The organism is [Clostridium] cellulosi (assembly GCF_036762875.1).
Lineage (GTDB): Bacteria > Bacillota > Clostridia > Oscillospirales > Ethanoligenentaceae > Ruminiclostridium_D > Ruminiclostridium_D cellulosi.
In genome coordinates this window covers 1-115343 of sequence record NZ_JBAIZF010000003.1, presented here as the reverse complement: position 1 = coordinate 115343, position 115343 = coordinate 1, and the positions used below count along the sequence as shown (strand labels likewise).

Below are 115343 nucleotides of genomic sequence, written 5' to 3'. Positions count from 1 at the left end.
GGTTCGCATTAAAACGTATTGCATAAGCAAATTTTATGCCGGAAAAAAGCTTCCCGGCCGGCCTTTGCGCAGATGCCGGTCAGGAGGCTTTATTCCGGCGTTTTGTAACAGCGGTGAAGTAAATAATACATAGAGTTGTATACGCGGGAGAGGGAAGCGTTCCAAAATCAGGTACATCAGGGTGCCAGTTGCTTAATAATATCCAACTGGGCTTGCAGGAGCGATTCTGATTTCGCCTTGAAACTGTAGATCTCGTTCTTTGCCGTTTCGTATGCCATCTTAATCTTGTTGGCTTCGAGGTTGGCGTCATTGATTATCTTCTGCGCCGATTTCTCAGCTTCGCTGATTATGCCCTGGGCTTTTTCGGCGGCGCTGTTTTTGATTTCGTCGCTTGTCTGCTGGGCAAGCATCAGGCACTGCTGCATTGCCTCTTCTATAGCCTTATAACGCTTTAGTTCTTCTTTCAATTTCAGGTTTTCCTCTTCTATAGATTTATACTGCTCCAGCTTATCACTCAGTTCTAACTGCTCGTCCCTTAATTTGTCTATCTCTTCAATATATGATCTTATGTCTTCTTTTAATTTGCAAAACTCTCTCTCAACCTGACTTCTTTCATAACCAAAAAATGCTTTGCGGAAGGTATGCGTATTTGACTTTCTGTCGTTTAGGCCCATATATCTATTCCTCCCTTCAGCGGCGAGCTTTAAAACCTACTCTAAATAATATTCCTTAAACTGGCATTTGATTATCCTTTTATTCATCAACGGGGTAATTTTAGCCGGGCTGCTGATGACGGGGAGAGTTGTGGCTTGGGTATATCGGGCAAGTTGAAATTTGAAAGGGCATATGATACTATAATTGTAATAATATGTCGCTCCCCACGCGGGAGCGTGGATTGAAATTCTTAGTTTCTTTAACCACTGGCGCAATATTTTTTCAAGTCGCTTCCCACGCGGGAGCGGAAAAAAGACCTCCAAGCCTTATACTTTTCTTTTTTAAAAGCCAGTATAAAGTTTTTCTGCCAAATCAGCTTTAATTTTGTTTATTGTTTTCCGGGTGATAAGGAATGTATAAATGCTATTTGTGACAAAAAAAGTCGTAAAATGGTTTACTTTTTATGCTATTGATACTAAAATGTAGGTGAATAATAGATAGGTGGTCATTAATATGGTGAGTCCTGAAAAATATTATGCCCATACAAAGACCGACCCGAAAACCAATGAGGTGCTGGATCAAACCGAGTGGCAATTGCTTACGGAACATCTGAAGAATGTTGCAGAGCGTGCGAGGGAATTCGCGGACCCTTTTAACAGCGGTGAAATAGCATGGCTGTGCGGCCTGCTCCACGACATAGGGAAATACACTGCCAAATTTCAAAGGCGGTTGAGAGAGGGCGGAAATCTGGTTGACCACTCAACAGCCGGTGCGGTTGAGGCAAACAAGCTGTACGGCGATCTTGGATTTCTGCTCGGCTATTGCATCGCGGGGCATCATTCCGGATTGCCTGACGGAGGAAAAAACGCCGATACGCAGGATGACGCGACACTGCGCGGCCGGCTGAAGAAGCAGATTGAAAACTATGAGCATTATAAAGAAGAGATTAATCCTATTATAAGCCCTGACTGCAGAATTCCTATACGGCCCTTATATAAAATCGGGTTCTCGCTGGCGTTTTATCTCCGTATGCTTTACTCATGTCTGGTGGATGCCGATTTTCTGGATACTGAAAGGTCCATGAACGGAGATGTCGACCGCAAAATCGGAGAGAGTATTCAGGCACTTTATGAAAAGTTAGAGCAGTTTCTGCCGAAATTCTCTAAATCAGATACGCCAATAAATAAAAAGAGGACACATATTTTGAATACATGCCTGCAAAAAGCGGAGATGGATAAGGGAGCTTATACGCTTACTGTGCCCACCGGCGGCGGCAAGACCATAGCGTCTCTGGCATTTGCACTAAGGCATGCGAAAATACATAAGCTGCAGCGGATTATTTATGTGATACCGTACAATTCAATCATTGAGCAGAATGCAGCTGTATTTAAAGGTATATTGGGTGAAGAAAACGTGCTGGAACACCATTCAAATTTCAACTACGATGATTCCAGCGAGATGTTAACTCGTCAGAGGCTTGCTACTGAAAATTGGGACATGCCGGTAATAGTAACCACGACGGTGCAGTTTTTTGAGTCGTTATTTGGCAACCGCCCGTCGAAATGCCGCAAACTCCATAATATAGTCAACAGCGTGATTGTTTTTGATGAAGCACAGATGATTCCGCTGCCGTATTTGCAGCCATGCGTGCGGGCTATAGCCGAGCTCGTTTATAACTACGGTTGTACGGCGGTTTTATGCAGTGCTACACAGCCCGCGCTGGACAGTTTCTTCCCAAAGGAACTTGAAGTAAAAGAAATATGCGAGGACAAAAAGGAACTGTACGAATTTTTCAGGCGCACTACATTACAATTTGTGGGGCCTCTTTCGGATGAAGAACTGGCTGCAAAGCTGAATACTTATAATCAAGTTTTGTGTATTGTCAGAACAAGAAAACAAGCGCAGGCCGTTTTCAATCTATTGAATAAAGAAGGTGCCTTCCATCTTTCTACGATGATGTATCCGAAACACCGTTCACAGACATTAGAAAGAATAAAGTGCCGGCTTGACCATAAGCTGCCTTGCCGGGTTGTGGCGACAAGCCTTGTTGAAGCAGGTGTCGATTTGGATTTTCCGGTCGTATATCGTGCAGCGGCGGGGCTTGATTCCGATATACAGGCGGCCGGCCGCTGCAATCGTGAGGGCAAAAACGGTATAAGCCCGGTTTATATCTTTGAACCAGAGGGGAAATACCAGCATAATTCGGATGAGCAGAGACGATGGGAGGCGTTTGCTGACTCTGTTGCAAAACAGTTTAAAGAAGACCCGATGTCGCCTGAGGCTATCACTGCATATTTTACGCAGCTATATTACGCCGAGGACAAGGGGCTTGACGCTAAAAGTGTCATAAAACGCTTTGAAGACGGCTACGAAAAGGATCTTAGCTTCCCATTCGCAGAGGTTGCACAGAAATTCAAGCTAATCGACGATAAGGAAACGAGGACAGTGTTAATACCGGATTGCGATGAGGCAAAAGAACTTGCGGACAAACTGCGCGAAGGGCAGCATAGCAGGCAGCTTTTGCGTAAAGTTCAGCAATACAGTGTCAATATCTATGAGAATCATTATCGTGCATTGTACGATGCCGGATGTATTTCCGCTGTCGACAGTGAGATTGCTGTGCTGACCGATGATCATAAATACAGTAGGGAAACTGGTCTTGACGCGAGCGTCGATACTGGTGTGGGATTTTTTGTGTGATAAAATGCAGAGCAGGACGAAAGTCCTGCTCTGCTGAATGCTTTTTATAGATATCAATACCTATATTTCAACCCACAAATCTCGGTTAGCGAGATTTGACCTGTACTAATTATTATGAGCGAATCAGAAAAACATTCATAAACCAGTCGCTTATTACATAAACGTATAACAAATGCTTAGATTTCAATACCTATGAAATGGGGTGAAAGAAATTAAAAATAGAATTCAGACGGAGGTGACACAAGCAAAAAGCATTTTATAAAAAATTACAAAAGAAAGGAGAAGTGTGAAGTGGGATATGGAATCAAGATTGAGGTATGGGGCGATTATGCTCTTTTTACAAGGCCCGAAATGAAGGTTGAACGCGTCAGCTATGATGTTATTACGCCTTCCGCGGCACGAGGGCTTATTGAAGCCATATATTATAAACCTGCCATCAGATGGTTTATAGACAAAATAGTAGTCTGCAATCCCATCAAGTTTACAAACATCCGACGCAATGAAGTAAAGTCCAAAATTTCAGCAAGGAATGCAAAATCCGCCATGAACGGCACAGGGCGGATAAGCCCAATTTACACCCCGATTGATATTCAGCAGCGGGCGTCGCTGGTACTCAAAAATGTACGGTACATAATCGAGGCACATTTTGAGATGACTTCAAAGGCGGGTGAGAAAGATACGCCCGAAAAGCACTACAGCATTGTAATGCGCAGGCTTCAAAACGGGCAGTGTTTTCATCAGCCGTGTTTCGGATGCCGCGAGTTTCCGGCGAATTTTAGAGTTTTCGAGGGCGATCCGGATAAAGAGGGCATACAAGAAAGCCGCGACCTGGGATTTATGCTTTTTGACATGGATTATTCCGATCCGCGTAACATAAAGCCTTTGTTTTTCCGCGCGTCGATGAAAAATGGAGTTATTGACCTCAGAGACTGTGAGGTGGTTCAATGATACTCCAATCGCTGTACGAATATTATGAAATATTGGTCAAGGCCGGTGAAGTGCCGCACCCGGGTTACGTCATAGCCAATGTTTCATATGCATTGAATCTTTCGCCGCAGGGAGAACTGCTCAATGTCATACCTTTAAAGCAGTCGGTCACGCGAGGCAAAAAGACTGTTGAAGTGCCGCGCCCGATGGAAGTCCCCGAACAGGAAAAAAAGGCGTCGGGCATTAAATCTAATTTTCTTTGTGAAAATTCCAGTTATGTTTTAGGCGTCGATGCGAAAGGCAAACCTGAACGAGTAAAAAAGTGTTTTTCCGCCTTTGCAGAATTACATCACCGAATACTTGATGGCGTGGACAGCATACCAGCAAAAGCCGTACTTGCGTTTATTGACAGCTGGCAGCCAGAAAAAGCACAGAAATGTGAGGCGCTCAAGAACTTTTATAACGATATAATTGCCGGCGCTAATATAGTTTTCATGATACAAGGCATCGGATACGCACACCAAGACAAGGCAATAAGAACCGCTTGGGAAAACTACCGTTCAAAGAATTCAAGCAAGGTTTATATGCAGTGCTTGGTCACAGGCAAAGTTGAGCCTATTGCACGGTTACACCCCAGAATAAAGGGAATAAAAAACGCCCAAATGGTAGTATCGCTGGTTTCGTTCAACGAAAGCGCATTTGAATCATATGGTCATGAGTTAAAAGATAAAACCGGGCAAGGGCTGAACGCGCCGGTGAGTGAATATGCGGCCTTTGCATACGGAACGGCTCTTAACTACCTTTTGGCCGACACAGAGCATAGACAGGTAATCGGCGATACAACGGTAGTCTACTGGGCCATGAGCCCCAAAAAAATATACAGAGACCTTTTCAGTTTTGCACTAAACCCTGTTAAAAAATCTGATTCAGACGGCGAAATGGCTGTAGATAAGGCGGCTGAGGGGGAGTTAGAGGGTATTTTTAAAAGGATTGTACAGGGCAAGCCGATTTCGGAGGATACAAAATATTCATTTGACAGTTCTACACGGTTCTATGTACTGGGACTTGCCCCAAATGCCGGAAGGCTTTCGGTACAGTTCTTTTTGGCAAATACTTTCGGCAACATACTTGAAAACGTAGCGCAGCACTATCGCGATCTGGAGATTGAAAAATCGCCGTCCGATTTTGAATATCTGCCGGTTTGGAAGCTGTTAGATGAAAGTGTTCCGAGTATATCCCGCGAAAAGAATGCTTACCGTTTGCTGACGAGTGAAATGATGCGTAGTATGTTGTCTGGGTTACCGTATCCAGAGTTGTTTTTGAGCAATGCGATTATGCGTATCCGATCAGAACAGAACATTACCCGCGGCAAGGCCGCCATTATAAAAGCATGCCTTATCCGCAAAAAGGATGATAGATTAAAGGAGGTTTTAACGGTGTCATTAAGAGAGGAAAGCAATAACCGCGCCTATGTACTCGGCAGGCTGTTTGCGGTTTTGGAGAAGGCTCAGCAGGACGCAAACCCGGGCATAAATTCAACTATCAAGGACAGATATTTTGCTTCTGCCTGTACTGCTCCGGCAACCGTTTTTCCGATACTTCTCAGGTTAAGCAAGCACCATATTGCAAAGTCTGAATATGGAACTGTCAATGAACGCAGAATAAGGGATCTTTTAGACAAACTTGATGTGGAACAAGAGCCTTTCCCAGCCCATCTTTCACTGAATGAACAGGGCGTATTTATTCTTGGCTATTATCATCAGCAGAAGGCGATATATACCAAATCGGATAAGGAGGATAAGTAAGATGGATGCTATTAAAAACAGGTATGAATTTGTAATTCTTTTTGATGTTGAAAACGGAAACCCCAACGGGGACCCCGACGCTGGCAACATGCCGCGGATTGACCCTGAAACCGGATATGGGATTGTTACCGATGTATGCCTCAAACGCAAAATCCGCAATTATGTCCAGACAGTCAAGGGCAATGAGAGCGGTTACGGCATTTACATACAGGATACGGTACCTCTCAACACGATTGATAAAACCGCATTTGAGTATCTGAAGGTCGATGAAAACAATATCAAAGACGCAAAAAAGAAAGACCCTGAACTGGATACCAAGATCAGAGATTTTATGTGCAAAAACTTTTATGATATCCGTACATTCGGGGCGGTTATGACTACATTTGTCAAGGCGGCTTTGAACTGCGGACAAGTTCGCGGACCAGTTCAAATTGGGTTTGCCCGCAGTATAGACCCTATAGTACAGCAGGAGGTTGCAATTACCCGTGTTGCGATAACAAAAGAGGAAGACGCTGAAAAGAAAGGCACTGAGATGGGGCGCAAATACATTATCCCCTATGCCCTTTATCGGGCCGAGGGCTTTATTTCGGCAAATCTTGCCCAAAAAGTCACCGGATTCTCTGAGGAAGACTTAAATTTGCTGTGGGAAGCTATAAAGAATATGTTTGAACATGATCATTCCGCTTCCCGCGGCAAAATGGCAGTACGGGAACTTATTGTCTTTAAGCATGACAGTATTTTCGGCAACGCCCCTGCCTATAAGTTGTTCGAGACTGTAACTGTAGAACGCAAGGACAAAACAAAGCCTGCCCGCAAATACAGCGATTATTCCGTAAAGGTAAATACTGACGCATTGCCTGCCGGTGTCACCTGCCAAAGGATGCTCTGAATATGTACTATGCCGAAGAGGATTTTCTGCCGCTTTCAGGGATACAGCATTTTGCATTCTGCCGCAGACAGTGGGCGCTTATACATATCGAGCAGCAATGGGACGAAAATCTGCGTACTATTGAAGGTGAAATATTGCACGATAAAGCGCATGATAACTTTTTTGATGAAAAGCGCGGCGGTGTAATTATTTCCAGAGGTATGCCTATATTCTCCCACACTTTAGGTGCTCGAGGCGTATGCGATGTTGTTGAATTCCGTGAGAATAAAAGTGGCATAAATATCCCGGGCAGAGAAGGGCTGTATCTGCCTGTGCCTGTAGAATATAAGCGCGGCAAGCCAAAGGAAACCGATGAGGATAATCTGCAGCTTGCCGCCCAGGCTCTCTGCCTTGAGGAAATGTTCGCCTGCAGCATACCTGCGGGATATCTTTACTATGGTGAAACAAGGCATCGTACCAAAGTGACGCTGGATCCAGAACTGCGTCAACGTGTTATTGATATGTTTACGGAAATGCATGAGATGTTTGCTCGCAGATACACACCAAAGGTCAAAACTGGCAAACAGTGCCGCGCATGTTCAATTGCGGGACTATGTTTGCCGCGGCTTTGCAAAAACAGATCGGCAATATCATATATTCAGGAGCATCTGGGGGAGGGTTTGTCATGAGAAAACTACTCAACACGCTGTATGTCACTTCCCCGAATGTATATCTTTCGCTCGACGGTGAGAATATCGTCGTTCTGAAAGAAAACAATGAGGTTGCACGTCTGCCGCTTCACAATCTTGAAAGTATTATAGTTTTCAGCTATATTGGGGTAAGTCCTGCGTTGATGGGAGCGTGTGCAAAACGCAATATTGCTTTGAGTTTCCTCACACCAAACGGCAAATTCCTCGCCCGGGTGGTCGGCGAGGTCAGGGGCAATGTCACGCTGCGAAAGGCCCAGTATCGAATTTCTGAAAGTGAGGAGCTAAGTCTTAATATTGCGAAAAGCTTTATTATCGGCAAGGTGTATAATGCGAAGTGGGTGATAGAGCGTGCAATACGCGATTATGCTTTACGTTTAGATGTAGTGCACCTTAAAGATGTTTCAACCGTGCTTTCAAAAAGTCTATCTTTGATTTCAAAAAGTGCATCTTTGGATGAACTGCGCGGCTTTGAAGGTGAGGCGGCAAGTAATTATTTCAGCGTTCTTGATGACCTTATTCTTCAACAAAAGAATGATTTTTACTTTACCGGACGCAATAAGAGACCTCCAACTGATAATGTGAACGCCATGCTCTCTTTCGTTTATACACTGCTTGCGCATGATGTTGCTGCAGCTCTCGAAACTGTAGGCTTGGATCCATATGTTGGATTTATGCACCGTGATAGGCCGGGCCGTATTTCACTGGCACTGGATTTAATGGAAGAGTTGCGAAGTGTGTTTGCAGACAGATTCGTGCTCTCGCTCATTAATAAGAGGTGCGTAAAGAAAGAAGATTTTTGCCAAAAGGAAAACGGCACCGTCCTTATTAATGATGATGCGCGCAAAACCATCTTATCGGCATGGCAGTCGCGAAAACAGGAACAAATAAGACATCCGTTCCTTGAGGAAAAAATTGAATGGGGCCTGGTTCCATATGTGCAGGCTATGCTGCTTGCAAGATTTATAAGGGGTGATCTTGACGCATACCCACCGTTTATGTGGAAGTAATTATTAACTGTGGGCAGGTGATAAAATTGCTTGTACTAATTACTTACGATGTCAATACTGAAACTGCTTCCGGCAAGAAACGGCTGAGACAGGTGGCAAAACAATGTGTAAATTATGGTCAGCGCGTTCAGAATTCAGTTTTTGAATGTGTTCTGGATGCAGCAAAATGCCGTGAACTTCAGTATAAATTGGAACAGATTATTGATAAGGATAAGGACAGTCTGCGATTTTATTACTTAGGAAATAATTATAAGGGAAAGGTTAAGCACATAGGTGCTAAGCCTTCCTTTGACATTGAGGGGGTATTGCTGGTTTAGTGCGAATGGTATGTGAACATAAAAATGTAGTGAATTCGCACCCCATAAGAAGGGTTTATAAGCAGTATTTTATCTTGACAAAAAGCTTTTTTTATTCTATTTTGTAAAAAAGATGATAAAATAGACTGGCCTATCAAAGATATTTGTTTATTTTTGCTGTCGCTCCCCACACGGGAGCGTGGATTGAAATTTTCTGCTTCAATCATTTGTTGAATGAGAACGGCACCGTCGCTCCCCACACGGGAGCGTGGATTGAAATTAAAAGTTCCTCATACGAAACAGCCCCCGCATGATAGTCGCTCCCCACACGGGAGCGTGGATTGAAATTTGTTTTGCGAAGGTAATTGCATAGCAATGTTCGAAGTCGCTCCCCACACGGGAGCGTGGATTGAAATGTTCTGTGTAGCGGGTAAATCAATATATGCGTTTGGTCGCTCCCCACACGGGAGCGTGGATTGAAATTATACGTTTTCAAAGAAGATTAACTCCACACTCAAACGTCGCTCCCCACACGGGAGCGTGGATTGAAATTGATAAAAGTTTTGAGGACGATAACAGACTAACCCGTCGCTCCCCACACGGGAGCGTGGATTGAAATCATAAAAAATTGGGAATGGTACAGGTTTTAAAGATTGGTCGCTCCCCACACGGGAGCGTGGATTGAAATTTCCCGAAATTTGCGCGGAATCTATAGCCTGTTGAGTCGCTCCCCACACGGGAGCGTGGATTGAAATATTAACTATCTGCTTAAATTCACATTGCAAAGTCGGGTCGCTCCCCACACGGGAGCGTGGATTGAAATCCAATTTTTTATGGAACGACAGACCCATGGAGGCGAAAGTCGCTCCCCACACGGGAGCGTGGATTGAAATTTATTACTCTTATATTGTATTATAATTGCGTATAGTCGCTCCCCACACGGGAGCGTGGATTGAAATAGTCATAATAGCATTGTTAATAATCGTTGCTAAAGGTCGCTCCCCACACGGGAGCGTGGATTGAAATAATGCAAGAGGTGGGTATTCAAACATTTATTGGCAGTCGCTCCCCACACGGGAGCGTGGATTGAAATATAATTTATCATTTGAATTTCAATTCTTGCGAGGAAGTCGCTCCCCACACGGGAGCGTGGATTGAAATTTTTTTTGACCAAAATCCTATGGCAGACTTCATAAGTCGCTCCCCACACGGGAGCGTGGATTGAAATAAAAACTCCCATATTATCACCTCAATAAACTAATAGGTCGCTCCCCACACGGGAGCGTGGATTGAAATTATATTCCCAATTGTCATTAGTTATAGAGTTGTGTCGCTCCCCACACGGGAGCGTGGATTGAAATTTTGAGTCCTTCAAGCCATAAAGAGCATTTACTTGTCGCTCCCCACACGGGAGCGTGGATTGAAATGTGTTCGAACGCTTGCCATGCTGGTGAGCCATCCGAGTCGCTCCCCACACGGGAGCGTGGATTGAAATGGTCATAAGGGAAGAAATTGTGGCGATACGGGAAGTCGCTCCCCACACGGGAGCGTGGATTGAAATTGCCGGATGTATCGTTGGATATGGGATGAATACATGTCGCTCCCCACACGGGAGCGTGGATTGAAATACCTGTCGGTAACATGTATGTCGGCTTGATATTAATGTCGCTCCCCACACGGGAGCGTGGATTGAAATTGGGGATGCCCCTATTTGTCGCGCGATAAATGTCGGTCGCTCCCCACACGGGAGCGTGGATTGAAATCTTATAGTCGTATCCGGCGGCGGTCAAACGATTTTTAGTCGCTCCCCACACGGGAGCGTGGATTGAAATGGTAATAGAAAATAAGCCATATTTTTCGATTACTGGTCGCTCCCCACACGGGAGCGTGGATTGAAATTCTTCCAGCCCGAGCTTTCTAATGAGCATGGTAAGTCGCTCCCCACACGGGAGCGTGGATTGAAATCTTCTTATCCGGTACATTTTGCGCACAAACACCATAGTCGCTCCCCACACGGGAGCGTGGATTGAAATATGATGTGCAACTAAGAACTGTGCCTGAATAAAATAGGTCGCTCCCCACACGGGAGCGTGGATTGAAATTTGCAAGTTTCAAAGACTTCCTGAATCCATTCATCGTCGCTCCCCACACGGGAGCGTGGATTGAAATTCTGCGAGAACGCCACGATTAAAGATTGCCGTACCAAGTCGCTCCCCACACGGGAGCGTGGATTGAAATTTGCGCTGCCGCGCCGCTCTCTTGCTAATGATTGAGTCGCTCCCCACACGGGAGCGTGGATTGAAATAATCGCGCACATACACGGATAGCAACGGCAACAAGTCGCTCCCCACACGGGAGCGTGGATTGAAATCTAAATGCTATACGCGGTGGCATGAATTCGCTGACGTCGCTCCCCACACGGGAGCGTGGATTGAAATTTGCGGGACATAATCGAACTGTCGCCGCGAAGATGGTCGCTCCCCACACGGGAGCGTGGATTGAAATAGCAGGAGGAAAAGTGATGGATAACGTTAATGCATTGTCGCTCCCCACACGGGAGCGTGGATTGAAATACATACTCGGAATGAAAAGTCAGTACAGTATAAGGGTCGCTCCCCACACGGGAGCGTGGATTGAAATTCTGTGTCGGCATGTTTCGGCGCTCACCATTTTTGAGTCGCTCCCCACACGGGAGCGTGGATTGAAATCATTGATTTTCGTCAAAGCTGGACTGGACAATTGCCTTGTCGCTCCCCACACGGGAGCGTGGATTGAAATCAACCGTGGAGTCGTTGCACATTACCTTGACTGTAGAGTCGCTCCCCACACGGGAGCGTGGATTGAAATCTCGCTCCTCGCACGCGCAGCCCATAACTGCGTATTGTCGCTCCCCACACGGGAGCGTGGATTGAAATTTATGGGGGTGGTTGATTGGATATCAACATCATAAGTCGCTCCCCACACGGGAGCGTGGATTGAAATTTTAATTTCGAACAAGCCTAAGTCCATGCTTTTCTGGTCGCTCCCCACACGGGAGCGTGGATTGAAATAATTGTGACTATTGGAAAATTGTATGAACCAAGAGGGTCGCTCCCCACACGGGAGCGTGGATTGAAATTGCAACGTACCAGGCAGGGAAACGGTCCTGGTCAGGTCGCTCCCCACACGGGAGCGTGGATTGAAATCTACAAGCTTCATACCAATGCTTATTTGGTGAATATGTCGCTCCCCACACGGGAGCGTGGATTGAAATTTTCTGCACAGTCAATGAAAATGGCGATATTATATGTCGCTCCCCACACGGGAGCGTGGATTGAAATATTTGTGCAAAATGACCGTCTATACGGTTATATCACGTCGCTCCCCACACGGGAGCGTGGATTGAAATTTGCCTTTCTTAAATGATAGCCAATGCCATCAATGTCGCTCCCCACACGGGAGCGTGGATTGAAATATGAAAATCATGCAGCCTTTATATTCACCAGTCAAAGTCGCTCCCCACACGGGAGCGTGGATTGAAATAAGACGCGTTATTTTACTTGCGGCCATATCAATAGCGTCGCTCCCCACACGGGAGCGTGGATTGAAATACTACAGACACGCACATATACTGATGACAACGGCAAGTCGCTCCCCACACGGGAGCGTGGATTGAAATTATCCGGAGAGAAAAAAGAAGAGTACCGGGATTTGGTCGCTCCCCACACGGGAGCGTGGATTGAAATATATCGTCCTATTGGATATGATGTGTAATATAAAGGTCGCTCCCCACACGGGAGCGTGGATTGAAATATAAGTGGTCGTGGAGATATATGATACGATATCCGGTCGCTCCCCACACGGGAGCGTGGATTGAAATCTGTACAATACGAATATCTACGCCTGCTTCAAGGTCGCTCCCCACACGGGAGCGTGGATTGAAATTACGGTCTCGCGACTGCGTAAAATAAAGCCGAACGGTCGCTCCCCACACGGGAGCGTGGATTGAAATACAAGAGACATTATGATTTCAGGTCCCTTTTGTGTCGCTCCCCACACGGGAGCGTGGATTGAAATCAGTATGAGAAAAAACACGGCAAAACCGTCGTCACGTCGCTCCCCACACGGGAGCGTGGATTGAAATACCGATTGGCCGAGATATTTATAAAAAATGCTTTTGGTCGCTCCCCACACGGGAGCGTGGATTGAAATCATAGGGTAACCATTATCATCGCGAATAATAACTGGTCGCTCCCCACACGGGAGCGTGGATTGAAATAACTTTCGCGGTTTTATGAGGGTATGTTAAATATGGTCGCTCCCCACACGGGAGCGTGGATTGAAATTGCGCTGGGATGTCAATGCGCGTTCGATTACAGCGTCGCTCCCCACACGGGAGCGTGGATTGAAATCCGCACCCATCGAAGAGGCAATCTGCGAGTTAGCTCGTGTCGCTCCCCACACGGGAGCGTGGATTGAAATCCCCCTGCACCCCCCGCCGCTCCAAAAAGCTGATGGTCGCTCCCCACACGGGAGCGTGGATTGAAATTGATATGGGACGAGCATAGCCAAAAATTATAACCGTCGCTCCCCACACGGGAGCGTGGATTGAAATTAAGCATGGTTGTACAGGGTTTAAACCCTGACAAGAAGGTCGCTCCCCACACGGGAGCGTGGATTGAAATTAAGCATGGTTGTACAGGGTTTAAACCCTGACAAGTCGCTCCCCACACGGGAGCGTGGATTGAAATTGGAGATGTAAGGCTGAATAAGAGTTCAGACCAGCTGGTCGCTCCCCACACGGGAGCGTGGATTGAAATAAGCTGAAATGGGGCAACTGGGGTACGATGTACAATGTCGCTCCCCACACGGGAGCGTGGATTGAAATTAGATATGTTTTGCGGCATGGGTACTATTCGTATGGGTCGCTCCCCACACGGGAGCGTGGATTGAAATGAGGTAGCGTCAAGCCCTCTGCATTGTCAATCCATGTCGCTCCCCACACGGGAGCGTGGATTGAAATTCGAACAAGGCCGCTTCGTTCGCCGTTAAGTCCTGGTCGCTCCCCACACGGGAGCGTGGATTGAAATTATTCTGCCAAACGCGCTAATCACATATTAGAGTGTCGCTCCCCACACGGGAGCGTGGATTGAAATTGACCCTGCCACTTGGCAGTATGCAACTGACCAAGAGTCGCTCCCCACACGGGAGCGTGGATTGAAATTGAACTTGATACTATCTTACAAACAGGTTGGGTACCGTCGCTCCCCACACGGGAGCGTGGATTGAAATATAGTTTCAAGCAAAGCATTAAATTGTTCGTTACGTCGCTCCCCACACGGGAGCGTGGATTGAAATTTAAGTACGCGCAGGAGGGAGTTGAGCGCGCAGGTCGCTCCCCACACGGGAGCGTGGATTGAAATTTAGATATACAGTGGTTGACATCACGAGCAAATAGCGTCGCTCCCCACACGGGAGCGTGGATTGAAATAAGCTTGATTTTGATAAAAAAGCCCTTATTTATGTCGCTCCCCACACGGGAGCGTGGATTGAAATTGCCCTATGTGCGGCAGAAAATTAAGTTAAGGAGGGGTCGCTCCCCACACGGGAGCGTGGATTGAAATCATTGGCCAGAAGAACGCTTCTGGAAGTCAACTCCGTCGCTCCCCACACGGGAGCGTGGATTGAAATTTCCAGTGCTATCTGAACCTGAAAGGGTAATCGCTCCGTCGCTCCCCACACGGGAGCGTGGATTGAAATGTAACTCAACTGTATCGTCGCTCCCCACACGGGAGCGTGGATTGAAATTTTCCAGTGCTATCTGAACCTGAAAGGGTAATCGGTCGCTCCCCACACGGGAGCGTGGATTGAAATATAAACTGTTAAACAGTAGTACAATATAGTCAAACAAGTCGCTCCCCACACGGGAGCGTGGATTGAAATAGGTCAATCAGGTATTCTTCGCAAAATCTTCTTTGGTCGCTCCCCACACGGGAGCGTGGATTGAAATCGATAATGTCAGATTGTTTACGCCGATATGGATATGGGTCGCTCCCCACACGGGAGCGTGGATTGAAATAATAGAGCATATGATTGCTTTTTTAATAATTTACGGTCGCTCCCCACACGGGAGCGTGGATTGAAATATTTAGTATCCTTTGAGACAATAACGATTTGCCAATCGTCGCTCCCCACACGGGAGCGTGGATTGAAATGTAACTCAACTGTATCGTCGCTCCCCACACGGGAGCGTGGATTGAAATTTTTGCGCAGTCAGAGCAAGACCCGCGGGATCGTCGGTCGCTCCCCACACGGGAGCGTGGATTGAAATTAATGCAAATTAAAAAATCAAAAAAATTAAGAAAAGTCGCTCCCCACACGGGAGCGTGGATTGAAATTTGATGTACCTCTTTTGCTTATCGCTAATGCTCGTGAGTGTCGCTCCCCACACGGGAGCGTGGATTGAAATCTGGCATAGGTCATCCGTACCATCAATGGCGGACAAGGTCGCTCCCCACACGGGAGCGTGGATTGAAATTTTATCAAGAACTATTCGGCGCAAGTTTTAAAAGCGTCGCTCCCCACACGGGAGCGTGGATTGAAATATGACAAGTTTGATGTCGAACCGCCGAGATATGAGGTCGCTCCCCACACGGGAGCGTGGATTGAAATGGTAGATTTCATCAAGTTTGCCCTTGCAGTTTTTTAGTCGCTCCCCACACGGGAGCGTGGATTGAAATCTGGATGAAATTGTCTCCCATCAATTCCTTAAGAGTCGCTCCCCACACGGGAGCGTGGATTGAAATAATAAAAGAATTTTGCGAAATCTGCGGTATTGAGTCGCTCCCCACACGGGAGCGTGGATTGAAATAATAATGGCGCTAAAATATGGATGCCTTAAGGGTGTCGCTCCCCACACGGGAGCGTGGATTGAAATCCCCGCTACCATTTAAGGCAGCGGGGTAAAATTAAAGGTCGCTCCCCACACGGGAGCGTGGATTGAAATTTTGTGTAAATTTGATATAATATAAGTAAGGAGTCGTCGCTCCCCACACGGGAGCGTGGATTGAAATTGTACACCTACGCAAAAAACCACATAGAAATTACCGTCGCTCCCCACACGGGAGCGTGGATTGAAATCACTTGGCAATATGAAACTGACCAAGACAGTTTCCCCGTCGCTCCCCACACGGGAGCGTGGATTGAAATATGGGCTGGGGCTGTTATGCACAACCCCGCAGAAGCAGTCGCTCCCCACACGGGAGCGTGGATTGAAATGGGGCGGCGCACGCCCCCTTTGGCGGGGAGCTGCAGGTCGCTCCCCACACGGGAGCGTGGATTGAAATAGTTTCAGGAGCGGTGTTCATATATTTTCGCCCCCTGTCGCTCCCCACACGGGAGCGTGGATTGAAATATTTGGGGGATACCCCCCAAACCCCCAAAAAAATCTTGTCGCTCCCCACACGGGAGCGTGGATTGAAATTTAGATCTTGTAGACAATGGTACTATACCATTTAACGTCGCTCCCCACACGGGAGCGTGGATTGAAATACAATAAGGTCAAGGTATGGCAAGCTACCCAAACAAGTCGCTCCCCACACGGGAGCGTGGATTGAAATATTATAAATATCTTCATACTTAGGGACGTCGAATGTCGCTCCCCACACGGGAGCGTGGATTGAAATACCCAGCTCTCGGAATAATGCAATTTTTGTGCGATTGTCGCTCCCCACACGGGAGCGTGGATTGAAATAGCCTATTAAAACCAGCAATCATAGGCTGCGCATAGGTCGCTCCCCACACGGGAGCGTGGATTGAAATGGGTCATAATAATAAAATGGGAAAATATCTTTTTGTCGCTCCCCACACGGGAGCGTGGATTGAAATAGGCGCAGGGGCTGCGCTCTGCGCGACCGTCAAAGTCGCTCCCCACACGGGAGCGTGGATTGAAATACAAAGTCAAAATCGCGGGCTATATCATATGACACGTCGCTCCCCACACGGGAGCGTGGATTGAAATTTCGTGGTGAATCTTTATCTGAAATTGTGGTAGTTGTCGCTCCCCACACGGGAGCGTGGATTGAAATATTTTCTGAAATTGTTAACATAAACTTTCCTGGAACGTCGCTCCCCACACGGGAGCGTGGATTGAAATATTGCTTCAGCTTCAGTTTTAGCAGTCCAGCCTCGTGTCGCTCCCCACACGGGAGCGTGGATTGAAATAATGCGACCGCTGCTCCAAGGTTACCTATACCCGCGTCGCTCCCCACACGGGAGCGTGGATTGAAATAAGAGCTAGCAACATCTACTAAGGCACTTACCAAAGTCGCTCCCCACACGGGAGCGTGGATTGAAATTATATATCAATATCTTGGTCGATCGGAAAATGCGTGTCGCTCCCCACACGGGAGCGTGGATTGAAATACTAACCAATAAACTCTTTCCGTCATTGGATAAAAGTCGCTCCCCACACGGGAGCGTGGATTGAAATCTTTCTAACTTTTTTTTAATAATATCATAGTTTATGTCGCTCCCCACACGGGAGCGTGGATTGAAATTCATATGACATTGCGCCGTTGCCGAAAGAGAACGCGTCGCTCCCCACACGGGAGCGTGGATTGAAATAATTCTCTGCTGACGGACGTACACACATTAATAATGGGTCGCTCCCCACACGGGAGCGTGGATTGAAATTGTCTTTCAAAATTACTGCACTTATTGGTTTGCACGTCGCTCCCCACACGGGAGCGTGGATTGAAATATTTAGAAATTTCAGCAAGGGCTTTGTTCCCCATCGTCGCTCCCCACACGGGAGCGTGGATTGAAATCCTTGACCGTGTCGCTCCCCACACGGGAGCGTGGAGTCGCTCCCCACACGGGAGCGTGGATTGAAATGATAAAGCATTTGAAATTGCTTGTGCCAGTGACCGGTCGCTCCCCACACGGGAGCGTGGATTGAAATTGTAGCTGAAATAATGGGTAAGCATGGAGTTAATTACGTCGCTCCCCACACGGGAGCGTGGATTGAAATATTCTGTCCTTGAAAAATGCCAGGAAGGCGATCAGGTCGCTCCCCACACGGGAGCGTGGATTGAAATTGTCCGTACAATGGCAAGACGCCAACGGGGGGCTGAGTCGCTCCCCACACGGGAGCGTGGATTGAAATCCGCTCCTTTGATGGCGAAGCCACATCAGCTTCTGTCGCTCCCCACACGGGAGCGTGGATTGAAATGGAAATGCAAAATGGATAATCATTGGCGCCGAGAGTCGCTCCCCACACGGGAGCGTGGATTGAAATTTGTAAAAACCATCAGAAATGTCACCGCAATGATAAGTCGCTCCCCACACGGGAGCGTGGATTGAAATGCCGCTTATCCCTATAAAAATCCTTGTTTCATAATTGTCGCTCCCCACACGGGAGCGTGGATTGAAATAACATCTCTATCACTCATAGCCCAGCTTTCGCCCGGTCGCTCCCCACACGGGAGCGTGGATTGAAATAAGGTACTCATGTTACATATCCAGAGGGCGTTTGCCATGTCGCTCCCCACACGGGAGCGTGGATTGAAATTGCATGCTGCCGTTTTGCATATATCAAAACAAAAGTGTCGCTCCCCACACGGGAGCGTGGATTGAAATCTGAATCCATTCATTCGGCACCCAATCTCCGAATGTCGCTCCCCACACGGGAGCGTGGATTGAAATATATATAAAATTCTTCAACAAATGATGCGCAGAGTCGCTCCCCACACGGGAGCGTGGATTGAAATATCAGCCCCCCGTTGGCGTCTTGCCATTGTACGGAGTCGCTCCCCACACGGGAGCGTGGATTGAAATTTATATCAATATCAAAGTGGGATTGACCCACTTTGAGTCGCTCCCCACACGGGAGCGTGGATTGAAATTTTTGTACTGCTATATCCAGAATATACGTACCGGTCGCTCCCCACACGGGAGCGTGGATTGAAATAACGCTTTTGCCAGTGTCTGAATTTGAAGTTTTGAGTCGCTCCCCACACGGGAGCGTGGATTGAAATTGATGAGCTTGAGAACATTGCTTTGCCGTCATAAGTCGCTCCCCACACGGGAGCGTGGATTGAAATACGATGAACAAGCCGCAAAGGTAAAGGCAACTGGTCGCTCCCCACACGGGAGCGTGGATTGAAATTTGCATGAGTAAACGCCATGCCGTCATTACCGACTGTCGCTCCCCACACGGGAGCGTGGATTGAAATCCTCCTGCCGCTTTACGCGATGATCTCAACGACGAGTCGCTCCCCACACGGGAGCGTGGATTGAAATATCATGAATATAAGATATTTGGGAGTTCCAATATTGTCGCTCCCCACACGGGAGCGTGGATTGAAATTTTGCCTATAATGAAAATATTAATATCAATTACATGTCGCTCCCCACACGGGAGCGTGGATTGAAATCGTCATTTTTTGACACGGCGAACATTTGAGATAATGTCGCTCCCCACACGGGAGCGTGGATTGAAATTTTGAGGTATGTGTCAATATCATCTTTTAACTGCGGTCGCTCCCCACACGGGAGCGTGGATTGAAATATCCTCCCTGCATATTAGGTCTCCGATTGCGCAAGTCGCTCCCCACACGGGAGCGTGGATTGAAATTTAACCCAATGCAGGCCATCCGATAATACAAGATGGTCGCTCCCCACACGGGAGCGTGGATTGAAATATAACTCCGTCAAGGTTACCTCAACTCTCGGATTCGTCGCTCCCCACACGGGAGCGTGGATTGAAATTAAAAATATGCGTCAGCCTCGCGCTGTAAAGCGCGCAGAGCCGTCGCTCCCCACACGGGAGCGTGGATTGAAATATCCTCCCTGCATATTAGGTCTCCGATTGCGCAAAGTCGCTCCCCACACGGGAGCGTGGATTGAAATTCTTAGTTTCTTTAACCACTGGCGCAATATTTTTTCAAGTCGCTTCCCACGCGGGAGCGTGGATTGAAATAGTTAAATTTTTGGACCCTATGACAGCGTCATATAAGTCGCTCCCCACGCGGGAGCAACAAAAAGGGCCGCCAAGCTTCAAGCTTGGCGGCCCTCTCTTATTAAAATGCAGTATAAAAATTATCCCGCCAAATTGCGCTTAATTTGGCGGGATACCAAAACAGTTAGTTAAAGCAGAAAATGCCTTTTGCGAAAAAATAAAGAGCAGCCAACCTTTTGAGCCGCTGCCCCATCTTTTTCCGGGCTGTTTTGCTACAGCCCTATTTATTATAAAATCAATGCTGCCGCTTTGGCATCTGAACCAATTCTCACGGATGCAGGGAAGTTTGAAGGAGGCAATAGATATATCCAGAGAATTTATTCATGGTGTTATTTATTGGCTTGTATTAATTGCGCTGTTCTGAGGAGACTGTTTTGCAAAAGAATAGAAACCAAAGCGGCAGTGTTCTCAAGGAAAGGGAATAAAGCGCAGGGGAACTTTTTAATGGCTTGAGCATTTTTCCTTTTCTAATGTTTCCCAGATTCCGTTAATATAGCAGGCTCCCAGTGCCCGGTCATACAGACCGTAACCCGGACGGCCGGTTTCACCCCAGATCATACGGCCGTGATCCGGTCGGCAGTACCCGTCAAAACCTGTATCATGCAGCGCTTTGAGGATGGCAACCATATCCAAGGAACCATCTGAAGAAAGATGGCTGGTTTCATAAAAGTTTCCATCGTTGTCAAATTTGACATTGCGCAGATGTACGAATGCAATGCGTTTTTGTGCGGAATATTTTCTTACCATGGAAACGATATCATTGTCAGGCGTACAGCCAAGCGATCCGGTGCAGAAGGTCAAGCTGTTGCTTTCGCTGTCCACAATCTTGAGAAAGCGGTCGATGTTTTTCTCGCAGGTTATAATGCGGCACAGACCAAAAATGTTCCACGGTGGATCGTCCGGGTGAATAGCCATTTTGATGCCGCTTTTTTCGGCTTCAGGCACAACCGCACGAAGAAAATAAGTCAGGTTGCTCCAAAGTGATTCTTCGTCAATATGGCTGTACTGTTCAAAAATGTGCCGCAAGTCCTCTTTCTTGTATGAGGTGTCCCAACCCGGCAGGGAAACATCATCGTCATAGACATTAATGTTTTCAAGGTCTTTTTTAAAATAGGCCAGTGTTTTGGAATGGTCTTTGAGAGGGTACTCGACTGTTGTGCGTGTCCAGTCAAATACCGGCATAAAGTTATAACAGACTACCTTAATGCCTGCCTTAGCAAGATTGTGCAGGCTTTTGATGTAGTTTTCTATATATTTGTCACGTGTCGGCAAGCCCAGTTTTATATCTTCGTGCACAGGAAGGCTTTCCACAACCTCAAAGCGGAGTCCGGCGTCTTCAATCTGTTTTTTAAGGGCAAGAATTCTTTCGTATTCCCATACCTGACCTACAGGAACATCGTAGATTGCCGTAACAATGACCTGCATTCCGGGAATTTGCCGGATTTTTTCTAAAGTAACCTGATCGTTGGCGCCATACCAACGAAACGACATTTTCAAGTGCTTCAGCTCCTTTTAGAACGATTTATCATTAGGGGATTTTTGATTGAAATTTGAAAATTCTCAGAACAATGCAGAAGGTGAAAGCCTTACTGCTGAATTCTTATCATTCAAAAATGTTTTAATACGGAGTGTCAAAGAATTTACTTCGTCCTGTTTGGTACTCATTTTGGCTCAAAGCAAAGCCATTATGCGGAGATAATTTGTATACAAAAACGCAAGAATAAAATTATGCAATTTGTTTAAAACAGCATTTTAATTTCATTAACTTGCATATCAGCTTAAACCATGTTAATATTATGCTGTCGGTTAAACATATGAAATAAGGTGAAATACATGGATAAGACTAATTCTGCAGCCCCAATTTATGAGACGCTCAAAGACGAGATTACTTTTTTAATTATCCCGCCCAATCAGCGTATCAGCGAAATCGAAGTTGCAAAACGCTTTAATGTTTCCCGCACACCCATCCGGGATGTATTCAAGCGGCTGGAAGTGGAGGGATTTTTAAAAATCATTCCTCAAAAGGGAACCTACGTTACGCGGATTGATATGAGCGATCTCGCCGATATGATGTACCTTAGGGAAAAAATTGAGCTTGCTGTTGTTGAAGATCTGTGCGGAAAGCTGTCACAGGATCAAATTATCCGGCTCCAGTTTCAGATTGCGCAGCAAAAGAAACTTTTGAGCGAATCAATGGATATGATGACAAAAGCACGGAACTTCATTAAGCATGACAATGTGTTCCATAGCACAATTTTTTCACAGGCAGGGAAACCGAGCCTTTGGAAATATATGCTTAACATCGGCCCTCATTATCACCGGTACCGTACATTAAATAATTTAAAGGATGAAACAGTCCTCACAAATCTTTGCGAAGAACATGAAAAAATTGTTGAAGCGTTAATACACAGTGATATGCAAACCATCAAGCAAATCTATCAGGAACATATTTTTGGGGGATTAAGCAACTTCTATGCAATAGTAAACAAGTATCCACAATATTTCACCAAAACAGATATGAGCTAAACCGGCGTTACAAGCGGAACGGGAAACCGTTCCGCTTTTTTTGTTTTATTTAATCACCATACAGAAAGGTTTCCGCCTTTGCAGTTTTTGTCAAATGTGAATTCCAAAACGCCCTTGAAGCGTTCCTTATAAGCAACCGGTTCGCCGTTCAATGAGGCTTGATAATGCTTCTTTTCATCATCCGAAAGGACAACGATAATGGAATAATGACCATTGCCATGATATTCAAAATCAATTGAGCACCCGCTGTAGTCTGGGGCAAAATCGCGCTTCGCGATCCAGGTATCCAGACCGGCAGTGACGGTGCCTTTTTTGTAATAGGCGTTTGCCCAGATGTTGATAGGGGCGGATAAACCGCCGAACTGATGGAACCAGCCGCCGCGCCCTGTTGCAATGTTGAGCATTTCAAAGCAGTTGTAAGAGGCATCAACCTCGCGCTTCCAGGATCTAAGGGCAGTATCGGCGATTTTAAAGGCGAAGTCGGTTTCACCGAGGTCAAGCATGGTTTTGAAGAAAAACCACTGATGCGAGAACCAGACACTGCCGTTCCAGTAACCGTTGTTTTGGAAATAGCTGCTTGACATATCAACGGCGCTCAGGCCGACCTTGCTGAACAGGTTTTTGGTGGATTTCAGATGTTCAAGCAGAATATTTTTCTGATGTTCGGTGCAGACGCCGGCAACAAGCGGATAAACGCCGTCGAAGCCTTTGTTCAAATTCTCGCCCTGCTCATTGCGCAAAATGCCTGTAGGCTCACCCTGTTCGTTATGCACTACATAGCTGAAATAGCCGCAGTCCTCATCCCATGAATAATCCTGCAGGCCCTTTGTAATGCGTGCGATATCGGCGTCATATACAGCCACATCCTGCTCTCTGCCGCAGTGAAGTGCAATCATGCGCAAGATTTTGGCAAAGCGAATCACCTGCGACGAAGAGATCGCAGGCGCGACGCTGCGTTCCAGAGCGTGCTGATGGGTATATACTTGGGCGGGGTAGTCGTCCATTCCGCTGGAGCTGTAGAAGAGGTCATAGGTGCTTGTCAGGCCGCTTTTAAAACGAGCTGTGGTGGAGTGGTGCGCACGCCCAGCAAGATATTCGTAATATAGGCGCGCCCTATCGTAATAGGTGTAGAGCGATGTTTTATCATTAGTCCTATTGAGCAGCTCCAGATAAAGATAGCTTTGTACCGGAACCGGCGAGCCATGATGCAAAAAGGCAAAGTCCGGGTTTTCCTCATCGCTGAGGTAGGTATCCAGTATATATTCAGCAAGTTTTGGCTCGGATTCCAGCAATCCTAAGCCGATAAAGCCGGAATCCCAAGTGTAGAGGGAATCCCACCGTTTGCCGGGGGTATGATGGATGATATAGCTGCCGTGCCGGTAAATCGGATAAACGGTATTGACAAGCAGCGTGCTGCGCAAAAGCCTGTTGCTGAATTCAAACTGCTTGCCATGAACGCTAAAATCGAGTGCCGGTGTTTCTTTCAGACGCTTCTGATAAAGCGCCTCACATTCCTCTGCACTGATATCCGGACAGCTTCCAGTAAATACAACCGCGTATTCCACATGGGTCTTGTGAGGTTCAATAAAAATGGAATGGATAATGGTGTTGCTGTAAAACCCGTCGTCACTGTGTTTGCGGCTGAATGAGCGTGTAAACGGCTCTGTGACATCGTCAAAGGTGATATCCGGATTGGAAAGCCGTGAAATCATCGCGTCTTCAAGGCAACCTGTTTCAATCCTGCGGCGCCGGATATGATCGCTGAATACCCGCAGCCCGTATATTTGATCAATTTCAGGGTAACGATAATATATAGTCTGACCTTTTTCTTGAATTTCTGGCAGATTGTTGTACGGCGTGGTGTCAAAGACAATTGAACCAGCGTCTTCTTTTTCGGTCAGAATCAAGCAGTCCAATTCAACGCCTGCTCCGCCTTCTGATATAAACTCCAATGTCTGAGAACCGGCGCTGACCGCTCCAATTTCAACATTGGCTGTATGAAGTGCTGTGTCCGCGCCAAATGTGATGGAGGCTTGAACAGCTCCGGCCAGGCGGAAGGCTGTATTTCCTTTGGGACGCGGGCAGCGATACCGGATTGTCAGTACTGCGTCAGCAAATGGCTTTGAAACGTCAAACCGGTATAAAACGCGGTCGCCTGCTTCGGCACCGAAAGGCAGAAAATGCAACTGAGGTACATGGCTTGCATCAATTCGGTCGCCGAGCCCCCTTCCGTTTAGAAAGGAGGGGTCAAGAAATTCGCCTTTTTTGAGACCGTCCGGATTTTGCTCGTCCCAGGGCCTGCTGTTTTTGTATTCAAATTCTGTATAGTCACACGCGTCAATGCAGACATGATGTTTCGGAAGACCAACGCGGCTTCGCTGCAATGACGGGTATTCTAAAGAACAAAAGTAGTTGAGCATGCAGTTCTGTGACAGTTCCGTATTGTTGTGATATTCTACGCGGATGACGGATGCATTTTCGGTCAATTTTAAAAAGGATACGTCTGCATAGACACGATCTTTCCACTCGAGATCGTATCGATATTCGTAAAATGACAAATCCGGTTTTGCGTTCCATGGATGATAGTTTGACGGAACAGTAACATTAGGCACGGGTACGTTGCTGTTTGCAATGGTTGGGTGCACTACACAGTCAAATCGAATCCCTTTTTTGTGATCCTTATCGACCACATGAGAAATGCCCATGTACTTTTTGGAATATGGCCCCCATTGCGGAAGCACGGATTTATATTTGTCATAATTGTATCTCGTAGTGGTACACCTTCCTTTCCTAAAAAACATCTGGTATACAAGATAGTATTATAGCACACTTGTATCCATCTGTCTATTAATTCTTATAAATATTATTTTTGCTATTATTATTTTATAATTATTGCGCATAATATTAGTAATTACCAGGACTTTTTTTAGTATAATTAGTGTAAAAAATATTTTTTAACAAGTATCCCAGTTGGTATTGATTTTTATTCAATATGTGTTAAAATAAAGGTGGTATACAAATTCCCGCATTCTAGAGGAGGCAACCGTATAACTTTATATACGGCTACTCTTCGTTCTGATTCCAAGAATGAATCGGAACAAAACATCTTTCTAAAAAATGAAAAAAAGGGTGGATGAGAAGAATGAAAAAAAGTATCGCACTTGTTCTTACGGCTGCAATGATGCTGACCGTAACAACTGCGGGATGTAGCAACAAAAACTCTTCTAGTTCTGCTGCATCATCGTCATCATCAGACAGCAGCCCCTCCGGCACTTTAACAGTGTGGGATTGGAGCGACGTTTATAAGAGCGAATACAGAAAAGCAATCGACCCCGTCCTGGAGAAATTCAAAAAGAACTATCCGAATGTAACGCTTACGACAGAAGCTATTGCAAATGACGACATTCGCACAAAGCTGTTGACTGCACTTGCCGCGAACAACGGACCCGATGTTGCTTATATTGACGGCCAGAACCTTGCAGAGTTTGTAACAACCGGTACTTTGACACCACTCGATTCTTATGTTGAAAAATGGGGACAGGCCAGCGACTATCCGGAAAACATTTGGAAAACGGTTCAGTTTGACGGAAAAGTATATGGTATTCCGGGTGACGGCGATGTCCGTACGTTGATTTATCGTAAGGACCTGTTTGAAAAGGCAGGCATTTCAAACCCGCCGAAAACATGGAGCGAGCTTGAAGATGCCGCCAAGAAGCTCACACAAAGGGATTCAAGCGGCAATACAACCGTTTGGGGCTTTGCGCTGAACGGCGGCGACAGTGAGCATACAACAATGCGCTCCCTCCCGTGGATTTGGGATCTCGGCGGCGACATTATGGATGAATCAGGAAAGCCGACTCTTACAAACGACGCAGTTGTAAAGACCCTTGAATTTATGAACAAGCTCGTTAATGTTGACAAGGTTGCTCCTCCGAACAGCTATATGAACACAAAGAAGGAAGTTGCAAAACTCATTAACGGCGGTCAGGCTGCTATGGCTATTGTTGGTTCTTGGGAATGGAACAGCGACGCTTCCTTCTTGAAGAACGAGAATTTAAAAGATAAGTTTGCTTCAGCTCCCATTCCTCTTCCTGACGGTGCCACAGTTACTAACTCTTATACCGCAGCAGGTTATGGCACATGGGTAATTTTCGAAAAATGCGCTTTAAAGGATGCAGCATGGAGCTGGATCGATTATTGCACAACACCAGAGCACATGGTTGATATTTTCCAGTATGGTACAGGAAACCTCGGCCTTCGCAAATCCGCTGTAAAAGATCCTGTATTTACCTCAAATGATGCATTTAAATCTTTCGTAGATGTTATGCCGTATGCAAGAGCACGTTCAAACTCCCAGTATTACGATCTGATTTCATCCCAGTATCGTGCAGCGATTCAGAAGGTTCTTATGAAGAAAGCAACACCGGCGCAGGCTCTTGCAGACGCGCAGAAAGCAGCAGAGTCTCAGGCAAAATAAAATAATAGTTAATAGAAAGGTGACATGGACTATGTCCATGTTCCCTTTCTATTATTTTAAATTTGGAGGATATCATGAAAACAAGAAAAGGCAGTGAGATTGCATTTTCTTATATTGCACTATTGCCTGCGTTTATTATTGTTTTGCTGTTTGCACTTTATCCGGCTTTTTACGCTGTATACTTAAGCGTATTTAAAAGCAATTTTCTTATTTTTAACCGTCACTTTGTCGGCTTGTCCAACTATATCACTGTACTTAGCGATTCTCAGTTTTGGATTGCCCTTTGGAAAACATTTATTTATACCTTCTGGTGCGTAATTCTGCAGTTCTTTTTTGGTTTTACGCTGGCTATAGCACTGAACAAAAATATATTCGGGCGCACTTTTTATAGAGCTGCAATTGTTTTGCCATGGACCCTCTCTCCTGTTATTGTCGCTATTATCGCTACAATTATTTATGAACCGTCCAGCGGCGGACTGCTGAACTTTATTCTGTTAAAGCTTCATTTGATCCGTGAACCTGTCAGCTGGCTTGGTTCTGGAAGTGCCATGTATGCGATCATCGGCGCTAACACATGGTTCGGCATGGCGTTTACGATGGTACTCGAACTTGCAGGTATGCAGAGTATTCCTACATCACTTTACGAGGCGGCTCGCGTTGACGGAGCTTCTTCGTTAAAAGTTATTACAAAAATCACACTACCCCTTCTTAAGCCGACTATGCTTGTTAATTTTGTTTGGATCACTATCAGCACATTTAATGAATTTGACCTGGTTTATGCCCTGACAGGCGGCGGACCGCTTCAAGAAACAAACCTGCTTGGCATTCACATGTATAATACGGCCTTCAAATACGGTAAGTTTGAAATTGGTTCAACCATCGCCGTGCTGATGTTTGTCATCAATGCACTACTTACCGTAGTCTACAGCAAATTGCTCAAGGGTACCAATGAGTTGGCATAAGGAGGAAACACAGCATGAATTTAAAGAAACATCTCGGCAATCTTGGGGCATATACTTATTCAATTATCTGGACCGTCGTCTCACTTATTCCTCTTTTATGGCTGCTTAGCCTGTCTTTTAAAACGCAGACAGAGTGGAATGATACAACCCCTTCTCTGATTCCTAAGCGCCCCACGCTGCAAAACTACATGAGAGCCTTTATGAATTCTCCGCTCCCGCGTTACTTTTTAAACAGTGTAATCGTTTCATTTTTTGCACTGTTCCTGTCGTTGCTCTTAGGCTCGCTTGCAGCATATGTTATCGCGAAAAAAGAATTTCCCCTCCGGCACGCCTTTTTCTATATGTTTATTGCTGTCCGCATGATCCCGGCCCTTTTGAGCATCATTCCGCTTTATGTAATCATGTATAAGCTCGGATTGCTCAATACGTATGTTGCACTTATTCTTGCCTATATGGCCACTGGTATCCCGGTTGTGGTCTGGATTATGAAAGGATTCTTTGAGTCAATCCCGACGGAGCTTGAAGAAGCGGCTATGCTAGATGGATGCACTCAGCTTAAAACCTTCTATAAAGTTATTCTGCCATTGGCTCTTCCCGGAATCGGCGCTTCTGCAATTTTTGTCTTTGTGCGTATATGGAACGAGTATATAATCGCTTTGTCTCTTACTTCTTCTGATATCATGCGTACGCTGCCCGTCGGCGTTAAAAATGCGCTTGGCTCCCGTATGGCAGATTTCGGCTCCATGTCTGCCTATGCGATTATTGCGACTATTCCAATTCTTATTCTGTTCATCTCCTTCCAGAGATACTTTGTCTCCGGCCTGACCACCGGCTCTGTGAAATAAGTTTAGGCTGTGCACACAAATCCGCTCATAAGAAAAAAGGGAGAATATCCAATGTCATTAATGAAAAATGAAATTTTGGAACAGGCAGTGGTTACAAGACGGTGTCTCAAGGAAAACAGCGCGCAGATTGACAGTATTGTTTCCGAGCTTAACAGCCGCGGAATCCGTTTTGTTGTTATGGCTGCACGCGGCACCTCGGATCATGCTGCCGTTTACGGCAAATATATCCTGGAAAGTCGCAAGGGCTGTCAAGTCGCCCTTGCTGCCCCTTCTGTTTTGACTTTATATAATAAACGCCCTGATTATAAAGACATGCTGGTAATCGGAATATCCCAGTCCGGTCAGGCGCAGGATGTCCGTGAGGTTTTGCAGCTTGCCAGTGAGCAAGGCGCTGTTACGGTCGCTATTACTAACTATTCCGACTCGCCGCTGGCAAAGACTGCAAAGTATCACCTGAACTGCTTTGCAGGTGAAGAGAAGAGTGTTGCGGCTACCAAAACATTTACTGCGCAGATGATCTTGCTGGCGAGTCTGGTGGCAAAATGGTCCGGTGACAGGGCGTTTTTTGAAAAGCTTGAGGTTATACCCGAAAAGATTCAGGAAACATTTGCGCAATTTGATGAGGTCAAATCAATTGCGAAACGCTATCGCTTTATGGAAGAGTGCTTCGTACTTGCGCGCGGTATCAATTACGCTATTGCACTGGAAGCCGCATTAAAAATCGAAGAGACCAACTATATCCGCGCAAAGGCGTTCGCAATTTCCGATTTTCAACACGGCCCTATGGCAATGCTGCAGAAGGATATGCCGGTGCTCATTTTCGCGCCGAGCGGTCCCAGCGAAAGGGACGCCTATGAAATTATAGAAAAGGCAAGAAAAGCGCAAGCCGATATTCTGGTTTTTTCGGATTCAGAAAAACTTCGCGCGCTGGGAGACTGTTCAATCAGTACACCCGGCGGCATTGATGAAGATATATCGCCTTATGTTAATGTTGTCTTGGCCCAGATGTTTGCCTGCAGCCTTGCTGAAATACGCGGACTCAACCCGGACCAGCCACGCATGCTTAATAAGATAACCAAAACCTATTAATCATCTGGGAGAATCATATGTTAACCATTGGGATTGATTTAGGCGGCACAAATATTGCGTGTGGCCTTGTTGCAGACAAAAAAATCATTGCGTCCCGCTCCAAAAAAACCGCAATGCCACGTCCTGCAGAGGCCATTGCTGACGATATTGCCGCACTTGCTTACGAAGTAACGGAATTAGCAGGATGTTCATTTGGGGAAGTAGAATATGTTGGCGTAGGGGTTCCCGGCTCGGTGGATCCAGCTACCGGCATTGTGGAGTACGCCAACAACATAGATTTTATTAACGTACCATTGGCGGATATGCTGGGCAAAAGGCTTAAAAAAAGCATTTATATTGAAAATGATGCAAATGCGGCTGCACTCGGCGAGTTTACAGTTGATACGGATATAAATGTTCACGGAGAAAAAATCAATAATGCCGTAATGGTGACACTTGGAACTGGAATCGGCGCAGGTATGCTGATGAACGGCAAGATTGTCAGCGGACTGAACTTTGCGGCAGGCGAAATAGGTCATACCGTCATCTGCTTCGGCGGAAAGCCCTGCAACTGCGGCCGCCGCGGGTGCTGGGAAATGTATGCGTCTGTTACTGCTCTGGTTGAACAGACCCGGCAGTCCATGATTGAGCACCCCGACAGCCTGATGTGGCAGATTGCCGGAAACAGCCTTGAATCCGTAAACGGAAAGACGGCCTTTGACGGAATGCGTCAAAACGATAAAGCAGCAACAGAGGTAGTGCAGCGCTATATTGAATATGTAGGCTGCGGCATCGTAAACCTTGTAAATACGCTTGAACCGGATATTGTCTGCATTGGCGGAGGTATTTCCAAGGAGGGAGAAACTCTGCTTGCCCCGATCCGCGAAATCCTTTTGCGGGAAAGCTACAGCCGCGGCAGCAAACGGCAGCCAATTCTTCGGGCGGCGCGGCTTGGCAACGACGCGGGCATATTGGGCGCAGCTTTTCTGGGAATGGCAAAGTAGCCGATGCAAAATTAAGCAAATTCCTGGCCGGACAGTTTTATCAATAGATTTGAAATTTATTATCAATGAAAGGGAGACCTTTTTAATGAGAGAAAACTTAAAAGGCCGTGTTGCGGTTATTACCGGCGGCAGCGGCGTTCTTTGCAGCAGATTTGCAAAGGAGCTTGCAAAAGTCGGCGTGAAAGTTGCAATTCTTGGCCTTGTTCAGGAAGAATGTGACCAAGTTGCGCAGGAGATTAAAAATGACGGCGGCGAAGCAATCGGCATTGCCTGCAATGTTATGGACAAAGCGAGTATGGAAGCTGCTGAAGCCAAAGTGTCAGAAGTTTACGGCCCATGCAATATTCTGATAAACGGCGCAGGCGGAAACAGCCCGCGCGGCACAACCACCAAAGAAGTTTTGTCTTTTGATGACCTTAAAAATAAATCTGCTGGCAACTATACATTTTTTGATATCCCGGCAAAGGATCTTGAGTCTGTCTTTTCCCTGAACTGCACAGGCACCATGCTGACAACGCAGATTTTTGCGCCTAAAATGGTAGGGCGCGAGGGAGCAGTCATTCTGAATATTTCGTCGATGAACGCATACCGCCCGCTGACAAAGATTCCGGCTTACAGCGCGGCCAAGGCTGCAGTCAGCAACTTCACCCAGTGGCTTGCCGTATACCTTGCTGATGTTGGAATCCGCGTGAACGCGATTGCGCCGGGCTTCTTTGAAACAGCACAGAACGCGAAGCTTCTGCGCAATCCGGACGGCTCATTGACGGAACGTTCCCACAAGATTTTGAACCATACGCCCATGAAGCGGTTCGGGAAACCGGAGGATTTGATTGGCACATTGATGTATCTGTGTGACGAGCAGGAATCCGGATTTGTAACCGGAGTTGTCATTCCGGTTGATGGAGGATTCAGCGCTTACTCCGGGGTGTGAACAGTTAGGTTAAAACAAGAAAATATAATAAAAACTCAAGCGCAGGTAAGGCAAACCGTCGTAAAAACAGTGGCTAAAAAAACATTAGCGATAAAGACTGTACGGAAAGGTCAAAAAAGAAAGGATCGTTAGTATGAGCAATTTTGAATTTAATGCGCAAACCCACATTATTGTCGAGGATTCGTCCAAGCCTGTTGAGTGGGCGGCCAATGTTTTGCGCCGCGATATGAAGCGCGTTTTCTGCACCCCGTCCGGGCGGGGAGTCCAAAATGAAATTCATGTAAAAACAGGAGCCGAGGGAGCGCCCGAGACCTTTTTGCTGACTTTTTCGGATGATGGCGGCAAACAGATTTTGACTGTCACAGGAACAGACATACGCGGAACAATCTACGGGCTGCTGTATCTGAGCCGGACTTACCTTAAAGTGCCGCCGTTCCATTTCTGGAATGACACACCGCCCGCAAGGCTTGAGCGGGCGATGATACCCCAGCAGACCTACCGTTCAAAACCTTTCAAGGTACGCTACCGCGGATTTTTCATCAACGACGAGGTGCTGCTGCTCGGGTGGCATGATGACAGGTATGATAGAATGACCTGGGAACCAGCTTTTGAGGCCCTTCTGCGCTGCGGCGGAAATATGGTCATTCCCGGCACAGGCGAGGTCAGCCGCCATACACGGCAGCTTGCTTCTGAAATGGGACTTATCATAACCCATCATCATGCGGAGCCGATGGGTGCGAAAATGTTCCTGACAGCCTACCCCGATGAAGACCCCAGCTATCTTAAAAACCAAAAGCTCTTTGAAACGCTGTGGAGAGAAGCCATTGAGGAACAAAAAGATTCCGATGTAATCTGGACGCTTGGTTTCCGCGGACAAGGGGATCAGCCCTTCTGGGACGATGACCCGTCTCTCAATACCCCTAAAGCCCGCGGTGAGCTTATCAGCTCTATTATCAAGCGGCAGTATGATATTCTGCATGAATACTTTGATAATCCGATTTGCTGCACAAATCTTTACGGCGAAATCATGCAGCTCTATAAAGACGGCTATATCACCATTCCTGATGGCGTCATTAAAATCTGGGCCGATAATGGATACGCCCGTATGGTTTCAAGGCGCCAATGGAATCTTAACCCGCGTGTACCCGCGCTTCCCAAACCAGGCGATACGGGGCCGCATGGTCTGTACTATCACGTGACTTTCCATGACCTACAAGCCTCCAACCACCTGACCATGCTGCCCAATCCGCCGTCTCTTGTGGCATCGGAGCTGCAAAAAGCATTTGAGAGCGGCGCGGACGAATACCTGATTTGCAACTGCGGAAATATTCGGCCGCATACTTATCTTCTTGATTTGGTGTCAAAGCTGTGGACAGACGGAGCGGCCGATGTTGAAGAGCACCTCAAACAGTTTACCCAGACATATTTCCCGGACGATTGTGACGCGGTGGCGGAATGTCTCCGTGAATATTTCGACTGCCCGATCCAATACGGGCCAAATGAAGATGAACATGCCGGCGAGCAATTTTATCACTATCCGATGCGTTCAATAATTTCGCACTGGATAAAAGGCAAAGGCAGTGAGACAGAAACGGAGCTTCTGTGGGCTACCGGCAACGTGCCCTTTGACGAGCAGGTCGCATGGTATGAGGAAAAACTGAAAAGCGCTGTGGACCGTTGGCGTGCATTTTTGCTGAAATGTGAGAGAGTCAGGGCGAGTATGAAGGGCAATAAAGCTCCTTTTGAAGACGGTGTCCTGCTGCAGGCAAAGCTGCACAAATTGGGCTGTGAGGCTGCGCTCAAGTTCTGCGAAGGGTATTGGAAAATGCAGGCTCAAGACCCGCTTGAAGCATATCTCTGTGTCAGTGAGGCCATGAGGATTGCCAAGAGCGCTGTTTCGGCACTGAAACCGGCGGAACACGGCAAGTGGGTCCATTTTTACCGCAATGAATGTATGGACGGCCTTAGGTTGACGGTCTATGCGTTGAATACTACCCGCCGCTGGATTAGAGCACTGGGGGACGACTCGCTCTTCTTGTCATGGGAGCGTGGATATGTATGGGATAAGCGGTTCAACAGAGTACTTCTGCAGACAACGACAACGCCTCAGATGGATGATGACGAACTGTATGACCGGCTGAAAGCTGCACGTGACTACGAAGAAAGATAAAAACAATATAAAACGGCAGGGATAACAAGCTGTTATCCCTGCCGTTTTTTGTGTAGGATAGAAAAGCTTAAATAGATTTATTGCTGGCTGCACGTGTTCTGCCATGTTCCAAATCGGCAATCACATGGTCATATTCGCTGTCCAGCCGGTACTGCAGCAGAATGACAACCATAATGCCAAGCAAAACAAAGGGCAGCAGAATATACAGAAAGCGGATGGCAAACAGCGCAGAACCCGACTGCTTTGCGGCGCCGCCGATATATCCGCCGAGAGAAAGTGTCCAGGACAAAACAGCCGAGCCGATTCCAGACCCGACCTTTATACCGAAGCTGGAGGCACTGTAAATTAAACCTTCCGTGCGGACGCCGGTCGCCCAGTGGCCATATTCGATTATATCGGATACCATTGCGTAAAATGTCCCGTAAATCGGCGTCATACCGATGCCTTTGATCACGTTTCCAACAGCGATAAGATAGATGTTATCCGGCGAAAAATTCATGACCAGAATTCCCGCAAAGGTAATGAATATACCGGCAATGGCCAGGTTGCGCTTGCTAAAACGGCGGATAAACAGCGGCAAGAGCATCATGCCGGCCACAATCGGGATATAAAAGGCCATCGACATCGGGCCTACCAAATTTGAACTGCCTAAAATATTTTGCATATAGTAAACTGTAACGCTGGAATTAATTGTAGTAAACACATAAAGGCAAATGGCGTAGACAGCTATTACAATCCAGTATTTATTATGAAAGAGCGCCTTTATGCCATTCATAACGGAAACATGCTGCTGCCCGCTAATTTCTTCCGGCTTTACCCGTTCCCTCGTTTGCGAGAACGTAATAAGGAACAAAACTGCGGCAATCGAGGCCAGAATGATCCCTGCAAAGCGCCAGCCGGCCAATCCTCCGCCCAACAAATCAACAAATGGCAGCATGACAGCATTAATAAGAATGGTTACGCCATAGGCCATAAACATTCTGAAAATATTTATAACGGAGCGCTGATACTGGTCTCTGGTGAGCAGGGTATTGAGAATTCCATACGGAATATTTATCGCCGAATAGCATAAATTGAACAGCAGGTAAGTTGCAAAAACATATATCGTTTTCCCGGCGTTGTTCCACTCGGGGACAGAAAGCATCATTGCCAGCATGACCGAAAACGGCGCAAACATCCAAAGAATCCATGGCCTTGCCTTGCCGAACCGGGTCTTTGTGCGGTCTACCGCTATCCCCATGACCACATCCATTATGCTGTCTGCCAGCATTGCTGTCAGCATAACTACTCCGACAATGGCTGTGTCAAGCTTAACGATATTGGTATAATAGTATGTCATGTACCAGCAGATTACGGCGTATCCAAGGTTGCTTGCAAGATCGCCAAAACCATACGAGATTTTTTCAGTTAACCGAATGTTTTCCATATTTTATTCCTTCGTTTGTTGATTTGAGTTTCGGCAACAGTATATCATGAAATAATCTTGTATACAAGAACTTTTATGCAAAATCTTTAGAAATACAGAAGCGCTTTTCCTGTTTGATATAGACATACAAGTTCATGCGATAGAACGGAAGGAGTTATCTTGCAGATCAGCGAAAATAAAGAGATCAGGGCTTAATAATTTGAGGGCTTTGTTGACATTTATTCATGAATGTACCGGTTTTGACGTTGGTGTACCGGCCTTGTGAGCCGCTCTTGAGCGGGGGCAACCGCTGGCGCGTAATGTACTTGCACCTTATCGCCGAAATTTTCATATAATTTTATACGGCAAAACATAAAGCGGATGTATGTCCGCTTAAATTTTTGCCGCGGCGGAGGTGCCTGCATGCTATTTTCATCAATTGGTGTCACTGCGGTGAACCTCTTATTTTTTATACTCCATGTAACGAATTCCGGCTCATTCCCCAGACCCTTGACAGCTGCGGAGGAAAAAAAGTATCTTGAACTGCTGAAAAAAGGCGATGAACAGGCAAGGAATATACTGATTGAACACAATCTGCGCCTTGTCGCCCATATTATCAAAAAGTATTACTCAAACGCCCGCGACCAGGATGATTTAATCTCTATCGGCACGATAGGACTTATAAAAGCAGTATCCACCTTTGACAGCAACAAAGGAACCAGACTTGCCACTTATGCAGCGCGCTGCATTGAAAACGAAATATTGATGTATTTCCGCAATCAGAAGAAATCGGCCCAGGATGTTTACATAAGCGACCCGATAGATACCGATAAGGACGGCAATCAGCTTACGCTGATGGATGTGGTGAGCTGTGATGACACCGTCCTTGACGATGTTGATTTTAAAATGAAGTCGGAAAAGCTGCATAAATATATAAAGTCGGCGTTGGGCGAAAGAGAACGCCTTATTATTGAAATGAGGTACGGCATTAACGGGTATACCCCCAAGACACAGAGAGAAGTGGCAGAAAAGCTCAAGATATCACGCTCTTATGTCTCGCGCATTGAAAAAAAGGCACTCGGTGAACTCAGGGCGATGTTTTCAAACTGATTTGTAAGATAGGTGTATCAGAGCTGCCCTTTGAGCGTTTAATAAAGCCCTCAAATAAAAGTTTAAAATATAACCACAACAAAAGCCTTGTTATGCCGGCAAAACCGTAGGCTGTAACAGCCGTTTCCTCAGCGCAAGTTTTGGGTTTGAGGACACACTGAATTGATAAAAGCAACATACCGCAAGTTGCTGAAAAATCGAAAAAACCAGTTAGAAATGCAAAAACGGCATGAGAATCAGTTGATTCCCATGCCGTTTTTTGTTGTTCTTAAGACACTGTTGCGACCATGACGGTGATGTCGTCGTCGTGACCGTCGCTGCGCTGTTCCTTTGCCTTTTTTGCTAAAAACCGCGCGAAGCTTCTGGGCTCGCCGTCGAATTTCTCAATCTCGCGGATTATAAACGAGTCGCCATCTGCTATGACCCCGTCGGAGACGACAACCACCACATCGCCCTGCCGCAGCCTGACGCTTGTCTTTGCCAGCTTTGCTTCGGGCAGGATACCGATAGGCATTGAGCTTGGCTCAATGCGCTCGACCCTGCCACAGCGCCTTACATAAGTCGGTGACGCTCCCGCTTTTAAAAAGATTGCGGTGCCGTCATAAAGGTCAATACAAGCGATGTCGATGGTGGAAAAAGTCTCATCGCCTGATTCTGCAAGAAGCGCCAGCGAAGCAATCCTGGCGGCCTCATCAAAACCGAACCCGCAGCGCAGCAGGCGGGACATGAGCCTTACAGTCAGGTTGCTGTCGATTGCCGCCCGGCCGCCGCAGCCCATGCCGTCACTCAAGATAAGCATTGCTCTGCCTTGCTCGTCCACAAATGAATCGCAGGCATCCCCGCAGAGCGTTTCGCCGGTTTTCTGGATTGCGGCTTCCCCGAACTTTACGCTGAAGCGGGGCTTTTGTGAAAAGGCGATCCGGGTTATGCCGTTATTTGTTTCAATTATTCGCGGCCCTTCCATTTTCCTGCCGCAGGCCGAAGCGAGGGCGCGCAACACCTCTTCTCGGCTCACCCGGCGGCTCTTCCCCTCGATTTCTGCCTCAATGGACATTCTGCCGTGCATGTCCACATAAACTTGCGACGCGGCAGTGTTCAGACCGCAGGAGGCAAGGGCGGCTCGGACGCGTTCCCCGCCGTCGGCCAGTTTTTTGACCGATGAGAAATCGGACGCGATATTGCGCATAAGCGCGGCGGCGTTATAAAAGCCGGGGGCGATAAGCCGCCGGAGCTGCTCAATTTTAAAGTCTGCCGCGAGGCGGGCCGAGTATTCGGCAAAACACCTGTTGACAGCACCGGTGAAGTCGGTGAGCTTGCAGCACCGGGCAGTGAAATGCTTTGGCATATCTTCACGCAATATCGCCCTGTTCTTTTTGAGGGTGTCGGTGATATCGTTCAGCGCGTTCATCGTGTCGTTATAGACGGTTCCCCAGCAGTAAACCTGCATGCCGCAGTTCTTGCAGACCAAGTCGGCGGCGCCGTCGAAAACAACCGATATGTCGGATGAATCGTTTTTGCTTAATTTTGTATGTATCGCAGTGACCATTTCCGAAATCTCTTCGAGCACTTCTGCCGCTGAGGTGAGCCGTTTGTTTATGTCGTGCAGAATCTTGTGCTCACTTTGACTGTGAAGCGGGACAAACAGGCCGGAGGTGCGGCAGAGGAGTTTCTCCGGCAGTATTAGAAAGATAAGTGACGCGGCGGCGACCTCATAAGCCATTGTTATAACCTCTGTTAAACTCGGGGAAAGCGTTATGAGCGCTATTGCGTCCGCAAGAATGAAAGCCGCAGCGCACCAGAACCTTCCCAGTTGAGCGAATATGCCGGCGATAAGCCCCCCAAAGCCGTAACTGGTGGTAATGCCGGACATAGGGCCGCCGCTTAAGCTCATCACCATGCCGGCGGTAATCCCCATCACTGCGCCGCCGGTTTCCCGGCCGTAGCGCGCGGCGCAGAGAATCACAAAGATTGCCGCTGCCCTGCCGACAGATACGCCCGAAAACTGGATACGCTCAAGGGAAAGCAAAAATACGCAGAGGCTTATCGTCACACTGATAAGCTCGTGCTGTGTCAGCCCCCAAAGGGCAGACGGCTGGCTTAGATATTTGAAAGACTTAGCGAAAAAGAATGCGGCGCAGCCGCATATAAGGGTTTCGGTTATGAAAATAAGGATATCGTATGGCATGCCGCCGCCCGCCGCAACAACGGCAATGCCGGTGATTGCTGAAGCAAGGGTCGCAAGGGCAGGGGGGATTGCCGGATGGGAATTCAGCGATTCAAATCCAGCCAGTACCCACTTGAACAAGAAAACAGCCACCGCTGCTGCGATATATCTCAACGGATATTCCGCCCCGTTAGGCAGTATGTATCCTATTATAGCCCCTACAAGAACAAATAGGCTGCTGCCAGGTTCCGCCGCCGCTATCGCCGCTATTCCAAAAGGTGCGCAGTTGTTCAGCATTTGGGCGCGTGATGACAAAATACCCGCTGCAAAATAGAATAATGCCCGAAATATGGTTTGTGCAGTGTTTTTTTCTTCACTGCGGCCGAGAATTGATGATAAATTACCGGTTAAAATATTAGTTTTTGGCATATTGCTGCCGCCTCCGTTAAACTCCCTTTTATTTTTTACATCCGTTAAATATTTGATGTGTGCAAGGTATCGGTGATGAACATTATAAAACGGGGAGCAAAAAAAAGTTGTCAGACGGCGCAGTAAAAATATGTTTTTTTATAACTATGTCCGGCGTATTTGGAATCCCTGATATATCTTGCGGGGTGTGCTGATGATTTTTGTCTTATAAACAATAAAGCAGGGGTCAAGCGCTTTTACGCCAAAATAATGACCCGGCAGGCGGTTTAAAAGGCAATTTTCTGTATGAAGCCGTCTGCTTTTGGATTTGCCCGCTGTATTAATAATGATGAAAATGTTCTGGGAGTGGAGGATATGGATATAGATTTAATAATAACTGCGGCTGCGGCAATTTGCGGCATAATCTTTGGGTGGATTGGCTGCAGAAGAGGGATTAAAAAAGACTATGAGAGCGAGGGCGCACTTAAAAGCAACACAGAGTATATAAAGCGGCGCATTGACGACGTGCTGCTTGAACAGAAGGATACGAACAGAATCATCAACAATTTGACCGAGCGTGTTACCCGGGTCGAGGAGAGTTCAAAACAGGCGCACAAAAGGCTTGACGGCATTGAACAAAGGCTTGCGAATTAAACAAAAGCAAAAAGAAGGGATGTCGAATGAAACAGTCAGAATTTATCGGAAAGGTCAAGGGCGGCGCGCAGGAGAGCATGAAGAATTACGGCATTTTGGCGTCGCTGACGATTGCCCAGGCGATTCTTGAAAGCGGATGGGGCGAACATGCGCCGGGCAACAACCTTTTCGGTATCAAGGCAAACGGATGGAAAGGCAAAACGCAGATTCTCACAACAACTGAATATGTAAACGGGCGAGCCGTTAAAGTAAAGGCGGCGTTCAGAGTCTATGGCTCATGGGACGAAAGCATAGCTGACCACGCAAAGTTTTTAGTAACCAATGCGCGCTATAAAAACCTTATCGGCGAGAAAAATTACAAGCTCGCCTGCCAAAAAATCCAGAGCGACGGCTACGCCACGAGCCCGACCTATGCGCAGAAACTTATAAAACTGATTGAACAGTACAACTTGACCCAATATGATAACTTGTCCCAAGAGAACAAGGCGGAAAAAGCAAAGGAGCGGGTATATACAGTCAAAAAGGGCGATTGCTTATCAAAGATTGGCGCCCAGATGGGGTGCAGGTGGCAGGATATAGCGGCCCTCAACGGGATACGCGCGCCGTACATTATAAGAGTCGGACAGGTTCTAAAGCTGCCCGCGGCGGAGGGCAAGACCTATACGGTTAAGAAGGGCGACTGCTTGAGTAAAATAGCCGCCAAATACAATACGACTTATCAAAAGCTTGCCGCCCTCAATGGCATTAAGCCGCCGTACATTATTTATGTCGGACAAAAATTAAAGATAAACTGACGGGGGAATGGAAATGAGCATGGATATCAAAGAAATCGCAATTATCGGTGCAGCCCTTGCCGCGATAGCGGTTGTCTACGGGCTGGCAAAATTTTTAAGTAAGAAAAAAGTAAATACAGGGGGGCTGCTTTCGGCTATAGATATGGGGCTTAATATCGTTCAGCCTATTGCCGATGTCCTAAAGCCGCTGCTTCCCGGTATCGCAGGAGAAGTAGTCGACACTGTGCTTAAATATGCAAACGGGGCGGTCTGTGCAGCGGAAAAAACGTATAAGGACGCGCTTTTGACTGGTGAGAACGTCGATGATACCCGGCAGGCCGACTGCATTGACATGGTAAAGAAAGCCCTCATGGCGAGCGGAATCGAAATCACCGAGGACACCGAAAAACTCATCAATGCCGTTGTGCCTGTGTTTGTATTGTTTTTGCCCAAAACCCATGAGACTACGCCGACGGCAATAGAAGAAAATTAGGCAAAAAAATTCCCCAGCAGCAGCTGGGGAATATATATTAAGAGGAGGATCTATGAAAAAGTATGTATATATAATAATCTATGATTATGAACATTTGATTAAGACTATGTAAAGTATTTATCAAGAATTATATAAAAGTAAAAGAACTGATATAGTCACTTAGAAATAATCGGTAAAAGGTACTGCAAGGGGACTTGCAGTACCTTTTTATAAAGGAAGCGCAGGGCAGGTACGCACTTGTACTTATCCCTGCGCTTTTTTGAGCCGCATATCATTTGCCTGTAGTTTTAAAGCAGTAAAGTTCCGAGCCTATGCCAAAGCCTGAAGTGCCACCGTATTCTGAAGCGTCGACCTTGACGGCGTTTTGCTCGACATAGGAGATAAGCTCCGAATTACCACGTCCGCCGCCAAATCTTGAGACCAAGAAGTATGTGACTTTGCCTTCCGCCACAAGCTGTTTGAGTTTAGAGACCGACAATGAGTTATCTGAGCCCAGAAAGCCGCCGTAAGCGACCGCCGGCAGCCCCGTATCAATTATTAGCTGCGCGACGTCGGAAGCCCTTTGCGCAACTACAAGATAGCTGCCCGGTTTATAGTTTTTGACAAGGTATTTTTCAAGGCTTGACTGGGGATTTTCCGTGTTGTTCTGCACCGCTCCGCCTCCCATACCGCCTCGGAAAGCAAGCTCCGGGCCGGCGTAGGGCATTGTGGCGTTTGGAACGTACATAACCGGCGTAAGCGACCAGTAAACGGGCGCCGCAAGCAGTGATACCATTGTAAAGATAGATATGAGTGCTTGCATTGGCCTTCTTGGCTTGAGCAGGTAGATGGCCATCAGAATAAGGGCAGCAGTGCCGCTTACAGCCATAATGGGTATAAGCCAAGCCCTCAAGGCCGAATAGCTCCAAACGTGGTAGAGTTCAACCGCGAGGGTGGCGGCGAGTGACACAGGGAGCAAAATTTGTTTTATGCCCTTTCGGTATTTGAAGTACCTGAACATCCCGACAAACCCTGCGCCCGAAAGAACCGCAATCTGCGGAGCCAGCATACAGAGGTAATACTGATGATAAAATCCCGCGAAGCTGAAAAATACGAACATGGTCACGAGCCAGATATACCATAGTGTCAAAACGACAAGTTTTAATGTAGGCTTTTTAAGGCTGGACTTGCTGATAAAGGCAGCCAAACCGAACAGCGAGAAAATCAGAAGCCATGAGGCTTGACCGTAAAGGCTGCTGTTCCAAAGGCGTATTATAGAAGCAGTACCTATATCGTTGCCGTTGTTTCCGCCATTTCTGCCGTTATCGCCCATGACCTTTCCGCTACCGTCGGGCCTGTTTCTGGTAAAACCGCCGTCAAATTGCTGGCGGGGCCCGTTCGCATTATCACCGGCATCCCGTGTGCTGCCGGCGCCGTTTGAATCTGCCGTACCCGCATGGCCTTTATTTTGTCCGGGAGCGGGCCTAAAGTTGTTGTTGCCTTGTCGTTGGGCAGACTTGTTGTCTTGAGCACTGCCGTTATCCTCGTCTTGAGCGGGCGGGGTATTGCCGTCATATTGACCTTTCCAGGGTATGGCGGGCGGAGTGCGGCCGCCGTATTGACGCTGGCCTGGCATTATAGGCAGTGTTCCGCCATCGTTCCGACCTGCGCCGTCTCTGAATATGCCGCCGCCCATACCTGCTCCCTGTCCATAGATCCGTTCAAGGCCGTTATGGCCGATAATTAGATTAAGGACGGTGTTGTTTGTTGAACTGTCCACATAAGGGCGGGACGAAGAAGGATATAGGTCTACAACTATCGCCCAAGCGAATGAAACTGCCGCCATAATGGCAGTCGCAATCAGTCCCGCAAGGAGCCTTTTTAGGAATTTTTGCTTTGAAAAAATCAGATACACAATTGCGAACGCGGGCAGTATGGTATAAGCCTGAAGCATTTTTATATTAAAAGCGAGCCCTACAAACACCGCCGCGATAAAAAGGTAACGCCATTTTGATTTTTCAATGGATTTGAAGAAGAACCATACTGCGACGAGCAGGAAGAAAATCAACTGCATGTCCATTGTGTTGTTTCGGGATACTACAACAACGGCAGGCGTCACCGCAAATATAAGGGCGGACAAAAGGCCGGCTGCGCGCCCGAAATACTTCTTTGTCAGGAAATATATAAGCAGGCAGGAACCAGTACCCGCAATGGCCTGCGGAAGCATCATCGCCCAGCCGTGGTAGCCGAAAATAAGCACAAACAGCGCTTGAATCCACAATCCGAGCGGGGGCTTGTCGACAGATACCATGCCTGCAGGGTCAAATGAAACAAAAAAGAAGTTCTTAAAGCTCTGGGTCATGCTTTTTATCGCGGCCGCGTAATAGGTATTTCCAACGCCGTTTTTGGAAATCGCAAAAAAGTTTAGCCCAAAGGAAAGAACCGATATCAAAACAAGCGCGATGATATGCCAGCGGCGTTTAAAAAAACGGGCCGCAGTTTTATATACATTTTTCATTATCAGTACCCCTCGGTTAACAGTAATTCCGCCTGCCTTATAAAAGCGCGAGAGCGGGGATTATTATGTGGCTGTTTTGACGCACATTTTCCCGTAAGTTATGTTGATACGGGAGCTTATGTAACAATATTAGGCGATAACTGTGAACATTGCGTTAATGGAAAGTAAAGGATTTGTAATAATAATCTGGCCCTACTAAACAGTTTTATTATCATCACAGTGCAAGACATAAAAAACTGCTGCCCGGAAAAGTCATCCCGAACAGCAGAAAGTTATAACAGAAGATATAGTTTCTACCAAGTATTGAAAATTACAGCGCTTAGTGTTAAAATTTAATTACAGAAGTTACAAAGTGGTATTATTCAGCCAACCAGCTCTTAACGGTTTTGCGCCGAAGGACAAAAATTATTGCGAGCGCCAGAAGCGTAACGCCGCCGCAGGATATATACCCGTATTCGCCGCCGAGGTGTTCCATCGCCGTACCGGCGAAAAAGTTGCCGATTGGCGTTGAACCCTGATTTAAAAATGCATAGACGCTCATGACCCTGCCCCGATATTCATCTGATGAGTTCAGTTGAAATATAGAGTTGGCAGTATTGAGAAATGCAATGTTTATGAACCCTATTGCTGCAAGCAGCAAAGCGCTTAGGAGATACTGACGTGAAAAATACATTAATACTTGTATTATCGCCGAAAGCGTTCCAGCGAATAGCAGCATTTTTTTATTCATTCCGTGGCGGCTTATATAGGCGAGTACGATGGCGCCGATAAATGCACCGATGCCGGAAGCGCTCAAAAGGCCAGTATAGCCTTCAGCGCCGCGCCCGAGGACTTCGCGGGCAAAAACCGGAATGATTACGTCATTGTTCATGGCGAATGTGCAGAAAACTGCCATCGCAAGCATATTTAAAATTAAGGTGTCGTTTTTAAAGACATAGCGCAATCCGCCGGCTACCTGTGATAAAACGTGGCCAGTGACGTGATGCGGCACTTCGCCTCCGGATTTTATCATTGCAATTCCGGCAATAACGGGTATGAAGCTGACGGTATTCATAAAGAAGCAGAATACCATGCTGAATTTGACCATCAAAAAACCTGAGAGTGCAGGTCCTACGATTCGGGCAAGGTTGAAGATTGTTGAGTTGAGCGAAATGGCGTTCGTAACATTTTCCCTGCCCACCAAGTGTATAAAGAATGACTGACGTGCGGGCGTATCAAGCGTTTGGTTAAGCCCGTAAATAACACTCAAAACAAGGACATGCTCCACACGGATGGCACCCGTAAACGTTAAAACCGTCATAAGGCCGGCCTGAAGCATAAAGACAATCTGGGTAAAAAGAAGGATTTTCTTCTTTGGAAAACGGTCGACAATTACACCTGCAAACAATGAAAAGAGCATCAACGGCATAAACTGACATACGCCGATAATGCCGACCATCAGCGGGGATTCGGTCAAAGTGTAGACGAGCCAGACCTGCGCTGTGCGCTGAAGCCAGGTGCCTGTCAGCGAAATACACTGACCGAACCAAAACAGCCTGAAGTCCCGGTATTTTAATGATCGAAAGGTTGTTTTGATAAAATTGCTGATAATAATTGATAAATTTCGCAATTCTTACACCTTTTGCTTTATTTGAAGATTATTTGTATCTGATTATTCAGGGACCGTAGATTCGTACCACCGCCAGCTTGGCGGCTGATACTAAATTAGCTGCTTCCTTTTATGTTTTTCAGCATGGTTTCCAGTACAATGCCGACAAGATATACGGATTCTTCTCTGGTAAACCCGTTTTTCTCAAGTTCAGTTCTCATGACTCCAAGGAACTCGGATAAGGCGCCTATGGAGTTAATAAGATTCCTTAGTTTATCACTCATATGATGCGCCCCTTTTACTATAGTTTAGCAGATTATTTGACAGATGTCAGCTATTTAGTGGTCGAAAAAGGGATACAATCTGCCGATGAAATCACGCAGATGCGTTACCCAAATTGAATCGATGTTATATTTGGCATAATAAAATTTTGTTGAAATATCTCATGGAAAACGATATAATAAAATAAGTTATGTGTCGCTGTACAACTTATTATAATTTGCCGTAGATTAGTGCTTGATTTTGTAAAAAGTATATTATATTACTTACGTTGATTTAGCAAAATACAGTTCAGAGAGGAAAAACCGCGATGGACGTTATCGATCAATACACAAGTCAAGATACATATATTTCAAAAACCGACGTTGTCGCAGGGAATATTTATGAAAAAGTTAATAAACGTTACATATACAGGGCCGTAAAAAGATTTTTTGATGTTGTTCTTTCGGTTTTGGCTCTGGTTGTACTTTCTCCGCTCTTTTTGATAACTGCAATAGCCATAAAGCTGGACTCAGAGGGTGAAGTTTTTTATTCTCAACTGAGAGTTGGAAAAGACGGAAAACTATTTAAGATGTATAAATTCCGGAGCATGTGTGTTGATGCAGACAAGCAATTGGACAAGCTTAAGGATCTCAACGAAAAAGACGGTCCTGTTTTCAAGATTGCCAATGACCCGAGAGTGACCAGAGTAGGGCGTATTATAAGGAAAAGAAGCATCGACGAGCTTCCTCAGCTTATTAATATAATAAAAGGCGATATGTCAATAGTGGGGCCTCGCCCGCCGCTGCCTAACGAGGTGGCGCAGTATACGCCGTATCAAATGCAACGGTTGAGCGTTAAACCTGGCTTGACCTGTTATTGGCAGATCAGCGGCCGGAGCGATATATCCTTTGATGAATGGGTCGAACTCGACTGCAAATATATTAGGGAAAGCAGCGTGTGGACTGATATTAAAATCATTTTAAAAACTATTCCAGCAGTGTTAATTGGACGGGGCGCTTATTAATGAATCCAGAATCAACATCAAAACATATATTTATAATTGGAAGCAAAGGCATACCGGCACAATACGGAGGTTTTGAGACTTTCACAGAAAAGCTGACAGCATTAAGAAAAGACGAAAGAATATGCTATCATGTAGCATGTATGTCAGACCGTAACGAAGATTTCGTCTACAACAATGCGCAATGCTTTAGGATAAAAGTACCGAATATCGGTCCTGCCAAAGCGGTATATTACGATATTAAGGCAATTGACTATTGCTGTAAGTATATAGAGAAAAATCAGATTAAAGGCGCAGTGGTATATGTTCTGGCCTGCCGCATTGGGCCTTTTATAGGCAGGTATAAGCGGAGGCTGGCGAAGAGTTCATGTCGGTTGTATGTCAACCCGGACGGTCACGAGTGGAAAAGGGCAAAATGGAATGCGTTGATAAAGCGCTATTGGAAGTTCTCCGAAAGATTAATGGTAAAGCATGCGGATTTGCTTATATGTGACAGTAAAAATATAGAAAAATATATAAAACAGACGTACGCAAGGTTTAATCCAAATACGATGTATTTATCGTATGGCTCAGAAACGAAAAAATCAGCACTTCCGGAGAATGACCCCAAGCTGCAGAATTGGTATGAAAAATTCGGCATTTCAAAGGGGCAGTATTATCTGATTGTGGGCAGGTTCGTTCCTGAAAACAATTATGAGACCATGATACGCGAATACATGAAGTCAAAAACCGAAAAAGACCTTGTAATTATTACGGGCTTTGAAGGCAACAAGTATTATGGTAAGCTGAAAGATTTGACTAATTTTGATAGTGACCCGAGAATCAAATTCGTCGGCACAGTATATGATCAGGAACTGCTCAAGAAGATAAGGGAAAATGCCTACGGTTACCTGCATGGTCATGAAGTCGGCGGCACGAACCCCAGCCTTTTGGAGGCTCTCGGCAGCACAGACCTGAATTTGCTGCTGGATGTCGGGTTTAACAGGGAAGTTGGGGAAGACGGCGCGCTGTATTGGACCAAGGAGGAAGGCTGTCTTGCCAGACTGATTGAGAAAGCGGACGGGCTGTCCCGCGATGAGAGGGACAGATTAGGCACCCTTGCCCGCAAAAGAATCAATGACTGCTATAGCTGGGACAAGATCGTTGGGGGATATGAGTCCCTTTTTATTTCTGGAAATAAAACTTCTGATTAAGGATGTGCATGCCTTATTAATATTTTACACATATCGCAAGGTTTACCCCCGTTCCGTGTTGGAGGCATGACGAATTACTGCGTCGATTTAATGGAACAACAGGTTGCTCAAGGAGACAATGTCTCCCTTTTATATCCAGCTAATTTCAGTTTAGGCAAGACAAGAATTGTAAGGCAAAAGCACTCAAAATATAGAATTTTTGCAATCATCAATCCGCTGCCATTAGCGCTTGTATTTGGAATAAATGAACCGCGCAGGTATATAGCCAAATGTAATTCAGATTGTTACGAAAAGTTTTTGACATCAAACCATTTTGACATAATACATGTTCACTGTTTTATGGGCATTCATAAAGAATTTTTTGAAGCTGCTAAAAATCTGGGCATACCTATGGTATTCACCACTCATGATTATTATCCTTTTTGCATAAAATGCAATTTGCTAAAAAAGGACAACAGTATATGCAGCAGCCCAGACGGATATGAATGCCGTATCTGCAACGCAGGTCAGGGACTTTCGGCGGTAGAAGAGAAATTAATGCAGTCTCATCTTTATATTAGATTAAAATACAGCAGGTTGTTTGAAATTATTCGGAAGCGCTGTCGGTCAAAGATTGAAAATGTAAAAGATGCTGAGCCTACATCTACTGTTGAAGATTATGAGAGCCTTATTGATTATAATATGAGCATTATAAAGCTCATGGATCTTATTCATTGCAACAGTGAAGTTTCTTATAATGTCTATTCAAAATTCCTTCCTGAAGCAAATTATAAAATACTGCCTATAGCTCACAATCATGTACCCAGTATCCGCAAAGATCATCACAAGAAAGAATTGCAGACGCTGCGTATTGGTTATATGGGCGGATTAGCACCGTATAAAGGCATAAATACACTCCTTGAGGCTCTCAAGATACTTGACGCCAACAACAAAAAAAACTGGGAGTTATACCTTTACGGGGCGGATTACAGCGGGCTTGAAAACGATATAAGAATTCATAACTGCGGCAAGTATGAGTATGGTGATTTAGAAGGTATATATGAAAGTCTTGATTTGACAATAGTCCCAAGTGTATGTTATGAAACATACGGATTTATAGTGCCGGAGTCTCTGGCCAGCGGGGTTCCCGCAATTTCTTCGGATACCGTCGGTTCTCAAATGCTGCTGGACGGCTGCGGAGTAAAGTTAGTCTTTAAGTCCGGTTCCGCTGAATCGCTTGCTCAAACATTAGAACCGTTATTTGATGTAAGCATATATAACAGTGTAATCGACTGGGTTTTAAACAATGACTTTGACATCTCAATCGATAATCATACTGCAAAGATCAAATCCATGTATGAGACATTACGTAAGTAACCATTTGCAGGCAAATAGAAATCCTTGATGTATAATATAAACTTTGATATACTATAGGTTAACATAATCGATCCTGCCAGGATTGACTATTAAATATCTTTGGAATAAGAGGAACAGTAGCCCATCCTGATTTGTGGCAGGTTCAACCTGCGAAATAGAATCGGTGATATTGAAAGTTTATTTTATGGATAATAGGGATCTACCTTATCACCTGCGGTTATTTGTAGTATAGTGTTATCAATTCTGTGAGGAATACGTAATGAAAAAAATCGGAATCATGACATGGTACCAATATGAAAATTATGGTACAGCTTTGCAGGCGGGCTCATTGTGCAAAGTAATCAGCAACCTCGGTTACGAGCCACTGATGATTCAGTATTCGCCAAAAGGCGATTCAAGTATATCAGAAGAAGCTATTAATCTTCATTATATCTGGAATAAAGCATGCAGAAAAATAAAATGGAAGTCATTATTTCCTTATCGCTCAAATGAGCGCAGCCGATTATATGCTGAATATTTGGCTGAAACGATATCTGAAACAGACCCTTGCCTTACATTTCCGGAACTTTATGAATTGAACGATAGTTTAGATGCATTTGTTTGCGGGAGCGATCAAATTTGGTCGCCCTTTTGCTTCGATGATAAATATTTTTTATCATTTGTAGCTAATCAGGAAAAAATGATATCCTATGCACCCAGTTTCGGGACGACGGATATTCAGAATAAAACAGTACGTCAGCAAATAAGTAGGCTGATTTCGCGCTTTCAACATCTTTCAGTAAGAGAAAAGCAAGGCGCAGAACTTATTGAAGAACTGTGCGGCAGACGTGCCCAGGTTGTTCTGGACCCTACACTACTTATAAGCGCACAAGAGTGGACAAGCTATATTTCTGATAGCGCCGCTATCGGGGATAAGATAAAGGGCGATTATATAATCTGTTATTTTCTTGGTGACTTTCAAAGGTATAAGCAATATGTTAAGAGCATTTCCAAGGAACTTGAAATGCCATTCTGGGTAATACCTGTTTACTTGAAGCAAAAAGAGCAGGTCGCTGCTGTACCTTTTGAAGTTGGACCTAAAGAATTTGTTTCCCTTATTCGAAATGCAAAATATGTATGCACAGACTCATTCCATGGCATGGCGTTCGCTATAAACTACAATATTCCGTTTTCGGTGTTAAAGCGATTTCAAGATGATGACCCAAGAAACCAAAATTCTCGGATTGACAGTCTTCTGCAGATACTAGGTCTTACTTCAAGACTTAAGAATTATAGAATAAAACCTGAAAAGCAAGAACTGCTTTCATGTGATTTTAGCAAAGCAAATAAGATATTGACTGCTGAGCGCGAAAAATCAATTCAGTATTTGAAATCGGCTTTAGATGAAGCAACGGGAGAACATACGGCAAAGAGGAATACTCAACAAACGACAATTACGTCTCTTTGCTGCGGATGTGGAACCTGTGCAGCAGTATGCCCCCATAAAGCGATCACAGTTAAGAGAAATGCAACCGGGTTTGCACATTATCAAATTTATCAAGAATTGTGCACAGATTGCGGAATGTGCCGGTCGGTTTGCCCATTTGTTCATGTAACGGCGCCAAATCTTAGAAACGCAAAAAATCTTTATTCGTTTAAATCAGTTCATCCTGAAGTGCTGAAGAAATCTTCTTCTGGCGGCGCAGCTTATGAGCTTTCCTTGCATTTCAGCAAAAAGGGATACTGGGTTTGCGGTGTCAGATACAATACGGAGACTGAATGCGCAGAACATATACTGATTTCTCCGGAACAGCCGGAGAAGTTGGCAGAACTGCAGGGGTCAAAGTATCTCCAAAGCGACTCCGCTGCAGCACTGAGCCAAATAATGGCGTTGCCTAAGACAAATAAAATTATATTCTTTGGAACCCCGTGCCAAGCTGCGGGTCTGGATAAATTGCTGAGAAAACATAACCGACGTGAGAATGCCATATTAGTGGACTTAATTTGTCATGGCGTTCCTTCACAGTTGTTATGGGAAAAGCATCTTAGTGCTATTGAGTCTGATTTTCACATTATGCCACATTCAAATGTAAGTTTCCGATTCAAAGAAAGGAAATGGAAGCCACTTACATTAAAGGTATGGGATTCAAAACATACTTATGAAAAGTCGGAAACACAGGATGATTTCTATGCTATATTTCGCCGTTCACTATGTAATATGGAAACTTGCTATGAATGCCCATACCGTGAAAAATCCTCGGCCGATATCCGTATAGGTGATTACTGGGGACCCCGTTTTGTCAATGACAATACTGGTGTTTCCATGGTAATTGCCAATACTGAACTTGGTGAAAGCGTGTTGGCAGACTTGAGTGCTGGAGAATGCGCATATATTGAGCCTCACCATATTGAGGAATACTGGAGCGTACAATTTCCTTACAACCTGCCTAAACCTCTTATTTATGAGGCGTTATTGCGGGATATAAAAGATAAAGATTTGGCACTCCATGAAATTCGTAAGAAATACTGTAAAGGATATGACCAATTAGAAAAAATACAAAAGTTAAAAACGAAAGTTAAGCAAGTTCTTAAGTTGGGTAGAGTAAATGAAAGATAAGTATCGCTATCTGTCAAAAAATATTTTTTTGTTTTCTCTTAGTGGGTTTGTCCCAAAGCTGCTTGCGTTCTTTTTGATACCTCTGTATACATCATATCTTACTACCGCCGAATATGGCATATCCGATTTGATTAATACCACAGTATGTTTGCTGATTCCGATTTTTACCTTAGACATTCAAGACGCAGTTATGCGTTTTGCATTGGATGAGAATTATAATAAAGAGGATGTATTTTCAATTGGTGCCCAAATCGTTATAAAAGGTACCATAATAGTTACTATAGGAGCTTTTGTTCTTTCGTTTTTACCGATAAAGGGGCTGACCAACGAATACTTATTCTTTGTCGTCATCACTTATTTTATAACAGCTGCAAATAATGTGGTTTCACTCTTTTGTCGGGGCATTGATCAAGTAAAATCAATCACTGTAGGCAGCATTTTGAATTCCGTCATTATGCTTTTATCAAATATATTCTTTTTGACGGTTTTAAAATGGGGGCTTACTGGCTACCTAATTGCAAATACATTAGGCAGCGGAGTATCGTTAGCATACATGTTCATTAGGGCACGCCTATATCGATATGTTCGTCTCTCTGTTCCAGCAGAAGTAGGCTATGCTATGCGTGCCTTTAGTATTCCGCTAATTTTCAGCGTACTTGCCTGGTGGGTAAATAATGCGTCGGACCGCTATTTTTTGTCTTGGATGAAGGGAGTATCGGTAAGCGGAGTATACGCCGTTGCTTATAAGATACCTACGATTTTGACGACATTTCAGGGAATTTTTGCGCAGGCATGGTCCATTTCCGCAGTAAAAGAATTCGACAAAAATGATTCGGATGGATTTATAGGAAATATGTATACCTTAATGAATTTTGCAATGGTTGCGCTCTGTTCATTCGTTATGGTTATAAATATTCCGCTTGCCAAGATCCTGTATTCAAATGACTTCTTCATTGCATGGGAATATGTCCCTCCACTACTCATATCAGTTGTTTGCAACGCAATGGCATTGTTTATCGGCAGCATTTTTACTGCCGTAAAGGATACAAAAACTTTGGCGATTTCAACGGTTGCTGGAGCTGCCGCTAATATTGCTTGCAATTTTGTATTGATTCCATTTTGGGGTGCATATGGTGCTGCAATTGCGACGTTGATAGGGTATGGAGTTACACTATTAATACGGCATATCATACTCTTCAAATATATTCATATGAAAATTCGTTGGAAGCGCGATTTATTATGCTATGTGCTATTATTCCTGCAGATGATTATAGCAGTCTTTGGGTGGAAGGCAATTCCCATTCAGTGTGTATTTCTGATTTTGATTATTTTACAGTATCGAAAAGAAGCAAAAAAGGTGGTAACGCTCCTATATAACAAGTTCCCTTGCAGAAGATGACCTTTTTGCTCAACACGATTTGCATCGAAGGAGATATCTTATGAACCAGCTTGTATCAATAATCGTACCGGTATATAAAGTTGAAAAATATCTTGCAAGGTGTGTTGAAAGCCTGCTTGCGCAAACTTTTAATGAAATCGAGATTGTTCTGGTAGACGACGGTTCGCCGGACCGCTGCGGTGAACTCTGTGACGAATATGCTGAACGGTATCCGGAAAAAGTGTGCGTCATTCACAAGGAAAACGGCGGACTTTCCGATGCGCGTAACGCCGGCCTTAAGGTGGCGAGAGGAAAGTATGTCCTCTTTGTTGATTCTGACGATTATATTCTGCCTGAGTCCTGTGAGAGATTTCTTGCAGTTGCCGAAAAAACTAAGGCTGATATTGTAGTAGGTAACGCCGTAGCTGTAAGGGAAGATGTGGAGCAGCCAATTAGGCGCAGTAGCGCTTTGGAGGAAAATAAAGTCTACAGTCCTGCTGATTTTTTGGTTACTGAACTCTCCAACGGAATCTTTTGGCGGCCATCCTGGATGAATCTCTATCGTACCGCCTTTCTGCGTGAGAACGAGCTATGGTTTGTCAAAAACCTTCTGCACGAAGACGAGGAATGGACACCACGTGCGGTTTTAGCAGCAAAACGCATTGCATACTGCAATATTGATTTTTACCGATATATTATTCGTGAAGGTTCAATAACGCAGACTAAAAACTTGGACCGAAATATTACTGACAGTTTACGTATCTATAAGGAAAAGTTGAGTATCTACCGCGACCTTCCTAAATCACGTCTGCGGGATCTGCTACTGGATGATATAGTTCGTGCTATGTTGCACGCTTACAGCCATTTCAATATGAATACCTCTGAAAAATGGAGGCACGCGCTTGATGGAATTCAGTTATTTAAGAATGCCTCTACTTTTAAAACAAGGACCAAGGTAATTTTGTTTAGGTTAAGCAAAAACGGATACTGCAAACTGAGCAAGCGTGTCAACGGAGGAGGTTTATAAGGTTAATGGAATCGGAAAAGGTTCAGACAGCTGCCAAGCTTCGTGTTCCCCGAAGTTCGCGATCGAACAAGAGCTCAGTAGTTCACAGTCGGAAAAAAAGGCTGCCGGAGAAGATTTTCCTAATTGCATTTGCAATTGGAGTTTTGCGTGCAATACTGGGTATATCCGCGATGAATGTGGAACCGCTCAAAATACTAACTTATACATCTATAGCTCTTTTTATAGTAAAAATTATGTTGACCAAATACCGCCCGCGCGAAATACCGGTTATGGTTGCACTTGTCGTTTTTTCAATTATAGTTTATATACGTTCGCACGATAATGCTATAATGCTTTTTGTTCTGACTTTGATCGCAGCGAAGAAGGTTCCGCCGTCGAAAATTCTCCGAGTCACACTGTGCACGATTGTCCCAACGTCCCTTGTGATAATTGTTTGTTCGCTTACCGGCCTTATTGGCTACAAAGATTTCAAGATAATGCGCTCGTACGTTTGGATCCACCGATACGGGCTCGGATTTGAGCATCCGAATATGCTTCATGCAGTTTTTATGATAGCGGCAGGATTGTTTATTTACTTTGTATTCCGCAAAAATCTGTTTCCATCGCTGATTTGTATCGGTGTCCTGAATATTGGACTGTATATTCTCACACGCTCCCGCACGGGTTTGCTAACAGTATTCTGCATGATCGCCATCGCAACGTTGTATGCCTTGCCGCGTTTTAGGAAATGGACAATGCGGCTCAGTGTTCCTCTTTTTGTATTTATAGTGGTATTTCAACTGTTCTTGACCATATTCTATCAAAAGAGCTCGCCTCTGATGGAGTATATCAATGGTTTGCTCATGGGAAGGGCAATGCAGGCTCAATACTATCTGCTCCATTATCATGTATCAATGTTTGGAACCTATATCCCAGATTTGACACGCACCACTTTTCACTATTATCTGGACTTTGGATATAGCCGGCTGCTTATCAACTTTGGCTGGTTAACTCTTCTTTTATATGTGTTTGCTAACGTACATACGCTGTTGATATATAAATCACGGCGTAAGCCGGAATATATGCTGCTGATTATGACTTTCGCGATAGCAGGTTTTACTGAAAATTATATCTATTATTGTTATATAAATATAACACTTATGTTTTTCTCTGTGCTGCTCTTCGGGGGCTCTCTATACCGCAGCCGCCTGATAGATGTCTTGGTTTTAGCTTTACAGAAGATTCCGGGTTATAAGCAAACACGACATATTTTACACAAGTGTTTGAGACCTTGGCTTGAATATTGATTATTTACAAAATTTATAAGGAGGTACTTTTTTGATACCGAAGACGGTACATTATATATGGTTTGGTGGTGCACCGAAACCGCCGCTTGTTAATATGTGTATACTCTCCTGGAAAGAGAAGCTTCCTAATTATGAGTTGATCGAGTGGAATGAGAGCAATCTTGATCTCGACCGTTTTGCCCGGGAAAACCGCTTTTTTGCGGAATGTCGAAAACGACATATCTGGGCCTATATGTCCGATTATATTCGTTTGAGGATTTTATATGAACACGGTGGCATTTACCTGGATACAGATATGCAGATACTAAAAAGCCTCGACACTTTCCTTGGGAATATTGCTTTCGCCGGACAGGAGAATTCTGAGGGCCATGTTAGCTGCGGGATTCTTGGCTGTGAACCGCATCATCCGGTAATAAAACGAATGCTTGATTTTTATGATAAGGATATTTGGTCGGACCGCGATTGTACTATCCCAGCGATCTTCAGTAAGGTACTTAAAGAGGATAACCTTGCCGGATCAGTGAAAATTTATCCACCGGAATATTTTTATCCATATCCATATCAATCCGAGTTTAAGCCGGAATGCATTACTGATAACACTTACTCCATCCACTGGTGGTCAGCTTCATGGGTAGGAAAGCTGGGTCCATATATATTTTTAACGACCAAACATCTTTCACAGCCAGCCAAGACTTTTGTTGCAGTAAAACGTATCATTGGTTTTTACCGTCGTAAATTGCTATAATGAGTTGATATACAGAATCAATAGATGCGAACTGCAAAAGAGCCAGCGTTTATTAAACGCTGGCTCTTCTTATATCTTCACTCAAAATATCAGTCAAATACCTTTGACGCTTTCTTTAGAATATCAGTGATCTCGAGATGCTGTGGACAGATACTCTCGCATTGGCCGCACGAAATGCAGTCTCCTGCCCGGTGTCCGTCTCCGGCAGCTTCTTTGTAGGCAGAGTGATATTGCTCATGGTCTCCATAAGTAAGATATGAGTTATATGTCTTTATGATATCGGGTATTTTAATTTGATTTGGGCAGCCGTCAACACAGTAGCGACATCCGGTGCAGCCGACAGTAGGAGTATTGAGAATATCATCAATTACTTCTTTAAGGCAGGCTTTTTCCGCGTCAGAGAAAGGAACAAGGTTTTTTATAGTGTTGATATTGTCGTTCATCTGTTCTTCGGTTGACATGCCGCTCAACACAACCATTACTCCGTCGAGTGTTGCGCAGAAGCGCATAGCCCACGAAGCAATTGATTTATCCGGGGTTACAGCCTTCATTTTTTTCTCGATTTCTGGGCGCAATGAGGCGAGATTTCCGCCTTTTACTGGCTCCATTATGATTATGGGCTTATTATGACGTCTTGCGACTTCATAGCATTTCCCTGAATGAACAGTATTACTGTCCCAGTCAATGTAGTTAATCTGAAGCTGTACGAAATCGACTTCCGGGTGTTCTGTCAGAAGCTGGTCGAGCAATTCAGGCGTGTCGTGGAATGAAAAACCGAAGTTGCGTATGAGCCCTTTTTTTTTCATCTTCAGTCCCCATTCCCAGCAGTCGTACTTGTTATACTTGTCCAAATTGCTCTTTTCAATGCTGTGAAGCAGATAAAAATCGAAATAATCAAGCCCGGTGCGTTTACGCTGTTCGTCAAATACCTTTTGCAGGTCTTCTTTTGAGTTCAGCACCCATCCAGGCATCTTGTCGGCGACAAAAAAACTGTCCCTCGGATACCGCTCGACAAGTGACTTTCTGAGAGCGACTTCTGAGCCCTGATAAACATAAGCGGTGTCAAAGTAGGTAAATCCGTTTTTCATATAGGCGTCAACCATAGTGTTTACCCTATTGATATCAATTTCACCATTTTTTTGGGGAAGACGCATTAACCCAAATCCCAGCTTTGGAATCTTTAGTAAATCTTCTCTGTTCATAAATTTCCTCCTTTTTGTTTCGTTAATAAGTCATATATTTTCGCAGGTGAAAAGAGTTGCCGGAAGGCAGAAAGTATATCCAAGCTACAATTAACATTTTCGAGCAGGTAACGGCATGGGTTAAACCTCGAAATGGGCCATTGTGCCGGCAGACATCATTTCAATAGCCTTTCAAATATATGCAGTAGCCGTTTTTTAAATTATAAACTGGCATATTCTTTGGCCGTTTTGGCATGTCCAGGGCTTGCTTTTATGTATCAAGTTAGCTATATTTCTTATAGGCGTTTCAATAAATTTTAAACCATAATTGATTATAATGCAATATAAAAAGGGGAAGTGAGCAATATGAAGGTTTTGGCTATTAACGGGAGCCCTAACGAAAAAGGTTGTACTTATACCGGCCTTTGTGAAATAAAAAAGGAACTCGAAAAGGAAGGCATTGATTGCGAGATTATGCAAATCGGCAAAAAACCGATTCGCGGGTGCACAGCGTGCGGTGGCTGCCGGAGGATGGGCAAATGTGTGTTTTCAGATGATATCGTAAATGAAATTATTGAAAAGTTGAAAGCCGCAGATGCTTTAATTGTCGGTACACCTGTATATTACGCCGGAATATCGGGTCAAGTCAAGTCGGTTATGGATAGGGTTTTCTATGCCGGAAAGGGATTCGAAAACAAGCTCGCCGCCGCGGTCGTCAGCTGCCGCAGGGGCGGTGCAAGCGCGGCTTTTGACCAGATGAACCATTATTTTACGATAAGCAGCATGCATGTCGTGTCATCACAATATTGGAACCAGATCCACGGCAATACGCCCGATGAGGTAAAACAGGACCTTGAGGGGATGCAGACTTTGAGAACATTGGCAAAAAACATGGCGTGGCTGCTCAAATGTATTGAAGCCGGGAAAAAAGCCGGTATACCAAAACCAAAATATGAAGAGCATGTATGGACAAACTTTATTCGGTAAGGCTGCGGTGCGTTTACACCGCAGCCTTTGCCCTCTTATAGGAAAAGTATATAGGGGGACAGAAATGCTTATACTGCCGTAGGCGTTTTTTCGCAGTTCTCCGACATTGCCAAAGTCAGAAGGGAATAAATTGTGGGCAAGTATGGGTGCAGCAGCACCGCTGAAAAGGTGAATCGGGATATCTCCATCATTTACGAGTACAATTTGTCTGAATTGAAAATTTCCTTGACAGTAATCAAAAAATGACATATAATATATTTAGCAAGTAAACAGGAGGAAACATTTTACATGAGCGATAGTGTTACCATTGATGACTTATGTGAGCTATTCCGGCAGGTCATCAATCAATACATCGAACTTGACAAGAAACCATACTCTTACGGAATCGGCCAAAAATTATATCTCAGTGAAGTACATACGATTGATGCGATTGGAAAACACGACAAAATCAATATTACCAAATTAGCTATGTATCAGAATGTGACCAAAGGCGCTGTTTCTCAAATGGTACGTAAGCTGGTCAAAAAAAATTTGGTTATAAAAAGTGTCTCACCTGAGACGGAAAATGAAGTTGTTTTAAGCCTGACCGAAGACGGCAAAAAAGTATATCGTGGTCATGAAAGATTTCATAAATACCTTAATAAAAAAATTGAGCATTTGTTGGCACAGCAGCCGCCGGGAACATGTGAACTCTTGGCATCATTGGGAATGGAATTGAAAAAAGTATGGAAAACATTAGAGATGGAAAAAAGCGAATGAGAGTAATTCGCTTTTTTGTATTCATATATTTAGATACTATACAGTTTAGCAAATAATCAATTTAGCAAATTAACTGAGGAGAGACTGCGGATGCCTTATATTGTATTTAATAATGTCACGAGAGAATACCGCGCCGGGAAAGAAAAGATTAAGGCTTTAGCAAATGCAAATTTTTCTGTGGAGAAAGATTCTTTTACGATAATTTTAGGCCCTAGCGGGTCTGGCAAAAGCACGACATTAAATTTACTCGGAGGGATGGACAGAGCGACATCTGGCCAAATCTTTGTGGGGGATAAAGAGATCACCGCACTTTCCGATAAGCAGTTGACGGATTACCGCCGGACTGATGTGGGCTTTGTGTTTCAATTTTATAACCTCATACCAAATTTAAACGCTTATGAAAATGTCGATGTATCTGCCCGTTTGGGGAAAAACCCGCTTGACCCCAAAAAAATGCTCTCAGCGGTAGGGTTGGAAAAGCGCATGAAGAACTTTCCGTCTGAAATGTCAGGAGGTGAAATGCAGCGCACATCAATTGCGAGGGCATTATGTAAAAATCCTGATCTAATTCTATGCGATGAACCTACGGGAGCTTTGGATTCCGCAACGGGAAGGACTATTTTGCAGCTTTTACAGAATATCGCTCATAATGAAGGGAAAACAGTAGTTGTCGTTACACATAACTCTGCCATAGCGCCTGCAGCAGATAGGGTAATCCGGCTAAAAGACGGCCATGTAGTACAGGTTACAGATAATAAAAATCCCGTCAGCATGGAAGAGGTGACATGGTGAGATGAGACGGCTGTTCCAAAAAATGCTGCGCGATTTTTGGGATTTTAAAGCTCAATTCTGCTCTGTATTCGTAATGTCACTGCTGGCGGTGCTGATTTATACAGGCATTGAAGGGGTTTGGCTGGGCATGCAAAACCAGGGTAATGCCTGGTTTGAAAAAAGCCGGTTGGCAGATGTCTGGATTAGTGGGGATGAAATTACCGATTCAGATATTGACAGAATTAAAGAAATCGACAATGTTTCAAGCGTTCAGGCTGCCGCAATTGAGGACGCTACAGTTAAGTTAAAGGATTCAAAAGATGCTGAAATCAGACTAATTTACAATAAGACTAATCAAATATCGATACCGGATACTGTCAGCGGAAGCAAATACAATACAAATGAGAGCGGCTGCTGGATTGATAAGGAATTTGCAACGGCAAACCATATCTCTGTCGGCGACACACTTAAAATCTCAAATAACAGCAAGGAAAAGACCGTATCCGTTAAGGGCATTATTCTAAGCCCTGATTATATCTTTTACACAGGCCCAAATAGCAGTTTGTTTGCGCCAAATCATGCGCAGAACGGGTATGCGTATGTTTCAGGCGACATATTTAAATCATTAAGCGATAACGAGGACGACATTTTATATAACCAAGTAAAAATAAAAACCTCAAAAAAAGCGGATAATTTAAAATTAAGAGATGACGTCGAAGATAAGTTAGGCTCAAAATATATTGGCTTTTTTGATAGGTCAAATTGGTCAGGGGTTTATAACTATACAAACAAGATTTCGCAAATGAAAAAAATGTCAATAATGTTCTCTATATTATTTTTCTTCTTAACCCTATTGACCATGCAGACAACTATGAAGCGCGTCGTAGAAACGGAGCGGACGCAGATAGGTACATTTAAAGCCTTGGGTTTCAGAAACGGACAGCTATATTTCATGTATGCTTGTTATGGCCTTGTGATAAGTTTATTGGGTTCCGCCGTAGGATTGATACTTGCCCCGCACGTAATCTCGCCAACATTGCTGAACCTGCAGAAAAAGTTTTATACAATGCCTCACTGGGAAGTAAAGAATTCCTGGGCTTCATTTGGTGCGGCACTCTTAATCGTAATCTGCTGCGTGGTTTCGTCAGCTTTTGCGAGCAGAAAGGGCATTAAGGGTATGCCTGCCGAGGCAATGAGAGAAGCTGCTCCGAAGAGCGGAAAAGAAATAGCCCTTGAACGTATACCGCTAATTTGGAACCTTATATCGTTTGAATGGAAATGGACTTTAAGGGATATCTCAAGAAACAAGATTCGGACGGCAACCGGAATAGTGGCGATTTTGGGAAGCATGGTTTTGTTGATTGCGAGCTTTGGCTTAAATGACTCTTTAGTCAAGGCTAATCACTATGTATACGGAACACAATATGATTATGCTTCCAAAATAACGTTATCCTCCAACGCTGGGCAAAAAGACCGGGAAACCCTTTATTCAAAGTTAAATTCCGACGGACAGTGGGTTGAAGAATGCGCAATAGAAATCCAAACATCAAAGGATAAGCAGAAAAATGCAGTGCTTTCTGTCTTAGGGCCGGGCATATATGTGCATCTCAAGAATCAGGCAAATGATGATGTGGCTCTTCCTGATGATAAGCTGCTGGTTTCCCGCAGGCTGGCACAGGACATGAATATTAAAAAAGGGGACTACATAAAGTTTCGGGTTTTAGGATATCCTACTCCATTTACTGCCAATGTGGCGGATATTGTCACAACTCCAACGCCCCAAGGTATTTACATGTCTGACGAGGCATGGGAAAACCTATGCGCAAAATCTTTAAGCGCGAGTGTCAGCAAGCTAAATGCTGCGTCAAAGAATACGTCAAACAGCGCAGAAAAACTTGAAAGCGCGTCGCAGAACCTGGTGTCCGGTTCAAAGAACCTTTCCGAGCAACTTGCAACCGTGAGCGACAGTGTTAAAAAGTTAAATCAGGGTTTATCAGTTGGCACTGACAGCATTAAAACATTGTCAAATCACCTGTCATCCCTTGATGACAGTGTTGCTTCCCTGTCGGACGGATTAGTGAAATTACAGTCAGGTTATTCAGAAATAGGGAATAACATTGGCAAGGTTAATTCATCACTCCGCGACCTTTCGAGCCAATTAAATATGTCATTCAGCAATGACCAATATGATAAATTGCAAATGAGCGTTAAGAATATGGAGACGCTCCAGCAAGCTATCGGCAATTATAATGTCACAACTAAAAACGGGGAACAGCATAAATTATCGGAGACTCCGGAGTATAAGCAGTGGAATCTGCTGTCAAAAAACCTCGGAAATTCATCGTTGACGATGGGGCTTACTATTATGCAGCTAAAAAGCGGAGTTTCAACTTTGTCAAACAACCTTTCGAAGATTAACAGCGCAGAGAAAAAAGCCAACGAAAGCTTGGCTCAGCTCGTCAGCGCTGTAAAGAAAATGAAAGGCGGCACTGCACAGCTCAAAGCGGGATGTCAAGAGCTTGCCCAAAAGTATTCGGAAGCGTCATCGTCCCAAAACAAACTGGCTAATGCCATGCAAAAAATTTCTGACGGCTCAAAAGAGCTTTATGACGGTCAATCTGAATTTAACAGCGCCCTTAAAAATACAACGAAACAAATCAGCGCATTAAGCAGCTTAGGGACAATTCAAAACCCGAGCGGTATTGATAAGAGTTCCTTCTTTAAACCGACGGCACTGCTTACAGGAAAGTCAAATTTAGACGATATAAAAAATGAGGCATATGTTAAAGATATAATTACGCTGGACCAGCAATTAAATGACGCTGATGAGATTCTTAACAGCGTGAAAATGATTATTATGCTGTTGTTAAGTGCTGCAATTCTGCTCACTGTGGTTATACTATATAACCTTGGCATTTTAAATTATACAGAAAGGAGAAGGGAATATGCAGCTATGAAGGTGTTAGGGTTTCATCAGAAAGAGATACGTGCTGTTATCTTCAAAGACACTATTTTCAATATAGTCATCGGATGGTTGTTGGGTATACCTGCAGGTTTATTGTTTTTGAAAGCATATGTGGGAGCTGTAACAACCGATACATTCGAATATACCCCTATTATATCTTCAACAAAACTATTGCTGTCGACTTGCATTGCGGTGGGAACCTCAATAATCGTAGGTGTTCTCGTGAGCAGAAAAGTGAAGAAACTGGATATGGTAGAGTCGTTAAAGTCGGGTGAATAATCAGATGGAACCGGCTGATTAATAGACGAGGTGGGGTTGATTATGAGCGCGTACAAGAAATTTTTTGAATTAACTGACGAAATTGAGGAAGCTATGTTACATAATGTATTGCCTGAATCCGGCAGGCGCATAGTGGATTTCCTAAGAACAAAAAATGAGAATTATAGTTATGACCCTGAGAGCAAACGATATTTTATCAACAGTTTTTATCCTTCTTTTCCAGGCCATGCGTGGAGCAGGGCGGTTCGGGATTTTTATCATATCGCGGTACACAAGAAGCGTATACCTATCCAAGCGGACATTGTGGTAACCGGCAAATGCCAGTGCCGCTGTTGGCATTGTTTCAGGGCAAAGAATAAAGACGTACAAATGCTGGACCTCGAAACCATTAAACACTGTTTTAGTTCACTCTATGATTTGGGCACGGCCACTGTTGGGATAACAGGGGGCGAGCCTATGCTTCACCCTGATATATTAGAAATCATCAAAGCAATTCCCGACGGCATTGAAGGGCAATTATACACAACTGGCCACAATATCGATAAAAAGTTTGTGTCAGAAATTAAGCATACCAATTTGACCAGATGTATTATCAGTTTGGACCACTACCAAGGCGATAAAGCAGATGAACTGCGGCATTACCCCGGTGCGTTTAAAGAGGCATTAACAGCTATTGAGGCGTTAACTGATGCAAATATCTATACTGCAATCACAGTCTGTATCACCAATAGTTTGTTAAAAGAGGGCGAGATACAAAAGTATTTTGATTTTGTTGAAACGTTGGGAATCAACGAAATACGCATTGTTATGCCCATTCCGCAGGGGAATTTAGAAGGCAAGGATTTTAGCCATCTATACTGCGACGCAATCAAATTCGTCAAAGATTTCAAAAAAGAACATTTCTCATCCGCAGGCGTGCCGGCGATATTGAACTTTTGCGAATTTGAGAGTCCGGATTATATGGGCTGCAGTGCGGGCGCTCATTATCTGGCAATCAACAATGACGGCGCGGTTACTCCTTGCGTTGCGGTACCGCTTTCGTTTGGAAATATCTTCAAAGAGGACCTTAAAGATATATTTGAGCGGATGGAGAAATTCTTCCCGATCTCAGGCAGGATCTGTTACGGGAAAAGATCAGGAAGGGTTATTTCACGGAATAACATTAATACAACCAAAAGGCCGCTTCCCGAAGATATTTCTTTAAATGTTGCTGAGCAATGCAGCATATCATCAGACACTGCGGCATTCTTTAAATGTTTTGATGTGGAAGAAAGGGGACAAGCAGTATGAAAGGCAAAATAATAGGTGCCGGATCATACGCACCTCCAGCGGTTTCAGATGATGTGTATTTCGAACTATTTCATAAAGAAGCCAGAATCGTTTCAAAATTGCTGCCGCACCACAGCAGGTATTGTGCGCTTGATTTTAATACAGGCAAAGCATTTACCACTAATACCGAAATGGCATATCAGGCATCCATAAATGCTATTAATAACGCAGGATTAAAGCCGGATGATATTGATTTAATCGTGTATTCAACTGCTACCCCCGATTATCCCATTCCGCCATGTTTTGCCCTGCTGCAGGACAGGTTAGGGATTTCAAAGTGCATGGGATTTGATATTCGTTCAGGCTGCGCCGGTTTTGGTACAGCTATGTATCTTGCGTTATCCCTCATCGAAAGCTCTGCAGTACATAATGCGTTAGTTGTCGGAGCAGATTTGATTTCAAACAGATTTTCAGAATTTATCCAGCAAAAAAGTTCCATAGGTTTAAGGGCATTGTTTAATTTAATGTTCTTCGGCGATGGTGCCGGGGCTGTTGTCTTGCAGGGCACGGATGAGTCTGACTCATCTGGCTTTTATTATAAGGACATGGAATCGACTATGGCAGACGTCCCCTATGGTTCTATTATCGAAATAGGCGGGTCCAGATATCCTTATCCCACAGATGAAGTTAAACGTGAGCGCTGGCCGTTGTATCAGGCCAGTAAGGTGAGTGGGGAATATTTGCCAAAGGTACTTATTTATGCAATGCATAAATTCAACGACAAAGTCGGGACAAGCGCAAGTGATATAGACCACTATCTAATGCCCGTTATTTCTAAGAAGATGATAAAGATAGTATGCGGCGAATTTCCAGATCTTAATTTGGATAAAGTCATAACCGTTAGCAACGAAGGAGGGGCGCTGTTAAATGCGGCAATACCAATTGCATTAACAGATGCGATAGAAAAGGGGTGTTTTAAAAAGGGTGATAATATCTTAATGTATGCTGCGGAAAACACAAAATGGCAGCATGCTCTGTTGGCGTTCAAATGGTAATAATTTATGGAGGTCGAAATTATGGACACATTTTCGAAAGTTCGGCAGATGATTAGTGAAATAAGTGGTACAGCAGAAAAGGATATTAAATTGTCATCAAGCTTCACTGACGACTTACATATGGATAGTTTAGAGTTAGTTGAGCTTGCAGTGTCAATAGAGGATGGATTCTCTATAAAAGTTCCATATGAAAAAATGGATATGTTTACAACTGTGGGCGATGCTGTGTCTTATATCGAAACCGCTTGTGCCCGCAATTGAACAAGTGTCTTGACATAAATACAGCCCGAGAGGATTCTACGATGTAAGACCATTCCGCTGAAACGAAACCGCTTTTTTAGATTGTGGGACTATAGTGCAGACAAGAAAAAGCCTGATGCCGATATTCAACCGGCATCAGGCTTTAATTTTTTGTTGTTCAGCGGCGGCTTTTTATTCAATATACGTTCTGCCGCCTGCGCTTATGGTTTAAAAATTCTTTCCATCGCGACGCTTTTCAAAGGAGTGGCCGCCTTCACGTGAATGGAAGGGGCGAGAACCGCCGTCTTTATGGAAATCGCGGCGTGGAGGGCGGGACTCTTCCGGTTCAGGGGTCATACCCTCAAGCTCAATAAGAGCATCGCGGCGTGAAAAGTTTAACCTTCCTTGATTATCAATTTCAATGAGTTTCACTGTGATTTCGTCGCCAACCTTGACGGCATCCTCGACCTTGTCGACATGTTTTACGTCGAGTTTAGAGATGTGGACAAGACCCTCTTTGCCCGGCGCAATTTCAACAAATGCGCCGAATGGCATAATGCGTGTTACCTTGCCAGTATAGAATGTTCCGATTTCAGGATCCTTTGTTATAGCGTTGATTATCTTGAGGGCTTTCTCTCCGTTCTCAGTGTTGATGGCGGCGATAAATACACGTCCGTCTTCTTCTATGTCAATCTTGCAGTCACAGTCTGAACAAATCTTTTGGATTACCTTGCCTCCGGAACCGATAACATCACGAATTTTGTCGACGTCTATCTGAGTAGTTATCATCTTTGGAGCGTACTTAGACAGCTCGGGGCGCGGTTTATCAATTGCCTTGAGCAACACTTCGTCAAGGATATAATACCTTGCGTCTCTCGTCTTTATGAGCGCTTCTTTAATGATTTCGGGGGTCAATCCATCAATCTTCAAATCCATCTGGATAGCTGTAATGCCTTTGTGAGTACCGGCAACCTTGAAGTCCATGTCTCCAAAGAAGTCTTCGATACCTTGAATATCAATCATTGTCAAGAAGCGGTCGCCTTCAGTGACGAGGCCGCAGGAAATACCCGCAACAGGTGCTTTTATCGGCACACCGGCATCCATAAGCGCCAGTGTTGAACCACAAACTGAACCCTGTGAAGTAGAGCCGTTGGAGGACAAAACCTCTGAAACAAGGCGGATAGCGTACGGGAACTCTTCTTCCGACGGGATTACCGGCTCAAGGGCGCGCTCGGCAAGAGCGCCGTGACCGATTTCACGTCTGCCCGGGCCGCGTGCCGGTTTGGTTTCGCCGACAGTCCAGGCAGGCATGTTGTAATGGTGCATATAACGCTTTGTATCCTCAAAATCAATGCCGTCAAGAAGCTGCTGGTCACCTATCGGGCCCAGTGTCGCAACTGTAAGAACCTGGGTCTGGCCTCTTGTGAACAGTCCAGAGCCGTGGCAGCGCGGAAGCAGCCCAACCTCAGCCGCCAGAGGACGAATTTCGTTCATTCCGCGTCCGTCGACACGGCGATGTTCGTCAAGCAGCCATCTGCGGACTATCATCTTTTGGAGCTTATAAAGGCATTCGTCAATTGCCTGTTCGCTGTCGGGATATTTTTCGCTGAACTCTTCGATAACCTTCTCTTTTACGACCTTAAGTCTTTCCTCGCGGACTTTCTTGTCGTTCGTATCGAGGGCATATTTTACGTCTTCCTCGGCGAAATTCTTGATATCTTCAAACATTTCGGGGTCGACTTCAAAGGACTGGTATTCAAACTTTGGCTTTCCTACCTGTGCTTGTATATCTTTGATGAAAGCGACAATTTTCTTTATTTCCTCATGGGCCCTCATAATACCGTTGAACATAATATCTTCCGGTATTTCATTTGCGCCCGCTTCAATCATAACAACCTTTTGTTCGGTGCCGGCGACGGTTACATACATTTCGCTCTTCTCACGCTGTGCTGCGTCCGGGTTGATGACAAATTCGTTGTCAACATAGCCTACAGCAACGCCGCCTATCGGCCCGTTCCACGGGATATCGGAAATAGAGATGGCCACTGAAGTACCTATCATGCCCGCAATTTCCGGCTGGCAGTCTGGTTCAACAGAGAGCACAAGAATGGATACGGTTACATCGTTGCGCATATCCTTTGGGAACAGCGGACGGATTGGACGGTCTATAAGACGGCTTGTGAGAATAGCCTTTTCAGACGGTTTCCCTTCGCGCTTTAAAAAGCTGCCCGGGATTTTTCCGACTGCATAGAGCCTCTCTTCGTAATCGACGGCGAGAGGGAAGAAATCAACGCCCTCACGCGGCTTGTCCGACGCGCAGACGTTGACCAATACCACGGTATCGCCGTATCTGACAAGACATGAACCGTTTGAGAGTTGTGCGACCTTTCCTGTTTCGATTATAAGTTTTTTGCCCGCGAAATCTGTTTCAAATGTGCGGTAATTTTCAAACATTATTTGACCCCCTGAAACTTTTATAAAACACGAGGGTCAAACAGGATTCAGCAATCAAGCCGGCGTTCTAAGGTTTTTAAAACGCTCGCTTTATTGCTAAAACCGCCCAACCCTCTGTTCATCAAAGGATACAGGAGCGGAAACTTGATGTTTCCGCTCCGGCAGTCCATCATTACTTGCGCAGATCGAGTTTACTAACGATTGCGCGGTAACGGTTAATATCTTTCTTGGCAAGATAGTTCAAAAGATTACGTCTGTGACCAACCATTTTGAGCAGTCCACGGCGGGAATGGTGGTCATTTTTGTGCTCCTTGAGATGCTCAGTCAGCCTGTTGATGCGGGATGTCAAAATGGCAATCTGTACTTCAGGCGAACCTGTGTCATTCTCATGGATACGGTTTTCTGCGATAATTTGCTGCTTTTCTTCTTTTAGCATTTCAAACACCTCATTGAATTATTCGCCCTGCTCTGGGCAATAGCCGGTGGAGCAAATTGCTAAGTGCAGGGTAACACAAATTACATTATATTCTACCATGTATATTTACAAAAGTCAATTACCGCCAGATAAAGTCAGTGCAAAATATAGTGCAGAAATAATATAAACATATCAAGCGGTGTGCAAAGTGGTTGGGAGATGTGAATGCAGCGCCGTTAGGAACTGGCGGCTCTTAGCGCCGCGTAATCTCTGCAGCGGCAGGATCACATTGTTTCGGGCGCCGTTATCTTGAGCATAGAGAGGACGTTGCGGATAACGTCGCGGACGCAGATGCAGAGATTGAGTCTTGCCTGCATAAGGTGCTCGTCCTCGCCCTTGACGCGCTTTGAATTATAGAACTTGTGGAACAGTGTCGCAAGTTCCATGACATAACGGGTAATTCTCGCTGGGTCATATTCTTTGGCTGCTGCCTCGATTTCCTGGGGCAGGGCGCCGAGATGGCGGATAAGCTCATGCTCTTCCGGAGAGGTCAGCAGGTTGAGTTCCTCGTCTGTTACTTCGCGCGGCTCAATGCCCTCGGCCTTGAGGTTCTTGATAATGCTGCATATGCGGGCATGGGCGTATTGGACATAATAAACCGGGTTCTGGGAGGATTGCTCTACCGCAAGCCCTAAGTCGAATTCGAGATGGCTGTTGGCTTCCCTCAAGTTGAAGAAGAAACGCGCTGCGTCTACCGGTACCTCGTCGAGCAGGTCGTCAAGGGAGATGGCCTTGCCGGTACGCTTTGACATCCTCACGACTTCACCGTCGCGGGTTAAGCGCACGAGCTGCATTAAAACTATATCAAGTTTGCTTCCGTCCAGACCGATAGCGTCCATGGCGCCTTTGAGACGCGCCACATGGCCGTGGTGGTCAGCGCCCCAAACATTTATAACCTTATCGAACCCGCGCTTCTCAAACTTATTGCGGTGATATGCAATGTCGGCCGCAAAATAGGTGGGGATACCGTTCGCGCGGACAAGAACCTCGTCCTTTTCGCCGCCGAATTTGGTCGCGGTGTACCAGAGCGCGCCGTCCTTTTCATAGGTATAGCCGTTTTTCTTCAGGATTTCTATTGTTTCGGCGACCTCGCCGTCGTTGTGCAGTGTGCTTTCACGGAACCATACGTCGTACTCGATGCGGTATTTCAAAAGGTCGTCGTGCAGTTTCTGAATGTTCTTTTCGAGGCTGTAGTCGACAAGGGCCTTTTTGCGCTCCTCCGACGGCGCCTCGACATACTTGTCCCCGTTTATTGCAGCGAATTCTTTGGCGCGCTCTTTGATATCGTCGCCGTGGTAGCCGTCCTCAGGGAACTCGACGGCGTCCTCGCCTTTGTAAAGCTGAAGATAGCGGGCTTCAAGGGATTTCGCAAACTTTTCTATCTGGTTACCTGCGTCATTGATATAAAATTCGCGCGTGACGTCATATCCGGCTTTTTCGAGAACAGCAGCGAGGCAGTCGCCAAGCGCACCGCCACGGGCGTTGCCCATGTGCATAGGGCCGGTGGGGTTTGCCGAAACAAACTCAACCATGACCTTTTTACCTTTGCCCATGTCGGAACTGCCGTAGTCTTCTTTTTCCTCAGCAATGGCTTTGAGCACGTCGGTGTACCAGCTCTGGGACAAGAAGAAATTGATAAAGCCGGGCCCCGCCGTCTGAACGTCTGACAAGCATGTGCCGGAAAGGTCAATTTTTGATACAAGCAGCTCAGCGATTTTTCGGGGAGCCATATGGAATGATTTTGCGGATATCATAGCTATGTTTGAAGCAAAATCGCCATGGTTGCGATCCGCCGGAATCTCAACGGAAAACGCAGGAATTGGCACTGCGGGCAGCAGGTTTTCGGCAACACATCTGCCGGCTGCCTCCACAAGCACCATGTGTATTTGGTCAATTGCTTTGTTCATTGGATTTATCATCTTGTTTTTTTGCCTCCCTGACTGATATGAAGATTTCATTCCGGCTGATCGTGCTTGAATTAACATCAAGCGTATATTTGAACGAAAGTTCTCCGCCTTTGTCGTTCAGCTTCGATTTGACTTGACATCCGGAAATGCCGACCATAATGTCCCCGTAACCTGTGCCGTAATGGCAGAGCTGGCGCTCGCCTTTGGCTATGACAAGCCTTGACCTGGCTGCTCCTGTCCGTATAAGGGTAACGGTGCCGGAATCGTCGACTTTGAGCGTCGTTGTCACGCCTTCAAGGCCGGTTGCTTCCGATTCATTATAGCTTATATATCTTTTGCCGTTTTTAACGATATACTGCCCCGTTGTTACCATCTCAATTATATCAGGCGGCGCATTTTCGGGGAATATTGCCCCTTTGATATTTATTACTGCATCCATATATTTTAAAGTCCTCCATAGGATATGGTGATTTCAAAGCAGACGGTGTTAGTATTTCTCAATATCTACAGTATCAACCATACCGTTTACAGGGTGTTCGAGAAAAATTCCCGCGAGCCTTTCAAAATCGCTTGTCTGGTCGCTGACATAGTAATGAACGCTGCCTTTTCCAGACGTATTTAAAAGATCTTGCTCCGAAAGTAAGGAAACCGCTGTTTTTGCCGTTTCAAACCCCGAGTCAACAAGGATCACGCCGGGGAGTATGTCCTCGATAACGCCCCGCAGCAGCGGATAATGGGTACAGCCCAGAATTAGCGTGTCTATCCTGCCCTTGAATTCATCAATATAGTCATGGGCGGCAAGCTGTGCTAACTTGCAGTCGCGCCCAAAGTACCCGTTTTCGACAAGCGGTACAAACAGCGGGCATGCCCGGGCGATAACCTCAGCGTCGGGATTGAGCTTTGATATGGCCTTTTGAAAAGAACCGCTTGAGATAGTGGCGCTTGTAGCTATAACGCCAATTTTTCCGGTTTTCGATACCTCAACTGCTGTTTTCGCCGTCGGTTCCACGACGCCGATGACAGGCAGGTCGGTAATGCGCCTTACCTCGTCGATAGCGATTGAACTTACAGTCCCGCAGGCGATAATAATAGCTTTGACATTAAAGCTCAACAAAAAACGCATGTCGGAAACTGCATACTTTTTAATTGTATTTATTCCGCGCGTGCCGTATGGAACCCGTCCGGTGTCTCCGAAATATATAATATTTTCATTTGGTATAAGGCGTTCGAGTTCCTTTACGGCAGTGAGCCCGCCGAGTCCGGAATCAAAAACGCCTATAGGTCTCGTATCCAAAAGACAATCCTCCAAAACTCCGGGCATTATTTTTCCAGAGCGTATATAAGTATCCTGTCAAGAAGCTCAGAATATGGGATACCGCAGGCTTCAAACAGTTTCGGATACATGCTGATGGAAGTAAATCCCGGGATAGTGTTAGGCTCGTTTAACATCACTGTTCCGTCTTCTCTTACAAAGAAGTCCATTCGGGTAAGGCCGCGGCAGCCCAGCAGCTTATATGCCCGTTTTGCCGTCTCTCTGACCTCATTTGCCTTTTCCTCAGGCAAATTAGCCGGAATTTGAAGCTTGGTTCTTCCGGCAAGGTATTTTGCGTCGTAGTCATAGAACTCATTGCAGGGGATAATTTCGCCGCAGCATGACACAATGGGGTCATCGTTTCCGAGCACAGCACATTCAATCTCTTGCCCTTTGATTGTTTCCTCAAAAACGATTTTGCGGTCATGCTTGCCTGCTGTTTCAACGGCAGCGGTGAGTTCCGCCCTATTATGAGCCTTGGTAATGCCGACAGAGGAGCCTGCGTTAGCTGGTTTTACAAATATCGGATAACCGAGGCGTTTCTCAACACGGTCGAGCACGCTTTCGGGATTGCTTCTATAGTCCGTTATGTCGGTGTAGTCCCATTTTGCCTGATTGATTTTGGCTGCATCAAGGATACACTTTTCAAACATCTTATCCATGCAGACGGCGGAAGAAGCACAACCGCATCCGACAAAAGGTATTTGCGCGAGGGTCAGCAGCCCTTGCATTGTGCCGTCTTCACCATTTGCCCCGTGAAGTACGGGGAATACGACGTCAATTTTGATGATTTCGGTTGAAGTGCCGTTCTGCACCACAATGCCGTGGACAGAAGCGTCAGGCGATATAAATGCGGGCTTGTTGTTGGGGTCTTTCTCCCATTCGCCGGAAGGGAGCGCCGCAGTATCGCCGCTGTAGAGCAGCCAGCGCCCCGCTTTGGTTATGCCCAGCATAACTATGTCGTACTTATCTTTCGGTATATTTTCAATCACTGATTTTGCAGACTGCAGAGAAACCTCATGTTCAGAAGAAACCCCGCCGAATAAGACGGCTGCCGTTATTTTTTTCATTATAAAAGCATCTCCGAAAATAAAGTCAGCCGATTAGTTTTCGGCTGTTAAAAGTATGATAAATATCAAATAAAATCAATATGCTATGATTATCGTATGCACGATTGATTTAATAATAACACAATGCGCCCATTCCCGCAACGATTTTTACTGTAAATTATAGAATTGTACTGCCTTTTTATAGTCACACAGAGGCGGGAAACGGCTTTGGCGCAAGAAAACGGGCTATAACGGGAAAATACGTGACATTCCGTTGGCGGATAAAGGGGCGGTAGAATTTAAATGAAATAAAAACATAGCGACAGGTCTCGGCGTGCTGACTGGAAATATTCAAACGGGAGGACCATATTTTTGCATAAATATAGAATTTCCCGTGTTTTTCTTGTCAATGACTTTGCTTAGGGTTATAATGAAATTAACAAGACCTGCTGGGAGCGTAAAAATGTTCTTTGGTCTAATCTGGGCACGAAAGCGAAAGGAAGTTGTTAATGAACGCAAACATGCTTGACACTATCGGCTTTGTAAAAAGTGTCGACCCCGAAGTGGGGGAAGCAATGAGCCAAGAACTCATGCGTCAGCGCCGCAACATTGAGCTTATAGCTTCGGAAAACATCGTTTCACCTGCCGTTATGGCTGCTATGGGCAGTGTGCTTACAAACAAATATGCCGAAGGCTATCCGGGAAAGCGTTATTACGGCGGCTGTCAGCATGTAGATATCGTTGAAAATATCGCCATTGAGCGCGCGAAGAAGCTGTTTGGAGCGGATCATGTCAATGTTCAGCCTCATAGCGGAGCTCAGGCGAACATTGCCGTTTATTTTGCCCTCTTAAAGCCGGGCGATACTATAATGGGCATGAGCCTTGCGGAGGGCGGTCACTTAACCCATGGCTCGCCCGTAAATATTTCAGGCAAATACTTTAATGTAGTCCCATATGGCGTAAATCCGGAGACGCAGGTCATTGACTATGACATGATGCTGGAGACGGCAAAGAAGGTAAGGCCGAAACTCATTGTCGCTGGAGCAAGCGCATATCCCCGTATAATCGACTTTGAAAGAATCAGCAAGATAGCAAAAGAAGTCGGCGCGCTGTTTATGGTAGATATGGCCCATATAGCCGGTCTCGTCGCTGCCGGACTTCATCCTTCACCTGTGCCATATGCTGATGTTGTTACGACAACTACGCATAAAACGCTGCGCGGCCCCCGCGGCGGCATGATTATGTGCCGTGAGGAATTCGCAAAGGCCATTGATAAAGCAATATTCCCGGGAACACAGGGCGGCCCGCTCATGCACGTTATTGCAGGCAAAGCGGTATGCCTCGGTGAAGCCCTGAAACCCGAATTCAAAGCATATCAGACCCAGATTGTAAAGAACGCCGCGGCCCTCGCTATAGGGCTGCTGTCCCGCGGGTTTAACCTTGTTTCAGGCGGTACGGACAATCACCTCATGCTTGTGGACCTGCGCCCGTTCAAGATTACAGGTAAAGAACTGGAGCGCCGTCTCGATGAGGTTTATATCACAGTCAACAAGAACGCTATACCCAACGACCCAGAGAAGCCGTTCGTCACAAGCGGCATACGCGTTGGCACACCGGCAGTCACCAGCCGCGGCATGAAAGAGGAAGATATGGAGAAGATAGCCGAGTTCATCTATCAGGCTGCTTCAGATTTTGACAACAAGGTGGATTCAATACGTCAAGGCGTAAAAGAACTTTGCGCGAAATATCCGCTGTATGAGTAATTTCAATTAGATTTGTCTGAGAGGCAGGCGGGCGACGCCTGCCTTTCTTTTAAGAGGTGTTGGCATGGCATTCTTTGAGGGCAGCATTTATTCAGACGCACTCGGCATTTCAACCTCAATTTGTGTCTCGCTGCCTTATGACACAAATAATAAATCAGGTGGAAAGCCGCCGGTTTTATACCTGCTCCACGGATTGTTTGACAACCATACGGCTTGGGTGAGAAACACCAATGTTGATATGCTGGCAAAGAAATACGGGTTTGCCGTAGTCATGCCGAACGCGGGGAAAAGCTACTACACCGATATGAAGTACGGCCCTAAGTATTTTACTTATATTTCGGAAGAATTGCCGGAACTTTGCCGCAGAATGTTTAATGTAAGTGAAAAACGGGAAAAAACATTTGTGGCGGGGATTTCAATGGGCGGATACGGCGCGCTGAAGCTGGGGCTCAGAAGGCCGGACATATTCGGAGCCTGCGCAGGGATTTCCGCGGCGGCCGATATCAAGCCCCGCGCCGCAGACTATAAGAACAGGCCAGAGATGAGGGCTGTATTCGGGGAAACTGGCGTTGCCCCTGAAGATGACGACCTCTTTCTGCTCGCTGAAAAACAGCGCGGGACAAAATGTAAGATACTTATGCACTGCGGGCTTTCCGACACAAAACTCAATGAAAACTGGGAGCTTTATAAGGCACTTCTCAAGAACGGATTCGACGTTGAGTATATAGAGTCGGAAGGCGCTCACGACTGGACATATTGGGAGCGGATACTGCCGCAAGTTATGGAATATTTCGCCTTAAGGGGGGTTAATTTATGAATCCGCTGGCGGATAGGATACGTCCGCAGACTTTGGATGATGTTGTCGGGCAAACACATCTTTTGGGCAAAGGTGCTTTGCTGCGCCGCGTCGTCGAATCGGGTCAAATCCCGAACATGATTTTCTATGGCCCTCCGGGGACAGGCAAAACCACAGTGGCTTCGATTATTGCAAATTCAGCCGGAAAAACATTGCACAAGCTCAACGGCACGACTGCTTCAACCTCCGACATAAAATCAGTAGTAGGGGAACTTGATACGTTCGCCGGGGTCGGGGGTGTTTTGCTATATCTTGACGAGATCCAGTATTTGAATAAAAAGCAGCAGCAGTCTTTGCTTGAATTTATAGAGAACGGGCAGATAACGCTTATCGCCTCGACCACCGAGAACCCTTACTTTTATGTATATAACGCCATCCTCAGCCGAGCCACTATCTTTGAGTTTAAGCCTGTCTCAAAAGACGAGGTGAAAAAGGCCGTTGAGCGTGCCTTCCGAATCATCGGCGAAGAAAGAGGCGCTCCGCTCGATATAGAGGACGGCGTCTGCGACCATATCGCGCAGCTTTGCGGCGGCGATGTCAGAAAGGCAATCAATGCGGCGGAACTGTTGTCCTTGGCGGCAAAAGACGGGCGCGTGACGCTCGCAGACGCCAGGGAAGCGGCCCAGCGCAGCTCTATGAAATATGACCGGGACGGGGATGAGCATTATGATATCCTGTCGGCACTGCAAAAATCCGTCCGAGGCTCGGATACCGACGCGGCTTTGCATTATCTGGCGCGGCTTTTAGAGGCGGGCGACCTGATTTCACCATGCCGCAGGCTGCTTGTCATGGCGAGCGAAGATATCGGCATGGCTTACCCTTTGGCGGCCGTTATCGTGAAATCCTGCGTCGATTCAGCCATGCAACTGGGTCTGCCGGAAGCGCGCATACCCCTTGCGCAGGCCGTCATTACCCTCTGCACCGCGCCGAAATCAAATTCTGGAGTTATTGCAATTGATAAGGCAATGGCAGATGTAGAAGCCGGCATGGTGTATGAGATACCCGCGCACCTGAGGGACAGCCATTACAAAGGCGCGGCAAAGCTGGGCCGCGGAAATGGTTATCTATATCCTCACGACTTCAAAAACCATTGGGTCAAACAGCAGTATCTGCCTGATAAGCTCAAGGGCAGGCAATATTACCAGTTTGGCCCAAACAAGACCGAACAGGCGGCAAAAGCTTATTGGGATAAAGTAAAGGGCGAAAGTAAGGAATAAAAGCCCGCACTGACAACAATTAATCAACCTGTGATTGCGTTTCATAATAATTAAAATCTCCAGTATTCGTCTTGAATGGCGTCAACTCATTGAATAAAAAATGAGAAAATATATGCAGCAGCCTGCGGCAGCCGGAAAGTTACCGGCTGCCGCAGGCTGTTGTTATTTATAAAAAGTTGAATAAAAATAGCTTGCCAGATGCGCTTTCTATTCAACTTTTATGAAAAAAAGAAGGCATTTTAATGCCGTAACGGCATTAAAGGCCCCAAAAAGGCCATTAAAAAAGGCAACATTGAAAAGCACAATGAGATACTGTTTGACAGCATAGATAAACTTTCAAAATCCGTTGATGTAATTGTTATGGCTCAACTGTCAATGTCGGCTCTTGCCCCTTACCTTACTAACACGAGAGTTCCGGTTCTCAACAGTGGAACCACCGGTTTTGAGAGGGTTCGCCAGCTTCTCGAAAATATGTGATAAGTAGAATTTATAGATTTTTATTTATTGAAGGGAATCAATATGAAAATCGGCTGCTGCTGCAACATGATTGCAACCCAAAAGGATGGAATCGGATTCGAACACGCAAAAAACCTTATTGAATTAGGATATGATTACATAGAACTTCCTATCGCCCAACTTATGGCGCTTGAAGATGATGATTTCCTAAAAATAAAAGAAAGTTTGAAGTTGTTCGGGATAAAGTGCAAAACCTGCAATAACTTCTTTCCAGCCAACATAAAGCTGACAGGTCCGGCTGTCAATGAATCGGTTGTCAAAGATTATGTTGTCAGGGCAGTGGGGCGTGCTTCTCAACTGGGCGTTGATACAATTGTTTTTGGCAGTTCAGGAGCTAAAAATGTACCAGCCGGATTTGACCATAAAAAGGCGTGGACACAACTTGTCAACCTTTTAAATTATGTTGACACCGTTGTGAGACCATTAGGAATTGTCATTGCGATTGAACCTTTAAACAAATCGGAAAGCAATATCATCAATACGGTCAAAGAAGGCTGCGATTTGGCTAAAGAGGTAGACAGCCCTAATATTGGATTATTGGTGGATTATTATCACCTGATGGTTGAAAACGATGATATGTATTCAATGATTCCTTTTTCCGACAAGATTTTTCACGTTCATTTGGCTAATCCTGAAGGAAGGTGCTTCCCATCACCGACCGATACAGCAAATTATAAAGAATTTTTCAGTTTGCTCAATAAAATCGGTTATAACAGGCGGGTAAGCGTTGAGGCATATTCAAATAATATTGGACAGGACGCGACCGTGGCACTGAATTATTTGAGAGAAATAATCGCTTAACTAACTATCTTAAAGAGGAACGAGGAGAACGTCATGCAAAAAAGTATCGACGTGAGCGTTAAAGTTGATGCCGGGCATATAATTCAAAACTACGAGCACAAATGGAGATTTATCGGGTATGATGAATGCAATTATACTGATACGCCTGGCGGCGAAGAGCTTTTAAACAGTTTCGGCAGCCTCGCTGACGCTCCGTATTATATAAGAACCCACCATCTTCTTTGCACTGGAAACTGCCTTGGAACATATAAATGGGGCTCCACAAACGTATATACCGAAGACGAAAATGGCAATCCTGTATACAACTTCGAAATTTTCGATAACATTATTGATACCATCTTAAAAACAAATAATAAACCGTTCATGGAATTAGGGTTCATGCCCTTAGATCTTCTTGATCCCTCTTTATTTGCCGAGTGCGATAAATGGTCAAAATATAGCCATTATGTGAACAAGGCTCATACTTACCCGCCGAAAGATTACAACAAATGGGCTGATCTTGTCGCTGTATTGGCCAAGCACTGTGTTGAACGGTACGGTGAGCAGGAAGTCCTGACTTGGTATTGGGAGCTTTGGAATGAGCCAGATCTGCCGTACTATTGGAACGGCACAATTGAAGAGTACTGCAAACTGTATGATTACACCGAAGCGTCGCTTCATTCGGTACTGCCGCAGGCAAAACTCGGCGGCCCGGCGACTACAGGCCCTGAACTTGGCAAAAAGTCGGCCCAGTACCTTGAAGCGTTCCTGTCTCACTGCAGGGATGGGGTCAATTACGCCACTGGTTCAACCGGTACACGCCTTGACTATATAACATTCCATGTAAAGGGCGGCAATTTCGCGTTTGATCTTAATGCTAAGAAAGAGACTCCCACGGTTAAAACACTGATTAAGCAAGTAAAAACCGGGCTTGAAATAATCAAAAAATATGGTTACGAAGACCGCGAGGTCGTCCTGTCCGAAGCGGACCCGGACGGCTGGGCGGCGGGCGGTATTTATGACAACCCCAATTTTAATTTCAGAAACACTGAATATTATGCAAGCTATATAGCGTCAAGCTATAACCATATAGATTGCATTGCCAATCAGATGAATATGGACGTCAAGCCAATTGCATGGGCGTTTATGTTCAACGGGGAAAGATGTTTTGAAGGAACCCGGACATTCTCAACACAAGGTATTAAAAAAGCCTCGTTCAACACTTTTAGAATTTTATCCAAAATGGGCAGTAAAAAGCTTTACTTCAAAAGTTCTCAGGAAAAAGACGTTCTATCTGTTGAGAATTTACATGGTGAAAATGAGGATGCTGAACTTTCGGGATCCGCAGCAATAAACGATGAAGGAAATATCCAAATACTGCTTTTCAGCACCACGATGACGTGGATAAACAGCAGGATTTTAAGGTTAACATTGAGATAAACAACGTACCTTTTACCGGAAACGCCGTCGTAAAGCAATATAGAATTGACGCAGAGCACAGCAATGCCTATGCTGAGTGGTTAAAACAGGGTAAACCAAAATACCCGCTTGGCCAAAAATATGCTATGATAAAAGCAAAAGATAATTTGGAACAAATAGGGTCATCAGAGGAGTTTATGGTTACTGACGGTTATCTGAAGCTTCAGTGTTCCATGCCAACTCACGCAGTTTCGCTGATTGAAATAATCAGCAAGAAATAAATTTGACAAAAAGGCGCTGATACTTTATGGCGTCAAGTTTCAAAAGGCAGGGTTTATGATGGAAATAGGCATCAATATCAAGAAAATCAGAAAACAGCAGAATCGTACTTTGCAGGATGTAGCGGATTGCTGCGGTTTTTCTAAGAGTTTATTGTCAAAAATAGAAAACGGCATCGTCGTACCGCCGGTCGCTACATTATCCAAGATAGCGGAAGCGTTGGGGACAAAAGTATCGGCGCTGCTGGAAGACGGTGAGAGTGAAAGTGCCATTTTTACACAAAGCCAGGATGTAAAAAACGGACCACTTGTTCATACGGATAAAGGGTATAAGTTCTTTGCTTTTGCCAATGAATTTAAGGATAAAAAAATGCAGCCTTGTTTGTTCATGGGCAAAAAGGGTGAAGTTAAGAAACATTCCGTTTCCCATAGCGGAGAAGAATTCATTTATATGCTCGAGGGGAAAATGAGGGTAAAGGTCGGCAAAGTTGCATATGAATTAAATCCCGGAGACAGTCTGTATTTTAATTCACTTGAGGAACATGGAATAATGCCGGTCTCTGATGAGGTCAAATATATTAATATTTTTGTTGAATAATATTCCGGTGTAAATAAATAATCGTCTGATTGCCAAACTTTGACATGCTAAGTCTGTAAAAAAGTAAACAGATTTAGTTTAGCTTTTTGCACCCAAAAATAGGACCAAAGGGGATAATATTTGATAATATACTGTGATATATTATCAAATTATATAATTTATTACAATTAATTAGTCATACATGGAAGGGGTGAGTACAAAGCGTAAACGCCTATAACGCCTATTTGGATGAAACGACAGATGATTTCCGTGTAAAGCTCAAACGTATTAAGTAAAGGGTTCAACTAAACTATTAAAGAGGAGGATAAACATGAAGAAAAAGCTTCTAGCAGTCATTTCGGCTGCCTGCGCAGCTGCAGTTCTACTTACTAGCTGCTCTGGTGGTAGCAAGAATTCGTCAAGTAGCAATAGCAGTGGCACAAAATTCCCGGCAAACACCAATTTTACAATGTGGTCTTTTTCAGCTCTCCACACATCATTCTTTAAGAATGCAGAAACCCAGTGGAATATAGCACATCCGGATACAAAGATAAAGCTCGAAATCACAACAATGAACGTTAACGACCTCAGAAATAAGCTTCTTGTTGCTATTTCTGCTGGAACAGGTGCACCGGACTTCGCAAATGTTGAAGCAGGTGCTTCATTCCAGAGCGTATTAAAAGGAACTCCTCAGCTCGTAGACCTTTCTGACCTTATTGCAAACGAGAAGGATAAATTCCTCAAAGCAAAACTTGACGCGTATTCGAAAGATGGCAAGCTTTACGGAATTGACTTCCAGGGTGGCGCAACGCTTACCTTCTACAACACGGAAATCTTTAAGCAAGCTGGCCTTGATCCGACCACAATCAAAACATGGGATGATTTTATAGCTGCCGGTAAAACAATAAAAGAAAAGACCGGTAAACTCATGTTCTATACCTCACAGAACATTGACCGCGAATATCAGCTGCTTGCAGGTCAAATGGGTTCAGACTACTTTGACAAAGATGGCAAATGCATTCTCGACAATGAGACTAACGTCAAGGCTTTAAAGATGCTCCATGACATGATTTATGTCGATAAGATCGCAGCACCGGCACCTGGTGGATCTAACGATACTGAGCAGGCTTATGGTGCAATCGATAAGGGCAATGTTGCTGCCGTAATTATGCCTGACTATTATCTCAACAGATTTACTAACTATATGCCTGACCTTAAAGGCAAGATTCTTATTTCGGCACCCCCGGCATTCCCAGATGCAAAATATAAGACTGTTGTCGCCGGAGGCACCGGAACATGCATAACAAAGCAGTGCCAAAATATTGAGCTGGCAAAGAAGTTCCTTTATGAGTCAAAGGTAACAGAACAAGCCTGCAACAATATTTGGACAATACTTGGCAACGATCCTCCGAGAACCGACGTTTGGGACACAATTTCTGAGAGCATTGATCCGAACAACAAGTACGTTCAGTACTTTGTCAACGGCAAAGATTTGTTCAAAGTTCTCAGCTCCTTTAAGGATAGCGTCGGAGTTATCACCAACAATCAGTATACGCCTATATTGATTGATAACCTGACAAACAGCGCATTCTACAGGGTGCTTGTCAACAACAGCCAAGATCCCGAAGCTGCGCTGAAGAGTGTTGCTGATGAAGTCAGGAAAGAGATGTAATTAAGTAAGGGCAAGGTTAATTCTTTATTGGGGGATGTAGATTTTACATCTACATCTCCCAATAAAAGGGGTGTTAGTAATGCGCAAAAACAAAAGATCCCTTATAAGCAGATTTCTGTATTCTCAAAAAATCGCTCCCTATATTTTTATACTTCCTTTTGTGTTATCGTTTGCCATATTTTTTGTATACCCCATTATAAAGACAGTTATACTCAGCTTTCAAGGCATGGACAGTAGCGGAAGTATGGTGTTTGTCGGCTTAAAAAATTACCAGAGTCTTATGAACCCGCATTTTTTCAAAGCAGTGCGTAATAATATCGTTTACACAATTATAATGCTACTTCTGGTAATACCAATACCGATTATATTAGCTGTTATGCTTAACAGCAAAAATATGCTATTTAAGAAGTTTTTCAGAGCGGCGCTATTTTTGCCCTCGCTTACGTCTATTATAGTCGCCGGCGTAATTTTCCGCCTGCTCTTCGCTGAAAACGCAAGTGCCCCTGTAAACGCTTTTCTTGGCCTTTTTGGTATACAGCCGATTACATGGCAGCTTGATACAAGGTATTCAATGTTCTTAATGGTTATATTGAGTGTTTGGACGGCTATCGGTATCAATGTTATCTATTTCTTGTCCGGACTACAGAATATACCAGTTGAGTTGTATGAAGCGGCCGATATAGACGGCGCAGGTTATTGGTCAAAGCTTTTTTTTGTTACCATACCGCAGCTTAGATCGGTTACGATTTATGTTCTTACTATAAGCATTTACGGCGGTTTTGCGATGTTCGCACAGAGCTATATATTCTGGCTGACCAATTCACCAGAAGACTCCGGACTTACAATGGTAGGTTACCTGTACAAACAAGGATTCGAACAAGGAAACCTCAATGTCGCTTATGCAACAGGTATTGTTCTGGTTATTATAGTATTTATTCTCAATGTAATACAGCTCAAATTCTTTGGGCTGTTCCGTAAGGAGGATGCATAATGGTAACGGTCAAAACTCGGCGCAAAATAAAAGCTATAATCAGTAAGATCCTGATGTTGATATTTTTTGTATTTTTGGCCTTTTTGGCATTGCTGCCATTCTATGCGATAGTGGTTGCGTCATTTGCACCCTCTGAACGGTTGTTTATTGACGGTATCCGCCTCAACATCGACCCGAAAAACTTCACTTTACAGAATTATATAACTTTGTTTACCGATAAAACTATCTATTATTGGGACTGGTATAAGAATAGCGTAATTCTGGCCGTTTTGTCAACTGTGCTTGGTTTGTTTTTATCTTCGGTGGTCGGCTATGCTTTGGCTGTCTACCAATTTAAGGGCAGAAATGTAGTATTCCTCCTGGTTATTTTCTTAATGATGATTCCGGTAGAAATCCTGCTGCTTCCTCTGTTCCAGATGGAAGTTTCTATGAAAATCATCAATACATATGCGGGCGTCCTTTTGCCTTTTCTTGTTTCTTCAACAGCCATATTCTTTTTCAGACAATATGCGTCGGGAATTCCAAAAGATTTTATTGATGCCGCGCGCATTGACGGATGCACCGAGTATGGCATTTATTCAAAAATAATGATTCCTTTGATGAAACCGGCGATCGGCGCGATGACTATTCTCCTTGCGCTAAGCAGTTGGAACCACTTTATTTGGCCGCTCATTGTTATGAGGACAAACGATATGTTAACCCTTCCTGTCGGCTTGTCGTCCCTTATTTCTCCTGATGAAACAAACTACAGCGTACTCCTTTCCGGATCGGTTTTGTCCGTATTACCTGTCATTATCATATTCTTATTTAATCAGGACTCATTTATTTCCGGGTTGACTGTCGGCGGTGTAAAAGGCTAATGTACAGGTTCAGCGTAAACTTTAGCTGAAAGGGTAAGGTTTTCGCCGATATTTTCAGATAACATTCAGTTGTTTTGCAAAACAAGAGGGATATGGCCAAGACGGTTATTGGATTTTTTTATGGCATATTTTTACCCTCATAACTAAAGGAATGGTGATATGAGCGAACTTGCTAAAGAGCTTGAAAAGAAAGCTAAAGAGGTACGGCTTAACATTGTAAAAATGGTAGGTCCGGAAACAACAGGACATATTGGGGGTTCTTGTTCTTCGGCCGATATTGTTACCGCTTTATATTTTTGGAAGATGAAAAAAGACCCCAAAAATCCAAAATGGCTGGACAGGGATAGGTTTTTGCTCAGCAAAGGGCATGCCGCTCTTGTTCAATACGCAGCGCTTGCGATGAACGGCTATTTCCCGATGGCGGAGCTCCAAAATCTCAAGAAGCTCGGCTCGATGCTGCAGGGCCACCCGGACATGAGGAAAATTCCGGGAGTAGAAGCGAACACCGGTTCATTGGGACAAGGCCTTTCAATAGCTGCCGGTATGGCGGCCGGAGGCAAGATCGATAAAAAAGATTACAAAGTATATTGTATTATCGGCGACGGCGAAATGGCCGAAGGCCAGATTTGGGAAGCTGCAATGGCAGCAAGCAATTTTAAACTCGATAACCTTATCGCTATCCTGGATTGCAATAAGCTTCAGGCGACCGGTAAGGTGGAGGAGCGTTTTAACACAAATCCCATAAAGGAAAAATGGGAAGCGTTCGGCTGGAACACGATTGAAATTGACGGACATGATATGTCGCAGATTATAAATGCCCTTGAGAGTGCTGACAAAGTCAAGGGCAAGCCAACAATAATAATCGCTCACACAATAAAAGGTAAAGGTATAAAGTTTGCTGAGAATGTTGTTTCATTTCATAACGGAAAGTTTACTCAAGAAGAATACGAAGCAGCCTGTAAGGCTCTGGCGAACTGATTCCGCCGTATTGGCTAAGCAATATGGGACGATATAAAGGAGGTTGCTATGAATCTACATAATCAAAGACAAGTATACGGTCAAACGCTCGTGGAACTTGGCAGGGAGAACAAGAAGATAGTGGTACTTGAAGCTGACCTCGGAAGATCAACCATGTCTCATATGTTCCAGGAGGAATTTCCGGACAGATATTTTGAAATGGGCATTGCGGAAGCCGATATGGTTTCTTTTGCCGCCGGACTTGCTCTTACAGATAAAATAGCTTTTGTCAACTCCTTTGCCGTTTTCGCAGCGGGACGTCCATATGACCAAATTCGCCAAGGTGTGTGTATTGCGGGCCTTAACGTGAAGATCATCGGATCAAGCGCAGGCTTTTCAGACTTTGGTGACGGGTCCACACACCAATCGGTCGAGGATATTGCGATAATGAGGGCAATCCCAAATATGACGGTTATTGTCCCATGCGATGGCATAGAAACAAAAAAGGTAATCAGGGCTATTACGGAATATGAAGGGCCGGTATATGTACGTCTTTCAAGAAATGATATACCCGATGTTTTCCCGGAAGATATCAAGTTTGAAATTGGGAAGCCGTATGTACTTAAAGAAGGCAATGATGTCGTTGTTTTCGCTATCGGCATTATGGTTTCCAAGGCACTGGAGGCGGCAAAACAGCTTGAAAAAGAAGGCATATCCGTCAAGGTTGTTGATGTCAGCACAGTAAAGCCACTCGACGAAAGGGCTATTAAAGACCTTATAAAAGGTGCAAAGGGTATTGTTACTGCTGAAGAACATTCATACATAGGTGGTTTATCAAGTGCTATAGCCTTTGCATTAAAAGGCTGCCGAATTCCTTTTGAATCAGTCGCAGTAAATGATAAGTTCGGACAGTCTGCCCGCAGCTATGATGAGCTTTTAAATTATTATGGGCTTACTGTTGAAGAAATTATCGCCAAAATCAAGAAAACACTCAATATGAACATAAATGAAGAATAACCACAAGGGGGTAAGTATAATGAACAAAAAAATTGGATTCATAGGTCTTGGAATAATGGGAAAACCTATGTCAAAAAATCTTATTAAAGCAGGCTATTCCTTGGTGGTTTACGACATTAATCCCGATGCCATGGAAGAAGTCGCAAAATGCGGTGCGGAAAAAGGCACTTCGCCCAAGGACGTCGCCGAAAAATGCGATATCGTAATAACCATGCTTCCGAATTCACCGCATGTAAAGCAGGTTGTGCTTGGTGAAAATGGCGTTCTTGAAGGCGCAAGGCCCGGCATGATTCTTATTGACTCAAGTTCTATTGCGCCGCTGGTTTCAAAAGAAATAGCAGAAAAAGTGAAGGAAAAGGGTGTATTAATGCTGGACGCTCCGGTAAGTGGCGGAGAGCCAAAGGCAATTGACGGCACACTTTCCTTCATGGTTGGCGGCGACGAAGAGGTATTTGCTAAAGTAGAGGATATACTAAAAGCAATGGGCTCTTCCGTGGTACTTGTCGGTGAAATAGGAAGCGGTAACGTCACGAAACTTGCAAACCAGATAATTGTCGCATTGAACATAGCAGCTATGTCCGAGGCTTTTGTACTCGCGACAAAAGCAGGGGTTGATCCCGAAAAGGTTTATAAGGCCATCAGGGGCGGCCTTGCAGGCAGCACAGTCCTCGACGCTAAAGTGCCAATGGTTCTCGCAAGAAACTTTAAACCAGGATTCAGGATTGATCTGCATATCAAGGATTTGATGAATGCTTTGGATACAGGCCATGGCGTCGGTGTGCCGTTGCCTCTTACCAGTCAGGTTATGGAGATACTGCAGGCCCTTAAAGCCGACCAAAAAGAAAAGCAGGATCACAGCGGAATTGTCCAGTTTTATGAAAAGCTGGCCGGCATTGAGGTCAAAAAATAACGCAACCGCTTTGCAAACCCCGGTTGCTTAATTTCCAGCAGTCAGCCGCGCATCAACGTGCTGACTGCTGAAATTTTTAGCGGTATGGCCGATATATTGAACGGAGGAGAACTATGAAAAAAGTGGTAATCATTCCTGATTCCTTTAAAGGAACTATGACTTCAAAAGAAATTTGCGACATTATAGGCAGAACCGTCAAAAAATATTACCCGGACTGCAACATAGTTTCTGTCCCCGTTGCCGATGGCGGGGAGGGCAGCGTTGACTGTTTTTTGACCGCCGTCGGAGGCAAAAAGGTTTATGTTGACGTTAAAGGCCCTTATTTTGAGAATATCAGAGCATATTACGGTATAATAAACCAGGATACCGCCGTTATTGAAATGGCGTCATGCGCAGGGCTTCCTCTTGTCGAGGGCAGAGAAAATCCGATGAAAACTACAACATACGGTGTTGGTCAGATGATACTGCACGCGGCCAGCAACGGCTGCAAAAAAATTATTCTGGGCCTTGGCGGTAGCTGTACTAACGACGGCGGTACAGGAGCAGCGGCAGCACTTGGAGTAAAATTCTTTAATGATAAAAATGAAGAGTTTGTGCCGGTTGGCGGGACTTTAAAGGATATAGCCAAAATAGATATTTCCGGCAAGGCGAACATTCTCGACGGCGTATCAATCACAGCAATGTGTGATATAGATAATGTGATGTATGGGAGCAGCGGGGCGGCATTCGTCTTTGCACCGCAGAAGGGCGCAGATGAGAAAATGGTAAAGGAACTTGATAACGGCCTTATGCACCTTTCCGATGTAATTGAATCCGATTTAGGGGTTCATGTTTCGAATGTTCCCGGAGCCGGCGCGGCTGGGGCCATGGGCGCCGGTATGCTTGCTTTTTGCAACGCTGAGCTGAAAATGGGTATACAAGTCGTGCTTGACACAGTGAACTTTGATAAGCTTATCGAGGATGCTGACGTTATTTTCACCGGTGAAGGGAAGATAGACGGTCAGAGCCTCAGGGGCAAAGTTGTTGTAGGCGTGGCGAGAAGGGCAAAGAAACAGGGAATCCCGGTTGTTGCGATAGTCGGCGATATCGGTGACGATATTGACGGTATTTATGATATGGGTGTAAATTCGATATTCAGTATAAACAGGGTGGCGCTCCCGTTTGAACAGGCAAGAAAAAGGAGCAAGTCTGACCTTGAGTCAACTGTTGATTCACTTCTCAGGTTTTCAAAATTAAATATAGGACAGGATTGAGCCAGACGGATATATATAAGTCCAACAGAATAAGCTGAGCGTATAGGTTCTGCTTTTATATTTTCGGCGGTTTAAACATTTAATACGGATATGTCGTTGGCTTGACCGGTATCGGGCGGCTGGACGGCGCCCCGCTTGATGGGGCATTGTTGCTGTGCTGCCTGCCGGCTACGTCTATCGTATAATTATCCTTATAAATGAGCTCCGATACCGGGACGATTTTGTACCCCTGCTGTTGGAGGCTCTCGATTATTCCGGGCAGCGCTTCCGGCGTATGCAGGGCGGCATTGTGGAACAGAACAATTGAACCGGGACGGACATTTTTAAGTACGCGGTTTTTGATAGTCTCTGCGTCATAACCACGCCAGTCCAAGCTGTCCACGTCCCATTGTATACAATAGTGGTTAATTTCGCTCACTGTTTCAATGAGCGCGTTGTTATAGTCACCGAAGGGCGCCCTGAATAAGATGGGGCGTTTTCCGGTGATTTTTTCAATCTTTTCATCGCATGCATTGATCTGATTAATCATTTCGGCGCGCGACAGGTTCGGCATATGGGGATGGGTATTGGAATGGTTCATAACCTCGTTGCCGGCGTCTGACAGCGCTTTTACAGACTCGGGGTATTTATCCACCCATTGGCCCACAACGAAGAAGGTAGCGTGTACCTTGTACTTATTTAGGATATCAATAAGTGTTTGCGTATCCTCATTACCCCACGCCGCGTCGAAGGTGAGGCTTACCACTTTTTCATTTTTGTCAACACTGTAGATGGGGAGTTTTCTGGACTGTGCTGCCACCGCTTCAGCGGCCGCTGGTATAAGTCTTGTGACCGCCGCAATGAAGACTATGGCAAAACAGATAATAAGAGCTCCCGCTATAAGCGACTTCTTTTTTACTATAATTACCTTCATAACCATGCCTCCGCTCTTATTTACATTACAGTCAAAAATATGTAATGACGGCATGGACAAATTACATCATATAAGTAAAAAACATAAACGGCAGTTTTGTAAAATTTAAAGGCGGCAGATGAACTACAGTTTACCTGCCGCCTTTTGTTACTGCAAATGACAAAAGTTAAGTTAAAAGTTTTATTTCGACGAAAATTTACAGAGATAAGGCATATATGAAAAAATTATCAATTGTAGGAAAACTGTTGACATAATATTGCAAATGATTATACTATAAAGTGTAAACAAAAATAAACGATATTTATTTAAATTTTGAAACAATATCAAAACATTACTATCTTGACATAATTTTGCAAATCTTGACCCGTCGCATTTTACAATGTGATGGGTTTTTTTAGCATAAAGCGAATTGGGATTTTGTGCTTGAAGCCTCTGGAAGGAAGTGAGTGCTTGTGCCTAAATACCAATTTAAATCAAAAGATATGAGCGGAAAACGCTACACCGGAACAATTGAAGCTGAAAACCTTGATGCATTTTACCACATTCTGAGTGAGCGGAATCAATTTTGTGTTTCTGTTCGGGAAGCCGGAGGGTCGTCAAAAGATATAAATCTTTCCAAAAAGAAACTAAAGTTAAAAGAGCTGGCTATCTTTTCACGCCAGTTTGCCACGATGCTCAGTTCCGGCCTTACCGTAATAAAATGTCTGGACGTACTTTATAAGCAGACCCACACAAAACATTTGAAATCGGTTATTCTCGGTGTATATGAGGCGGTTCAGAAAGGCGACTCACTTTCAAAGGCGATGAAAGCACAAAATGGCACATTCCCTCCACTTTTTTTAAGCATGGTTGAATCCGGAGAAGCAGACGGTTCGCTTGACAGTGTAATGGAACGCATGGCTGACCAGTATGAAAAAGACAGCCAGATGAAAAACAAGGTAACACAGGCACTCATTTATCCATTAATACTTTCAATAATGATAATTGTAGTCCTGATATTTATGCTTACTTTCATTTTGCCGCGGTTCTCAAATTTATTTGCTGAACTTGGCGGCAATTTGCCTATTCCGACAAAAATTCTGATTGCTATAAGCAACGGAATTATAAGGCATTGGTACATAATTTTATTAGTCATTGCCGGAATAGTTTTAGCGGTGCATTACATATTAAAAACCGACAGCGGCCGGCTGTGGTGGGACAAGCTAAAGGTAAGGATGCCGGTTGCCGGCAAACTTCTGTGTATCATATCTGCGTCGCGTTTTGCCCGCACACTCGCGTCGCTTTTCAGCAGCGGCATGCCGATTGTCCAGTCTCTGGAAATTGTCAGCACTGTTATCGGAAACAAATATATAGAGGATCAGGTACACGAAGTAGAGAATGAAGTCAGACGCGGCGTATCACTTTCCAAGGCGGTCAAAAAGGTCGAAGTTTTTCCGCCGATGCTCGCCTCAATGCTGGGAGTTGGTGAAGAGAGCGGAAATCTTGATGAGATTTTAAAAAAGACATCAGCATTTTATGACGAGGAATCAGCCGCCGCCATACAAAAGCTGATATCGCTGATAGAACCAATTATGATTATATTTCTGGCTGTTATTGTAGGGTTCATTATAATTTCGATAATTCTTCCTGTTTTTACACTATACAATACCGTCGGTGGCTCGTAAATTCGGTTCGGAATGACAGCGAAAGCGGGGAGATGTATATGCTCATAGCCATAGATGTGAACGGAGACAGTGTATATATCGCCGAAGGCAGCGCTACGCCGGGCAGTGTCGAGGTAAATAACTGCTACGAAATCGTACTGCCTGAAGGGACGGTAGAAGACGGCGTTATCAAAAACCAATCTGCCCTAAAGGCAAAAATAAGCAGGCTGATGAGCGCTCACAGCTTTAAGGTAATGTCTGCTGTAGCCACATTTATAAGCAGCGGGGCTATTTCAAAAAGACTTACCCTGCCTCCCGGGAAACGCTCTGAAATTGCAGGTATGGTGAGGAATCAGATGTCCCAAGCGGTCGGCGACCCTTCCGAATATTTATTTGATTATACATATATAACCCCTCCCCAGAGCAAGACGGCTCCTGTAGAAGTATGGGCCTACGCAGTCGAAAGGGAAACAGTTGAGAGCTTTCATTCCATGTTTAGAAGTGCACGGCTGAGGCCGTCGGCGCTTGATATTCATCCCAACTCCATTCAGAAGCTGCTTAGAGGTGCTTGCGTAAACGAAAGAGAATTGAAGGGGCGGTCCACCCTTTTTGCGGAAATTGAACGCGATTATATTGAGATACACCTTTTTAACGGTGATGAGCGCGCATTTTCCCGGATTGCACCGGTGTCGGCGAGTGAATTTCTGATGATTGCCGACAGCCTTGGCTATGGAAGGCAAAACGACGTAAGCAATATGGAAACAGAGTTTGACAATGGGGCGGAAAACAGCATTAATCAGAACGCCGGAGGCATTTCATACGGGCTGCTTGACGTCACTCCGCAGATGCTTGAGCGTGACACCATTCTCGCAGAGGCGGTAAGGCAGTACACAGGCCGGATTGCAGATGAACTGCAAAAGATGATTCAGTTCCAGCTGATGAGGGACTCAACCATGCCTGTTTCCTGCGTATATCTTTATGGCGGGCTTGCTGGAATAAAAGGGATTGATATGTGTATCGCCCAAAACATCACCTGCCCGGCGGAAGTTGTCAAAAGTATTTCCAAGGTAAAAATCAACGATAATAGAATGCTTTATAAATATCTTAACGCCATGGGTGCCTTGATAAGGCTCAAATAGGAGGAAAAAATGCGAAGAGACATTAATTTCTTTTCGGTTTACCGCATGCCACAGTCTGAGGGTGAGTCGAGAACTTTCAATAAAGTTGCAGTTATTCTCCTTGTCGCAAGCCTTGCCGTGGTACTTGCTGTTTTCGGCGGTATAAAGATATTAAACTTAAGGGCAGTATCTGCGGATAATGCAAATCAAAGTTATCTTAAAAGCAGCGAAATTTTAGAATTCAAAAAACAAATTCAAAATGCAAAAACAAAGTTATCGGCTATAAGTTCATATAAGCAGGCAGCGCAGCGCGTTTCAGAAGGTTTTGACTCTTTGCCACAACCCGACTCGGAACTGCTGGCCTTCATAGCGTCTAAGCTGCCCGAAGATACATCAGCAGATGCCATGAGCTATAGCGAGGGTACTCTTACGATACAGTGTTCCTCCAATGACAGCCTGTCCGCAGCGAAGTTTGCACATGCGCTTGAAGAAAGCGGCAGATTCAGCAGCGTGAACTATTCCAAGATTTTTAAGTCTAATGAAAACAGCCGCTTTACTTTTTCCGTCATGATATCTCTCAAAGGGGACTCAGAGAAATGAATATTAACCTGAGCAGGAGAGAAAAGATCTTAATTTTGACAGCGGCCATTACAGCGATAGTCCTATTAGGATTTAAGTTTCTGATTTTGCCTGCGGCGGACGAGTATACCATCAATGCCGCTAAATTGGCAGAATCCAGTATGGATGTAAATACGGTAAAAATTCAGCAGGCCGACGCAAAGGGCATTGAGGAACAACTCAAAAATGAGTATGACGAAACAAATGCTGTGGCCTCACCGCTTCTGCCCCCGATTGACAAACCATCCCTTAACGTATGGCTTGTAAACATCGCGAAAGGCAGCGGCCTTACTGTAAATTCTGTCGAGATATCGGATCCAGTGGCCGCAAATCCCGGCGTTCCCCTTTCTAAAGACGGCGGGGGCAAGACTGACAACTCTTCTACTTCAAGCGAAATAGAATATAATCTCAAAACCTATGCCGAAATTGCAAAAGGCACTGCAACACCGTCCCAAATTGCCAACGCTAATGCCTCATCTTCAAAGCCGTCTAAGTCATCGTCAGAGCAATCAAACGACGCTGAGATGGTGACCGTTAAGTTGACTGCTGCTGGCAGCTATCAAAACGTAAAATACTTTCTGGATGCGATAAAGGACACAAAGAAATATATAGTCGTAAATTCCTTTGATTTCTCTGGGAAAGAAGATAATCTGACATTTAATATAAAGCTTGAATGTTATGGAGCGGAAAAATTAACGGACGACGATACTTTCAAATGGGAGCTGCCCGCTCCGTCAGGACAGCAGGACATTATGTGAGAAGCAAATATATTTTCTACATAGACGGTTTTGTGTTAAATCTTGGTTGAAGTTAGTTTTTGCGGAGTGTAAAGATAAGGAGGGTTTTGCATGAAACGCCATAACAGCGGCAGCACGCTAATTATGGTTGCCGTTATGTCCGCCGTGGCGTCAATACTGGCAGCCGCCCTTATTACTTTACTGCTTACAGCAAACATTGTTTCCGAGAAGAACCTGAATGCCCAGCAGGCATATTTCACTGCCCGCTCGGCAGTGGATGCCGTGATAGCAAAACTGAACGATAAAAACGACGCTTCTTTTAGAGAGTATGTTGCTTCACTGCAGGATGACAAGGACTATACCTCTGAGATGGGGACAATGAGCGGCGGCGGGAATTATGAGATTACGCTCCGCAAATCTGGGAAAAAACTCAAAGTAACTGGGAGGGGTTATTATCCTGCCTACGGTGCTTCCCATACGGCGGTGGGCACTGTCAATGTCAATCTGGCTGCACCTGAAGATACCCCCACTTTAAGCCCGCTGCACAACATCATCTATATAACTGGGTCACAAGGTTTGTTTATAGGTACTGCCAATATAACTGGTGATATTGTATATCCTGGTTCTTTGAATATTTCGAGCGGCACTGTGATTGACGGGAATGTTTATGTCGGCGGCAACCTTAATGTTTCAAACGGTGCACGCATTGAAAAAAACGCTTATGTCAGTGGCGATCTTTCAATGGCGGGGCATTATATCGGCGGCGATGCTTATTGCCTCGGCAATGTCTTTTTCGCCGGCGAAAGCAGGCAGATAAGAGGTACGTTGTATTATAAAGGCTATGCTGAGACCGCAAACAATAATCTCTCATTTTTCGCGCCGTCTTCGGTTAAGAAACCGGATCTCTCTTTTGATATGCCTTTTACATCAGCAAAAGCGGATACGAACCTACCGGATAAAGTATCGGCTGAAGTGCATGCAAATCCTATAATGATCACCCATTCGACTGCGCTTATCAACAAAAGCGGCACTATCGTCTCCTGCGACAATTATTCCGACGCCAATCGGCCGGTCATAATTGATACCAGTGACGGCGACATATATCTTTTAGTAAATAGAAGCACAACGCTTATGAACAGGCAATTCTATGTAAAAGGCCCCAACCACCTATACATATATTTAGAGGGGAACGGAACGACACTGACACTCACAGGCGGTTTACCTGTTATCCGTATGTATGATAAGAATGAGGAGCCGAAGATATTTGTTATAGGCGGTTCAGGAACCAGGCTGGAGCTCCAGTCAGCAGAGATTGATGGGGTAATTTACATGCCTGACGGAAGCATAGATATGAGCGGCGGTGTCAGCGATAACGGTGTCCAAACCGGTTACGCTGTCGCAGGAAGCATTGTAGCGAATAGGGCCTATATTGATTCCAATCTAAAACTTAAGTTTGTAGAGATGAACCTTGACGGCACCCCATTGTCAGTGCTAAGCGGAAAAGCACAAGGGACTGATCCGTGGCAGATTGAATCATGGAGTTAGTGCGGGGGCGGGTTTGATGAAAACGAAGTTAAATCGCAACAGCGGTCTCACGCTCATCGAAGTCATAGTGAGCACTGCGCTTCTCGCAATATTGTCAATTATGCTTGTGACAATTATGGCAGTCGCAACCACTGCCATCAAAACGACGCGCGAAAGGACAAGCCATGCCATGGCTGCTGCCGGACAGATTGAGGAGAATAAAGCAGAAGGTTCGCAGAGCCCGGCTTCTTCAACTACGGGACATCTGACAATAACCTTTGGCGGCAACAGATATGACGTTTCCGGTTCATATGTTTCCGGCGTGGACGGCGGTGTCAAATACTATGAGTTTGTACCGGACTGACGGGGGTAATACTGTGAAACTCAAATCAGCCCTCCGGGCATTAAGGAAGAATAGCAAAGGCCTGACACTGATAGAGCTGACGGTGACAATAAGCATAGCGGCCATTATCATGGGCTCAATCGTCACGATAGTAGTCATTATGTATAAATCCTTTGATTCGGACGGAAATAATGTGCAGGCGCAGAATTTATGCGTTATGACAATGCAGAAGATTACAGATACGCTTAGATATGCAGACACAGTCACAATCTCGGATATTGAGAGCGGAAACGGCATATATTATGACAAGTCAGCCGACGGGATACATATGGGCAACGACGTTTTTTTGGCAGGCGGATTCAAAGGCTATGCTGTCGATTTCAAATTTTCAAAAGAGAAAGATAATTTGCTGGCCATATCAATGTGCGTGAAGTCGAAAAACGGCAAGACCAAATACTACACGCTGACCTCTAAGGTGTATTTAATGAATGGAAAGATAGAAAACGAAGGTACGGGGAATTCTTCGGTTCAATACACGGCAAATATTACACAGTAATGTGAGATGGTGACAATGGTTGTCAATATTAACACCGCTTACCGTAAATACAAAGAAAACCAAGCCACCCTCGATTTAATAATCGACGGTGGTGAAGGCATTATACGGCATTATTCAAAAATATACGGCGGCGGACTCGACAGCGACGACTTGTATCAGACGGGTGTAGTTGGGCTGATTAAGGCGGTGCGTACGTTCGACCCATCCCATGGCACATCTTTTTCAACATGGGCCTGTGCCTGCGTCATCAGTGAAATACGCCATTATGTCCGCCATGAGACTGCCTGCAGCCGCTGCGAAGATTGGTCAGAGAGTATTGACGAAGCGGAGGAGGGGGAGTTGGCTATTGCGGCCGAACTCCAGAGGCAAAAACCGTTTCACTTAGCGCTTGATGATAAGATTATGCTCGAACAGGCCTTTTCAAAGCTGAAACCGCTTCAGCATAAGGTAGTAGAAGCGCTGTTTTTCCGCGACATGACTCAGGAGCAGACAGCAAACGAACTTGGTTTGACCCAGCGAAAGGTCAGCCGCGTAAAGAGCGCCGCTATAAATACGCTTCGCAGCCTTTTGGATGTGGATAATTTTAAAATCACAGATAAAAAAGACAGCTTTAAGCTAATAAAGGGTACTAAATGAAGCTGTGCAGGAATATATTTAAAATGAAAGAATAAATTGCTGGAGTTTTAAACCTGCGCCGGACAATCTGTTGATAAAACTCAGCGCGTGCGGATGCTGATTGCCGTGTTAAAACCTGCTAAAGAAGGTTAAACGCAAAGAAAAAATAACAGCCGCTGTTGTGAGAAAATCAAAATAGCGGCGAAAAAAATATTGCTGAGTATCAGAGACAAAACTGGCGCCCCCTGCTGAAAGCAGGGGGCGCGAAATATCACCAGTATCTGCCCAATCTGTATATATTGTGATATGGACCGCAGCCACAAGGGTTACAAAAACTTGGACAGCCGTGTATATTACAGCGATAGCTGGCACAAGGGTGGCAGCAATTGTTACAGCAGTTGAAAAAATTACTGCAGCAGTTTAGGAACCCAAAATCATTGCAAAAACCACGGCAGCCACAGCGGCTGCCACCGCTGCACAGATACGAGAGAAGTAATATCGGAAGGATGTCCCGCATTGACAGACCCCCTTTTTATACATAATATTCTATGAAGGACAAGGGTGTTCTCTGCGTTAGCGGGATTACCTGATTTGTATTATAATAAACGTAAAATAAGATAAAGGGCGGGGAAGGCAAATTGAGCAGCGCGTTTGAGTTTGTCAGCGTCGACTTCAGGGATATGCCGTTTGATGACGGAATCCTAAAAAAATACCTGCACGACAGCGAACTCAGCCGCATTTCAAAAGCGGCTGAAAAACGAAAACAAGAGTTTCTGTACGGCAGGATTTGCGCCAAAGCCGCCTATAAAAAACTGACCGGCAGGGATATATCTTATAATATGTTCCCTGTGAGAAGTGACAGCCGAGGTTCTCCCTTTTTAGACGACGGTAGCTGCTTTGTCAGCATAACGCATGACAGCGGCCTTGCCGCAGCTATAGTTTCAAACAAAGAAAAACTAAGGGCGGCTGTCGATGTGCAGCGGATGGATTATCATAATACTGAAGTGATATATAAATTCTTAAATGAGCGTGAGAAATTGCTGTTCAATTCGGTATCGCTGGGTTTCCGCCGGGAATTTACGGCAAGCGCATTCTGGACGGCAAAAGAGGCCATGAGCAAGCTTTTCGGATATGGTTTTTCTATGTTCAGTGCACTTGAAATAAGCGAAGTCGGGCGGGAAGAATACGTTTTTGTAAATTTCAAAAATTTTAGCGGCTTCAAGGTAATATTAAGGGAACAAGGGGAATTCCTTTTCGCTTTTGCGGCGGAGAATAAAGAAGTTCAGATATTTTCAAATTATCCATTAAAAATACTGACGCCAACTGAGCTTTTCGGCATTTAAAATAAAAAAAGAAACAGCATCTTTATGCTGTTTCTTTTTTTGTTGTATTTCCCAACACCTTTAAAAATATCTCTACTATTTCAGGGTCGAACTGCGTTCCAGACCCTTTTTTGATTTCGTTTATTGCAGTTTCTTGGCTGAGAGCCTTGCGGTAATACCTGTCGTTGACCATAGCGTCGTATGAATCCGCAACGGCGAGAATCCTCGACAGGAGCGGGATCTGTTTGCCGGCGAGCCCCTGTGGATATCCTTTGCCGTCCCATCTTTCGTGATGGGTCAGTATATAGTCGGCAATATGTGCAAGCTCAGGAGTGGACCGCGCTATGCGGTAGCCAATTTCACAGTGCCTGCGCATTTCAATCCATTCCTCTTCAGTCAGGTTGCCCGGCTTTAACAGCACTTGGTCTTTTATACCGATTTTCCCGATATCATGGAGCATTGAAAAAAGCTCAAGGTCATTTAGCTCATTCTGAGAAAGCCCCATCATTTTGCCGATTTGGACACTTAATACGCTAAGGCGCATCGCATGTTCTTCTGTTTCAAAGCTCTTCTCGAACAGCATTTTTTTGAGTGAGGAAATAACGGAGCTTCTATTACTCCGGCTTTCGAGGAGCTTGTGACGGTACATATAATTTTCAGCAACTTTAAGCGTATCGCTCAGATTTTCTAAGGCAGAGGTTTTTGTTGCATATCCGAGGGATATGCTCACCATGTTTTTGCTGTCCTGTCTGTTTTCGCAAAGATGAAGTATATTATTGCAGACTTTTGCCGCTTCATCAGATGTAGTGTTCGGCATGAGAATTACGAATTCATCGCCGCCGTAACGCGCTACGATATCTTCGTCACGGCAGGCAATTGATAAAATATTTGCGATAGAAACAAGGATTTCATCGCCTTGGCGGTGGCCAAAAATGTCATTTGTCATTTTCAGCCCATTTACGTCACCCATCAAAATTGATACAGGCAGATACCGCTCTTTGTTGTATTCATTTAATTTTTGTTCAAAATAGGTGCGGTTATAAAGACCTGTTAGCTTGTCGTGATAGATTAGATAGGTGATTTCCTCCTCGCGGCGGTGCTGCTCGCTGAGATCGTTTATGAGGGCTATAAAACCACTGTTGTTTTCAATAGGAGTTATGTCGAGGGATATGTTTAAAAATTTCCCAGTGTAGTTTTGAAGCAAAAGTCCGTTTTTATATGACACCGGCTCGTCTGTCGGCCCAAGCTCAACGCCAGACAAGGTTTTTTCGTTAAAAAGCTTTACGACATTTTTGAACGGTTGTCCTATTTTGTCGCGTGAGCAACCTAACAAATTATAAGCGGCGGGATTCATGTAATTTATCTTTCCCATGCCGTTGACCGAAATTAGACCAATCGGGACGGAGACCAGAGCCTTTCTTAGATAGTAATTTATCAGGTTTGAATAAAAGTTGAGGCTTGTAATACAAACTACATAATCATCATTTCTGAATTTTAGCTGCACGTCGTATTTTGGGATACCGTTCTTTGAATATTTGAAATGTTTTATACCCTTTTCTGCTTTTTCAGCAATATCTTTGAACAGTGGCCTGAATTTCTCCGGTGAGCAAGAAAATGTTTTGCCAGTAATGTCTTCGCCAATAAGTGTAGAAAAGGCGTCATTACATACTGTAAATACATAATCTAATCCGGAAGGAATTTTTACAAAACAGGCGGCGGCTATAGGTATATCTAGAATCGAACATTCTGCCAAACAAATCACCACCTGCAAAAATTAGCAAATCATGACGGACTAATACTGAAGAACCATAAAATTGTTTCTTTTAGATACTTTATATATATTATAAAATGGGATTATTGTTATTACAATAAATATGTACCATTTTTGTAGGAATTATAACAAGAAAAATATTGCCAAATTATTCATTTAATATAATATGTGCAGCGCAGCCGTAATAGTTTTAACAGATATATTAGTGGAGGCTGCAGGCGTAAAAATATAAATTTGCAAATTTTAATTCTATATGATATTTGAACGCAAGGGCAGGCGCATAGCCGATGGGCTTGGGACAAGCCCGCGTGCAAAATTTTCGCAGGTTTGCACGCAGGCAGCCGCGGATTTTCTTCGCATAGCCGGTCAGGTTTTGTCGCCGGGCTTGAATATAAGTGAGATGACATATCCGAAAAATACCGCAGCGGCTATACCGCCGGCTGTCCCCATAACACCGCCTGTGAAAGCCCCGAGCAGACCCTGCTCACGCACACCCTTTTCGACGCCTTTTGCCAGCGCATAGCCGAAACCGGTCAGTGGGACAGTTGCACCTGCACCGGCGAAGTTTACGATGGGTTCATAGATACCGAGAGCGGTCAGCAATACACCGGCAGTAACGAAACATACAAGAATGCGGGCGGGCGTCATTTTGGTTTTATCTATCAGTATTTGTCCGACGACGCAAAAAAGGCCGCCGACAATAAATGCTTTTATATAGTCCATAGTAATAAACGCCTCCTTGCCGCATCGGCGGCGAACCTATTTTGTAGAAGAAATATGAACAAGATGAGCAATTGACGGGATGGATTCACCCTGCTGGACGCTTGTAGGGCTCATCAACGCTCCCGTTCCGACAAACAGCACTTCTTTAAAATTACCGGCGCGCATATTGTTAAAAATATGTGTGCACATCACGAGGGCAGAGCAGCCGCAGCCTGAACCGCCCGCATGAACGTCCTGAGCCTTTCTGTCATAGATGAGAATTCCGCAGTCGGTAAAGTTTTTGAGCTTTATATTTTCCTTTTCGAGCAATTCAGAAGTGAGGCGGGAGCCGACAAATCCGAGGTCTCCAGTAATGATTAGGTCGAAACTGTCAGGATCCAAGCCTGTATCGTCAAAATACGATTTAATTGTTTCAGCCGCTGCGGGCGCCATAGCCGCGCCCATGTTGTTCATGTCTTTTATACCCATGTCTACTATCTTGCCGAAGGTTACTTCTTTGATAAAGGGCCCATCGCCCTCCTTAGCAATAATAGCGGCACCGCTTCCGGTTACCGTCCATTGTGCGGTTGGAGTCCGCTGGCCGCCGTATTCGAGCGGGTAACGGAACTGGCGTTCTGCTGCGCAGAAATGGGAGGAGGTAATGGCCGCTGCCACATTTGCGCAGCCTGTGTCGACCGCAAGGGAAGCGAGTGCTATTGATTCCGCCATAGTGGAACAAGCGCCGAAAAGCCCGATAAAGGGGATACCGAACTCCCGCAGACCGTAGTTTGACCCTATGCACTGGTTAAGCAAATCACCCGCGAAAACCATGTCAACGGTTGTCGGCGTTATGTTTGCTTTAACCAGCGCCCTTGTAAGCGTATCCTTTTGCATGCGGCTTTCAGCTTTTTCCCATGTTTTTTCGCCGCAGGTGTCGTCTTCATAAATATAATCAAAAGCCTCGGCGAGCGGTCCTTCCCCCTCCTTTTTGCCGGCTACCCCGGCATATCCTTTTACTGCGGGACAGCTTTCAAGTTTTATCGTATATCTTCCGACTCTTGAAGCCAAAAAACCACCCCCCGAGAATTAAAACAATCTGAATATCCAGAGAATAAGTCCGTATATTATTGAGGCCGATATTCCAAACACAAGTACCGGTCCGGCTATTGTGAACATTTTCGCACTCATGCCGAGAATAAAGCCTTCACTTTTGAATTCCAAAGCCGGAGAAACAATGGAGTTAGCAAAACCCGTTATAGGAACCAGCGTACCTGCCCCCGCGTGCTTTGCAATATTGTCATATACTTTGAGGCCGGTAAGCAGCGCTCCTACGAAAACAAGCGTTATCGACACAGAAGACGACGCGTTTACCTTGTCGAGCCCAAAGGCTTTATACATGTTTAAGAGCGCCTGCCCGATTGTGCAGATAAGCCCGCCCACAAGAAACGCCCAAATCATATCTTTAACTAAATTAGATTTAGGCGATTTTACCTTTGTCATGGCATCGTATTCTTTTTTTGTCATTTTCATAAAATCAAACCTCCATATAAAAATATTCCCCACACGATGGGGCTTTTTACATGGTAATTGATACCTTGTTCGACAGTTTTTGATTCGCAACGGGGGATATAATGCGGCCCAATTGACAATTTAGGATAAAATTTTTAAAAAGCAGCTTTGATTTTGGTTGTGTATTCTTATTGAAAAATAGAAAATAAAAGGTTACAATAATAAAAATACAGATTTTGCGGCTCTTATCAAAAAAATTGCGCCTTGGGAACAGCCGATTTTGCTGTTTTATCGTTTTTGCGGCAGTCCTGTGAACGGTTTTGATTACAAAACATTTCGCGGGACGTTTTATATAATTTGGACTGAACTAATACGAAGGCAGTGAGTAGGGCTGTTTTTAGTATTAGGCAAACGGTTTTCGTATAATCCTGTTTATCTACATGATGAAAGTGCCTGAATGCTCTGGAAGACGGTGACCGAACTGTTTTAAAGTTTTAAAAGGCCTACTGCGATACGTTTAGTTCGGCAGCCGCCGCTGGTCAGCAGCGGAGATTTATCCGGTTTCAGGTTACGTTGGCGGCAAAGTATTCCCGCCGGTTCTGTATTTTGAGTTTTTATTAATCTGAAAGGAGTGCTTTTTTTGATTAACACAAATTACGAAGAGAAATTTGGGAAGAAGGGGCTTACTTTTGATGATGTTTTGCTTATTCCTGCAAAATCGGATATAATCCCGCGCCAAATCAAGGTCAAAACAAGGCTTACCAAAAAAATATCGCTTAATATCCCAATCATTTCGTCAGCTATGGATACCGTAACCGAATCCAAAATGGCTATCGCAATGGCCAGAGAGGGCGGAATCGGCATAATCCATAAGAATATGTCGATAGAAAAACAAGTGGATGAAGTGGATAAGGTCAAACGCTCAGAAAACGGCGTAATTGTCAATCCTTTTTATTTGTCGCCGGAACATTATGTTTACGACGCAAATGCTTTGATGAGCAAGTACCGTATTTCGGGCGTTCCTATATGTGAGGGCAAGAAGCTCGTAGGTATCATCACCAACCGCGACCTCCGTTTTATCACCGATTACAACATAAAAATAAAAGATGTAATGACCAAAGAAAACCTTGTCACTGCACCTGTCGGGACGACATTAGAGCAAGCAAAGTCCATACTTATGAAGCATAAGATTGAAAAGCTGCTCATTGTTGACGATAACGGAGAGCTCAAAGGCCTTATCACTATAAAGGATATTGAGAAGTCTGTCCAGTATCCGAATTCAGCCCGTGACGCCAGCGGCAGGCTCCTCTGCGGAGCGGCTATCGGCGTGACGAAGGACGTTCTGAAGCGTGCAGAGGCTTTGCTTGACGCTCAGGTTGACGTACTTGTTCTTGACAGTGCACACGGCCATTCAAAAGGTATCTTAGAATGTGTCGAGAAGATAAAGTCGAAGTTCCCGGATGCTCAGTTGATTGCCGGCAACGTCGCAACGGCAGAAGGCGCTCGTGACCTCATTGAAGCCGGTGCGGACGCGGTAAAGGTCGGTATGGGACCGGGCTCTATCTGCACGACGCGTATTGTCGCAGGTATCGGTGTTCCTCAGATTACAGCAATCTATGACTGCGCATGCGTCGCCGCAAAATACGACGTTCCTGTAATCGGCGACGGCGGTATCAAGTATTCCGGTGATATCGTAAAGGCCCTTGCAGCCGGCGCAGATACAGTAATGATCGGTTCGCTGCTCGCTGGTTGCGAAGAAGCACCCGGTGAAAGCGAAATTTATCAGGGCCGCCGCTTTAAGGTCTATCGCGGTATGGGCAGCCTTGGCGCTATGGATAACGGCAGCAAGGACAGATACTTCCAGGAGGACCAAAAGAAGCTCGTTCCGGAAGGCGTAGAAGGAAGAGTGCCTTACAAAGGGCCGGTATCTGATACAATATTCCAGTTGATCGGCGGTATCCAAGCCGGTATGGGTTACTGCGGCTGCCACACTATTGAGGAGCTCCACCAGAACAGCAGATTCGTCCAGATTACCGGCGCAGGCCTCAAAGAAAGCCATCCTCATGATATCTATATCACAAAAGAAGCACCCAACTACTCAATCAATCCGTAATTATATTAGTAGTATCCCTGTCACTTCCGGCAGCCCGGAAAGCCCGCCGCTGCCGGGGTGAATATGGGTGGAATAGATTTCATACATATTATTTAATGCTTTTTGAAAAATAACTATTGACAAGACCATTGATAATAGTATATAATAAACATCGCCCCAGGCGGCATCACATGGCGGCGTAGCTCAGTTGGCTAGAGCATGCGGTTCATACCCGCAGTGTCGTTGGTTCGACTCCGACCGCCGCTACCACAGAAATCTCCCGACCCTAAGTCGGGCCGGGAGACTTTCTTTTGAAAAGTGATGAATTCAGGGGTAAAAAAATGGCCCGGTGGTCAAGTGGTCAAGACACGGCCCTTTCACGGCTGTAACAGGGGTTCGACTCCCCTCCGGGTCACCATAGTTCAAGTCCCCTGTTTTAAGCAGGGGCTTTTTCATAAGGACGCATAGCTCAGCTGGTTAGAGCGCTTGCTTCACACGCAAGAGGTCTTGGGTTCGAGTCCCGATGTGTCCACCATCAAAAAGCCGCAGCCTATCAAAGGCTGCGGCTTTCACTTTTTAATCAATAAATGCCTCAGCAGAAGCGCAAATTGACACATTAATCGTTTTTTGAAAGTTATCAAGCAGGGCTACCGGAATTAAGTTATAATTTTTTGAAGACTTCTTGCCTTTGGGTCTTTGCTTCTGGGTTTATATGTGCCGCCTTAAGATTTTCTTGACTTATGACGATAAACCTAAAGTAAACGATTTATATTATAGAAAATACATTTTATATTAAAGAAAAAACGGCCGAAGAACTCCTTGACTGAATAACAAATTGAAAGGAGCAAATACGTTATCCGCTCATGTATTCGGTTCAACATGAGCAATTCATTACAAGTTGCGAGCAGCTTATAAAGTGCATTAAAAAACATGAAACAATTGTGATACCGCAGTAATCCAACAAAAAAGGAGTCCTAATAGTGGGTATTGGCAAAAAAGAAACTGTAATTGCGGTTTCTCTCATTGATAAATCGTATAGAGCACTGTCCGGTAATGGAGAAGCAATATATAGAGAAGCTTAAGAAAAATTTTGCGGATTCACATTATTTCCCTTACCCGCGTGTTGAAAGCCAAGTTCTTACATCTGATGATGTAACAAACCATGAACGTGCTCAGAAACGTGCGGCAAGCCATAATAAGTTCTTTAAGTATTCTGCAACCGTAGAGGAAAACCGCAAGCTATTTGCTGGCTTTTTGGAAGATATGGACCGCCGTGGCGTGAAAATACTTTTGTATGTTCCCCCTGTTACCTCATACTATCGAAACCATCTCAATGATTATGGCGCTAAAAAGCTTGGGAAGATGCTGGTGAAGGAGCTTGGGCTTTGAAATGTTGTCCGGTAGCGGTGGCCTAATGTTTTCGTGATTTGTGACGATAAACATAATACAAACGTATTTATCATGCTTTGTACTAAAGGATATAGGTCATATACCTGCCGTCAAAAGTAATTCTAAAAATGAAAGTGAGAAAAGAAATGCGTTATTCGCTCTATGTATACCTTTATAACATGTGCAACACATTGCAGGAGGCTGCCGAATATATCCAAAAAAGCGATGGCGGGCCAATTTGCTATCAATTGTTGGCCAATTGCGTTCAAGTGATTGACAGGCTTAAAAAAACCTTGCAAAGCAACAAGGAATCTATACGGGATAAAAACATATTTGACCTACTTAAAATTATCAAAAAGCAATGTACCGACCTTCTTGGGACAGAGGGGAAGGGACTCAATCGCGAAGAGGTTTCTAAGCTTATTGAAAATATTATTGAATTCAAGAAACTTTATAAAGGCGCCATAGATATAACCTATCGCGTCGTTTTCTTTGCTGAATTGGGACAAAAATGGGATTCCATGAGCAGTGTTTACGACGCTTTTAAAAACAGAAAAGACTGCGATGTGGCAGTAGTCTTGGAACCGATATACCGCGCAGTAAATCTTGGCGGGACGGTCAAGACAGATGTAATATATGAGGATTACCTTACACCATTAGGTATTAAGCACATTCCTTATAAACAATATGATATATCGAAAGACAACCCTGACTTGGTTTTTATCAGCAACCCATATGAAAGCGTGACCTTGCCCCAATTCTGGCCCGTGAATATTGCGAAATATGCCAGATTAGTGTATCTGCCGTACTATACGGAAAGAGTAGTTGACGAGGAAAGTATTCAAGCCCATTGTTTGATGCCTGTCGTACAGTATGCTTGGAGAATAATTGCACAATCCCAAAAGATGAAGGATTTACATATAAAGTATTCGCCGAAGCACGGCGAGAATGTGCTTGTAACTGGTTTGCCCAAGTGGGACAATATTAATGAATTAAAAGAGAAGCCCAATTTGCCTGATGATTGGAAAAGCAAACTTAAAAACAGAAAGGTATTTCTTTGGAACAATCACTATAGAATTGACTCAGATTGGTCTACCCTTTTGGAGTATGGAAAAGCGATCATTGAACTATTTTCCAGCAGGAACGATATTGCGCTGATTTGGCGGCCGCATCCGATGACGGAGACTATTTTCAAACTGTATTATCCGCAGTATAAGCCTTTCTGGGATGGGCTTAAAGAAGCTGTGAAAAAGTCGGATAACATGGTTATTGACAAGAATAAATCCTATAATCTTGCGTTCCAATGTTCCGATGCGCTTATCACTGATTTTAGCTCTATTATGGCCCAATATATGCTGACAGAAAAACCGATTCTGTGGTTAAGGAAAGAGCAGGAGGCAAAAGAGAAAAGGTTTATCGACTATATGATTCGGATTGATTGTTTGGAGCAGGCTACAAGTACGCAAGAAATCGCTGCATTTGTAGACCGTATTGCCCATGGGATTGATGCGACGAAGGCGCAAAGGCTGAAAATAATGCAGGAGGATATGCCGTCGGCAGACGGGCATATCGGCGAAAGGGTATGTAATTTGCTTCTGGAAGAGCTGAAAAAAGAAAATGGGATATAATATATGACGAAAGAATGATGGAAATGAAACGTGTGATTACATATGGCACTTTTGATTTGCTGCATTACGGTCATATCAATCTTCTTAAAAACGCAAAAAAACTGGGTGACTATCTGATAGTCGCTTTATCGACTGATGAGTTCAATTGGAAAGAAAAACATAAAAAGAGCTATTTCTCATATGAAAAACGAAAAAGCTTGCTTGAGGCAATACGTTACGTCGATCTTGTGATACCTGAAACATGTTGGGAACAGAAAGAAAGGGATATTATAGAATATAAAATAGATATATTTGTAATGGGCGATGATTGGGCCGGGAAATTTGATTATTTAAAGGATAAATGCGAAGTAATATATTTGCCACGTACACCGGAGATTTCGACAACACAGATTAAGAATGATTTAAAAACATCGGGATAAGGCAATTTCTGTTGCCGAAAAGATTCGGGTAGGGGTATTGGATAATTGTTAAAATAGGATTATACAGCGGCCGGCGGTTTTAAATAACCGCCGGCCGTTTTTGTTTCTTAGCATATGGGGTGATTTATATTGCGGGGAACTAATTGAAAACTCAAAATCAGCCATTCATTCGACATAATATGACAAAATAAATAAAAATTCTACTAATTTCGTTGACTAAATAAGAAAAATTGTCTATAATTTACTTGTAGTTTTATATGATGTAATTACATTTTAAACCAATGCGAATGATGTTCTCTTATGCGGCGGTAGGGGTTGCCTGCCGCCCATTATATAGCAGAGAGTCTATAATCTGAGCAGATGTTTAGAGCTTAATTTCGGCATGGGAACAGACTTTCAACAAGCAGTCTTGCGGTGCTCAGAAGGAATGAGAAGGATGTGGCCTCTACCGAATCCGGCAGTATCGTATGATGGGTACTTCAAGGTCTGGTGAAATGAGCGAACAAGCAGGCACACTTAAAGTTGTCTGCAAATTATATTTTCAGAGGTTTGTATCCGATGAATAAGCTTGAACGAATACTGTTTGTTTCAGTACTTTTGTTCTTATTTTATTGCGGTCTGAGCGATTCAATGGCACTTAACGATCAGACCAAATTAAAGGATGCGGATCTTACACAAATCTATATTGACTGCGGCAGTCTGAGCCCTGAATTTAACACCGAGGAAACAAATTATACCCTATATTTAGACAAGCGGGAAAACATAACGATAATAGCGTTCGCAGTATCTCAGAATGCCGTCATTGAAATTAATGGCGTTTCCTGCAAGAGCGGATACCCGTGCACAATTTCAATGGACGAATACGATGACGCGCTATATATTAATGTGACCGCCGGCAGTGCTCAGAGACATTATACAATAAGACTTGTGTTTAACACACAAAATCTTCCCGCACTTAAAGGGCTGACTCTAAGCGCTGGCAGTCTCGATCCGGAATTCAACCCAGATGTCACCTGCTATTCAGTAACCGTACCGTACATTATTGATAATTTGCAGGTTACTCCGATAGCTAATGAAGTAGTGGACTGCATATCAATAAATAATACCTTGGTGGAAAACGGCAGCACTGTAAGTGTTCCGCTGTCAATAGGCAATAATGTCATAGCTATCACACTATTAGCGGCTGACTGCAGTACAAGAACTTATGTTCTCAATGTCGTGCGAGAAGAAATGCCGCCTCCGGCACTGTCCGGATTGAAACTGAGCGTTGGGACGTTAAGCCCCTCTTTTTCACCTAATAAAACTATTTATACGGCGATAGTTGAAAGCAAAATAAAGACGGTTGACATAACGCCAACAGGGAATATCGGCACAAAAGTTATTACAATAAACAACAACATCGTTCAAAGCGGCAGCGGCTATACCATCGACCTCGATTACGGCGAAAATATTATTTGGATTACGGCAGCAAATGAAACCGGCGCTTCAACAACATATATCCTGATAATTAATAGAAAGATGCCGGAATCGGGGACTCTTCAAGATCTTGAAATCAGTGCCGGCAAATTAAGCCCCTCATTTTCATCGTTACAGACCTCATATTCTGCAAATGTTGACAGCGACATTTCTGTAATTGAATTAACGCCTTTTGATGAGATTGAATCAGATAAAATCTTGATAAACGGCTTGTTAGTCGAAAGCGGAGAAAAATACCGCATGCCGCTTTTTGTCGGTGACAATACGGCGGTAATAACGGTGATATCACAAAGCGGTATAGTGAACAATTATACGCTTACCATAAACCGAAAAGCTGCAGACTCACCGGGCCTTTCATCGCTTCTTATAAGCGACGGTACGTTAAACCCCGCCTTCTCCACGCGTACACAGAATTATACCGCAAGAGTCGACTACAGCGTAAATAATCTTATAATTACACCAACAGCGCGGGACAATACTCAAATCATCACTATAAACGGTGAGCGTGTTCAAGACGGGACAAATTATACGCTGCCGCTGTCGGTAGGGCCCAATCACATACAAATAACTGTTTCAATGGAAGACGGCAGGTCGAAAACCTATAATCTCGACGTAACCCGAAGCGTTGAGGCCCCGTCCGGTTTAAAAGAACTTACTGTAGTTGGCGCTGAGCTTTCGCCGGCGTTTTCCAGCGATGTAACAACCTATTCTGCCAAAGTTGACAACAGTGTTTCAAATGTTTATATAAACGCTGTGCCTGACAGTGCTCAGGCAAAGGTGAAAATAAGCGGGACAACTACCGGGCACGTCAGCCTGTCGCCCGGCATCAATGTTATAACCATAACAGTGACATCTGTTGACGGTTCCACGAAAACATATACGCTTAACATCTTTCGCGGGTATAAGACAAAGGTGACGGTGAACTCAAAGAGCGGCGGGGACAGGTACATAGCCCAGGTGCCAGACTATTTGGAACTCGTTGACGACAGCGATAATTTTGAATTTGTACTGGGCAAGGATTCAGTCATAATATCGGCCAAAACACTGAAAAGCTATAAGGGAACAGGAAATTTGCTCGTTGTAAGCCGAGAAACACAGCAAGATATTCTGAATGCGGCGTCGGAACTCACAGATGATGATTGCTCGGCAATATGCGGAACAGATATAACAATTGAGGGCGGAACCGCTGTAGTCGGCAGCCAGATAAACGCAGGAGCGGTCATTTCATTCAGCAGCAAAGAAAAAAAGTATTTGGAGCAGGGGACACCGGTCGTTTATTATTACGATGCCGCTGCAGGTAAACTTCAAAACGTGGGAGCGGTGTTTGACCTTGACAACAAAACGGTGTCTTTTACGGCATTCAAATCAGGCTCATATATTTTCGCCGTCAAACTAAAATCGCCGTCGATAAACTACACTGTCAAAGCGGACGCTAAATATACGTCAACCGGGACAGCAAAGGCATTCAATGTCACGGTCAACCGCGAGTTATTGTCTTACCGGCTTAAAGACGCAAAGCTGATGGTTGTTACCACTCTTTCAAATGGAATGCAAAGCTATATGTTCATTCCGCTGGAAAAAGACAGCTCAACTGTCACTGTCATAATAGACAAGAGAGCCATTCACAGCGAAGTATACCTTATCTCCGGCAGCTTTGACGGGAGGAGTATACCAACTACTTATGCGCTGACCCAATATGTAAGCACCTAAGTGCCGGTATCTGATGGGGCAGGCAGTTTGTTTTATTACTATTGGCAAGCATATAAAATAAGCGCAAAGAATGAAAATAAAAACAGCTTTCGGTATAAACCGAAAGCTGTTAAACTTGCAGTATAATTGCTGCTATAGGTTTTATTACTTAAAATATCTGTCGAGGAGGCCCTTGAACGCTTTGCCATGCCTTGCCTCGTCTTTGCACATCTCATGTACGGTGTCATGGATGGCGTCATAGCCGAGCTTCTTGGCAAGAGTTGCAAGGTCCTTTTTGCCTTTGCAGGCACCGTATTCAGCTTCGACTCTCATTTCGAGGTTCTTCTTTGTATCCGGCAGTACTACTTCGCCCAAGAGCTCAGCAAACTTTGCCGCATGTTCAGCCTCTTCAAAGGCGATTCTCTTATAAGCCTCAGCAACTTCAGGATATCCCTCTCTGTCAGCCTGACGGGACATTGCGAGGTACATACCTACTTCAGAGCATTCACCAGTGAAGTTAGCCTTTAAGCCTTCGATAACCTGAGGATCAATGCCCTTTGCGACACCGATTTTGTGTTCATCGGCCCACTCCATCGCATCCTCTTTCTTTTCGGTGAATTTCTCACCAGGTGCTCCGCACTGAGGGCACTTCTCCGGCGGATTCTCGCCTTCATAAACATAACCACATACTGGACATACCCATTTTTTCATACCTATTACCTCCAAACTTTAATTATTTTAATATATTCAAATTTTTGACTACTTAAAATTTTGATTTAGCAATTTTTTAAAATTTATTGCTGACAACTCTTTAATCAGCTTATTTTGAACAGATTCAAGCGCCTTGTGCATTTGACAAGTTTTTGCCCTTCCAGCATTGCATGCGGATTCATCCCCAAGGCACTTGTTGATTATCACTGGGCCTTCAATGGCCTCCAATACATCCAGGATACTTACTGTTTCAGGTGGCCTTGTAATAGCGTAACCACCACCGTATCCTTTATAAGACTCGATTATGCCCGCGGCTGCAAGTTTCCTCAGCAGTTTTAAAAGAAACCTCTGAGGCACATTTTCATGGCTGGATATTGCTTTGGCCTCAATTCGTTTGCCCATTCCATATCTGTAAAGATAAAGGACAACTCTGAGAGCATAATCTCCTTCTTGAGTTATTCTCATTATCAAATCATCCTTTAAGGGTTGCCGAACGAATTCTGGCTTTAAAACCTCGCAGATTACAGCCGCAAATTAAAGCCATCAATCATCGGCCAATTGGAAAATGCCTTTGAGGAAATATACTGTTTTGGTATGGTTATAATATATACCATCTTTTCGTCCTTGTCAATACTTTTTTCAAAAAAATTTAAAAAAAATTACGGCCGAATTAATCGGCCGCTTTTTTTGGCTAAATATTTATTCTTATCTCTTTCTGATGGCAATTGTTTTTCGCCCAAAGGAGATAAGCAGAATAAAAAGGCAAACGGAGCATATAAGAACAATTGCCGGTCCAGCCATATCCTTATCCTTTTGGCCAGCATTCAGCTTGACGGACGACGGAGGTGGAACATTTTTAATTGGATTCGATGTGGTTTCCGCCTGCACTTTTTTTAGAGGTGAGGCCAGATATTGGGCTGAAGAAGTGTCGATTTCTTTTGCAAACGCGTAATCAAGAAGTGCCCGTGTGTCTTTATAGACCGTATTGCCGTTGCTGCTTTTTAAAACAACGCAGATAAGCGTTCGCCCTTTTCGTTTTGCTGCCGTTACCAGCGTGTGGCCGGACATGGTTTCCCAGCCGGTTTTTCCCGCGATTGTCCCTTCATATTTGTAAATCGTGTTTTTCATCATTTTGTGCAATGTTGAAAACGCGATAGGCTCACGCTTATTTGTAGCCGGCATAGTATAGCTTTTTGCGCCGAAATATTTCATAAGGGCTGGCTCTTGAAGGGCCTTTTTTGTGATAATGGCCATGTCATATGCACTTGTCACGTTGTTTTTGTCGGGAAGCCCGCTGGGGTTAGAGAAATGACTGTCAACCGCGCCGAGTTCCTTTGCGCGCTCATTCATCATATTTACGAATTTCTCTATTGTGCCCCCGATGTGCAGGGCAAGCGCATTCGCAGAGTCATTTGCCGAGGCGAGGAACATGGTATAAAGCGCTTCTTCCTGCGTTATCACTTCGCCGTCCTCGAGGTAGATGCGTGCCGCGTCGCTGGGCATTCCCTCGCCTATGTTCCCGTTAATCGTTATAATGTCGCTGTCGTGCCCGTTTTCAACCGCGACCAGCCCTGTCAGTATCTTTGTTATACTGGCAGGATACATTTTTTGGTGCATATTTTTGTTGTAGTAAATATAACCCGTATCCGCGTCGGCGACAATTGCGGCTTCGGCGGTTATCTGCGGGGCGGACGGGTCTGATGCGGGGTCAGCAGCCTTTGAAATCAAGGCTGCACCGCTGCTTGCTGTTATATATGTAAATAGCATTGAAAAAGCCATAGTAACTACTAATTTGCTCTTCATTCTATTTCAGGCTGCCTGCCTGGCCCTCCGGTATCTAATTTTATAAATATCCTTTATATTAATGAAATTATTAAAATAAAGAAAATTCTTTAGTGTTTTAACTAAAATTTTATCATAAATTAAGCTGCCTATCAAGTAAATTAATAAAATAGTTACAAAAGTGTATCAATTTTCTTGCTTTTCGGGAAACCTGCAAAATAAGAAATCATGGGATTGCGCAAAATAATGCAGGGATTACGGCAATGATACAGGATTTGTGCTGCGATTTCTGCATATCAGAAAATAATAGTGGAGATTTCTGCTGAAAAACGCTATAATTATAAAACGGTGAAAAAATCATTAAATCATATAAAGGTTGATGTTAGTGTCAAGTGATAACACGTTACTAAACGAAATTAATCGCAGAAGGACTTTTGCCATCATATCTCACCCTGACGCGGGAAAAACAACGCTTACCGAAAAGCTCCTGCTTTACGGGGGAGCGATAAGGCTCGCGGGCGCGGTCAAAGGGCGCAAGGCTCAGAAACACGCGGTTTCTGACTGGATGGAAATTGAGAAGCAAAGAGGTATTTCCGTCACGTCGAGCGTTATGCAGTTTGAATATGAAGGTTTTCACATAAATATCTTGGATACCCCTGGACATCAGGACTTCAGTGAGGACACATACCGCACGCTCGTGGCGGCGGACAGCGCCGTCATGCTTATCGACGGCGCAAAAGGCGTCGAGGCGCAGACAATCAAGCTCTTCCATGTCTGCCGCATGAGGGGTATACCGATTTTTACCTTCATCAACAAAATGGACCGTTTCTGCAAAGACCCGTTTGAACTGATGGAGGAAATAGAGAATACCCTCGGCATAAGGTCATGCCCGATGAACTGGCCGATAGGCAACGGCGTAGATTTTAAGGGCGTTTATAACCGGAGCAAGGCCCAAATTGAGCTTTTTGAAAACTCCGGGCATGGCCAGAACATAGTCGCTTCCGAGGTCGGCAGTGTGGGCGACGAGCATTTCCGAGAAGTAATCGGAGACAAGCTCTATGACAAGCTCTGCGAGGATATTGAGCTGCTCGACATGGCGGGCGACCCGTTCGATCTTGAAAAGGTAAAACGCGGCGAGCTGACCCCGCTTTATTTCGGCAGTGCCATGACCAATTTCGGGGTACAGCCCTTCCTTGAGGATTTCTTAAGATTGGCTCCGCCGCCGAGCGCCCATAAATCAGATATCGGAGAAATAGCGCCGGACGGCGACGAGTTCTCAGGTTTTATTTTCAAAATACAGGCGAACATGAACCCTGCCCACCGCGACCGTATCGCGTTTATGCGCATCTGTTCCGGAAAATTTGAGAAAGATATGATTGTAAAGCAGATGCGGACAGGCAAGACAATCAAGCTTTCACAGCCCCAGCAGTTTCTGGCGCAGGACAGAAACGCGGTTGAAGAGGCATATGCGGGAGATATAATCGGTCTATTCGACCCGGGCATTTTCAAAATCGGCGACACGCTCTGTTCACCAAAGCTCAACTTCAATTTTGAAGGAATACCAATGTTCCCGGCCGAGCATTTTGCGAATGTATCCATTAAGGATGCAATGAAGCGCAAACAGTTTTTGAAAGGCATGGAGCAAATCTCGCAGGAGGGAGCCATACAGCTTTTCAAACGGCCTGACGCCGCATATGAAACACTGATAGTCGGCGTTGTCGGTGTCCTGCAGCTCGAGGTGCTTGAGTACCGCCTTAAGAATGAGTACGGCGTCAATATTATAATAGAAAGGCTTCCCTTTACCTATGCCAGATGGACCGAGCCGGGAAATCTGACGCCCGACCAGCTTGGATTTACAGGCGATGCTATGCTCGTCACCGACCAGTATCAGCGGCAGGTTGTTTTGTTTGCAAACCAGTGGATAATGAACCGAATCGAAAATAACAATCCGGATATAAAGTTCCTCGAAATACCGCCAGTATATAAAGAATAAACAAAAAACCCAGTGATGTTAAATCACTGGGTTTTTTGATACAAAGCCGGAGCCAGTATAACTTTATATTTACTGCGGTATCGACTTCCGCGGAAATATCAAATTGATAACCGCAATATAGAGAGGGTAGGCAATCCATATGCCAATCAATATAAGGCCTAATACAGGAGAAGGCTCATCTGCCCGATTGGTCATAGGGAATAGGCAAGAGAATAAAAATGTTAAGATTACATAATAAGGCAGCCAAAGGATCAACAGTATGTATCTCATCTTTCTTTTGTCCAGATACTTCTTTGTTAAAACGCATAGTGCGATCGTAAAGAGGACAAATAAGATTAAAACCGCTATCCCGTTTATAGCGAAACTAAACCAATGTGTTATTCTCTCCAAACGATATGCATTTACCATCAGCTCGGTCTGCGCAAATAGGGCAAAGCCATATAAAAGCGCCATGAGATTCAACCTTGCAAAGTATTTCATATAAAGCACCATCCCCGAAATTTGATTTTTTAGGAAATATACTGATTGAATTTTACTATAATTTGGGAGTGATGTAAACAGGTATTTGTCGATACGTTGCGGCGCGCTGTGAAGAAAGTGGGATTGAAGATATGGCTGCCGTGAGGGTATGTATATGTGGATTATATGGAAAACAGTATTAGGTATAATAAATAGAGAAATTATTTTCCGATGGTTAACGGCTGGTTAATAAAATTTTAATAATTTGGCACTATAATATAAACATACTTTTTCATTTCTCTTTCTCCTATGCTTATAGATATTCCCCCTTTCCGGTCGGGACCGGAAAGGGGGAACCTTTTTATAATCGGATGGTGAATTTGCCCTCGCGGATGTTTTCGGCCATGCTTTACATTTGGTTAAATATATGGACAAAAAGGGAAAGTTATGTTAAAAATAGAATAAGATGACGGAGAAAAATGAGGTATTTAGGCTTTCGCCTTTTAAATTTAGCCGCTTTTAATAAAATTCGCATGTAGGATTACAATAGATGTGTTACACTAGCGGATAAAAAAAGATAGCGAATAGGAAAAGCCTGTGCTATAGTTGAGCTGCAACCCACCAACAAAGCAAGGAGGTTTCCTATTCGCTATGAATAAGA

The 115343-nt window shown here is 44.8% G+C and carries 89 protein-coding genes, 3 tRNA genes and 3 CRISPR repeat arrays (1 of these 95 running past the window's edge); of the genes, 67 read left to right on the top strand and 25 right to left on the bottom strand.

What is annotated here, in order from left to right; genetic code table 11:
- On the top strand, positions 1–12 hold the 3' end of the coding sequence (locus V6C21_RS01230; RefSeq protein ID WP_034843529.1) for a GDP-L-fucose synthase family protein. The gene continues 927 nt to the left of window position 1, outside the view; only the last 12 of its 939 coding nucleotides appear in the window; its start codon lies beyond the left edge, outside the window; the stop codon is at positions 10–12.
- A gap of 164 nt (positions 13–176) precedes the next feature.
- On the opposite strand, the gene V6C21_RS01225 is transcribed toward V6C21_RS01230, so the two are convergent.
- On the bottom strand, positions 177–674 hold the full coding sequence (locus tag V6C21_RS01225; protein WP_051492592.1) for a DivIVA domain-containing protein: 498 nt from the start codon (positions 672–674) through the stop codon (positions 177–179).
- Between the two features lie 493 nt (positions 675–1167).
- On the opposite strand from V6C21_RS01225, the gene cas3 reads away from it, so the two are divergent.
- From cas3 to cas2, 7 genes are all read left to right on the top strand, one after another.
- Positions 1168–3354 (top strand): CRISPR-associated helicase Cas3', encoded by a 2187-nt coding sequence (cas3, locus tag V6C21_RS01220; RefSeq protein ID WP_479268134.1) that lies wholly within the window; start codon positions 1168–1170, stop codon positions 3352–3354.
- Between the two features lie 291 nt (positions 3355–3645).
- Positions 3646–4302, top strand: a complete 657-nt coding sequence (gene cas5c / locus V6C21_RS01215; protein ID WP_034844198.1) for a type I-C CRISPR-associated protein Cas5c — start codon at positions 3646–3648, stop codon at positions 4300–4302.
- The gene (gene cas8c, locus V6C21_RS01210; protein WP_479268133.1) at positions 4299–6086 is read left to right on the top strand and encodes a type I-C CRISPR-associated protein Cas8c/Csd1; all 1788 of its coding nucleotides are present in this window, start codon (positions 4299–4301) and stop codon (positions 6084–6086) included. The genes cas5c and cas8c overlap by 4 nt, the downstream gene beginning before the upstream one ends.
- A gap of 1 nt (position 6087) precedes the next feature.
- Positions 6088–6975: a type I-C CRISPR-associated protein Cas7/Csd2 gene (gene cas7c, locus V6C21_RS01205; RefSeq protein WP_034844202.1), complete on the top strand. Its 888-nt coding sequence runs from the start codon at positions 6088–6090 to the stop codon at positions 6973–6975.
- A 2-nt stretch (positions 6976–6977) separates the two neighbouring features.
- Positions 6978–7643, top strand: coding sequence for a CRISPR-associated protein Cas4 (gene cas4, locus V6C21_RS01200; RefSeq protein ID WP_479268132.1), 666 nt, complete (start codon positions 6978–6980; stop codon positions 7641–7643).
- The gene (cas1c, locus tag V6C21_RS01195; RefSeq protein ID WP_479268131.1) at positions 7640–8671 is read left to right on the top strand and encodes a type I-C CRISPR-associated endonuclease Cas1c; all 1032 of its coding nucleotides are present in this window, start codon (positions 7640–7642) and stop codon (positions 8669–8671) included. The genes cas4 and cas1c overlap by 4 nt, the downstream gene beginning before the upstream one ends.
- Before the next feature lie 26 nt (positions 8672–8697).
- The gene (gene cas2, locus V6C21_RS01190; protein ID WP_034844230.1) at positions 8698–8988 is read left to right on the top strand and encodes a CRISPR-associated endonuclease Cas2; all 291 of its coding nucleotides are present in this window, start codon (positions 8698–8700) and stop codon (positions 8986–8988) included.
- A gap of 158 nt (positions 8989–9146) precedes the next feature.
- Positions 9147–14637: direct repeats of the CRISPR family, unit length 32 nt; unit sequence GTCGCTCCCCACACGGGAGCGTGGATTGAAAT.
- Positions 14638–14721: 84 nt separating this feature from the next.
- Positions 14722–15092: direct repeats of the CRISPR family, unit length 32 nt; unit sequence GTCGCTCCCCACACGGGAGCGTGGATTGAAAT.
- Between the two features lie 84 nt (positions 15093–15176).
- A CRISPR array of direct repeats spans positions 15177–19927; the repeat unit is 32 nt; unit sequence GTCGCTCCCCACACGGGAGCGTGGATTGAAAT.
- 480 nt (positions 19928–20407) lie between these two features.
- Here cas2 and uxuA read toward each other — a convergent pair.
- Complete coding sequence (gene uxuA, locus V6C21_RS01185; RefSeq protein ID WP_034844207.1) at positions 20408–21463, bottom strand: mannonate dehydratase; 1056 nt, start codon at positions 21461–21463, stop codon at positions 20408–20410.
- Between the two features lie 336 nt (positions 21464–21799).
- Between uxuA and V6C21_RS01180 the strand changes: the two genes are divergently transcribed.
- Positions 21800–22492: a GntR family transcriptional regulator gene (locus tag V6C21_RS01180; RefSeq protein ID WP_034844208.1), complete on the top strand. Its 693-nt coding sequence runs from the start codon at positions 21800–21802 to the stop codon at positions 22490–22492.
- 53 nt (positions 22493–22545) lie between these two features.
- Here the strand turns inward: V6C21_RS01180 and V6C21_RS01175 are convergent, their stop codons facing one another.
- Positions 22546–25197, bottom strand: coding sequence for an MGH1-like glycoside hydrolase domain-containing protein (locus V6C21_RS01175; protein ID WP_479268130.1), 2652 nt, complete (start codon positions 25195–25197; stop codon positions 22546–22548).
- Positions 25198–25634: 437 nt separating this feature from the next.
- Between V6C21_RS01175 and V6C21_RS01170 the strand changes: the two genes are divergently transcribed.
- The 7 genes from V6C21_RS01170 to V6C21_RS01140 all read left to right on the top strand — a co-directional run bounded on the left by V6C21_RS01170 (position 25635) and on the right by V6C21_RS01140 (position 33949).
- Positions 25635–26969 carry an ABC transporter substrate-binding protein gene (locus tag V6C21_RS01170; RefSeq protein ID WP_479268129.1) on the top strand — a complete coding sequence of 445 codons (1335 nt, stop codon included), beginning with the start codon at positions 25635–25637 and terminating at the stop codon, positions 26967–26969.
- Between the two features lie 74 nt (positions 26970–27043).
- Positions 27044–27931, top strand: coding sequence for a carbohydrate ABC transporter permease (locus V6C21_RS01165; RefSeq protein ID WP_045085851.1), 888 nt, complete (start codon positions 27044–27046; stop codon positions 27929–27931).
- 14 nt (positions 27932–27945) lie between these two features.
- The gene (locus V6C21_RS01160) at positions 27946–28776 is read left to right on the top strand and encodes a carbohydrate ABC transporter permease (protein ID WP_034844212.1); all 831 of its coding nucleotides are present in this window, start codon (positions 27946–27948) and stop codon (positions 28774–28776) included.
- A gap of 51 nt (positions 28777–28827) precedes the next feature.
- A complete protein-coding gene (locus V6C21_RS01155; protein WP_479268128.1) occupies positions 28828–29865 on the top strand; it encodes an SIS domain-containing protein in 1038 nt (345 codons plus the stop codon).
- Positions 29866–29882: 17 nt separating this feature from the next.
- Positions 29883–30848: an ROK family protein gene (locus V6C21_RS01150; RefSeq protein ID WP_479268127.1), complete on the top strand. Its 966-nt coding sequence runs from the start codon at positions 29883–29885 to the stop codon at positions 30846–30848.
- 85 nt (positions 30849–30933) lie between these two features.
- The gene (locus tag V6C21_RS01145; protein WP_045085849.1) at positions 30934–31779 is read left to right on the top strand and encodes an SDR family oxidoreductase; all 846 of its coding nucleotides are present in this window, start codon (positions 30934–30936) and stop codon (positions 31777–31779) included.
- Between the two features lie 133 nt (positions 31780–31912).
- Positions 31913–33949, top strand: a complete 2037-nt coding sequence (locus tag V6C21_RS01140) for a glycosyl hydrolase 115 family protein (protein WP_479268126.1) — start codon at positions 31913–31915, stop codon at positions 33947–33949.
- 67 nt (positions 33950–34016) lie between these two features.
- On the opposite strand, the gene V6C21_RS01135 is transcribed toward V6C21_RS01140, so the two are convergent.
- Positions 34017–35375, bottom strand: a complete 1359-nt coding sequence (locus tag V6C21_RS01135) for an MFS transporter (RefSeq protein WP_479268125.1) — start codon at positions 35373–35375, stop codon at positions 34017–34019.
- A gap of 402 nt (positions 35376–35777) precedes the next feature.
- Between V6C21_RS01135 and sigK the strand changes: the two genes are divergently transcribed.
- Positions 35778–36464 carry an RNA polymerase sporulation sigma factor SigK gene (sigK, locus tag V6C21_RS01130; protein ID WP_034844222.1) on the top strand — a complete coding sequence of 229 codons (687 nt, stop codon included), beginning with the start codon at positions 35778–35780 and terminating at the stop codon, positions 36462–36464.
- A 268-nt stretch (positions 36465–36732) separates the two neighbouring features.
- Here sigK and V6C21_RS01125 read toward each other — a convergent pair whose 3' ends face one another.
- A complete protein-coding gene (locus tag V6C21_RS01125; protein ID WP_034844223.1) occupies positions 36733–39057 on the bottom strand; it encodes a SpoIIE family protein phosphatase in 2325 nt (774 codons plus the stop codon).
- A gap of 285 nt (positions 39058–39342) precedes the next feature.
- On the opposite strand from V6C21_RS01125, the gene V6C21_RS01120 reads away from it, so the two are divergent.
- From V6C21_RS01120 to V6C21_RS01110, 3 genes are read left to right on the top strand one after another with little or no spacing between them, the layout of a single operon-like run.
- Positions 39343–39690: a hypothetical protein gene (locus V6C21_RS01120; protein ID WP_479268124.1), complete on the top strand. Its 348-nt coding sequence runs from the start codon at positions 39343–39345 to the stop codon at positions 39688–39690.
- A 26-nt stretch (positions 39691–39716) separates the two neighbouring features.
- Positions 39717–40484 carry a glucosaminidase domain-containing protein gene (locus V6C21_RS01115; protein WP_051492623.1) on the top strand — a complete coding sequence of 256 codons (768 nt, stop codon included), beginning with the start codon at positions 39717–39719 and terminating at the stop codon, positions 40482–40484.
- A gap of 13 nt (positions 40485–40497) precedes the next feature.
- Entirely contained in the window at positions 40498–40956 is a 459-nt protein-coding gene (locus tag V6C21_RS01110) for a hypothetical protein (protein ID WP_034844225.1), read from the top strand.
- A gap of 271 nt (positions 40957–41227) precedes the next feature.
- Here V6C21_RS01110 and V6C21_RS01105 read toward each other — a convergent pair whose 3' ends face one another.
- From V6C21_RS01105 to V6C21_RS01095, 3 genes are all read right to left on the bottom strand, one after another.
- The gene (locus V6C21_RS01105) at positions 41228–43453 is read right to left on the bottom strand and encodes an ArnT family glycosyltransferase (protein ID WP_479268123.1); all 2226 of its coding nucleotides are present in this window, start codon (positions 43451–43453) and stop codon (positions 41228–41230) included.
- Between the two features lie 358 nt (positions 43454–43811).
- Positions 43812–45062 (bottom strand): MFS transporter, encoded by a 1251-nt coding sequence (locus V6C21_RS01100; RefSeq protein WP_479268122.1) that lies wholly within the window; start codon positions 45060–45062, stop codon positions 43812–43814.
- 95 nt (positions 45063–45157) lie between these two features.
- Positions 45158–45325, bottom strand: coding sequence for a hypothetical protein (locus V6C21_RS01095; protein ID WP_479268121.1), 168 nt, complete (start codon positions 45323–45325; stop codon positions 45158–45160).
- A 305-nt stretch (positions 45326–45630) separates the two neighbouring features.
- Here V6C21_RS01095 and V6C21_RS01090 point away from each other — a divergent pair, with 305 nt between their 5' ends.
- The 8 genes from V6C21_RS01090 to V6C21_RS01055 all read left to right on the top strand — a co-directional run bounded on the left by V6C21_RS01090 (position 45631) and on the right by V6C21_RS01055 (position 55904).
- Complete coding sequence (locus V6C21_RS01090) at positions 45631–46326, top strand: exopolysaccharide biosynthesis polyprenyl glycosylphosphotransferase (RefSeq protein WP_479268120.1); 696 nt, start codon at positions 45631–45633, stop codon at positions 46324–46326.
- Complete coding sequence (cps2T, locus tag V6C21_RS01085) at positions 46326–47516, top strand: beta 1-4 rhamnosyltransferase Cps2T (protein ID WP_479268119.1); 1191 nt, start codon at positions 46326–46328, stop codon at positions 47514–47516. Before V6C21_RS01090 ends, cps2T begins: the two co-directional genes overlap by 1 nt.
- 66 nt (positions 47517–47582) lie before the next feature.
- Entirely contained in the window at positions 47583–48872 is a 1290-nt protein-coding gene (locus V6C21_RS01080) for a glycosyltransferase (RefSeq protein WP_479268118.1), read from the top strand.
- Between the two features lie 259 nt (positions 48873–49131).
- Complete coding sequence (locus V6C21_RS01075; RefSeq protein ID WP_479268117.1) at positions 49132–51468, top strand: polysaccharide pyruvyl transferase family protein; 2337 nt, start codon at positions 49132–49134, stop codon at positions 51466–51468.
- Positions 51458–52867 (top strand): oligosaccharide flippase family protein, encoded by a 1410-nt coding sequence (locus V6C21_RS01070; protein WP_034841983.1) that lies wholly within the window; start codon positions 51458–51460, stop codon positions 52865–52867. The genes V6C21_RS01075 and V6C21_RS01070 overlap by 11 nt, the downstream gene beginning before the upstream one ends.
- 40 nt (positions 52868–52907) lie before the next feature.
- The gene (locus tag V6C21_RS01065) at positions 52908–53873 is read left to right on the top strand and encodes a glycosyltransferase (RefSeq protein ID WP_479268116.1); all 966 of its coding nucleotides are present in this window, start codon (positions 52908–52910) and stop codon (positions 53871–53873) included.
- 5 nt (positions 53874–53878) lie between these two features.
- On the top strand, positions 53879–55159 hold the full coding sequence (locus tag V6C21_RS01060; protein WP_034841980.1) for an O-antigen ligase family protein: 1281 nt from the start codon (positions 53879–53881) through the stop codon (positions 55157–55159).
- 31 nt (positions 55160–55190) lie between these two features.
- Positions 55191–55904, top strand: coding sequence for a glycosyltransferase (locus tag V6C21_RS01055; protein WP_034841977.1), 714 nt, complete (start codon positions 55191–55193; stop codon positions 55902–55904).
- A gap of 89 nt (positions 55905–55993) precedes the next feature.
- Here the strand turns inward: V6C21_RS01055 and V6C21_RS01050 are convergent, their stop codons facing one another.
- On the bottom strand, positions 55994–57106 hold the full coding sequence (locus tag V6C21_RS01050) for an aldo/keto reductase (RefSeq protein ID WP_479268115.1): 1113 nt from the start codon (positions 57104–57106) through the stop codon (positions 55994–55996).
- Between the two features lie 345 nt (positions 57107–57451).
- Here V6C21_RS01050 and V6C21_RS01045 point away from each other — a divergent pair, with 345 nt between their 5' ends.
- The 7 genes from V6C21_RS01045 (at position 57452) to V6C21_RS01015 (ending at position 65431) form a co-directional block, all read left to right on the top strand.
- Complete coding sequence (locus V6C21_RS01045) at positions 57452–58072, top strand: flavodoxin family protein (protein ID WP_034841970.1); 621 nt, start codon at positions 57452–57454, stop codon at positions 58070–58072.
- Between the two features lie 288 nt (positions 58073–58360).
- A complete protein-coding gene (locus tag V6C21_RS01040) occupies positions 58361–58831 on the top strand; it encodes a MarR family transcriptional regulator (RefSeq protein ID WP_045085839.1) in 471 nt (156 codons plus the stop codon).
- Positions 58832–58921: 90 nt separating this feature from the next.
- Positions 58922–59623, top strand: coding sequence for an ABC transporter ATP-binding protein (locus V6C21_RS01035; protein WP_034841967.1), 702 nt, complete (start codon positions 58922–58924; stop codon positions 59621–59623).
- A gap of 22 nt (positions 59624–59645) precedes the next feature.
- Entirely contained in the window at positions 59646–62846 is a 3201-nt protein-coding gene (locus V6C21_RS01030) for an FtsX-like permease family protein (RefSeq protein WP_479268114.1), read from the top strand.
- 42 nt (positions 62847–62888) lie between these two features.
- A complete protein-coding gene (locus tag V6C21_RS01025; RefSeq protein WP_052659912.1) occupies positions 62889–64136 on the top strand; it encodes a radical SAM/SPASM domain-containing protein in 1248 nt (415 codons plus the stop codon).
- Entirely contained in the window at positions 64133–65170 is a 1038-nt protein-coding gene (locus V6C21_RS01020; protein WP_045085838.1) for a 3-oxoacyl-[acyl-carrier-protein] synthase III C-terminal domain-containing protein, read from the top strand. The genes V6C21_RS01025 and V6C21_RS01020 overlap by 4 nt, the downstream gene beginning before the upstream one ends.
- A gap of 21 nt (positions 65171–65191) precedes the next feature.
- Complete coding sequence (locus V6C21_RS01015; protein ID WP_034841962.1) at positions 65192–65431, top strand: acyl carrier protein; 240 nt, start codon at positions 65192–65194, stop codon at positions 65429–65431.
- Between the two features lie 207 nt (positions 65432–65638).
- Here the strand turns inward: V6C21_RS01015 and V6C21_RS01010 are convergent, their stop codons facing one another.
- The 6 genes from V6C21_RS01010 to V6C21_RS00985 all read right to left on the bottom strand — a co-directional run bounded on the left by V6C21_RS01010 (position 65639) and on the right by V6C21_RS00985 (position 72628).
- The gene (locus V6C21_RS01010; protein WP_479268113.1) at positions 65639–67864 is read right to left on the bottom strand and encodes a polyribonucleotide nucleotidyltransferase; all 2226 of its coding nucleotides are present in this window, start codon (positions 67862–67864) and stop codon (positions 65639–65641) included.
- 172 nt (positions 67865–68036) lie between these two features.
- Positions 68037–68300, bottom strand: a complete 264-nt coding sequence (gene rpsO / locus V6C21_RS01005) for a 30S ribosomal protein S15 (RefSeq protein ID WP_034841959.1) — start codon at positions 68298–68300, stop codon at positions 68037–68039.
- A gap of 263 nt (positions 68301–68563) precedes the next feature.
- Positions 68564–70258 carry an arginine--tRNA ligase gene (gene argS, locus V6C21_RS01000; protein ID WP_034841957.1) on the bottom strand — a complete coding sequence of 565 codons (1695 nt, stop codon included), beginning with the start codon at positions 70256–70258 and terminating at the stop codon, positions 68564–68566.
- The gene (locus V6C21_RS00995; protein ID WP_045085837.1) at positions 70230–70685 is read right to left on the bottom strand and encodes a YwiB family protein; all 456 of its coding nucleotides are present in this window, start codon (positions 70683–70685) and stop codon (positions 70230–70232) included. Before V6C21_RS00995 ends, argS begins: the two co-directional genes overlap by 29 nt.
- 48 nt (positions 70686–70733) lie before the next feature.
- Complete coding sequence (gene murI, locus V6C21_RS00990; RefSeq protein ID WP_034841948.1) at positions 70734–71540, bottom strand: glutamate racemase; 807 nt, start codon at positions 71538–71540, stop codon at positions 70734–70736.
- Between the two features lie 26 nt (positions 71541–71566).
- Positions 71567–72628, bottom strand: a complete 1062-nt coding sequence (locus V6C21_RS00985; RefSeq protein WP_479268112.1) for a D-alanine--D-alanine ligase family protein — start codon at positions 72626–72628, stop codon at positions 71567–71569.
- Positions 72629–73116: 488 nt separating this feature from the next.
- On the opposite strand from V6C21_RS00985, the gene V6C21_RS00980 reads away from it, so the two are divergent.
- The 14 genes from V6C21_RS00980 to V6C21_RS00915 all read left to right on the top strand — a co-directional run bounded on the left by V6C21_RS00980 (position 73117) and on the right by V6C21_RS00915 (position 87673).
- Complete coding sequence (locus V6C21_RS00980; RefSeq protein ID WP_479268111.1) at positions 73117–74370, top strand: serine hydroxymethyltransferase; 1254 nt, start codon at positions 73117–73119, stop codon at positions 74368–74370.
- 64 nt (positions 74371–74434) lie between these two features.
- Positions 74435–75187 (top strand): alpha/beta hydrolase, encoded by a 753-nt coding sequence (locus tag V6C21_RS00975; protein WP_479268110.1) that lies wholly within the window; start codon positions 74435–74437, stop codon positions 75185–75187.
- On the top strand, positions 75184–76443 hold the full coding sequence (locus V6C21_RS00970) for a replication-associated recombination protein A (RefSeq protein WP_034841942.1): 1260 nt from the start codon (positions 75184–75186) through the stop codon (positions 76441–76443). The genes V6C21_RS00975 and V6C21_RS00970 overlap by 4 nt, the downstream gene beginning before the upstream one ends.
- Positions 76444–76962: 519 nt before the next feature.
- Positions 76963–77760: a sugar phosphate isomerase/epimerase family protein gene (locus tag V6C21_RS00965; RefSeq protein WP_479268109.1), complete on the top strand. Its 798-nt coding sequence runs from the start codon at positions 76963–76965 to the stop codon at positions 77758–77760.
- Positions 77761–77793: 33 nt separating this feature from the next.
- Entirely contained in the window at positions 77794–79179 is a 1386-nt protein-coding gene (locus V6C21_RS00960; protein WP_479268108.1) for a GH39 family glycosyl hydrolase, read from the top strand.
- Positions 79140–79439 (top strand): hypothetical protein, encoded by a 300-nt coding sequence (locus tag V6C21_RS00955; RefSeq protein ID WP_479268107.1) that lies wholly within the window; start codon positions 79140–79142, stop codon positions 79437–79439. The genes V6C21_RS00960 and V6C21_RS00955 overlap by 40 nt, the downstream gene beginning before the upstream one ends.
- A 55-nt stretch (positions 79440–79494) precedes the next feature.
- Positions 79495–80034 (top strand): helix-turn-helix domain-containing protein, encoded by a 540-nt coding sequence (locus tag V6C21_RS00950; RefSeq protein WP_479268106.1) that lies wholly within the window; start codon positions 79495–79497, stop codon positions 80032–80034.
- Positions 80035–80344: 310 nt separating this feature from the next.
- Entirely contained in the window at positions 80345–81685 is a 1341-nt protein-coding gene (locus tag V6C21_RS00945; RefSeq protein ID WP_479268105.1) for an ABC transporter substrate-binding protein, read from the top strand.
- A gap of 79 nt (positions 81686–81764) precedes the next feature.
- Positions 81765–82676 carry a carbohydrate ABC transporter permease gene (locus tag V6C21_RS00940; RefSeq protein WP_051492537.1) on the top strand — a complete coding sequence of 304 codons (912 nt, stop codon included), beginning with the start codon at positions 81765–81767 and terminating at the stop codon, positions 82674–82676.
- Positions 82676–83536 carry a carbohydrate ABC transporter permease gene (locus tag V6C21_RS00935; RefSeq protein WP_045085833.1) on the top strand — a complete coding sequence of 287 codons (861 nt, stop codon included), beginning with the start codon at positions 82676–82678 and terminating at the stop codon, positions 83534–83536. The genes V6C21_RS00940 and V6C21_RS00935 overlap by 1 nt, the downstream gene beginning before the upstream one ends.
- Positions 83537–83695: 159 nt before the next feature.
- Complete coding sequence (locus tag V6C21_RS00930) at positions 83696–84514, top strand: transketolase (protein WP_479268104.1); 819 nt, start codon at positions 83696–83698, stop codon at positions 84512–84514.
- Positions 84515–84562: 48 nt separating this feature from the next.
- Positions 84563–85510 (top strand): transketolase family protein, encoded by a 948-nt coding sequence (locus tag V6C21_RS00925; protein WP_034841921.1) that lies wholly within the window; start codon positions 84563–84565, stop codon positions 85508–85510.
- A 19-nt stretch (positions 85511–85529) separates the two neighbouring features.
- Complete coding sequence (gene garR, locus V6C21_RS00920) at positions 85530–86420, top strand: 2-hydroxy-3-oxopropionate reductase (RefSeq protein ID WP_034841917.1); 891 nt, start codon at positions 85530–85532, stop codon at positions 86418–86420.
- Between the two features lie 113 nt (positions 86421–86533).
- Complete coding sequence (locus V6C21_RS00915) at positions 86534–87673, top strand: glycerate kinase family protein (RefSeq protein ID WP_479268103.1); 1140 nt, start codon at positions 86534–86536, stop codon at positions 87671–87673.
- A 79-nt stretch (positions 87674–87752) separates the two neighbouring features.
- Here the strand turns inward: V6C21_RS00915 and V6C21_RS00910 are convergent, their stop codons facing one another.
- Positions 87753–88586: a polysaccharide deacetylase family protein gene (locus tag V6C21_RS00910; RefSeq protein WP_045085831.1), complete on the bottom strand. Its 834-nt coding sequence runs from the start codon at positions 88584–88586 to the stop codon at positions 87753–87755.
- 446 nt (positions 88587–89032) lie between these two features.
- On the opposite strand from V6C21_RS00910, the gene V6C21_RS00905 reads away from it, so the two are divergent.
- The 8 genes from V6C21_RS00905 (at position 89033) to V6C21_RS00870 (ending at position 95761) form a co-directional block, all read left to right on the top strand.
- Positions 89033–90250 carry a type II secretion system F family protein gene (locus V6C21_RS00905; RefSeq protein ID WP_479268102.1) on the top strand — a complete coding sequence of 406 codons (1218 nt, stop codon included), beginning with the start codon at positions 89033–89035 and terminating at the stop codon, positions 90248–90250.
- Between the two features lie 38 nt (positions 90251–90288).
- Complete coding sequence (gene pilM / locus V6C21_RS00900) at positions 90289–91368, top strand: pilus assembly protein PilM (RefSeq protein WP_034841909.1); 1080 nt, start codon at positions 90289–90291, stop codon at positions 91366–91368.
- A gap of 9 nt (positions 91369–91377) precedes the next feature.
- Positions 91378–91947, top strand: a complete 570-nt coding sequence (locus tag V6C21_RS00895; protein ID WP_034841907.1) for a PilN domain-containing protein — start codon at positions 91378–91380, stop codon at positions 91945–91947.
- On the top strand, positions 91944–92723 hold the full coding sequence (locus tag V6C21_RS00890) for a hypothetical protein (RefSeq protein ID WP_034841905.1): 780 nt from the start codon (positions 91944–91946) through the stop codon (positions 92721–92723). Before V6C21_RS00895 ends, V6C21_RS00890 begins: the two co-directional genes overlap by 4 nt.
- A 90-nt stretch (positions 92724–92813) precedes the next feature.
- On the top strand, positions 92814–94247 hold the full coding sequence (locus V6C21_RS00885; RefSeq protein ID WP_479268101.1) for a polymer-forming cytoskeletal protein: 1434 nt from the start codon (positions 92814–92816) through the stop codon (positions 94245–94247).
- A gap of 16 nt (positions 94248–94263) precedes the next feature.
- Entirely contained in the window at positions 94264–94590 is a 327-nt protein-coding gene (locus V6C21_RS00880) for a PulJ/GspJ family protein (RefSeq protein ID WP_034841900.1), read from the top strand.
- A 13-nt stretch (positions 94591–94603) separates the two neighbouring features.
- Positions 94604–95125, top strand: a complete 522-nt coding sequence (locus V6C21_RS00875) for a PilW family protein (RefSeq protein ID WP_034841898.1) — start codon at positions 94604–94606, stop codon at positions 95123–95125.
- A 6-nt stretch (positions 95126–95131) separates the two neighbouring features.
- The gene (locus V6C21_RS00870; protein WP_084228841.1) at positions 95132–95761 is read left to right on the top strand and encodes a sigma-70 family RNA polymerase sigma factor; all 630 of its coding nucleotides are present in this window, start codon (positions 95132–95134) and stop codon (positions 95759–95761) included.
- A gap of 108 nt (positions 95762–95869) precedes the next feature.
- Here the strand turns inward: V6C21_RS00870 and V6C21_RS00865 are convergent, their stop codons facing one another.
- The gene (locus V6C21_RS00865; protein ID WP_479268100.1) at positions 95870–96112 is read right to left on the bottom strand and encodes a hypothetical protein; all 243 of its coding nucleotides are present in this window, start codon (positions 96110–96112) and stop codon (positions 95870–95872) included.
- A 266-nt stretch (positions 96113–96378) separates the two neighbouring features.
- Here V6C21_RS00865 and V6C21_RS00860 point away from each other — a divergent pair, with 266 nt between their 5' ends.
- Positions 96379–97083, top strand: a complete 705-nt coding sequence (locus V6C21_RS00860) for a 4'-phosphopantetheinyl transferase superfamily protein (RefSeq protein WP_479268099.1) — start codon at positions 96379–96381, stop codon at positions 97081–97083.
- 22 nt (positions 97084–97105) lie between these two features.
- On the opposite strand, the gene V6C21_RS00855 is transcribed toward V6C21_RS00860, so the two are convergent.
- From V6C21_RS00855 to spoVAC, 4 genes are all read right to left on the bottom strand, one after another.
- Positions 97106–98815 carry a bifunctional diguanylate cyclase/phosphohydrolase gene (locus V6C21_RS00855; RefSeq protein ID WP_479268098.1) on the bottom strand — a complete coding sequence of 570 codons (1710 nt, stop codon included), beginning with the start codon at positions 98813–98815 and terminating at the stop codon, positions 97106–97108.
- Between the two features lie 384 nt (positions 98816–99199).
- Positions 99200–99556: a stage V sporulation protein AE gene (gene spoVAE / locus V6C21_RS00850; protein ID WP_034841890.1), complete on the bottom strand. Its 357-nt coding sequence runs from the start codon at positions 99554–99556 to the stop codon at positions 99200–99202.
- A 36-nt stretch (positions 99557–99592) separates the two neighbouring features.
- Positions 99593–100603: a stage V sporulation protein AD gene (gene spoVAD / locus V6C21_RS00845; RefSeq protein WP_479268097.1), complete on the bottom strand. Its 1011-nt coding sequence runs from the start codon at positions 100601–100603 to the stop codon at positions 99593–99595.
- An 18-nt stretch (positions 100604–100621) separates the two neighbouring features.
- Entirely contained in the window at positions 100622–101065 is a 444-nt protein-coding gene (gene spoVAC, locus V6C21_RS00840; RefSeq protein ID WP_034841885.1) for a stage V sporulation protein AC, read from the bottom strand.
- A 619-nt stretch (positions 101066–101684) separates the two neighbouring features.
- Between spoVAC and guaB the strand changes: the two genes are divergently transcribed.
- The 8 genes from guaB to V6C21_RS00800 all read left to right on the top strand — a co-directional run bounded on the left by guaB (position 101685) and on the right by V6C21_RS00800 (position 109758).
- A complete protein-coding gene (guaB, locus tag V6C21_RS00835; RefSeq protein WP_479268096.1) occupies positions 101685–103157 on the top strand; it encodes an IMP dehydrogenase in 1473 nt (490 codons plus the stop codon).
- Between the two features lie 172 nt (positions 103158–103329).
- Positions 103330–103406: transfer RNA gene (locus tag V6C21_RS00830), tRNA-Met, on the top strand.
- A gap of 73 nt (positions 103407–103479) precedes the next feature.
- Positions 103480–103554: transfer RNA gene (locus tag V6C21_RS00825), tRNA-Glu, on the top strand.
- Positions 103555–103594: 40 nt separating this feature from the next.
- Positions 103595–103671, top strand: a tRNA-Val gene (locus tag V6C21_RS00820).
- A 488-nt stretch (positions 103672–104159) separates the two neighbouring features.
- Positions 104160–104525: a hypothetical protein gene (locus V6C21_RS00815; protein WP_479268095.1), complete on the top strand. Its 366-nt coding sequence runs from the start codon at positions 104160–104162 to the stop codon at positions 104523–104525.
- A 128-nt stretch (positions 104526–104653) separates the two neighbouring features.
- Positions 104654–106153 (top strand): CDP-glycerol glycerophosphotransferase family protein, encoded by a 1500-nt coding sequence (locus V6C21_RS00810; RefSeq protein ID WP_479268094.1) that lies wholly within the window; start codon positions 104654–104656, stop codon positions 106151–106153.
- 23 nt (positions 106154–106176) lie between these two features.
- On the top strand, positions 106177–106572 hold the full coding sequence (tagD, locus tag V6C21_RS00805) for a glycerol-3-phosphate cytidylyltransferase (protein WP_034841846.1): 396 nt from the start codon (positions 106177–106179) through the stop codon (positions 106570–106572).
- Between the two features lie 630 nt (positions 106573–107202).
- Positions 107203–109758: a cadherin-like beta sandwich domain-containing protein gene (locus tag V6C21_RS00800; protein WP_479268093.1), complete on the top strand. Its 2556-nt coding sequence runs from the start codon at positions 107203–107205 to the stop codon at positions 109756–109758.
- A gap of 144 nt (positions 109759–109902) precedes the next feature.
- Here the strand turns inward: V6C21_RS00800 and V6C21_RS00795 are convergent, their stop codons facing one another.
- From V6C21_RS00795 to V6C21_RS00785, 3 genes are all read right to left on the bottom strand, one after another.
- The gene (locus tag V6C21_RS00795) at positions 109903–110448 is read right to left on the bottom strand and encodes an NADH peroxidase (protein ID WP_034841783.1); all 546 of its coding nucleotides are present in this window, start codon (positions 110446–110448) and stop codon (positions 109903–109905) included.
- 48 nt (positions 110449–110496) lie between these two features.
- Entirely contained in the window at positions 110497–110913 is a 417-nt protein-coding gene (locus V6C21_RS00790) for an RrF2 family transcriptional regulator (protein ID WP_034841781.1), read from the bottom strand.
- Positions 110914–111153: 240 nt separating this feature from the next.
- Entirely contained in the window at positions 111154–112251 is a 1098-nt protein-coding gene (locus V6C21_RS00785; RefSeq protein WP_479268092.1) for a D-alanyl-D-alanine carboxypeptidase family protein, read from the bottom strand.
- Between the two features lie 358 nt (positions 112252–112609).
- Here V6C21_RS00785 and V6C21_RS00780 point away from each other — a divergent pair, with 358 nt between their 5' ends.
- A complete protein-coding gene (locus tag V6C21_RS00780; protein WP_479268091.1) occupies positions 112610–114223 on the top strand; it encodes a peptide chain release factor 3 in 1614 nt (537 codons plus the stop codon).
- 69 nt (positions 114224–114292) lie between these two features.
- On the opposite strand, the gene V6C21_RS00775 is transcribed toward V6C21_RS00780, so the two are convergent.
- The gene (locus V6C21_RS00775) at positions 114293–114703 is read right to left on the bottom strand and encodes a hypothetical protein (RefSeq protein ID WP_045085823.1); all 411 of its coding nucleotides are present in this window, start codon (positions 114701–114703) and stop codon (positions 114293–114295) included.
- Positions 114704–115343 lie beyond the last annotated feature (640 nt).

What these genes read in the sequence shown, in the direction of transcription:
- V6C21_RS01225 (WP_051492592.1), bottom strand. Translation starts at nt 674, where the DNA reads ATGGGCCTAAACGACAGAAAGTCAAATACGCATACCTTCCGCAAAGCA.
- cas3 (WP_479268134.1), top strand. Translation starts at nt 1,168, where the DNA reads ATGGTGAGTCCTGAAAAATATTATGCCCATACAAAGACCGACCCGAAA.
- cas8c (WP_479268133.1), top strand. Translation starts at nt 4,299, where the DNA reads ATGATACTCCAATCGCTGTACGAATATTATGAAATATTGGTCAAGGCC.
- cas7c (WP_034844202.1), top strand. Translation starts at nt 6,088, where the DNA reads ATGGATGCTATTAAAAACAGGTATGAATTTGTAATTCTTTTTGATGTT.
- cas4 (WP_479268132.1), top strand. Translation starts at nt 6,978, where the DNA reads ATGTACTATGCCGAAGAGGATTTTCTGCCGCTTTCAGGGATACAGCAT.
- cas1c (WP_479268131.1), top strand. Translation starts at nt 7,640, where the DNA reads ATGAGAAAACTACTCAACACGCTGTATGTCACTTCCCCGAATGTATAT.
- V6C21_RS01180 (WP_034844208.1), top strand. Translation starts at nt 21,800, where the DNA reads ATGGATAAGACTAATTCTGCAGCCCCAATTTATGAGACGCTCAAAGAC.
- V6C21_RS01175 (WP_479268130.1), bottom strand. Translation starts at nt 25,197, where the DNA reads ATGGGCATTTCTCATGTGGTCGATAAGGATCACAAAAAAGGGATTCGA.
- V6C21_RS01170 (WP_479268129.1), top strand. Translation starts at nt 25,635, where the DNA reads ATGAAAAAAAGTATCGCACTTGTTCTTACGGCTGCAATGATGCTGACC.
- V6C21_RS01165 (WP_045085851.1), top strand. Translation starts at nt 27,044, where the DNA reads ATGAAAACAAGAAAAGGCAGTGAGATTGCATTTTCTTATATTGCACTA.
- V6C21_RS01160 (WP_034844212.1), top strand. Translation starts at nt 27,946, where the DNA reads ATGAATTTAAAGAAACATCTCGGCAATCTTGGGGCATATACTTATTCA.
- V6C21_RS01155 (WP_479268128.1), top strand. Translation starts at nt 28,828, where the DNA reads ATGTCATTAATGAAAAATGAAATTTTGGAACAGGCAGTGGTTACAAGA.
- V6C21_RS01150 (WP_479268127.1), top strand. Translation starts at nt 29,883, where the DNA reads ATGTTAACCATTGGGATTGATTTAGGCGGCACAAATATTGCGTGTGGC.
- V6C21_RS01145 (WP_045085849.1), top strand. Translation starts at nt 30,934, where the DNA reads ATGAGAGAAAACTTAAAAGGCCGTGTTGCGGTTATTACCGGCGGCAGC.
- V6C21_RS01140 (WP_479268126.1), top strand. Translation starts at nt 31,913, where the DNA reads ATGAGCAATTTTGAATTTAATGCGCAAACCCACATTATTGTCGAGGAT.
- V6C21_RS01135 (WP_479268125.1), bottom strand. Translation starts at nt 35,375, where the DNA reads ATGGAAAACATTCGGTTAACTGAAAAAATCTCGTATGGTTTTGGCGAT.
- sigK (WP_034844222.1), top strand. Translation starts at nt 35,778, where the DNA reads ATGCTATTTTCATCAATTGGTGTCACTGCGGTGAACCTCTTATTTTTT.
- V6C21_RS01125 (WP_034844223.1), bottom strand. Translation starts at nt 39,057, where the DNA reads ATGCCAAAAACTAATATTTTAACCGGTAATTTATCATCAATTCTCGGC.
- V6C21_RS01120 (WP_479268124.1), top strand. Translation starts at nt 39,343, where the DNA reads ATGAAGCCGTCTGCTTTTGGATTTGCCCGCTGTATTAATAATGATGAA.
- V6C21_RS01115 (WP_051492623.1), top strand. Translation starts at nt 39,717, where the DNA reads ATGAAACAGTCAGAATTTATCGGAAAGGTCAAGGGCGGCGCGCAGGAG.
- V6C21_RS01110 (WP_034844225.1), top strand. Translation starts at nt 40,498, where the DNA reads ATGAGCATGGATATCAAAGAAATCGCAATTATCGGTGCAGCCCTTGCC.
- V6C21_RS01105 (WP_479268123.1), bottom strand. Translation starts at nt 43,453, where the DNA reads ATGAAAAATGTATATAAAACTGCGGCCCGTTTTTTTAAACGCCGCTGG.
- V6C21_RS01095 (WP_479268121.1), bottom strand. Translation starts at nt 45,325, where the DNA reads ATGAGTGATAAACTAAGGAATCTTATTAACTCCATAGGCGCCTTATCC.
- V6C21_RS01090 (WP_479268120.1), top strand. Translation starts at nt 45,631, where the DNA reads ATGGACGTTATCGATCAATACACAAGTCAAGATACATATATTTCAAAA.
- cps2T (WP_479268119.1), top strand. Translation starts at nt 46,326, where the DNA reads ATGAATCCAGAATCAACATCAAAACATATATTTATAATTGGAAGCAAA.
- V6C21_RS01080 (WP_479268118.1), top strand. Translation starts at nt 47,583, where the DNA reads ATGACGAATTACTGCGTCGATTTAATGGAACAACAGGTTGCTCAAGGA.
- V6C21_RS01075 (WP_479268117.1), top strand. Translation starts at nt 49,132, where the DNA reads ATGAAAAAAATCGGAATCATGACATGGTACCAATATGAAAATTATGGT.
- V6C21_RS01070 (WP_034841983.1), top strand. Translation starts at nt 51,458, where the DNA reads ATGAAAGATAAGTATCGCTATCTGTCAAAAAATATTTTTTTGTTTTCT.
- V6C21_RS01065 (WP_479268116.1), top strand. Translation starts at nt 52,908, where the DNA reads ATGAACCAGCTTGTATCAATAATCGTACCGGTATATAAAGTTGAAAAA.
- V6C21_RS01060 (WP_034841980.1), top strand. Translation starts at nt 53,879, where the DNA reads ATGGAATCGGAAAAGGTTCAGACAGCTGCCAAGCTTCGTGTTCCCCGA.
- V6C21_RS01050 (WP_479268115.1), bottom strand. Translation starts at nt 57,106, where the DNA reads ATGAACAGAGAAGATTTACTAAAGATTCCAAAGCTGGGATTTGGGTTA.
- V6C21_RS01045 (WP_034841970.1), top strand. Translation starts at nt 57,452, where the DNA reads ATGAAGGTTTTGGCTATTAACGGGAGCCCTAACGAAAAAGGTTGTACT.
- V6C21_RS01040 (WP_045085839.1), top strand. Translation starts at nt 58,361, where the DNA reads ATGAGCGATAGTGTTACCATTGATGACTTATGTGAGCTATTCCGGCAG.
- V6C21_RS01035 (WP_034841967.1), top strand. Translation starts at nt 58,922, where the DNA reads ATGCCTTATATTGTATTTAATAATGTCACGAGAGAATACCGCGCCGGG.
- V6C21_RS01030 (WP_479268114.1), top strand. Translation starts at nt 59,646, where the DNA reads ATGCTGCGCGATTTTTGGGATTTTAAAGCTCAATTCTGCTCTGTATTC.
- V6C21_RS01025 (WP_052659912.1), top strand. Translation starts at nt 62,889, where the DNA reads ATGAGCGCGTACAAGAAATTTTTTGAATTAACTGACGAAATTGAGGAA.
- V6C21_RS01020 (WP_045085838.1), top strand. Translation starts at nt 64,133, where the DNA reads ATGAAAGGCAAAATAATAGGTGCCGGATCATACGCACCTCCAGCGGTT.
- V6C21_RS01015 (WP_034841962.1), top strand. Translation starts at nt 65,192, where the DNA reads ATGGACACATTTTCGAAAGTTCGGCAGATGATTAGTGAAATAAGTGGT.
- V6C21_RS01010 (WP_479268113.1), bottom strand. Translation starts at nt 67,864, where the DNA reads ATGTTTGAAAATTACCGCACATTTGAAACAGATTTCGCGGGCAAAAAA.
- rpsO (WP_034841959.1), bottom strand. Translation starts at nt 68,300, where the DNA reads ATGCTAAAAGAAGAAAAGCAGCAAATTATCGCAGAAAACCGTATCCAT.
- argS (WP_034841957.1), bottom strand. Translation starts at nt 70,258, where the DNA reads ATGATAAATCCAATGAACAAAGCAATTGACCAAATACACATGGTGCTT.
- V6C21_RS00995 (WP_045085837.1), bottom strand. Translation starts at nt 70,685, where the DNA reads ATGGATGCAGTAATAAATATCAAAGGGGCAATATTCCCCGAAAATGCG.
- V6C21_RS00985 (WP_479268112.1), bottom strand. Translation starts at nt 72,628, where the DNA reads ATGAAAAAAATAACGGCAGCCGTCTTATTCGGCGGGGTTTCTTCTGAA.
- V6C21_RS00980 (WP_479268111.1), top strand. Translation starts at nt 73,117, where the DNA reads ATGAACGCAAACATGCTTGACACTATCGGCTTTGTAAAAAGTGTCGAC.
- V6C21_RS00975 (WP_479268110.1), top strand. Translation starts at nt 74,435, where the DNA reads ATGGCATTCTTTGAGGGCAGCATTTATTCAGACGCACTCGGCATTTCA.
- V6C21_RS00970 (WP_034841942.1), top strand. Translation starts at nt 75,184, where the DNA reads ATGAATCCGCTGGCGGATAGGATACGTCCGCAGACTTTGGATGATGTT.
- V6C21_RS00965 (WP_479268109.1), top strand. Translation starts at nt 76,963, where the DNA reads ATGAAAATCGGCTGCTGCTGCAACATGATTGCAACCCAAAAGGATGGA.
- V6C21_RS00960 (WP_479268108.1), top strand. Translation starts at nt 77,794, where the DNA reads ATGCAAAAAAGTATCGACGTGAGCGTTAAAGTTGATGCCGGGCATATA.
- V6C21_RS00950 (WP_479268106.1), top strand. Translation starts at nt 79,495, where the DNA reads ATGATGGAAATAGGCATCAATATCAAGAAAATCAGAAAACAGCAGAAT.
- V6C21_RS00945 (WP_479268105.1), top strand. Translation starts at nt 80,345, where the DNA reads ATGAAGAAAAAGCTTCTAGCAGTCATTTCGGCTGCCTGCGCAGCTGCA.
- V6C21_RS00940 (WP_051492537.1), top strand. Translation starts at nt 81,765, where the DNA reads ATGCGCAAAAACAAAAGATCCCTTATAAGCAGATTTCTGTATTCTCAA.
- V6C21_RS00935 (WP_045085833.1), top strand. Translation starts at nt 82,676, where the DNA reads ATGGTAACGGTCAAAACTCGGCGCAAAATAAAAGCTATAATCAGTAAG.
- V6C21_RS00930 (WP_479268104.1), top strand. Translation starts at nt 83,696, where the DNA reads ATGAGCGAACTTGCTAAAGAGCTTGAAAAGAAAGCTAAAGAGGTACGG.
- V6C21_RS00925 (WP_034841921.1), top strand. Translation starts at nt 84,563, where the DNA reads ATGAATCTACATAATCAAAGACAAGTATACGGTCAAACGCTCGTGGAA.
- garR (WP_034841917.1), top strand. Translation starts at nt 85,530, where the DNA reads ATGAACAAAAAAATTGGATTCATAGGTCTTGGAATAATGGGAAAACCT.
- V6C21_RS00915 (WP_479268103.1), top strand. Translation starts at nt 86,534, where the DNA reads ATGAAAAAAGTGGTAATCATTCCTGATTCCTTTAAAGGAACTATGACT.
- V6C21_RS00910 (WP_045085831.1), bottom strand. Translation starts at nt 88,586, where the DNA reads ATGAAGGTAATTATAGTAAAAAAGAAGTCGCTTATAGCGGGAGCTCTT.
- pilM (WP_034841909.1), top strand. Translation starts at nt 90,289, where the DNA reads ATGCTCATAGCCATAGATGTGAACGGAGACAGTGTATATATCGCCGAA.
- V6C21_RS00895 (WP_034841907.1), top strand. Translation starts at nt 91,378, where the DNA reads ATGCGAAGAGACATTAATTTCTTTTCGGTTTACCGCATGCCACAGTCT.
- V6C21_RS00890 (WP_034841905.1), top strand. Translation starts at nt 91,944, where the DNA reads ATGAATATTAACCTGAGCAGGAGAGAAAAGATCTTAATTTTGACAGCG.
- V6C21_RS00885 (WP_479268101.1), top strand. Translation starts at nt 92,814, where the DNA reads ATGAAACGCCATAACAGCGGCAGCACGCTAATTATGGTTGCCGTTATG.
- V6C21_RS00880 (WP_034841900.1), top strand. Translation starts at nt 94,264, where the DNA reads ATGAAAACGAAGTTAAATCGCAACAGCGGTCTCACGCTCATCGAAGTC.
- V6C21_RS00870 (WP_084228841.1), top strand. Translation starts at nt 95,132, where the DNA reads ATGGTGACAATGGTTGTCAATATTAACACCGCTTACCGTAAATACAAA.
- spoVAE (WP_034841890.1), bottom strand. Translation starts at nt 99,556, where the DNA reads ATGGACTATATAAAAGCATTTATTGTCGGCGGCCTTTTTTGCGTCGTC.
- spoVAC (WP_034841885.1), bottom strand. Translation starts at nt 101,065, where the DNA reads ATGAAAATGACAAAAAAAGAATACGATGCCATGACAAAGGTAAAATCG.
- V6C21_RS00810 (WP_479268094.1), top strand. Translation starts at nt 104,654, where the DNA reads ATGAAAGTGAGAAAAGAAATGCGTTATTCGCTCTATGTATACCTTTAT.
- tagD (WP_034841846.1), top strand. Translation starts at nt 106,177, where the DNA reads ATGAAACGTGTGATTACATATGGCACTTTTGATTTGCTGCATTACGGT.
- V6C21_RS00800 (WP_479268093.1), top strand. Translation starts at nt 107,203, where the DNA reads ATGGCACTTAACGATCAGACCAAATTAAAGGATGCGGATCTTACACAA.
- V6C21_RS00795 (WP_034841783.1), bottom strand. Translation starts at nt 110,448, where the DNA reads ATGAAAAAATGGGTATGTCCAGTATGTGGTTATGTTTATGAAGGCGAG.
- V6C21_RS00790 (WP_034841781.1), bottom strand. Translation starts at nt 110,913, where the DNA reads ATGAGAATAACTCAAGAAGGAGATTATGCTCTCAGAGTTGTCCTTTAT.
- V6C21_RS00785 (WP_479268092.1), bottom strand. Translation starts at nt 112,251, where the DNA reads ATGAAGAGCAAATTAGTAGTTACTATGGCTTTTTCAATGCTATTTACA.
- V6C21_RS00780 (WP_479268091.1), top strand. Translation starts at nt 112,610, where the DNA reads ATGTTAGTGTCAAGTGATAACACGTTACTAAACGAAATTAATCGCAGA.
- V6C21_RS00775 (WP_045085823.1), bottom strand. Translation starts at nt 114,703, where the DNA reads ATGAAATACTTTGCAAGGTTGAATCTCATGGCGCTTTTATATGGCTTT.